We start from the raw sequence: 115343 nt of genomic DNA on the forward strand, positions 1-115343 counted from the left end.
CGGGTTGGAAGGGCCGCTCCACGTGGACCGCGGTGCCGCCGAGGCCCCTCACCATCGCAGCGAGTACGTGATCGTCGGCGATCCAGATTGCGTCCGCACCGATCTCGGCCGGAATGTGCCGGTTGCCGATGTGCCAGATGAGGCGCTTGAGGGTCAGATCGTTCGGCGCCCGGATCTCAAGAAGGCGTTCCACCGCCGCTTCGACCCAGACCAAGCGGCCGTCGTCGAGGACGAGGGCGTCGCCGTCCTCCAGCACGGCAGGTGCGGGCAGATCGAGCAGGAAGCCGAGCCCGCCGACGCCCCGCATGGCAACACGCCTCCGATGGCGGTCGCCATGGTCGAGGACCACCCGGTCGATGATCTCGCCGCCCGAGAGGGTATCGCAACGGAGAACGCGGGTGGCGCGGTTCATGGCGCCAGGGAACTCAGCTCAAGTGGCATAAAATCCAAGGTCAGCACCTCATCGGTCAGGTTCGGCACATCGCGTTCGTCGAAGCGCATTTCACGCAGAAGCTGTGCCTGGTCCTTGGCCCAGCCGCTCAAGTCGGCCTTGGTCATTCCGAGCCTATTGTTACCTTGACCAATGGAACTTCAAAACAGGAAGTAGCGCTGCGCCATCGGCAGCACCTCGGCGGGCTCGCAGACCAGCAATTCTCCGTCGGCACGAACATCGTAGGTCTCGGGATCGACCTCGATCACCGGTGTGGCATCGTTCAGCACCATGCTGGCCTTGGAGATGCCGCCCCGGACGTTCTCCACCGCGACCAGCTCCTTCTGGACGCCGAGGCGCTCACGCAGGCCGTCCGCGATGGCGGCGCCGGACACGAAGGTGAGGGCGGTGGCAAAGGGCGCCCGGCCGTAGGCGCCGAACATCGGGCGGTAATGCACCGGCTGGGGCGTCGGGATCGAGGCGTTGGGATCACCCATCGGCGCCGCTGCGATGCTGCCGCCCTTGAGGATGAGATCGGGCTTCACCCCGAAGAACGCCGGGGTCCACAGGACCAGATCGGCGAGCTTGCCCGGTTCCACCGAACCGATGTGCTTGGAGATCCCGTGCGCGATGGCGGGATTGATCGTGTACTTCGCGATGTAGCGGCGCGCGCGCAGGTTGTCGGTCCCCGAGCTGTCGCCGGCCAACGCGCCACGCTGCCGTTTCATCTTGTCGGCGGTCTGCCACGTACGAATGATGACCTCGCCGACCCGGCCCATGGCCTGGCTGTCCGAGGACATCATCGAGAGTGCGCCGAGATCGTGCAGGATGTCCTCGGCCGCGATGGTCTCGCGCCGGATCCGGCTTTCCGCGAAGGCAAGGTCTTCTGGGATCGACGGGTCGAGGTGGTGGCACACCATCAGCATATCGAGATGCTCGTCGATGGTGTTGCGCGTGTACGGCCGCGTCGGGTTGGTGGAGGAGGGCAGCACGTTGGGCAGCCCGGCCACCTTGATGATGTCGGGTGCGTGGCCGCCGCCCGCGCCCTCGGTGTGGAAGGCGTGGATGGTCCGGCCCTTGAAAGCCGCGATCGTATCCTCGACGAAGCCCGACTCGTTGAGCGTGTCGGTGTGAATCATGACCTGGATGTCGTGGGCGTCGGCCACCGATAGGCAGGTATCGATCGCGGCCGGCGTCGTCCCCCAATCCTCGTGGAGCTTCAGCGCACAGGCGCCGGCCCGGACCATCTCGACGAGGCTTTCCGGCCGGGCGGCGTTGCCCTTGCCGGCAAAGGCGAGGTTCATCGGGAAGGCGTCGGCAGCCTCGATCATCCGGGCGATGTGCCAGGGGCCGGGGGTGCATGTGGTAGCGAAGGTGCCGTGCGCCGGCCCGGTGCCGCCACCGAGCATCGTGGTGACGCCCGAGCACAAAGCCTCTTCGATCTGCTGCGGGCAAATGAAGTGGATGTGGCTGTCGAAGCCGCCGGCGGTGAGGATCTTGCCCTCGCCCGCGATGACCTCGGTGCCGGGGCCGACCACGATGTCGACGCCCGGCTGAACGTCCGGATTTCCGGCCTTGCCAAGCCTGAAGATCCGGCCATGCACGATCCCAACATCGCATTTCACGATGCCCCAGTGATCGAGCACGACGGCATTGGTGATCACGGTGTCGACGGCACCGCCGGCATTCGTCACCTGGCTCTGGCCCATGCCGTCGCGGATGACCTTGCCGCCGCCGAATTTTACCTCCTCCCCATAGGTGGTGAAATCGCGCTCGACGGTGATCTCCAGGCTCGTATCGGCGAGGCGGATGCGGTCGCCGACCGTGGGGCCGAACATGTCGGCATAGGCGGCGCGGGGGAGACTCGCTGGCTTCGGAGTGTTGGCCATGCTCACAGCTTGCCCATCACGTCGCCACGGAAGCCGTAGACAGTGCGTCCGCCCGAGAGCGGCACCAGCGCAACCTCCCGGGTCGAGCCGGGCTCGAAACGGACGGCGGTTCCGGGGGCGATGTCGAGGCGTTTGCCGCGGGCTTGCTCGCGCGCGAAGACGAGGCCCGGATTGACTTCGAAGAAATGATAATGTGATCCGACCTGGATCGGCCGATCGCCCGTGTTGGCGACCTCGATCACGGTGCGTTCCGCGCCGGCGTTGAAGACGATCTCGCCAGGCAGCGTCGTCACCGAACCGGGCACGTCGGACGAGGCCGCGCCGCGAATCGGGTGATGGACGGTGACCAGCTTGGTTCCGTCCGGGAACGTCGCCTCGACCTGGATGTCGGAGATCATCTCGGACACACCCTCCATCACTTGATCGACGGTCAGCACGGTGGCGCCCGCCTGCATCAGCTCGGCAACGGTGCGGCCGTCCCGGGCGCCCTCGACGACAAAGTCGCTGATCAGCGCCACGGCCTCCGGATGGTTGAGCTTCACGCCGCGTGCCAGGCGGTTGCGCGCCACCTGGGCCGCCATGGCGATCAGCAGCTTGTCCTTCTCGCGGGGTGTCAGCAGCACGGGCAACCTCGTCGTCGTGACGGCGGGAGCAAGGATCATGCGCGCGGCGCGGTCAAGGGTGTCGCAGCCGGCTCCGCTCAGGGCGTCATGCCGGTAAAGCCGGCGAACAAATCAGGCAGGGGCGCGCCCTTGATGGCGCTCGGCAGGTCCCGAGGGTGGATGAACGCGTCCTGGAACCAGGGATACCGCTTGGGATCAAAGGCGGCGCGAACCCAGGCGATGGTCCGGCGTACCCGCTCGATCCGTTCGACGTCGGGATGGTAAGTCAGCCAGATATCGAGGCTGTACCGGCCGAGATTGTCCACCGGGACGACTCGAGCCCCGATCGCGCTCGCGTAAGTCGGCAGCAGGCCGATCCCCGCCCCTTTGGCGATCGCCCAATAATACGCGCTGCTGACATTGATCTTCAAAGCAATGGGGATCGAGGCGGGGAAACCGGGGATGTCGCGGTTGTAATCCTCCAGGCGGATCGTCTGGCTGCTTGCCTGAACAACAATCCTGTGGCGCGCGAGATCCTCCGGAGCCGCGGGAAGACCGTAGGTCTCCTCGTACTCCCTGGCCGCGTAGGGGAGCAGATGGATCCGCCCGAGCTTGACGATCCTCAAGTCTGGGCTGGTTGGCCGCGTCAGCTGGATCGCGATGTCGGCTTCGAGCCGAAGGACATCGGCGGATTCCATCGCGCAGCGTAGATCGACGGTGAGGCGCGGGTTCGCCCGCTGGAACTCGACCAGCCGCGGCGCGAGCCAGAAAGCACCGAGCCCCTCGGTGACCGCGATCCGAACCTCCCCGGCTTCTGAGAACGGCGCCGACTCGCCCGCCCGAACAAGCCCGAACGCTGCCTCCTCCATGCGGCTGGCGGCATCCAAGATCGCGCGTCCCTCAGCGGTCAGGCGAATGCCGTCCACGTGGCGGGTGAGCAGGGGCGCGCCGATCAGGGCTTCGAGATCGCCGACCCTCCGGCGGACCGAGTTGACCGACACGCCGAGTTGGGCGGCCGCCGACCGGAAGCTCCCGGCGCGTTCGAGGATCAGGAACACCCGGATGCTCTGCCAGTCGGGCATGGCGCCCAAGGCTGCCGCGACCTGTTCCATTTACGGAACACCCCTGTTCCAATTTTTGCACATACAGCGCGAGCGCTAGATGCGAAGTGCTGAACCGTCAATCCGCAGGCGAATGTTAGGTCATCCGATGACGGTGCACATCGATCGATCCCTATTCGTTGCCGGAGACCCGGCACGACTTGATCCGTCCCAGATCTCCCCACGGCACCGGCATGACCTCGGCGCCCTCCGGATCGATCGGTTGGCCCGCCATCTGGTGATCTTCATGCCTGCGCCGGGCGACCTCGATCGGCTCATCGCGGCCGCTGGGACCGACCTGCCGGATCTTGCGCCGCTCCGGACCGCGCAGCGGGTGATGTCGCACAATCCAGATAGCGTCTTGGCGATTGCGCAGCGTCACAAGTTCGACGCTGCGGCACCCCAGGGTGAGGGCTTCGTCGCCTGCTTGATGTTGAACGCGGCAGGGCTCTCCGCACTCAAGGCGGGCACTTTCGACGCGGCCGAGCCGCCGGTGGCGATGCTCGCGGGTCAGCACGAACGTCCGGCGGGCATCTATGTCTGGGCGGTCTATGCGCGCCGACGCTTAGCCGGCGGAGTCGGGTTGGTTTTCGATCGCCTGTCCAGCCCGAACTATCAGGGCGTCGATTTCTACGCCCGCGCCGCCACGCCGGAGGGTGCCGCGCTTCTGACGACGCTGGGCTTCGCTCCGCCGAGCGCTGCGCAGGGCGGCCTCTACCACTTCGCCCGCGGATCGAAGCCCGAGGCCGCGCCGAGCTACGACAGCCACCGCCCCGGCGGCCATGGAACCAGCGTCGCCGTGGCGCGGAGCATGGAGGATCTCGCCCGTGTCATCGCCCTGCGCTCCGCCGTCTACATGGCCGAGCAGGCCTGCCCGTACGAGGAGGAGTTCGACGGCAACGACCTCTCGGCCACCCACCTGATCGGCTACGTCGGCGACGAGCCCGCCGGCTGCCTGCGTATCCGCTTCTTCGCGGATTTCGCCAAGATCGAACGTTTGGCGGTGCGGGCCGAATATCGCAACACCCGCATGGCCTTCGCCCTGGTTCGCGCCGGCATCGAACTCGCCCGGGTCAAGGGCTACCGCCGCCTCTACGGTCACGCGCAGAAGCGCCTGGTCGGCTTCTGGAGCCGCTTCGGCTTCCGGGTGTTCGAGGGCGCTCAGGAATTGGTCTTCTCCGACTTCGACTACGTTGAGATGCTGCTCGAAGCCGAGCGCCACCCTCAGGCCATTAGCATCGGCGTCGATCCCTACGTCATCATCCGGCCGGAGGGGCGTTGGCACCGGGCGGGTGCACTCGACCGCTCGCGGACCCGCGCCGTGACCCGGCCCTCCATCGACAGGACGGCTGCCCTGTGACGCGCCAGATCAATCCGGCGCTCTACCGGCGACCGCGCAGCGTCCCGGTGCTGGTGCTGGTCGACATGCAGCAAGAATACGAGGTCGTGGGCCGGCCGCTGGCGCTTCCGAGCATCGGCCCGGCGCTCTCGAATTGCCGGCTTGCCCTCGACCATGCCCGAGAAAGCGGCATCCAGGTCGCCTACGTCCGCTGGATCGGGGGGCCGCTGTTCCAGGCGGGCACCCGCTTCGCCCGCTGGATCGAGGGCTTCGAGCCGCAGGGCTGCGACATGATCTTCGATCGGGACCGGCCCTCCTGCTACGCCAGCCCCGCCTTCGCCGACGTGATGGAGCGGGGCTCTCCGCCACTGGTCATCGCGGGCTTCGCCGGCGAGGCCGCATGCCTCGCCACCGCAATCGACGGCTTCCACCGCGGCCAGGACATCACCTTCCTGAGCGACGCCTCGGCGAGCCACGGCCTCGACGGGATCACCCCCGCCGATATCCACCGTTCGGTCAGCGCGGTCCTGCGCGCCTTCGGCGATGTCATGAGCACCCAAAGCTGGATTGCTGCTTCGTCACCCTTCAGCCCGACTGCGTTCGCCCCCAACTCGACCCATGCCAATGATTGATCGAATCCAGAACGACGGTGCCGGCGATGCAGCTTTGCGCGCGGGCGATACCGAGATCGACCTCCGCCTTGGACATCACGCGATCGAACTCCTCCAGGCGGCCAGAGAAGCCGGGGATCCCGCGCTGATCGCCCATGCCGAGGCCATGGCCATGGCTGTGGGGTTCGCGCTGGCATCCCGGGTCGAGGATAGTGTTTCGCACGAGGGGTGAGCCGTGGGCGATCCCCCTGCGATCGCTGCACGACCGTGCGGCTGCCGTCGCCGAATGAGGCGCAAACCCCGTGTCTTGTGTGGGCTTGCGACTTCACATGATGCCGGGCGCCTCAAGCCGGTGCGGGGACCCAGAACCCCTGGCCCCGCGTGCCAGCTCAGGTGTCATCGCAGGATTCGACCCCGAAATGTGGATGTCGTAGCCCGCATGGGGAAAATGGTCCCGTCGCGCTCACCGACCCTTTCGCCAGACGACCGACATGTACCGTGCGCATCGCAATCGGACACAGCGCGAAGACATCGCGCAGACGCGCGCTCTCACGCCGAACCGGCGTCCGCGTACAGCCCTTGGACTAGGCCCGCTCGTCCTCGCCGCAGACCAGCCGCATCGTGCGCAGCCGTTCCGTGCGCTCGTCGCGCGCCTGCCGATTCATGTCGAGGGCGTGCCAAAGCGCGATCGTGGCGGGGTCGCGCCGCAACGCATCGTGGGCGTCGACATCGCGGGGCGATAGGGTTTTATCGACGGCGTCCATCGTAAGCTTTCCGTGCTTCGATCCGCTGTCCGCTACAGGCCAGCGCCCAGCCGGTCCAGCTCGACCTGCCCAAGGTATTCGACAAAGGGCCCCCATCGTCACGCGGAAAGCGGCTCAGGCCGCAGATGCGACGCCGCGCCGGCTCGGCTGTGCTGATGGACAAATAACAGCTGAACCACAAATAAAGCGACTTGGCCGCCTCTGATTGCGAAGTTTTAACAACACGAAAGCGAGGTAAATCTGGTCGTCGGCGGGGAAAGCGACCATCTATTGTCGGATAGAGTGGACCCGAGCCTCGGACAAGCCCGACGCTGCGTTTCTAGGCCACGCGGTGACAGAAACATCTCGGACACCGGAGCACTTTACAGACTTGCGCCGTGAGCAGCCCGCGCCCGGATCGCCGGACGCTCCACGAGCGCGGCGACTCAAGCCTGGGATCCGGTCAACGTGGCGATGACGGCTTCGATCACATCGATCTGCTGCTGCACCGCCACGAAGCGCGGCCCGGCCTCGGATCCGTCGCCGAGAACGAACGAGCCCTTCTGCCGCCGCGTCTCGCGCAGCTTTCGCACCGACGCTACGATGATCTGCCGCTCCTCGACGAGCGCGGCACGCAGTTCGTTCAACCCGTCCAGTTCCAGCGTCTGGGCCATGCAGCTTTCGGATTTTGGAACGGCATCGCGACCGCGATGGCCTGAGGGAGAGAGGGATGCGGAGGCGTCGAAGCTATTCTGCTGCACTCTCATTTGCACCTGCTCGGTGCGTTCTCGGTGTTCGGTGGAGCGCGCGGCGTGGGATTTACGCCTCCGGATTCATGATAGGCGATCCGGAAAAAGGGATGGCATAAAACCGGCGCGGTACAATGCTCTCGTATCGCTGTTGAGATTCGCGAACAGGCTTCTCGCAGCGGTCGGCGTCGCGCAGGATCAGCCAGGTCAATCGACCGCATCGGTGACGATCGCTCGGATTGTATGCTAATGAATGCAAAATACGTCAATCCGCTCGACGGGCGGCTCGGAGAGCGGGCGTGAACGCATGCTGAGCGACGATGCGGATCATCGTGCCGGATATCGATCCGATGCGATCGAGGCGGTGCCTGGCGCAAGTGAATCGCGGCGTAACGCGTCCGGCGGGAGGCCGAAGCCGTCTCGCGGCTTCGGCCTGATCTTGGTCCTGCTCGCCGTCGCGGGCGGTGGAGCCTATGGCTACACGCGCGTCAACCAGCCCGTGGCGAAACCGAAGGTCGCAGCATCGCGACCGGTGCCGGTCACGCTCGGGACCGTTGCACAAGGTCCGTTCGCGCTGATGACCAACGGTCTCGGAACGGTGCAGGCCTACAACACCGTGCAGGTCCGAACCCGCGTCGACGGTGAGATCCAGCAGGTCGCCTTCCGCGAGGGCCAGACCGTTCACAAAGGCGATGTGCTCGTTCAGGTCGACCCGCGCCCCTATCAGGCGACCCTGGATCAGGCCAAGGCCAAGAAGGATCAGGACACCGCAACCCTGAACAACGCCAAGGCGGATCTTGTCCGCTACACGGGCCTCGGAGCCTACGCGTCGCGGCAGCAGACCGAGACGCAGACCGCGCTCGTCGCGCAACTAACCGCGCAGGTCGCCTCCGATCAGGCTTCGATCGACAACGCTACGACCCAGCTCGGCTACGCCACGATCCGCGCTCCGATCGCGGGTGTGACGGGCTTCCGGCAGGTTGATATCGGCAACATCGTCACCGCCGCGGGCCAGACCCCGATCGTGACAATCACCCAGGTCGAGCCGATCTTCGTGGTGTTCACCGCGCCGGAGGATCAGCTTCCTGCGATCACTGCCGCGATGCGGACGGGGGACGTTCCGGTTGAGGCCTGGAGTACGGACGGGCTCACCAAGCTGGCGGACGGCAAGCTCGCTTTGTTCAACAATCAAGTCGACACCGCGACCGGCACCATTCGCCTCAAGGCCGTGTACGAGAACCAGAACCACGCGCTCTGGCCGGGCCTGTCGGTCTCGACAAAGATGCGGGTCGGGATCGTTGCGCTGGCCACGACCGTGCCCGACAATGCGATCCAGCACGGGCCCGACGGGTTGTTCGCCTTCGTGGTGGACGAGTCCGATCACGCGCATCAGGTGTCCCTCAAGGCCGGGCGGTCCGATGCCGGCCGTACGCAGATCCTCGGCGACGAGTTGAAGCCGGGCGAGCGCGTGATCACGGCCGGCCAGTACAAGGTGCAGGACGGCAGTCTCGTCGCTGAGGCGCATGCCCCCGGGGCAACGCAGGCGGCGACGTCCACGCCCAAGATGGAGGCGCACCGCTGATGCGCCGATTCGCTCAAACGATGGATCGGCACATGCGCGGGGCCCGGCGATGAAAGGCGGCATCTCGGCGCCCTTCATCCGCTTCCCGGTCGCGACCACGCTAATCATGGTCGGCATCCTGTTCCTCGGGGTGGTGGCCTATCCACTGCTGGGCGTCGCGCCGCTGCCGCAGGTGGACTTCCCAACGATCCAGGTCACGGCGCAGCTGCCCGGCGCGAGCCCGGAGACCATGGCGTCTTCCGTGGCGCAGCCCCTGGAACGGCAGTTCTCGCAGATTCCCGGCGTCGCACAGATGACGTCGCAGAGTTCCCTCGGGATCTCGTCGATCACGGTTCAGTTCGATCTCAACCGAAACATCGATGGAGCGGCGAGCGACGTCCAGGCGGCGATCAACGCCGCCAGCGGCCAGCTTCCGAAGAACCTGCCGACACCGCCGACATATCGGAAAGTCAACCCGGCCGACTCGCCGATCCTCCTGCTCTCGGCCACATCCGACACCATGCCGCTCATCGACGTGGACGATGCGGTCGACGTGCAGCTCGCCCAGCGGATCAGCCAGATTTCCGGCGTGGCGCAGGTTTTCATCGGCGGCCAGCAGAAGCCGGCGATCCGCATCCAGGTCGATCCGGCCAAGCTCGTGGCGAAGAATCTTTCGCTCGAGGACGTGCGCACGCAGCTCACCCTGACCACGGTGAACAACCCCAAGGGCAGCATCGACGGCGGCAGCCACAGCTACACGATCTACGCCAACGACCAGCTCACGGCGGCCAAGAACTGGAACGACGTGATCGTCGCCTACCAGAACGGCGCACCCTTGCGCGTGCGCGACATCGGCCACGCGGTTGCCGGGCCGGAGGACACCAAGCAGGCGGGCTGGACCAACGGCAAGCGCGGCGTCTTCCTCGTGGTGTTCAAGCAGCCGGGCGCCAACGTCATCGACACGGTGGACAGCATCAAGGCGCAGCTGCCCCAGCTGACCGCGACGCTGCCGGCCGGCATCAAGATCGGCATCCTGAGCGACCGCACGCAGACCATCCGCGCATCGGTCGAGGACGTGCAGTTCACGCTGCTGCTCACCATCGTGCTTGTGGTGGCGGTGATCTTCGTGTTCCTGCGCAGCTTCTGGGCGACCGTGATCCCGAGCGTGACGGTGCCGCTCGCGCTACTCGGCGCCTGCGCGCTGATGTGGATGGCCGGCTACACGCTCGACAACCTTTCGCTGATGGCGCTGACCATCTCGGTGGGCTTCGTGGTCGACGACGCCATCGTCGTGCTGGAGAACATCAGCCGCTACATCGAGGAGGGGATGCGGCCCAGGGAGGCCGCGTTCAAGGGCGCGGGCGAAATCGGCTTCACCATCGTGTCGATCTCGGTGTCGCTGATCGCGGTGCTGATCCCGCTGCTGCTGATGGGCGGCATCATCGGCCGGCTGTTCCGCGAATTCGCCGTGGTGCTGTCGATGACGATCGCGGTTTCGGCCTTCGTGTCGCTGACGCTCACACCGATGATGGCCTCGCGCCTGCTGAAAGCTCACGGCGCCGAGCGGCACGGCCGCCTCTACCGGATGAGCGAGGCCGGCTTCGACTGGCTGCTGTCCGTCTACGAGGATGCCCTCGACGTGGCCCTGCGCTTCCGCAAGGTGACGCTGCTGGTCTTCTTCGCCACGCTGGCGCTGACCGGCTACCTGTTCGTGGCGATCCCGAAGGGCTTCTTCCCGCAGCAAGACACCGGCTTCATGATCGGCGTCACCGAGGCAGGGCAAGATATCTCGTTCTCGGCGATGAAGACGCTGCAGGAGAAGGTCGGCGCCATCGTCCAGGCCGATCCGGCGATTGCCACCGTCGGCATGTCGCTCGGCGGCAATGGTCAGGCACTCAATTCCGGGCGGATGTACATCACGCTCAAGCCGCGCGACGAACGTGACGTCAATGCTTTCCAGGTCATCGGGCGCTTACGCCCGAAACTCGAACAGGTTGAGGGCATCCGCACCTACATCCAGGCGACGCAGGACGTGCGCACCGGCGGGCGCACCTCGCGCACGCAGTTTGAGTACACACTTCAGGATCCAGATCTCGGTGAGCTGAACACCTGGGCGCCGAAAATCCTCGACAAAATGAAGACCCTGCGCGAGCTGCGCGACGTCGCCACCGACCAGCAGACCCGCGGCACGACCCTGACCCTGTCGATCGACCGCGACGCGGCCTCTCGGTACGGCATCACGCCCCAGCTGATCGACGACACGCTCTACGACGCGTTCGGCCAGCGGCAGATCGCCCAGTACTTCACGCAGCTCAACAGCTATCACGTGGTGCTGGAGGTGCTGCCCGTTTTGCAGGGTACCGTCGAAAGCCTCGACAAGATCTACATCAAGGCGCCCAACGGCGGCGGGCAAGTGCCGCTCGCAGCCTTCGCGCACTGGACGACCGTGCCGGTGGCGCCGCTGGCCGTGAACCATCAGGGCCAGTTTCCGGCGGTGACGATCAGCTTCAACCTCGCCCCCGACGTAGCGCTGGGGCAGGCCACCGAGGCGATCGCGCAGGCGATGCGCGAGTTGCAGGTGCCGCCCACGGTGATGAGCGGATTCCAGGGCACCGCCCAGGCGTTCCAGCAATCGCTCTCGACCGTGCCGTTGCTGATCCTCGCGGCCCTGTTCGTGGTCTACCTGATCCTCGGCATCCTGTACGAGAGCTTCATCCACCCGATCACCATTCTATCGACGCTGCCCTCTGCCGGCGTCGGCGCGCTCGCGGTGCTGATGTGGGCGGGGTACGATTTCAGCCTGATCGCGCTCATCGGGATCATCCTGCTGATCGGCATCGTGAAGAAGAACGGCATCATGCTGGTCGACTTCGCGATCGTGGCCGAGCGCGAGGAGGGTCTCAGCCCCGAAGAGGCAATCCGGAAGGCTGCCCTGCTGCGCTTCCGCCCGATCCTGATGACCACCATGGCGGCGCTGCTGGGCGGCATCCCGCTGATGTTCGCCCATGGGACCGGATCCGAAATCCGACAGCCGCTGGGGTACGCGATGGTCGGTGGCCTGGCCGTCAGCCAGATCCTGACGCTGTTCACGACGCCGGTGATTTACATCTACCTCGACCGGCTGGCCCACCGCTTCTCCTATGGGGACAAGCCGGCGACCGTAGATGCCGCGCACGAAGGAACCGAAGCCGAGCCGGTGGAGGAGGTCCGCGGACCACCGACACTGCGCGCGGCCGAGTGAAGCTGGGATCGAGCCGCCGTCAGTGAACGCGGCGAAGCATTTGAGCGTCGCATTGAATGGCGTTGCTGAAAGTCTAGTCGGAAGGCCGCATGAGAATCGGCAGGCTCCATCCGGAGAGATGGCCTGCGGCGCCTTCGATGCGGGTTTCGCCGAAGCGAAGCCCGCATCGGTAGATGCTTCAGGCGATCTTCAGCCCGACATTGACGTTGCCGCGGGTGGCGTTCGAGTACGGGCAGACCTGATGGGCGGCGTCCACGAGCTTCTGCGCATCGGCGTGGTCGAGACCAGGCAGGCTGATCGTCAGATCGGCGGTGATGCCGAAACCGCCCTCGGAGCGCGGGCCGATGCCGACCTCGGCGGTCACGCTGGTGTCGGCCGGGACCTTGAGCTGCAGCGAGGGCGCTACGGCCTTCATCGCGCCGAGGAAGCAAGCCGAGTAGCCCGATGCGAAGAGCTGCTCCGGGTTCGCGCCCGGACCGCCGGCGCCGCCGAGCTCCTTCGGGGTCGCGAGCTTGACCTCGAAGCTGCCGTCGGCGGTGCGGGCGGCGCCGTCGCGGCCCCCGGTGGCAGTCGCGGTCGTGCGGTACTTCACGTCTACGGACATGCGGATCTCCTGTTGCGAATGAGGGTCGCCAACTAGGGGCCGGCGAGCCTCTGGATAGTCCCAATTTAGATTGTGCGCAATCTAAAATCAAGGATCGATGAGGCAGAACCGATCGACATCCACCAAGCCGCGATCGGTGATCTTGAGGTGCGGGATGACCGGCAGCGGCAAGAACGCCACCTGGAGAAACGGCTCGGGCAGCACCACGCCGAGGCTTTGCGCAGCGGCGCGCAGGGTGAGAAGATCCGTCCGGATCACGTCGGATGGCATCAGGCTCATGAGGCCAGCGAGCGGTAGGGCGATCTCGGCCAGCACGCGGCCGCCCTCCACCACCACGAAGCCGCCCTCGATCTCCCCCAGGCGGTTCACCGCCACTGCCATGTCGGCCTCTTCGACGCCGACCACCGTGATGTTGTGGCTGTCATGCCCGACCGAGGACGCGATTGCGCCCCGTTGCAAGCCGAACCCCTTCACGAAGGCGACGCCAATCCCGCGCGCGCCCGGCGCTGTGCGTCCGTGGCGCTCCACGACCGCGACCTTGATGACGTCCTGGGCGAGATCGACGTGCCGCTCGCCGCCCGCGTAAGGCAGCGACAGGTCGTGACGCAGGGTGATGATCTGGCCCGGGACAACGCCGATTACCGGCGTCGACGGTCCGGAACCCGGCGCGGTGAAATCCGCTGCCGTGACAGACCGCGCCCTGACGCTGTTGCGGCCGATCGGGGCGACCGATGGGCGGCCGGCGAACAGTGGTTCTTCCACCGGCCGGCCCGCTGCGAAGACCCGGGAGACCGGGCAGGTTTCGAGATCATCGAGCACGACCAAGTCGGCGCGCTGGCCGGGCGCCACCAAGCCGCGATCGTGTAGGCCGAAGGCCCGCGCGGCCGACCACGAGGCGGCCCGGTAGGCGGCAAGCGGCGGCGCGCCCAGCGCGATGGCCGTGCGGATGATGAAGTCGAGATGTCCTTCCTCGGCGATGTCGAGGGGGTTCCGATCGTCGGTGCAGAAGGCCAGGAATGGCGCGGTTCGCTCGGTAAGGATTGGCGCCAGCGCGTGCAGATCCTTGCAGACCGAGCCCTCCCGGATCAGCACGGTCATGCCCTTCGAGAGCTTTTCGAGCGCTTCCGCGGGCGTGGTTGCCTCGTGCTCCGTACGGATGCCGGCCGCGATGTAGCCGTTCAGACGTTCACCGCGCAGGAGGGGGGCGTGGCCGTCGATGTGCCGGCCCTGGAAGGCGGCAAGCTTCTCCAGCACCCCCGGATCCCCCGCGAGCACACCTGGGAAGTTCATGAATTCGGCCAACCCGACTACCTTCGGGTGGGTGGCAAAGGGAAGGAGATCGGCGACCCCGATCCGGGCGCCTGAGGTCTCGAGATGGTCGGTGGCCGGGACGCAGGAGGATAGCTGCATCCGCAGGTCCATCGCCAGCGTCTCCGCGGAGGCGAGAAACCACGCGAAGGCGTCGACCCCGAGGACGTTGGCCATCTCGTGCGGATCGCAGATCCCCGTGGTGACGCCGTGCGGCAGGACGCACCGCTCGAATTCCTGTGGCGGCATCAGCGAGGATTCGACGTGGAAATGCGTGTCGATGAAACCCGGCACCACGATCTTGCCGGCGATGTCGATCTCGCGCCGCCCGCGATACGTCCCGAAGGTGCCGACGATCCGGTCGCCGCAGATGGCGATATCGGACACCACGAGATCGCCGGTGACGAGATCGAGGAACCGCCCGCCCTTGAGGACGAGGTCGGCCTCGGCGCGGCCCGTTCCCTGATCGATGACCCGCCGCAGGAAATCCGTTTGTTGCATCGTGCGATGTCGCCTTCGCTTCGCTATCCGCCGGGAGCATGCCACGGATGCATGGCCCTCGGCGACGCTTGCAGGCGGACCAGTGGGGGCGCAGAAGCCCAGCACCCTTGAAACGGTCGAATCTGCCGATGCCCGCCTATCGTTCCCGCACCACCACCCACGGTCGCAACATGGCCGGCGCCCGTGGCCTTTGGCGCGCCACCGGCATGAAGGATGCCGATTTCGGCAAGCCGATCATCGCGGTCGTTAACTCGTTCACGCAGTTCGTGCCCGGCCACGTCCATCTGAAGGATCTCGGCCAGCTCGTGGCCCGGGAGATCGAAGCGGCGGGCGGCGTCGCCAAGGAGTTCAACACGATCGCGGTCGATGACGGCATCGCGATGGGCCACGACGGGATGCTGTACTCGCTGCCATCGCGGGAGCTGATCGCCGATTCCGTCGAGTACATGGTCAACGCGCATTGCGCCGACGCGATGGTGTGCATCTCGAATTGCGACAAGATCACCCCCGGCATGCTGATGGCGACCCTACGCCTAAACATCCCGACCGTGTTCGTCTCAGGCGGCCCGATGGAGGCCGGCAAGGTGCAACTTCCGGGCATCGACAGGAAGGTCGACCTCGTCGACGCCATGATTGCGGCCGCCGACGATCGGATCTCCGACGAAGACGTCGCGGTCATCGAGCGCTCGGCCTGCCCAACCTGCGGCTCCTGTTCGGGCATGTTCACGGCGAACTCGATGAACTGCCTCACCGAAGCACTGGGGCTGGCCCTGCCGGGCAACGGCTCGGTGCTTGCCACCCATGCCGACCGCAAGCGCCTGTTCATCGAGGCCGGCCACCTCATCGTCGATCTGGCCCGCCGCCACTACGAGCAGGACGACGCAAGCGTGCTGCCTCGGGCGGTGGCGAACTTCACGGCCTTCGAGAACGCCATGACGCTCGACATCGCTATGGGCGGATCGACCAACACGGTGCTGCACCTGCTGGCCGCCGCCCACGAGGGTGAGGTGCCGTTCACGATGGCCGATATCGACCGGCTGTCGCGGCGGGTCCCCGTGCTGTGCAAGGTCGCCCCGGCGGTGGCCAACGTTCACATGGAGGACGTCCACCGGGCCGGCGGCATCATGGGCATTCTGGGCGAACTCGACCGGGCCGGCCTGATCGATACCACGGTGGGCAACGTCTCGGCCGGGACTCTCGCCGGGGCGCTCGCCCGCTGGGACGTACGCGGTGCCCCGTCCGCCTCGGTCCAGACCTTCTACCGCGCCGCGCCCGGCGGCGTGCCGACCCAGGTGGCGTTCAGCCAGGAATCGCGCTTCGACGAACTCGACATCGATCGCGCGGGCGGCGTGATCCGCGATGCCGCGCACGCCTATTCGCGGGATGGCGGCCTCGCGGTGCTCTACGGCAACCTCGCCGAGCAGGGCTGCATCGTGAAGACCGCGGGCGTCGATACCTCGATACTGACCTTCACCGGCACGGCCCGGGTTTTCGAAAGCCAGGACGCGGCGGTCGACGGCATCCTCAACGGTAAGGTCACGGCCGGCGAGGTGGTGCTGATCCGCTACGAGGGCCCGCGCGGAGGCCCCGGCATGCAGGAGATGCTCTACCCGACGAGCTACCTGAAATCGAAGGGCCTCGGGAAAGCCTGCGCCCTCGTGACGGATGGGCGGTTCTCCGGCGGATCCTCCGGCCTCTCGATCGGCCACGTTTCTCCGGAGGCGGCCGAGGGCGGCCTGATCGGCTTGGTGCGCGACGGCGATGCCATCGCGATCGACATCCCGGCCCGGAGCATCCGGCTCGACGTGGATGCAGGGGAACTCGACCGCCGCCGCGCCGCGCAGGCGGCGGCGGGCTGGCAGCCCGCGAAACCCCGCAAGCGTAAGGTCAGCGCTGCCCTGCGCGCCTACGCGATGCTCACGACCAGCGCAGCCCATGGGGCCGTGCGCCGGGTCTGATCAGCGGGTCATCAGGGCCAGGGTGGCGACGGCGGCCAGAACCGCCGCCGCTGCCACGATGAGCCCGACGATCCGCCCCCGCGCGGCCCTGCGCACGTCTGCGACAGCGGCGTCCGGCTGGACGCGGCCCAACGCAGCCAGCATCAGCGGTTCGATCGCCCGGTAGCCGGCGGTATTCAGGTGGAGCCCGTCCGTGCCGTAGGCCCGGCGCAAGCCGCCCTTCGGGTCAGCCAGCACGGAATGGTAATCGATGTAGGTCGCCCCGTGTTCATGCGCGTGGTCGCGCAGCCATGTGTTGACCGCCGCGATCATCGCCGGAGCATCCGGCACCTCCGGGTTCCACGGGATCCGGGCAGCCGGCATGATCGAGCCGACCCACGCCGTCACGCCCATGGCTCGCGCTTCGTCGAGCATGCCGGCGATGATCCTGGCGATCTCGTCGGCGGGCACGAACACCCCCTCGTTGCGGCCGATATCGTTCACCCCGCAGAGGAGATGGACGCCCTTCGCACCCGTCTCCTCCAGATCGCGGCGGAACCGCATGGTGATCCAACGCGCGGTCTGGCCCGATCCGCCGCGGGAAATGAGATCGTGGGCCGCGAAGGTCTTGGCGCGGAGATTGCCCCATTGCTCGGTGATCGAGTCCCCGATGAAGACGATCGGCGCCACCATGGGTCAGGCGGATGACGCAATGCCGAGAATCTCGGCGACGTCCGCCTGAAGCCTGTCCGCCATCATCTGCCGGCCCTCCGACGTCACGTGCACGATGTCGGTGAACAGGGAGCGGCCATCGGTTTCGAACAGCCGGCTCAGGTCGCGCACCGTGAAAGGCGCGTCGGTCGCGAGTTCGAGGCGGCCGAGCACGCCCTCGAAGCGGTCGTACTGGCGGCCGAGATAGGCCAGAAAGGTTCCGGACGCGGCGTTCGCTTCCTCGGCCACACGCTCGGTTTTGCGAACGACGGTAGGCTGAAGATAGAAGCGCGTCGGCGCGCCGATGCCGGGGGCGAGACGGGTGAGACGCTTCAGCGACAACTCGAACTGGCGGACCACCTCCCATTCCCAGATGTCCGACTGCCAGTTGGTCAACGCGCGCAGATTCTCGAGACGATTGAAGATCATCGCCTGCAAATTCTCATAGGAGAGCGGCTCCGTTTCGGCCTCGGTTCGCCCGGAATCCAAGACGAAATCGTGCAGGCATTCATTGATGAAGTGATTGAAGGGAAAACCGGCCCGCGGATCGAAGCTCCACGGCTGGAAGATATCGGTTCCGCCGCCGACGATCAGGATCACGTCCGGCTGAAGATCCATCAGTCGGGTCGTGATCAGAGCAATCATCTGGTTCAGGCAGGCTGAGATCGCACCAAAGTTATAGACGCGCGCACCTTCGCCGTGGACCCGCTTCAGCCCCGTTTCCAACCGCCCAGGCACCGTGTCGGCGAAGACCTGCCCGTCGACGAGCGTGCTGTCGCCAACGACGAAGACGCGCAGCGTCTCCGAGGCGGGCCGTGCCTCCGCGTGGGCCGTGTTGAAATAACCGAGGCCGTCGTAGCGCCATCCTTTTTCCGGCAGGGCAGTCAACGGCTTCCCCGCGAACTGAACGTAGGGGGCCGGGAAACGCGTTCGCGCGTCGAAATTCTGGAATGTCTTCACGAACTTCTGCCGTCGGGCGTGTTCGTCGGCGTCGGACGGCCCCTGGGCCATGGTCCCTCTCTCCTGCCGGTTGATCGATTGGCGTGATTGCGGCGCCGTCCGCCGGGGAGGGCGCTCTGAGGACCCTATTGCAGCGCGCCCTCGTGCGTCGAACCGATTGCCGCTGCAGCAAAGAGGGCCCTAGCCGCGAATTTCGGCTTGATGTTCGAGGAACCAGCCGTAGGTCTGGCGCAGGCCGTCTTCCAAGCCGATCTTCGGCCGCCAGCCCATCGCGGCCAGCCGCGACACGTCCATCAGTTTGCGCGGCGCGCCGTCCGGCTTAGTCACATCGAATGTGAGGCGGCCCTCATAGCCGATCACTCGCGCCAGCATTTGCACCAGATCGGCGATCGTGCAGTCCACTCCGCTGCCGACATTGATGTGCGACAGGTTCGGGCGCGTGTTGGCCGCGTAGACCGCATCGTCCATGCCCATCACGAACACGCTGGCGCGCGCCATGTCGTCCACGTGCAGAAACTCGCGCATCGCCCGGCCCGTGCCCCAGACCGCGACGCTGTCTCGGCCCGCCGCCTTCGCCTCGTGCAGGCGGCGCATCAGCGCGGGCAGCACGTGGGCGTTGTCGGGGTGAAAATTGTCGTTGGGCCCGTACAGGTTGGTCGGCATCACGCTGCGATAGCGCCGCCCGTACTGGCGATTGTAACTCTCGCACATCTTGATGCCGGCGATCTTGGCGATCGCGTAGGGCTCGTTGGTCGGCTCCAGCAGACCGGTCAACAGCGCGTCCTCGCGCATCGGCTGCTCGGCGAACTTGGGATAGATGCAGGACGAGCCCAGGAACAGCAGCCGGTCGACGTCGCTCGTATGGGCCGCGTTGATGACATTGGTCTGAATCACCAAGTTGTCGTGAATGAATTCTGCCGGGTAGGTGTTGTTGGCGTGGATGCCGCCGACCTTGGCGGCGGCGAGGTAGACCTGATCGATGCGCTGCTCGGCGAAGAAGCGGCGCACGGCGGCCTGATCGGTCAAGTCGAGGCTCTGCCGATCGTTCGTGAGGATGCGCGTGCGGCCCTGCGCCTGCAGGCACCGCACGATCGCCGAGCCGACCATGCCCCGGTGGCCCGCCACGAAGATGGTCTGACCGCGATCGTCCATCACGCGTCTCGTTTCCTATCCGATCCCAGAGTCGTCGGGGCCCTATAGCGCCGAACCGGCGAAGAATCGTGGCGCGGGCGCAATATTTCTGCGGCGCAGCGGCTTGACGCAATCCACACATAGCTCGACCCGATCCTATCGCGGATGCACATGGTGACGCTTGTTGGGCCCAGGCCCTTGCGTCCCATCGAAACGCCGCCATAGTGTCAAGCCATGCTGACACTCGCGGTCGATCACAGCGTTGAACAGGTCCGCGATCGGCGGCCGCATGCCGTGGTCATTGGCTCGGGCTTCGGCGGTCTCGCCGCCGGCGTCCGGCTCGGCGCCCGCGGTTACCGTGTGACGCTGCTGGAGCGCCTGGAACAGGCGGGAGGCCGCGCGCGGGTCCACCGGCAGGACGGGTTTACCTTCGATGCCGGACCCACCATCGTCACCGCGCCCCAGCTGTTCGAGGAGCTTTGGACGCTGGCCGGACGGCGCCTATCCGACGACGTGACGCTGGTCCCGATGGACCCGTTCTATCGGATCCAATTCGCGGACGGATCGTCCTTCGCCTATAGCGGCGATCCCGACCGCATGCGTGCCGAGGTCGCCCGCTTCGCGCTGGACGACGTTGCCGGTTACGAGCGCTTCATGGCCCACAGCCGGGCCGTCTGCGAGATCGGATTCGAGCGGCTCGGCCATGTCCCGTTCGGGCGGATCGGGGCGATGCTGAAGATCGCCCCGGACCTGATCCGCCTGTCGGGCCACCGCTCGGTATACAATGTGGTGGCGCGCTTCATCCGCGACGAGCGACTGCGCACGGTGTTCAGCTTCCATCCGCTGCTCATCGGCGGGAATCCGTTCCAGGCCAGCGCGATCTACTGCCTGATCGCGGATCTCGAGCGCCGCTGGGGCGTCCATTTCGCCATGGGCGGCACCGGACAGCTCGTCGACGGGCTGGTGCGCCTGATCCGCAGCCAGCGCGGACGTGTTCGGCTCGGTGCGGAGGTCGCGCGCATCCGCGTCGAGAACGGCTCGGCGACCGGGGTCGAGCTTCAAGGCGGCGAGACGATCGCGGCCGATCTCGTGGTCTCGAACGCCGATTCGGCGGTGACGCATGCGCGCCTTCTGCCAGAGGCGCAACGCTGGAGCTCGGGTCGGTTTCGTCGCGCCCGTTCTTCCATGGGCCTGTTCGTCTGGTATTTCGGCACGAAGCGCCGCTACCCAGAGGTGGATCACCACACGATCCTGCTGGGACCGCGCTATCGCGGGCTGTTGTCCGACATCTTCGACCGCAAGGTCCTGGCCGAGGATGCGAGCCTCTACTTGCATCGGCCCACCGCGACCGATCCGAGCCTCGCGCCGCCGGGATGCGATGCCTTCTACGTGCTGGCGCCGGTACCGAACCTCGCTGGCGGACAGGACTGGCAGACGCTCGCGGACTCGTACCGGCGCCGGATCGCCCGGATCCTGGAGACGAGTCTGCTCCCGGGTCTGACGGATGCGATCGTGACCTCCCGGGTGACGACGCCTCAGGACTTTCAGGACGACTTCCTGAGCTATCGCGGTTCCGGCTTCGGGCTGGAGCCGGTGCTGACGCAATCCGCATGGTTCCGCCCGCACAACCGCGACGGCCATGTGCGCAATCTCTACTTGGTCGGAGCGGGTACGCATCCCGGCGCCGGCTTGCCCGGCGTGCTCTCCTCCGCCCGCGTCCTCGACAGCGTGGTTCCCGATGCCCGCGTTACCGCCTGAATTCGCCGCCGCCGCCGACCGGACCGCCTGTCGGGTCGCGATCCGTCACGGCTCCAAGAGCTTCTTCGCGGCCGGGCAGCTCCTGCCCGGGGATGTCCGCGAGGCGGCTTACGGTCTCTATGCGTTCTGCCGCTACTCGGATGATCTCGTCGACGAGGCGCCGAGCGCGGCGGCCCGTCACGCCGCTGTGGCCCGCCTTGATCACCGGATCGGCAGAGCCTATGCCGGCGAACCCGCCGACACCCCCGCCGACCGGGCCTTCGCGGAGATCGTCACCGCCTTCGCGATTCCAGAGGCGCTGCCCCGCGCGCTCATCGAGGGTTTGGCCTGGGATGCCGAGGGGCGGTTTTACGCCGATCTCGACGCGCTCCACGCCTACGGGGCGCGGGTGGCCGGCTCGGTCGGCGCGATGATGGCGCTGATCATGGGCGTGCGCACGCCCGAGGCCCTGGCCCGCGCCTGCGACCTCGGGGCCGCGATGCAGCTCACCAACATCGCCCGCGACGTCGGCGAGGATGCCCGCATGGGCCGGATTTACCTGCCGCTCGATTGGATGCGGGCGGCCGGGCTCGACCCCGACGCATTCCTGGCCGATCCCCGGCCGAGCCCGGCGCTCGCCGGCCTCGTCGCACGGCTGTTAACCGAGGCTGACGGACTGTACCGCCGCGCCGAAGCCGGGATCGCCCAGCTTCCGCCGCGGTGCCGGCCGGCCATCCGCGCCGCAGGCCTGATCTACCGTGAGATCGGGCGCGAGATCGCAATCGCCAACTACGACACGGTCACTCGCCGTGCCCGCGTCAGCGGTACCCGCAAGCTCGCGCTGATCGCCCGGTCGCTTCGGGCTTCGGCGGACGAAGTGGATTTTGCCGCTCCTGCGCTGCCGCAGACGCTGTTCCTGATCCAGGCGGTCGCGCAGCAACCGCCAAGCTCTCGGGACAATCGGCCCGCGTTGCGTCCGTGGTGGAACGTGACTGGCCGGGTCGTCCACGTCCTCGATCTCATCGAACGGATGCGTGAGCGGGAAGCCTTCGGCCGATCCGCGCCGTCCTGAGCCGCCGCGAAATTCAACGCCCTGATCTGACGTGCTCGCCTCCCCAGGAAGGGCAGGGGGGAGGCGAGCACCGTCCTATTTGAGATCGCGCGTGTAGGTCTCGCCCGCATCGGCCTTGAGGGCCGCGCCGGCCTCACGGCCGATCCGCTCGGCCTCGGCAGCGGGTCCCTGGCGCGACACCGACCAGTGCCGGCTCCCGTCCGGCAGGAACAGTAGGCCGTCGAGCGACAGGGTCTCGCCCTCGATTCGCGCGAGAGCGGCGATCGGCGTCCGGCAGGACCCATCGAGCTCGGCCAGGAGGGCGCGCTCGGCGGTGATAGCGGTCGTGGTCCGGGCGCAGGCGATCGGCGCCAGCACATCGCGGACCGCGCCGTCCGCCGCGCGACACTCGATGCCGAGTGCACCCTGCGCCACGGCCGGCAGCATCTCCTCCACGCTGAGAATGCTGCGGGCCATGTGTTCGAGCCCGAGACGCTCGAGGCCGGCCAGGGCCAGCAGGGTCGCGTCGCACTCGCCCGCTTCGAGCTTGCGCATCCTCGTGTTGGCGTTGCCGCGCAGCGGCACCACCTGCAGATCCGGGCGGCGCATCAGAACCTGGGCACCCCGGCGCAACGACGAGGTGCCGACCCGAGCCCCCGCGAACAGCCCGGCTAGACCGTCGGCATGCGGTGACAGGAAGGCGTCCCGGGGATCGTCGCGCTTCAGGATACAGGCGATGATCAAACCGTCGGGGAGCCAAGTTTCCACGTCCTTCATGGAGTGGACCGCGATATCGACCTCTTGGGCGAACAGGGCCTGTTCCAGCTCCTTCGTGAACAGCCCCTTGCCACCGATCTCGGAAAGCGGCCGATCTAGGATCTTGTCGGCCACGGTGGTGACGACAACGAGTTCGGTTTCCAGACCTGGATTGGCCGCGACGATCTGATCGCGCACCATCCCGGTCTGCGCGAGCGCCATCGGTGAGCCGCGGGTGCCGATGCGCAAGGGACGGTTCAACATCTGTCTTCGGATCTTCTTGGGTGGATGGGTCAGGGTCTTATAGACCGCCTGTCACGCTGCGGTCAGGGGTATTCAGGTTTCTTGAACCGGCCGTGTTGCATTAAGGCCGGTGGCGACGCCCCGCTTTCGCCGGACTGCATGCCTAACGGAACTTCGGCACACGACAGAGCGAACGGACATGGCGCGATGCTGACTCTGCCGAGCCGACGGCAGTTCCTGACCGGCCTCGGAGCGGGACTCGGTCTGACGGCGGCGACGGGCGTCTATGCGCTCGATGTCGAGCCGCTGCGCCGCCTCGTCGTGACCTCCTACGCGCCGGCCCTCCCGCGCTGGGATCCGGCTCTGCGCCTGCGCGTGGCGGTGCTCGCAGATTTCCATATCTGCGAGCCCTACATGCCGTTCGACCGGGTGGCCGAGATCGTCGACGCCACCAATGCGCTCAAGCCCGACCTCGTGCTTCTGCTCGGCGATTACCCAGCGGGTTTCATCGCATGGCGGAAGCTGCCACTTACCCAGTTCGCCCGGATGATGGCGGAGCTGAAGGCCCCACTGGGCACGCACGCGATCCTCGGCAATCACGATTGGTGGGATGATGAGACCGTCCAGGCAGCCCGCAGCGGGACGCCCGCAGCCAAGCGTTTGCTGGAGGCGCGGGGAATTCCGGTGATGGAGAATCAGGCCGTCCGCCTGATCAAGGACGGACGCCCGTTCTGGCTGGCCGGCCTCGCCGACCAGCAGCCCTTCATGGGTAGCTGGAAGACGCTCAGCCATGCGGACGTGCCGCGCACGCTGGCGGCGATTACCGATTCGGCGCCGGTGATCCTGATGGCGCATGAACCCGACATCTTCGCCACCCTTCCGGACCGATTCTCACTGACCCTGGCCGGGCATACCCACGGTGGACAGGTGCGGATGTTTGGACGCTCGCCCGCGATCCGCAAGGTCCAAGGCCATGATTACGCGTACGGGCACATCGTGCAGGACCGGCGCCACATGATCGTGTCCGGCGGTTTCGGCATGAGCCGGATCCCGGTGCGGCTTGGTGTGCCGCCGGAGATCGTGCTCCTCGAACTCGGGCAGACCGCCCCGGCGCCTGACGCCTGAGCGACCTCGGGGGAGTCGAAGGGCCGCGATGCACCAGCTCCGCGCCCGAATGACGCGCCGCTCGTCGTCCGCTGCACGCCGCGCTACCTGCCTGCCATGCGCGCCCTTATACCACTCTTCGCCCTTTCCTGCCTCGTCGCGGCGTCCGGATCCGCCCGGGCCCAATCCTGCGACACACTCATCGACCGCGTCACATCCGAGACATCGGCGCAGGCGACCGAGCGCCGCAGCGATTACGCCAGCTTCTCAGCCAGTCCCGACATGACGCTGACGTTGGCCTGCGGCGGACCGGACTTCTCCTCCGTCGGCGCGCAGTATCGCGGCGCGAATCCGCCCGATACCTATTACGACACGTTCGGTCACGCCGGGCATGCCGTGACCGGGATCGATGCCCAGGTGATCACCGAAGCCGCGCACAAGGCTCAGGCAGCCGCGGTTCGGCTCCGCCACAGCAACGTCGATCTCGGCGGTGCCCGGATCACGTGTTCGGCGATGGTCTCGCCCGACAAGGGACCCCTGACCCTCTGCGCCGTGATCGAGCACAGCGATCGGAGCTGAGGCCGGCGGCACGCATCGCCGGTTCGCTGTCCCCCTCAGAGCGGGATGTTGTCGTGCTTCTTCCAGGGCTGCTCCATCTTCTTGGTACGCAGCATGCCGAGCGCCCGGGCGACCCGGCGCCGGGTGGAATGCGGCATGATCACCTCGTCGATGTAGCCGCGCTCGGCCGCCACGAACGGCGACAGGAACCGATCCTCGTATTCGCCTGTCCGCGCCGCGATCTTCTCGGGGTCACCCAACTCGCTGCGGAAGATGATCTCCACCGCACCCTTGGCGCCCATCACGGCGATCTGGGCGGTCGGCCATGCGTAGTTGACGTCTGCGCCGACATGCTTGGACGCCATCACGTCGTAGGCCCCGCCGAAGGCCTTGCGGGTGATGATCGTCACCAGCGGCACGGTCGCCTGTGAGTAGGCGAAGAGCAGCTTTGCGCCATGCTTGATCAGGCCGCCATATTCCTGCGCTGTGCCCGGCAGGAAGCCCGGCACATCCACGAAGGTCACGATCGGGATTCCGAAGGCGTTGCAAAAGCGCACGAAGCGCGCGGCTTTCCGCGAAGCATCGGAATCGAGCACGCCCGCCAAGACCAGGGGCTGGTTGGCGACGAAGCCAACGGTCCGCCCCTCGATCCGGGCAAAGCCGGTGATGATGTTGCGCGCGTAGGTCGCCTGGATCTCGAAGAAGTCGCCCTCGTCCACGACGCGGCGGATCAGCTCGCCCATGTCGTAGGGCTTGTTCGGGTTGTCGGGAATCAGCGTGTCGAGGGACGAATCGAGCCGCTCGACATCGTCGAAGCTCGTGAGCTCCGGCACGCCGTCGATGTTGTTGGCCGGCAGGAAATCGAGCAGACGGCGGATCTGGAGGATCGCCTCCACGTCGTTCTCGAACGAGCCGTCCGCGATCGACGACTTGGTGGTGTGGACCTTGGCGCCGCCCAGCTCCTCGGCGGTCACGACCTCGTTGGTCACGGTCTTCACCACGTCGGGGCCGGTGACGAACATGTAGCTCGTGTCGCGGACCATGAAGATGAAGTCGGTCATGGCCGGCGAATAGACGTCGCCGCCTGCGCACGGGCCCATGATCACCGAGATCTGCGGAATGACGCCGGAGGCCATGACGTTGCGGCGGAACACCTCGCCGTAGCCGCCGAGCGCCGCGACGCCTTCCTGGATGCGCGCGCCGCCGGCATCGAAGATGCCGATGATCGGGGCGCGCATCTTCAGCGCCATGTCCTGGACCTTCACGATCTTCTGCGCGTGGGCCTCAGACAGGGAGCCGCCGAACACCGTGAAGTCCTTGGAGAACAGGAACACGGTCCGGCCGTTGATCGTACCCCAGCCGGTCACCACGCCGTCGCCTGGGATCTTCTGGCTTTCCATGCCGAAATCCGTGGAGCGGTGCTGCACGAACATGTCGAATTCCTCGAACGACCCGTGGTCGAGGAGGAGTTCGATGCGCTCCCTTGCGGTGAGCTTGCCGCGATTGTGCTGCGCCTCGACGCGCCTCTCACCACCGCCGAGACGAGCCTGCGCCCGGCGCTCTTCGAGCTTGTCGAGGATATCCTTCATCGCTGTTTCCGCCCTTCCCCTGCCGGTAACCTGCGACCCGGTTCGGGCCGGGTCCAAGCTTGTGCATTCGCCGATGATCCGGCCTTAGCACGGGCCTTACGGGTGGCAAACCGACATGTTTGTCAGAGCTTTGAGGGGATATGGTGGACGGTGCAGGGATCGAACCTGCGACCTTTCCCGTGTGAAGGGAACGCACTACCGCTGTGCTAACCGTCCGTACCGGCGTCAAGTCAGACGTGTCGGTCGCGCTTTTCCAGCGCGGCGAACCGGTGGCGGGCCTTCTAGGGCGCGGCGGGCCAGAACGTCAAGCGCGGTTCGCGATGTTCTTGCGCTTGGCCGGTGGACGCGGTCGATCGCGAAGGGCGAGCTTTGAGCCAGCGCTCGCGACTGCGTCCGGAAAAACTGGATCTCGTCCTGCACACTATCCATCCGAACCAGTGAAGCGGAACAGAACCTTTCACGACAGCCATGACGCATAGGCGGCTCACGACATCGCCGACACGGCCCCGGCGACGCCCAAGTCGCAGGTTCTTCCGCGTCCCATGGTTGACAAGTTCGCCGCCCCGGTGCGCTGTGCCGGGATGCACGAGGGGCCAGCGGGCGTGAATCCCGGTAGCGACGTGACGTCGGACATCGCGAGCCGGGCGCAACGGCCGCGCGTGGCGATCACCTACTGCACGCAATGCAACTGGCTTCTGCGATCCGCGTGGATGGCGCAGGAGCTTCTCTCCACCTTCCGCGACGATCTTGGGGAGGTCGCGTTGATCCCGGCCTCGGGCGGCGCGTTCCGCATCGAGATCGGCACGGCTTTGGTGTGGGAGCGGGTGCGCGATGGCGGCTTTCCCGACGTGAAGTCGCTTAAACAGCGGGTGCGAGACCACCTCGACCCGGCGCGCGATCTCGGCCATATCGACCGGCCATGAGGCGAGGGAACGGCGAGGAGCCTGCGGGGCACCGCGGGCCGGGGACGGGCCCCGCTTGAGTCCGCAGCGGCAGGCCGGGGGCGGCGACGTCCCGGCGGTGATCCCCGCACGCCGGTCCTGGCTGTCGCGGCGGCTTCACCGTTTCGCCGGCAACGGATTCTCGACGCAAGTCTATCTGATCGCCCTCGTCGTGGCACTGATCGGGCCGGGCCTCCTGTTCACCGGCATTCTGCTGATGCGCTACGCGTCGGCCGAGCGGGCGCGCTTCGAGCAGGACGCGCGTGAGAACGTGCGCGGCATCGGCCTGTCGCTGGACCGCGATACGGCGGGTCTCGTCTCAGTGCTGCAGACGCTGGCCACATCGCCGCGGATCCGCCAGGGCGATTTCGAAGCGTTCGACGCGCAGGCGCGGCTCGTTCGTGAGTCCATCGATCTCGATGTCTTGCTCAGGCGGCCGAACGGCCAGGCGATGGTCAATACCGGCGTGCCGCGCGGTGCGCCGCTGCCGGTCGTGGGGCTGCCCTTCGATCAGGAGCTGGCGAAGGGCACGCAGCGCGCCATGGTGAGCGGCTTCGTGCCGGGTCCCTCCGCGAACGAAGCCTCCTACGCGGTCGGCGTGCCCGTGATGATCGACGGCGAGGTCGGATACATCCTGAGCTTCACCGTCCCGCTGTCCCGCCTTCAGGGCATCCTGTCGCGTGAGGTCGTGCCGGGATGGACGACGGGCATCAGCGACCGCAACGGCATCGTGCTGGCGCGGCTGCCCGATCCCGATGCGGTGGTGGGCCGCCCGCGGCTCGCGAGCCTCCGGCAGGTCCAATCCGCGACACCGGGGGTCTGGGAGGGCCAGGACCGCCAGCACAAGCCGGTCGTGGTGATCGAGGCCCGCTCCCGCCTCACCGGCTGGATGGTCGCCACCAGTATCCCCCAGGCTCTGGTCGACGCGCGCGTCCGCCGCTGGGTCTGGGCCTTCGCGGGCTTCGGCCTGCTGGTGCTTGCGACGTCCTCGCTGCTGGCCGTCAATCTGTGGTCGCGGGTCTCCCGCCCCTTGAGGCTGCTGGCCGCCACGGGGCCCGCCCTGGCGCGGGGTGAGGCCATCCCGCGGATCTCCTCGCCGGTCCACGAGATCCAGCGCCTCGCCCTCGTCCTGTCCGAGGCCTCGCTCCGCCTGCGCACCCGCGAGGAGGAGCGCGACCTTGCACTCGCCGAGACGCGGCGGGGCCTGACGGCGCTCAGCGAGAGCGAGGCCCGGTTTCGGCACATGGCCGATTCGGCGCCGGCCCTGATCTGGATGACGGACGAGACCGGCGCGGTGAGCTTCGCCAATCTGCATTTCGAGCACCTGTTCGGGATCAGGGCGGCGAGACTCGCCGAGGAGGGCTGGGCGCGGATCATCCATCCGGATGATCTCGAAGCGTTTCGAGTAGCCTTCTCGGAGGCGTTCGAAGCGCGGGTGCCGTTCCGCCTCGAGGTGCGCGTGCTCGACCGGGATCGAATCGCGCGCTGGCTGCGCTGCGAGGGCGTGCCGCGCCTCGACGACGATCAGAACTTCCTCGGCTATACCGGCTGCAACATCGACATCACCGACGCAAAGAACGCCGAGGAGCACCTGCTGCTCCTGATCCACGAACTCAATCACCGGGTGAAGAACACCCTGGCCACGGTGCAGTCGATCGCCGTGCAGTCCCTGCGCGGGCTCGAAGGTGCGGAGGCCGATGCCGCGCGTGCCGCCTTCGAAGCGCGCTTGCTGGCGCTGGCCCGGGTTCACGATGTGCTCACCCGCGAGAGCTGGGAGGGCGCCGAACTGTCGGCGGTGGTGGCGGACGCGATCCGGCCGCTCGAATCCGGCGATGGCCGCGCCTCGCGGTTCCGGGTCACCGGACCGCCCCTGCGGCTGGCACCGCGGCTCGCCCTGTCGATCGCCATGGCGCTGCACGAACTGGGCACCAACGCGGTGAAGTACGGCGCGCTCTCGGCCGATGGCGGCATGGTGGACATTGCGTGGACGGTTCGGCGCGAGGACGAGACGCTTCTGTACCTCCGCTGGTCCGAACGCGGCGGGCCGCCGGTCAAGAAGCCGACCCGCACCGGCTTCGGCTCCCGGCTGATCGAGCGCAGCCTGGCCCGCGAGCTGGCCGGCGCGGTGACGCTGAACTACGAACCGTCCGGCGTGGTCTGCACCATCGAGGCGCCCGTGCCGCCACCGGGCCTGCTGGACCGCAAGAGCGCCGCTGCGCCGGCGCGGATCGCGCCGCTGCCGTTGGCGGGATAGGCGGGGTGACCGCTCTCGAACCGGCTTCTCTGACAGGGTTATGCACGGTTGCGTGACGCGTCGCTCGGCAAGTCCGTCCGGCGCGATACGACCGTCCGGCATGGTCTACCGGGGGCGGTGCGCCGCGGCGAGGACGACCGCAGTGGATCGAGACCTCTCGCGCGTTCAGGACAGAGCCTCGGCAAGGAATCGTCAGGGCTCGGCCCTGAAAGCCAGCGAACGGGCGCAGCCCAGCCCCTTTCAAGGTGTTTGCAGGATCATCAAGACACCGGGCAAGCGCGCTCCTCCTCTGGCCCCTCCCGAGCGGGCTACCGGATGCATACATTTCCCTCGGAGAGGCGAAGGCGGCTCCGCGCGTCTCCCTCCCCCGCAGAGGGGGGAGGGGAAAAGGCGGTGCTCTTTTGATATGTTAGGGCCATGGATTGCGATCTTTGCAGCCAGCCCAGATACCTTGAAAGGGCTGGACATCAGCCCTTTGAAAACCCGAATTCTGGGGTCGAACAAGCCCTCACTGATACGGGTCGGCCGCGTCCCGCAGCCCATCGCCCAGGAAGTTGAAGGCCAGCACCGTCACCAGTACCGGCAGCACCGGCGCCAGCAGCCACGGATAGAGCTGCACGGCCGCCAGATTCTGCGCCTCGTTGAGGAGCACGCCCCAACTCGTCACCGGCGGACGCAGGCCGAGCCCCAGGAAGGAGAGGGCGGTCTCACCGAGGATCATGGTGGGGATCGACAGGGTCGCCGAGGCGATCAGGTGGCTCATGAAGTTCGGGATGAGGTGCCGGCCGATCACCCGGGCCGGCGAGGCGCCCATCAGCTCCGCGGCCTGCACGAAATCCTCCTCCCGAAGGGCCAGGAGCTTGCCGCGCACCGCGCGGGCAAGACCGGGCCAATCCAGAAGTCCCAGGATCACCGTGATGCCGAAGAAGATCAGGAGCGGGCTCCAGTTCGGCGGCAGGGCCGCCGAGAGCGCGAGCCAGAGCGGCAATTCGGGCAGGGAGCGCACCACCTCGATCAGCCGCTGCACCCCGGCATCCACGATGCCGCCGAAATAGCCCGCGATGCCGCCGAAGAAGAGTCCCAGCGCGAAGGAGATCGCCACGCCGACGAGGCCGATCGTGAGCGAGATCCGCGTCCCGTAGATCAGGCGGGAGAACAGGTCGCGCCCGAGCTTGTCGGTGCCGAGCAGGAACAGGGTGCCGTTTTCCGGCGGGCAGACGACGTGCAGGTCGGTATGGACGAGCCCGAGCCAATCATACCCGTCGCCCCGGCACAGGAAGCGCAGCGGTTGCGGGGCCGCCGTATCGACCTTGTAGTCCCGGCGGAACGTGGCGAGGTCGAGATGCGCCCGGTAGGGATAAACGAACGGCCCGACGAACCGGCCCGCGTGGAACAGGTGGACGCCCTGGGGCGGTGCGTACAGGAAGTCGCCGTTGCGCCGGGCCTGACCGTAGGGCGCCAGCATTTCGACGAACGGCACGATCGCGTAGAGCGCGAGCAGGATTACGGCCGAAGCGACCGCGATGCGGTGGCGCAGGAATTTTCGGACGATCAGCCGCCACGCGGACGCACTCTTTGCGAGGCCTTCAGGGCCGGCATCCGGCTCAAAGAGCGCCGGATCGACGAAGTGGCGGTCGGCGGGAATCGCGTCCGTCATCGCAGTCCCATGCGGATGCGCGGATCCAGCCAGACCAGGGTCAGGTCGGAGATCAGCATCCCGACCAGCGTGAGGGAAGCAACGAACATCAGGATGAAGCCGGCCATGAACTGGTCCTGGCTGCGCAGGGCTTCGAGGAGCAGCGGCCCGACCGTCGGCAGGCTCAGCACCAGCGAGACCAGCACCGAGCCGGAGACGAGATGCGGCAGCAGGTTGCCGATATCCGCCACGAACGGGTTCAGCGACATGCGGAACGGATATTTCAGCAGGGCCTTCAAGGGCGGCAGGCCCTTGGCGCGGGCGGTGACCGTGTAGGGCTTGGCAAGCTCGTCCAGCAGGTTGGCGCGCATGCGCCGGATCATCGCCGCCGTCCCGCCGAGCCCGATCACCAGGGTCGGCACGACCAGATGGCCCAGCAGCGAGCGGATCTTTGCCCAGGTCCAGGGCTGGCTGGTGAGCGCGGAATCGTAGAGGCCACCGATCGACAGCCCGAACCAGCGGTTGGCATAGAACAGCAGGATCAGCGCCAGGAGGAAGCCCGGAACCGCCAAGCCGACATAGCCCAGCAGCGTGACCACCGCGTCGCCGAACGTGTTGCGGTGCGTCGCCGAGTAGATCGCCGCCGGAATCGCCACCAGATGCACGAACACGACCGCGGTCAGGTTGATCAGGAGGGTCAGCCACAGGGCGTCGCCGACGACGTCCGCCACCGGCTTGTCGTACTCGAACGACCAGCCCCAATCGCCCTGGAGCAGCCCCGAGAAGCCCACCGAGCCGGGCATGACTCCGATCCACATCAGGTATTGCTGCCAGACCGGCCGATCGAGCCCGTATTGCTGGATCAGCAATTCGGCCTTCGCCACCGACGTCGCGTCGCCCGTGGCGCGCAATTCCATGATCCTGTTGGAGAGATAATCGCCGGGCGGCAGCTTGATGATGAGGAAGACGAGCGCCGAAATCACCAGCAGCGTCGCCGCCATCGTGAGGACGCGGCGGAGGATGACGGCGATCACCGGGCCTCCACACGCTTGTCGGCAGCCTGATCCCAGAACAGCTCGTCGAGGCGCTGCACGCCGATCAGGGCCGTGGGATCCCAGGAATAGAGGGCGCGCTTCGGCAGGTTGACCAGGCGATCGGCTCCGACCACGGGCTGCAGCGCTCCCGCCACGGTGCCGATCACCCAGGTGTTGCGCGCGTGGTTCATCAGCATCTCGCGCCAGATCGCGGCCTGCTTGGCCGCGTCGTCGGTGTCGCGCCACTGGCGGTCGAGCTCGATCAGGCGCTCGACCTCCGGCACATTGCAGGGTTCCCCGCTCTTGCCGCGGCTCTCGACGTTCATGCTCCAGAGCGGCCAGGAATAGTGCTCCGGCTGCGCGGGGCTCAGCTCGGTCGGCGGCATGATCGCGGTCGGGACCGCAAGGTCGAGCCCTTGGGCGGCCACCATCACGGTCATGCCGGCGATGGAGCGCCGATGCAGGTTGGTGCGCTCCTGCGGCTTGGTTACCAGACGGATCCCGACCTCGCGCCAGAACTCGGTGATGAGCAGCAGCGCGTCGAGCACCATCTCGGCCTCGCCGTCACTCTCCACGACGATCTCCAGCGGGCGCCCGTCGGGCAGGAGCCGCGTGCCGGACCCGTCGCGACCGGTCAGCCCCACGCTGTCCAAAAGCTTGGCCGCCGCGGCCGGGTCGTAGCCGGCGTTGAGGGTCCGCATCGCGGGCTCGAAGAGCGGGCTGTCCGACACGATCGTGTCGTTGCCCTCGGTACCGAGCCCGAACAGGAGCGTGTTGTTCAGGGTCCGGCGATCGATGGCGAGCGACAGGGCGTGGCGGTAGCGCACGTCACGGTTGAGCTGGCGCCAGACGGGATCCGCGGTAGTCAGATTTGGGTAGAGAGCGAATTCCGAGCCGCGCGCCACCGGCCACAGATAGGTGTGGTAGCGGTGCATCGCCTCGCCCTCCTTGAGACTCGGGATGTCGGGCATCGACAGGCCGCGGAACATCAAATCCGCCTCGCCGGCATTGGTCTTGGCGACCAGCAGGCCCTGCGAGGCCACGTCCATGACGATCGCATCGACATAGGGCAGCTGGGTGCCGGCCGTATCGACCCGGTGATAGGAGCGGTTGCGCTCGAACCGGAACCGGGTGGCGGGCGAGCGCGTCCGCGGCACCCAGCCCTGCAGGGTCGGGCAGTCCGGATTGCCGAGCTCGTAATTGTCGTCCATGCGGTTGTGCAGGGCGGCCCAGCTGCGGAGCTTCAGCGCCTTGGCCTTCGCGTCGGCCGCATCCTTGCCGATGTAGCGGGCGTGGACCGGCTTGAGGTAGTGCGACGGGCGGTAGATCAGCGGATCCCGCGGCGCCGCCAGGGTGGGCAGGAACAGCGGGTTCGGCCGGTCCCAGCTGAAGCGGATCGTCACCGGATCCAGCACCTCGACCTGGGGCAGCTTGTCCTCGATCCGGAAGAAGGCCGGCGGCCCGTCCGGGCTCAGCGCCTTCTCGTTGGCGACGTCCTCCCAGTAGTAGCGGAAATCCTCGGTGGTGAACGGATGCCCGTCCGACCAGCGATGGCCCTTGCGGAGGGTGAAGGTGAAGCGCCCGCCCTCAACATCGACGCGCTCCAGCACGTCCGGCCGCAGGTTCAAGTCGGCATCGTAGCCGACCAGGCGGGTGTAGCCGTAGACCGAGAGGTAGCGGACGTCCCGGGCCTTGGCGATCAGGGTCCGGATCGTGCCACCGGCTGTGCCGGGCCGTCGGTTATGGGCGGCGAGATCGACCACCAGGGGGGTGGTCGGTGGGGCCGGGGCTTCGGTCGGCGGGGTGTCGGCGCGGGCCATCGGCGCCGAGCGCGACCAGACAAGGGATGCGCCGAGGCTGGCGAGGAGGGCGCGGCGGGAGACACCGCTCTCCCTCCCCCCTCTGCGGGGGAGGGTGGCCCCCGAAGGGGGTCGGGAGAGGGGAGCAACGGTGCAGAAGGAGGCGCTCGCCTTCATAAAGGTCGCGGTCCTTTCGTACGCGGGGTTCCCCTCTCCCGACCCCTGCCGACGCAGGGGCCACCCTCCCCCGCAGAGGGGGGAGGGGAAACCGTCGCGCTTGTCAGACCCGCTCATGGCCCACCCCGCAGCGTCACCGAGGTCAGCCGCGCGGGCGAATACCCCGTCGCCCGGTGCAGATCGTCGAAGGCGTGGGACCGGGCGATCAGGCCGGCAGCACGCCGGATCAGTTCGTCGTCGACCGGCTGCTCGAACTGGCGTCCGTTGCGGGTCCAGCGGATCGGTTCCGGGCTGCGCTCGGGGCCGGTGATCATCGCGATGGTCGGGTGCGCGGGGCCACCATGCGCGTGGATCCGATGGCCGGCCGCGTCGTCGTCGAACAGCAGGCGGGTCAGGCCCCGGGCCTGCGCCTCCACCACCCGACGCCCCTGCGCCACATGGTCGTCGAAGAACGCCACCGTGGAGGCCGGGTCGAGCATCGACCAATCGGCGGTCGACCAGTCGGCGGTGCTGTAGCGGGCCTGTTGGTCGCGGTAGTGAAGCCCGGACAGGTCGGGATCGTGGCAGAAGATCCGGGCCTCCGGGCAGGCCTGCCGGATCACCCAGGTGGTCATCCCGCGGAACACACCCGATTCAATCACGAAGGCGGGTTTCAGGGCCCGCATCGCCACGTAGAGCTGCAGCGCCCCGTTGAAGCCGCTGCCGCCCCGCCGCTGACGGACGGGCGCGGTCGGGATCAGCGACCAGAAGGTACGGACCGGATCGATCACGGGACCGTCCAACGTCAGCCCGGCCGCCGCGAGGTCGCGCTCCAGGATCGCGGCCGCCGCTTCGAGCAGCGTCGCCACCTCGCGCGGGGAGGTCGGCCGGTGGCTCCAATCCGGGGCAGCGGGCACGAGGTCGTAGCCGAGCCGGTCGAACAGGGGGCCGAGCACCTTCCGGCGCAGGCGCTCCAACGCGATCGGAGGTCGCATCTGGCTCATGCGGCCACCGCTTCGGCCGCGCCGCCGAACCGGACACGGTGCCCGGTTTCGATGGCGCGCATCGTGCCCGCCTCGTCGGGCTCCAGCCGGTAGGGCGCCTCCCAGCGCGTCGGATCGTTCCGGTCGGACGCCACGGCCGCGAAATCGAGCGGGTGATCCAGGCTCGGATCGGGCACGGCGGCCAGCAGCGCCTGCGTGTAGGGATGGACCGGCCGGCGGAACAGGGCGGCCCGGGGGGCCTCCTCGACGATCCGCCCCCGGCACATCACGCTGATCGTGTCAGCCATGTAGTCGATCACCGCCAGGTTGTGAGAGACGATCAGGTAGGACAGCCCCAAAGCCGCCTGGAGATCCTTGAGCAGGTTCAGGATCTGCGCCTGCACCGACACGTCGAGCGCCGAGACCGGCTCGTCGAGCACGAGGAGCCGCGGCTGCACGGCCAGCGCACGGGCGATGCCGATGCGCTGGCGCTGCCCGCCCGAGAAGGCGTGCGGGTAGCGGTTGAGGCCATTCGGCTCCAGGCCGACCATGGCCATCAGGGCGCGGCAGCGCTCCTTGCGCTCCGCATGAGAGACGCCGTGGATCTCCATCGGCTCGGAGAGGATCTGGCGCACGGTCATGCGGGGATCGAGGGAGGCGTAGGGGTCCTGAAACACGAACTGGACCGTGCGCCGGTAGGCGAACAGGGCGTTGCCGCTCAAGACGTGGACATCCCGCGGGCCGGCGCCGTCGTCGAACAGGATCCGGCCGGAATCGGGAGCGAGCGCCCGCATGACCATCTTCGAGACCGTGGTCTTGCCCGATCCCGATTCGCCGACGAGTCCGAGCGTCTGGCCCGCCGAGAGGCTGAGCGACACATCGGAGACGGCGTGGACGTACCGCGGCTTCTGCCAGATCCGGCCGGAGCGCAGGGTGAAGGTCTTGCTCACCCGCTCGACCTGAAGGATCGGCCCGGCCAGCGGCGCGCGTGCCTGCACCGGCGGGATCTCGGCCTTCGCCGGGCGGATCGGGGTCAGGCGCTCGCCCGGCGCCATGTCGAACCGGGGCACCGCGTGAAGCAGCGCCCGCAGATAGGCGTGGCCGGGGGCACGCATCACCGCCTCGCGCGGGCCGGACTCCACGAGCCGCCCGCGATAGAGCACCGCCACGTCGTGGGCGACGTTGGCGACCACCCCGAGGTCGTGGGTGATCAGCAGGATCGCCATCCCGGTCTCGTCCTGGAGCCGGGTCAGCAGGGCGAGGATCTGGGCCTGGGTGGTGACGTCGAGCGCCGTGGTCGGCTCGTCGGCGACCAGCAGGGCCGGCTTCAGGATCAGCGCCATGGCGATCATCGCGCGCTGGCGCAGGCCGCCCGACAGCTCGAACGGGTAGGTGCGCAGGGCGCGCTGCGGATCCGGAAAGCCCACCCGGGCGAGGGCCTCCTGCGTGCGCGCATCGGCCTCCCGCCGGTCGGCACCGGTGTGGATACGCAGGGCCTCGCCGATCTGGTCGCCGATCGTGTGGAGCGGCGAGAGGCAGGTCATCGGCTCCTGAAAGATCATCGCGATGCGCTGGCCGCGGATCGCCCGCATCGCCGGGCCCTCGGCGGGAAGCCGCGCGATATCGACGTCCGAGCCGCCGTCGCGGAACAGGATCTGGCCGCGGGTGATGGCGGCGGAGGGCGGGAGGATGCGCAGGATCGCCTGCGCGGTCACCGACTTGCCCGAGCCCGATTCACCGACGAGCGCCAGGGTCCGCCCGCGCGTCACGTCGAGGGACAGGCCGTGCAGCGCCTCGAACGGTTTCGGCTCGGCTCGGAACGCGACGGCAAGATCGCGGATGGACAGAAGTGCGTTCAAACGGTCCCCGCGTTCTGGAGATCCGGATGATGGGGCGGCGTACCCCGCCTGTCCATTGCGGCACGGTCGAACGCACGCCGCGGATGCAGCCTCTCGATCGCCGGATGCTTCAGGAGCACGGCAAACAGCTGCTCAATAAAGCTCCAGACTGCCTCATCCTGCCCCAGATGGTGGGTCAGCAGGACGATCGGGCGTTCGGGCCTCCGCGCGATGTCGTCGGCGAGGGCGGCGAGCATCGCCTCGGGGTCGCGCAGGGCGCGCGAGCCGCGCCAATCGATCGGATCGAGCGTGGCGTCGATGCGGCGGAGACCGGGGATCGGCGCCGCCGGGACTGCCGACAGGCCGCGATAGCCGAGCTCCGGAAGGGCGGAGGCGAGCGCCGGCGCGAGGCGGTTCCAGGGCGGGACGAAGACCGGGAGCAGATGGGATTCCGGCACGCGCTCCCGCGCGATCCGGAGCCCGGCGGCGGCATCCGCAACGAGGGCAGAGAGCGGTCGACCGGGGCCGAATTCCGCGGCCTTCATGCCGGGCGGTGCGTGGTTGCGGTGCGCGAGGCCGTGGACCGCGACGCTGACCTCCGGCGCCGTTTCGAGGCGACGCCCCAGGGCCGGCTCGATACCGGCCGGGATGGCGGCGAGCAGGAGCGGCGCGTTGTGCGCCTCCGCCAGCGCGAGCAGCCGGTCGAGCGCCGGCGTCGCGGTGACCGTGTCGTCGTCGCGCCAGAGAAACGGAAGGGTGCGGCCGCAGGCGCTGGCTGCGTCGAGGGCCTGATGCAGCACGTGCCAAGACGAATGCGCAGCCAGGTGAGGCGCAGCCTGACTGCGCGTCACGTCCGTGCTCGATCCTGAGACTTCTCGTCCCTCACCCCAACCCTCTCCCGCACGGGAGAGGGGGCGCGTCGCGCCCGCGCGATCCGATGGTGCTCCGCCGTCACGCACGTGCTGGATCGGGCTCGTCTGCGCGGGATCGCTATCCCCAATCACAGAGATCATGTCGGCGGCAGGGACGCGGCGTCCACCGCGGCGGTCCGCATGAAGCGCCGCGACGATTTCGACTGAGCGCACGGCACCGCCGAGATCGAACCCATGCGAACCGGGCCGTGGCGCCGCTCGCTGCGCCTCCACCGCCTGAAGCAGCGCCTGGGTGCTCAATTCCGCCTCCGGCAGGATCCGGGCGAGGCCGTGCGCGGCGAGATGCTCCGCGCGCAGGCGTTGCTCGGTCTCGCTACCCGCCTCGAACGGCACGAGGATGGCGGGCGTCCCTGTGGCGAGGAGATCGGTCGCGGTGTTGTAACCGCATTGGCTGACCGACACTGCGGAACCGGCCAGCAGGGTCCGGTAATCCGCCCGGGCACGGCCGAGGACGCCATCCGGAAGTCCAAGCCCGATCACCCGCAGAGCGGCTTCCGGCACGCCGTGGCCGGCCAGGATCCGCCAGCCGAGATCCGGCCGCTGCCGGGCCGCATCGGCGGCGGTGCGCAGCACAAGTAGCCCGGCCGGTCCGGATCCGGCGGCGACCAGAATTCCGGCGCGCTCCGCAGCCGGTGGGGGGCGCGTCCCCTCGTCCACATAGCCCGTGTAGCGCAGCATGCCGGCCGTCGCGGCGTCGAGCGGCCAGGAGGCTTCGAGGGGCACCAGCGCCGGATCGCCGTGGACCAGCACGGCGTCATACAGGGTGGCGACCCGGGCATGGGCCTGCGCGATCCGCTCCGGTCTTGTCGCGGCGACGAGGATATCGCGCACGGAGGCGAGTACCAGGGGACGGGGCACCCGGGCGTGCGCCGCATCGACCAGCGCCAGGAACTCCGCCGCCAGCGCCCGCCGGCCGAAGGGGAACAGCTCGGTTAGCACGGCATCGGGCGCGAAGGTCTCCAGCGCTTCGATCGTCAGCGTACGGCGGTGCGCCAGCCACACAGCATCCGCTGGCTCCCCGTCAGGCTTCAGAAGCGTCGCGAAGGCGGTGCCGACGATGCGCAATGGCGGCAGCTGGACGAGCCGCACCCCATCGAGGCGCACCAGGGGGGCCGGGACGCCGCCGGAGATCAGCATCGCCTCATGACCGGCCGCGTCGAACGACCGGGCCAGGGCGGCGGCACGGGTGAGATGCCCGGCGCCGAGCAGATGCGTGACCGCGATCAGGACGCGCACGGCGACCCCTCCGGGGCGCTATCGAGCGCGGATGCGCCCGCTCCGGCCGAACCTCGCAGCCGGCCGGCGATCAGCGATACGGCACGCTCCTCAGAGAAATCCTCGACCAGCCGGGCGCGCGCCGCCGCGCCGAGGCGAAGTCTCAGGTCCGGATCCCCCGCCAGACGGATCAGGGCCGCAATCAGGGCCGCCGGCTCGCCGGGCTGCACCAGAACGCCGTGTACCTCGTCGGCGATGAATTCCGGCGTGCCCCCGAAGGCCGTCGCGAGGATGGGAAGGGCCTGGCTGGCCGCCTCCATCAGGACGTTCGGCAACCCGTCGCGGTCGCCGCCGGGGCCGGGCTTGGTCGGCAGCACGAACAGATCGGCGGCGCGCATCGCCGCAATTACCTCGGGTTGGGCCAGGGCGCCGCGGAAGCTCACCCGTCCGGCGAGGTCACGGTCGCGCACGTCCGCTTCGAGCGCGTCGCGCAACTCACCGCCGCCGATCAGGTCGAGCCGCCAGTGCAGGGTTGCGGGCAGGCCGGCCAGGGCGGCGATCAGGTCGTCGTGCCCTTTCTTGGCCACGAGCCGCCCGACGCAGAGGAGCCGCAGCGGCGCGGCCGGGTCGGTGCCGTCGCGCCGGTCGTTCCGGTCGGGCGCCGGGGGGAAGCGCCCGAGATCGAGCCCGTGATAGGCGAGCAGCGTCCGGCCCGGTGCCAGCCGGTCGAGGCGCCTCTGGCCGTCGCGGGTGCAGGTCACGCCCCAGCGGGCGTCGTGCAGCTTCTCGGTCAGCTCCCAGTCCGGCGTGGTCCAGATGTCCTTGGCGTGGGCGGAGAAACTCCAGCCGCGCCCCGTCAGCACGGCGGCGTAGCGGGCGACGCTGGCGGGCGTGTGCAGGAAATGCACATGGATATGCCCGATGGCGGCGGGCAGCTCCCGGGCCAGCACCAGCGCCTGACCGAAGCGGCGCAGGCGCGAGGCCGTCGGGTCGCGCCGGAAATCGCGGGCGAAGAGTGCCAGGAGCGCGGGCAGGCGCGGCCGCCGCAGCGCGGCCAGGACTCCGCGGAGCACGCGCCATGGAGCCGTGTGCAGGTATTCGGGCAGGTAGGAGACCGGCGCGCGGATCTGCGCGTGCATCGGGTGGTGGAACCGGTCGGTCGGTCGACGCAGTGACCAGATTTCCAGGGGCAGCCCACACCGCTCCAGGGCCAGGATCTCCTGGGCGATGAAGGTCTCGGACAGCCGCGGATAGCCCTTGAGAACCACGGCGATCCGCCGCTCGGTCACGAGTAGGCCCGCACGCGGTGTTGCCCAACGCCAGAACCGGCCAGCGCACGGACCCGGCGCGCCACGGCTTCGAGCCCGCCGAGCAGGCCCGGGACCAGGACCCGCGATGGCTCGGTCTGCTCGGGCAGGGCGCGCAAAGCCGCCGCCATGCGCTCCGGCTCCCGCCCGTCTTCCTCCATCAGGACCCGGACGAGCCCCAGGCCCTCGGCCGCCAGGGCGCGGATCGCCTGCTCGCGGCGCGGCTCGGTGCGCGGCACGAGGATCGCCCGGCGATCGAACGACAGGATCTCGCAGAACGTGTTGTAGCCGCCCATGGCGACCACGCCGGCCGCCTTGCTCATCAGGAACTCGATCTCGCTGTCGAACGTGATCGCGGAGACCCGCCCGGCGAGCGCGCGGATGCGGACGTCGAAGCCGCGGCGGGCCGCGTCGTCGAGGAACGGGCCGAAGGCAATGAGCGCCGGCAGGGGGATGCCGGAATCGGCCTCATAGGCGGCGATGACCCAGTCGATCAGCGCGGCGCCGTCTCCGCCGCCGCCCGCGGTGACGAGGATGAACGGCCCTTGCGCCACGGCGGGCTCCGCGCGTCCGGCCCGCCGCTCAGGCAGGTCGCGGCGCAGATAGCCCGTGTAGGTCAACCGCTCGGCGATCCGGGTGGCAGTCTCGGCCTCCATCGGCAGCGCCGCCAGGGGCGCGTGGATGCGGCTCAGGCCGTACACCCAGATCTCGTCGTAGAAGCGCACCATCGTCTCGACCGCACCCTTGCGCTCCCATTCGGGAACGAGGCGATCGGCTTCGTCCAGCACGTCGCGCAAGCCGAGGACCAGACGGATCCCCCGCTCGCAGGCCCATTCGAGGGTCGGCAACAACTCCCCGTGGAAGCCGGCCGGTTCCTTGTCGACGACGATCATGTCGGGCGCGAAGGCCGCGCAGGTGCGGGTGATGATGTCGGTCCGCAACGCCACCGTCCGGTCGAGGGGCACGGCGGCGTCGCGGCTGCCATACCCCCCGTCGAGGAACTTGACGACCGGGGGCAGTCGGACCGTCCGCACGCCGGGCGCGAAGGCGAAGCGGTCGATCACCGGCGACCCGGACACGATCACCGCCCGGGCCCGGCCGTCACCCGACACGATCGCGTTGGCGATCGCCCGCGAGCGGCGCAGATGGCCGAGCCCGAACGTGTCGTGGCTGTAGATGAGAACGCGTGGGCCCGATGACGCCTCGTCCTCTCGCATTCCGGTGACCGCCTCAGTTGAAGGCGCGAGGATCGCAGCCGACGCCCTCTCGCACAAGCGGGGCCGGACGGTAAACAGCGCCGTCGAACGGCCTGGCACCGGTGACGTTGCAGGGGTGTGACGGGATCCGTTTGCTGGTGAACCTTCGCGCGGCCCGGCGTTATGTGCGCCCGATCGGACGCGGCGCCGGGTCGACCGACCGGATCGGCGGTCTCGGCATCCGGAACGGCAGCATCAACCGCACGAGCGGGTTGCGGAACCGGTCGAGGGACAGGCTCTCATGCATCGCGCGCACCGGCTCGCCGCCGAGCGTCGAGGCCAGCAGGGAGCGGGCGTAGAACGGCGTGTTCTCGTAGGTCGTGAGGACGCGGGCGCGGCCGTCGTCGCTGCGGGTATCGCGATTCATTCGCCAGAGGCGCGTCGGCGGCAGGCGTGCTTCCGTCGGCGGACGGATCTCGCGGCGGCTGCCGTCCCGGTTGAAGCGCAGAGACAGGTTCTGGCCACCGCCATCCCGGTGGTGCACGTCGTACAGGATCGCGGCACCGTCCGGCAGATCGGCCCGGCACCACGTCCAGCGGGTGAACGCATCCTCCAGGGCCTCGTCGCCGTCGTTGGTGTCGAAATACGCGGTGCCGGTCCAGCGCAATCCGGGCTGATCGAACGCGACTTCGACCCGCGAGGACGGGGCCATCGGCCACCAGCGATGACGCCCGGCGCGGTCCAGGTGGAATGGCCCGGCGGTGAAGCCCGGCGGCTCCAGCCGGACCGTGCCGCGCAGCCGGTGGGGCAGGGGCGACCCGCGCTCGTCGATCCGGACGGTCAGCGCCGTGCCGTCCCAGTGCATCGCGCTCGGCCCGATGGCGATGTGATCTGCGTCCCGCGACAGGCTGTCGGCGCGGCGCTCCGTCATGGCGAAGCGGCTGCGCTCGCCGTAAAGCACGACGTTCATGGCGCAATGCGCGAACGGGTCCCGTTCGGCGCTCCAGGCATAGTAGGGCGAGAACACGCTGCCGATGAACGCGATGATCGTGAGGCCCTGTCGGCCGTCATCGCTCACCGCATCGACGTACCACCACGCGTAGCCGCCCCGCGCGACCGGGCCGTCGAATCGCGGTCGTCCAAGATCGCCGCCGCCGCCAGCCGGCCGGACTGCGCCGCCATCGGAACGCCCGGCCCCGGATGGACCGAGCCCCCCGCCAGATAGAGCCCCGGGATCGCCGTCCGGGCGCCGGCCCGCTTGAACGTCGCCGCCCAGCCCTGCGCCGACCGCCCGTAGAGCGCGCCCCCCGTCCCCGGGAAGAGGGCTTCGAACTCCCGGGGCGTCGTCGTCACGGGCGACGCCAGATCCAGTTGAAGCCCGCAGGCCTCCAGCCGGCGCAGCAGGGTCCTCGCGCATGTTTCGATCTCCGGCGGCGTGGGCGGGCGGTCCCGGCCATCCGCCGGGGCATTGACGAGGAGGAGCAGGCGCTCGGGTCCCGACGGCACGAGGCCGGCCTCCGACCGGTCCTGCGCGCAGACGTAGACCGTGGGGTCGTCGGGCAGGCGGCGTCGGCGCAGGATCGTGTCGAACTCGGCCCGGTAGTCCCGCGAGAAGAACACGGAGTGATGCGCGAGGGGGAAGCCCCGGGGCTCCGCCACCGCGCAGACGGTCACGGCCGACAGCGAGCGTTCGGCCGGCGCCAGCCGCGCGCCGGCCGATGCCGCATCGGCACCGAGCAGCCCGGCGCCGAGGGCGGCGCAATCGGCGTTGCAGACGACCGTGTCGGCCGCGATCCGCTCACCGCCGGCCAGGACGACGCCGCTCACCGTCCCGCCCTCGGTGACGATCCGCTCGACGTGGGCGCCGTAGCGGAACGTGGCGCCCCGTTCCGCGGCGAGATCCGCCACCGATCGCGCCAGGGCGCTCAGGCCCCCCGCCACGGTCCAGACGCCCGCTTGCTCGACATGGGCGACGAGCATCAGGGTCGCCGGCGCGCTGAACGGCGAGGCGCCGCAATAGGTGGCATAGCGGCCAAAGAGTTGCAGCAGCCGCGGATCCCGGAAGAAGCTGCCGAGCGCCGACCATAGGGTGGCGAAGGGCTGGATCCGCCAGAGATCGCCGATCCCCGACAATCCGACCCGCTGGGCGAGCCCCGCCGGGCTGGTCCGTCCGTCGCGGATGAACGGGCCTTCGAGCGTGCGGTAGACCTCCGCGGACCGGGCACAGAATCGCCGGTAGCCCTCGGCCTCGCGGGGTCCGGCGAAGGCCGCGATGGCCGCCGCCGAGGCTTCGATATCGGCAAAAAGATCGAGACGTTCGTCGCGGCTCCAGGCGTGCCGGGCGAGGAGGTCCGCCGGGCTCAGCGCGACCCGCTCGCCAAGATTCGCCCCACACTCGGCGAACAGCTCCTCGAACACCCAGCGCATGGTGAAGACGGTCGGCCCGGCCTCGACGGCGCGGCCCCCGACCGGAACGCTGCGCATCTTGCCACCGGGCTGCGCGGCCCGTTCCAAGACGGTCACTGCGCAACCGGCCTGCGCGAGCCGGAGCGCGGCGGCCAAGCCGCCGATCCCGGCGCCGATCACGACGACGCGCTCCCGAGCCACGCTCGCCCCGCTGTTCCGCATCGGAACGGGATTGATCTGCCGCGCCAGCAGTGTCAATAAGAAATGACACCTGTCGCTGACAAGCCAATACAACAAGGAGGCAACGCGATGGAGTCGGGACGCCGAATCGAGATGGCGCTGGATCGCGCCGTGGCGCACGCGGAGGCACCGGGTGCGCCCCCCATGCTGGCAGAGGCGCTCCGCTACGCCGTGTTCCCCGGCGGGCACCGGATCCGACCCCGGCTCTGCCTTTCGGTGGCGCAGGCCTGCGGCGACGACGATCCCGCCGGGTCGTCCGCTGCGGCGGCGGCCATCGAACTCCTGCACTGCGCGTCCCTGGTCCACGACGATCTGCCGTGCTTCGACGACGCCCCGATGCGTCGGCAGAAAGCCACGGTCCACGTCGCGTTCGGCGAACCGATCGCGGTCCTGGCCGGCGACGCGCTGATCGTGCTCGCCTTCGAGACCCTGGCCCGGGCCGCGGGTCCCCATCCGGGGCGGCTCGTCCGGCTCGTGAGCCTCCTCGGTCGCGCCGCGGGCTCGCCCTCCGGCATTGCCGCCGGGCAGGCGTGGGAATCCGAGGCCTATGTCAGCCTCAGCGATTACCAGCAGGCCAAGACCGGCGCGCTGTTCGCGGCCGCCACCGTCGCGGGCGCCGCAGCCGCGGGCGCCGAGCCGGAGCCGTGGCGCAGGCTCGGGGAATGCCTGGGTGAGGCCTATCAGGTGGCCGACGATCTGCGGGACGTCGCCTGCCGCCAGGAGGAGATCGGTAAGCCCGCCGGGCGCGACGCCACGCTCGGGCGCCCCAACGCGGCAGCCTTGCTCGGAACCGGGGGCGCGCTCGATCGCCTCGCCCGACTGACGCGCGAAGCCGTGGCGGCGATTCCCGACTGCCCCGGCGCCGCGATCCTCACCGCCGAGATCGAGGCGCAGGCGCGGCTTTTCCTGCCCGCGAGCCTGCGGGCGGTGACAGCCTGAGCGCCGGATCCCTGCCGGGGACCAGCGCGACACCGCCGGCCCCCGCGGCCTGGAGCGAGCGCTGGCTTGCCTGGCGCAACCGTTTGGTCGCGAACCCGCGGTTTCAGCGCTGGGCCGCGGGCTTTCCGCTGACCCGCGGCATCGCGCAGCGCAACACCCGCGCGTTGTTCGACCTGTGCGCCGGCTTCGTCTACGCGCAGGTTCTCACCGCCTGCATCCGACTCGATCTGTTCGCGATCCTGGCCGAGGGTCCGGCCTCGATCGACGCGCTGGCCCGCCGACTCGATCTGCCGCCCGACAACGCCCGCCGCCTGCTTCGCGCGGCCGAATCGCTGAGACTGGTGCGGGCGCTGAAGGGCGAGCGGTATGGGCTGGCCGACCTCGGTGCCGCCCTCAACGGAAACCCCGGGATCGCCGGGATGGTCGAACACCACGCGCTCCTCTACGCCGATCTCGCCGACCCGGTGGGCCTCCTTCGGGGTCAGGCCCAGCCGACCGAGCTGTCGGGCTATTGGCCCTACGCATCCGGCAAAACGGCCGAGCCGGACGCCTATGCCCGCTACAGCGCGCTGATGGGCGCCTCGCAGGCCATGATCGCTGAAGACGTTCTTGATGCCTGCGACCTGTCCGGCGCCCGGCAGCTGATGGATGTGGGCGGAGGCGAGGGTGCGTTCCTCCAAGCGGTCGCGGCCCGCCATGCGCATCTCGGCCTGACACTGTTCGATCTGCCTGCCGTCGCGGAGCGCGCGACCGCGCGGCTGTCGCGCGTCGGGCTCGGCAGCCGAATCGCCTGCCGCAGCGGCGACTTCCATGCCGGGCTGCCGCCGGGCGCCGACGCCATATCGCTGGTGCGGATCGTCCACGATCATGACGACTGCCCCGCCCAGGCCCTGCTGGCCGCAGCCCATGCGGCCCTGACTCCCGGCGGTTGCCTGATCGTGGCCGAACCGATGGCCGGCACACCGGGGGCCGAGCCGGTCGGAGATGCGTATTTCGGTCTCTACCTGCTGGCGATGGGGTCAGGCCGGCCGCGCCGTGCTGACGAGCTCCGCACCATGCTGCACGCGGCGGGATTCACCACTATCCGCGAGCCGCGCGCACGCCGTCCCCTCCTCGCACGCGTGCTGATCGCCCAGAAATCGGGCGCCGTGTAGTAAGTGTGACTTGACGCATAGAACTGTCTATCTAGGATGACACTCAACGGCGTCGCTCCCAGCGAGTCGCATAAGACAGGGCGGAATCTCCCATCATGGATGCGCTGGCCGTCATCCTCGAACGACCGGAGCACCTGTCAGTCCAGCGGCTGGCGTTGGAGCCCGCCTGCGCGTCCGACGCGGTGGTCGCGACCACCTGGAGCGGAATCAGCACCGGCACCGAGCGCCTGCTCTGGTCGGGGCGCATGCCGCCGTTCCCCGGGATGGGCTACCCCCTGGTGCCGGGTTATGAATCCGTCGGCACGGTCGTGGAGGCCGATGCCGCCGGCTCGGTCCGGGTCGGCCAGACCGTGTTCGTCCCCGGCGCCCGCTGCTTCGGCGCGGTGCGCGGCCTGTTCGGCGGAGCCGCCTCCCATCTGATCGCGCCCGCCGCCCGGCTCGTGCCGGTGGATGGAGCGCTCGGCGATACCGCCTGCCTCCTGGCCCTCGCGGCGACCGCCTATCGGGCGCTCGGCGGGATCCAGCCCGGTGCGACCCCGCTGATCGTCGGGCACGGGGTCCTCGGCCGGCTGCTCGCACGCCTTACCCTGGCCGCCGGCGCGGCGCCGACGGTGTGGGAGACGAACCCGCTGCGCGTCGCGGGCGACCACGGCTACACGGTCCTGACGCCTGAGAGCGATCCCCGGCGCGACTACGCGGTGATCACAGATGTCAGCGGCGACGCCTCCGGCCTCGATGCGCTGATCGCCCGGCTGGCCCCCGGCGGCGAGATCGTGCTCGCCGGGTTCTACGAGGCGCCGCTGAGCTTCGCCTTCCCGCCGGCCTTCATGCGTGAGGCCCGGATCCGGATCTCGGCCGAGTTCAAACCGGCGGATCTGGCGGCCGTCACGGCCCTGATCGACGGCGGACGGCTCTCCCTCGACGGGTTGATCACCCACCGCGTGGTCGCGGCCGAGGCCGAGGCCGCCTACCGCACCGCCTTCACCGACCCGGCCTGCCTGAAGATGATCCTCGATTGGAGGGACGCCGCGTGAACGTTCAGCTCGACAAAGCCGCCCTGTCTCAGGCCGCGCAGCTCCGCGCAGAGGCCGCGATCGAACCGGACGCCGTGGTCACCGCGCCGGTGAAGAAAGAGACGCAGATCATCGCGATCTACGGCAAGGGCGGGATCGGCAAGTCGTTCACCCTGGCCAATCTCAGCTACATGATGGCCCAGCAGGGCAAGAAGGTCCTGCTGATCGGCTGCGACCCGAAGAGCGACACGACCTCGCTGCTGTTCGGCGGCAAGGCCTGCCCGACCATCATCGAGACCTCGACCAAGAAGAAGCTCGCCGGCGAGGCGGTCGCCATCGGCGACGTCTGCTTCAAGCGCGACGGCGTCTACGCCATGGAACTCGGCGGCCCGGAGGTCGGGCGCGGCTGCGGCGGACGCGGCATCATCCACGGCTTCGAGCTGCTGGAGAAGCTCGGTTTCCACGAATGGGGCTTCGACTTCGTCCTGCTCGACTTCCTGGGCGACGTGGTCTGCGGCGGCTTCGGCCTGCCGATCGCCCGGGACATGTGCCAGAAGGTCATCGTCGTCGGCTCGAACGACCTGCAATCGCTCTACGTCGCCAACAACGTCTGCTCGGCGGTCGAGTATTTCCGCAAACTCGGCGGCAACGTCGGCGTCGGCGGGCTGGTGATCAACAAGGATGACGGCACCGGCGAGGCCCAGGCCTTCGCGGACGCGGCCGGCATCCCGGTCCTGGCCTCGATCCCGGCCGACGACGACATCCGCCGCAAGAGCGCCAATTACGAGATCATCGGCCGGCCGGAGAGCCGCTGGGGCAGCCTGTTCTCGGATCTCGCCGCCAACGTCGCCACCGCCGCGCCGCACCAGCCGAAGCCGCTCACGCAGGACGAACTGCTCGGCCTGTTCTCCAGCGACGTGACCGGCCGCGACGTGGTGCTGGTGCCGGCGACCCACGAGGACATGTGCGGCGTCGCCCACGTGACCAAGCCGTCCCTCGAAGTCGTGTACGACGAGGTCTGACGCGCATGGCCGTCTCCCTCGACATCGCCGACCTGCGCGCCCGCAAGGCCGCCCCGTCCGACGCACCGTCCATCGACCTCGCCGCCACCAAGAGCGACGGGCTCGGCTGCCACGCCGGCAAAGACGCGATGGTGGCGGCCGCGGAAGCTGCCGGCATGTCCGAGACCCTGGCTCAGCTCCGCAGCGACTATCCGCAAGGTCCGCACGATCAGCCGCAGAGCATGTGCCCGGCCTTCGGCTCGCTCCGGGTCGGACTGCGCATGCGCCGGACCGCCACGATCCTGTCCGGCTCGGCCTGCTGCGTCTACGGCCTCACCTTCACGTCGCATTTCTACGGCGCGCGGCGCAGCGTCGGCTACGTGCCGTTCAATTCGGAGACGCTGGTCACCGGCAAGCTGTTCGAGGATATCCGCGAGGCGGTCTACGCCACCGCCAAGCCCGAGGATTACGACGCCGTCGTCGTCATCAACCTCTGCGTCCCCACCGCCTCCGGTGTCCCGCTGCGCCTGCTGCCGAAGCAGATCGACGGCGTCCGGGTGATCGGGATCGATGTGCCGGGTTTTGGCGTGCCGACCCACGCCGAGGCCAAGGACGTGCTGGCCGGCGCCATGCTGAAGGTCGCCCGCACGGAGGCCGAGCAGGGCCCGGTGGCCGCGCCGCGCGGCGGACGGTCCGAGCGCCCGAGCGTGGCCCTGCTGGGCGAGGTCTTCCCGGCCGACCCGGTGGTGATCGGATCTCTGCTGGAGCCGCTCGGCCTCTCCGCCGGGCCGGTGGTTCCGACGCGGGAATGGCGCGAACTCTACGCCGCCCTCGATTGCGCCGCCGTGGCGGCGATCCACCCGTTCTACACCGCCTCGATCCGTGAATTCGAGGCGGCCGGCCGACCGATCGTCGGCTCGGCCCCGGTGGGTGTCGACGGCACCGCCGATTGGCTGGACCGGATCGGCGAGGCCTGCGGTGTCGCCCGCGCCACCGTCGAGGCGGCCAAAAACAAGATCCTGCCCGGCATCCGCGGTGCGCTCGCCGCCATGCCGATCAAGGGCCGGATCACGCTGTCGGGCTACGAGGGCTCGGAATTGCTGGTCGCCCGCCTCTTGGTCGAGAGCGGCGCCGAGGTTCCGTATGTCGGGACCGCCTGTCCGCGCACGCCCTGGTCGGAGGCGGATCGCGACTGGTTGGAGGCCCGCGGCACGCAGGTGCGCTACCGGGCGTCCCTGGAAGACGACCTCTACGCCCTCGATTCGCTCAAGCCGGATCTCGCCATCGGCACCACCCCGGTGGTGCAGCACGCCAAGGAGCGGGCAACCCCGGCGCTCTACTTCACCAACCTGATCTCGGCGCGCCCGCTGATGGGCGCGGCCGGCGCGGGCTCGCTCGCCACCGTCATCAACGCGGCGCTCGGCAACAAGCCGCGGTTCGACGCGATGCGCGACTTCTTCGAGGGCGTCGGCACCGGCCACGCCGCGGGCGTCTGGCAGGATGTGCCGCAGAAGCGCCAGGGACCGAAGATCGAAGGCCCCAAGAAGCCGATCGGGGAGATGGCCTGATGCTGATCCTCGATCACGACAGGGCCGGCGGCTACTGGGGCGCGGTCTACGTCTTCACGGCGATCAAGGGCCTTCAGGTCGTCATCGACGGCCCGGTGGGCTGCGAGAACCTGCCGGTCACCTCGGTGCTGCACTACACCGACGCGCTGCCGCCTCATGAGCTGCCGATCGTCGTCACCGGCCTCGCCGAGGAGGAACTCGGCCGGCACGGAACCGAGGGCGCCATGAAGCGCGCCCACGCCACCCTCGATCCGGGCCAGCCCAGCGTGGTCGTCACCGGATCCATCGCCGAGATGATCGGCGGCGGCGTGACCCCCGAGGGCACCGGCCTTCAGCGCTTCCTGCCGCGGACCATCGACGAGGATCAGTGGCAGGCCGCCGACCGGGCCATGCGCTGGCTCTGGCAGGAATACGGCGCCAGGAAATTCGCCAAGAAGGGCATCCTGGCCCGGCCGGAGAAGAAGCCCGGCGAGAAGCCACGGGTGAACCTGATCGGGCCGGCCTACGGCACCTTCAACATGCCCTCCGACCTCGCCGAGATCCGGCGGCTGGTCGAGGGGATCGGCGCCGAGGTGAATCTGACCTTCCCGCTGGGCTCGCACCTCGCGGATGTGCCCAAGCTCGTTAACGCCGACGCCAATATCTGCCTCTACCGCGAGTTCGGCCGCCTGCTCTGCGAGGATCTGGAGCGGCCCTACCTGCAGGCGCCGATCGGCGTGCTCTCGACCACCAAGTTCCTGCGCTCGCTGGGTGCGATCCTCGGCCTCGATCCCGAGCCGTTCATCGAGCGCGAGCGCCACACCACGATCAAGCCGATCTGGGACCTCTGGCGCTCGGTGACGCAGGACTTTTTTGGGACCGCGAGCTTCGGCATCGTCGCCACCGAGACCTACGCCCGCGGGGTGCGCCATTTCCTCGAAGACGAGATGGGCCTGCCCTGCCATTTCGCCTTCGGCCGCTCGGCCGGGATGAAGCCCGACAACGCCGCCGTCCGGGCGGCCATCGCGGCCAAGCCGCCGCTGGTGCTGTTCGGTTCGTTCAACGAGCGGATGTACCTCGCCGAGTGCGGCGCCCGGGCGACCTACATCCCGGCCTCGTTCCCCGGCGCGATCATCCGGCGGCACACCGGCACGCCGTTCATGGGCTACGCCGGTGCGACCTACCTCGTCCAGGAAGTCTGCAACGCCCTGTTCGACACGCTCTTCCACATCCTGCCGCTCGCCCGCGACATGGACAAGGTCGAGGCCACCCCGGCCCGGCAGCACCGCGAGCTGCCCTGGGACGAGGCCGCCCGGCAGGCGCTGGACGCCCTGGTCGAGGCGCAGCCGGTCCTGGCGCGCATCTCCGCCGCCAAACGCCTGCGCGACGCCGCCGAGCGCGCCGCCCGCGATGCCGAATCCGATGCCGTGGCCCCCGCCCATGTGGCGCGCGCCCGTGCCGACTTCGCCGGGGGGATCCCGGCGTGACCCAGCTTCCCTGTCCCCCGAAGGAGACCTGATGATGCGCACGATGGTCCCGAATGCCCGCCAGCAGCAGGAAGAGATCCAGTTTCGTCTGATCCTGGCGGCGACATACCCGTTCTTCCTCGCCGCCGCCGCCCTCGGGCGCGTCCGGCCGGCCCAGGCCATGTCGCGGCCGGGCCTCGCGCCTGCGCGCCGCTCCGTCTTCGGCGAGGCCCGCGCCATGGCGGTCCAGGCCATCCCCTTTGCCTTCATGGGCTGAGAGCCTCTCACAAAACTCCCGGGCACCGGGAGTTCTCCCTCTGATCGCGACAGCGCAGCGGGAGTTTTGTGAGAGGCTCTGAATGCCCTGTTCGAGATGCTTCCGTCCGGTGACGCGGGGGAAGTCAGGCCGTGACCACCCAGGCTTCACGGCTGTACCCGTCGCGCTTTTCGAGAAGCGCGGCCAACACACGGAGGTCTGAACGATGGCCGGTGGACCCGTTGCAACAGAAAGACCGAGCAGCCTCTCCGGGCTGACGGAACCGGAAGCCAAGGAGTTCCACGCGATCTTCCTGACGAGCTTCCTCATCTTCACGGCAATCGCCGTGGTCGCCCACATCCTGGTTTGGCTGTGGCGTCCGTGGCTGCCCGGACCCCAGGGTTACGCTTCGCTCGAAGGCGTCACCGATGCGGCCCGTGCCCTCGTCTCGATGATCGGCTGAGGAGGATCGCATGCATAAGGTTTGGTTGCTCTTCGATCCGCGTCGAACACTGGTGGCTCTGTTCACCTTCCTGTTCATCCTGGCGCTGCTGATCCACTTCATCTTGCTCTCGACCGACCGGTTCAACTGGCTGGAAGGTCCGAAGGCCAACAAGCAGGCGAACGCCATCACGCTGGCGCTGCCGCAGCTGCCGGCTTGACATCCGGTCTGGACCGCGGCGCGCGAGGGCCGCGGTCACCCTTTTCTTCTCTCGGCCTGATCGAGGAGCCGCCGCCATGGCGATGCTGAGCTTCGAGCGCAAATACAGGATCCGCGGCGGTACGCTGCTCGGCGGCGATCTCTTCGACTTCTGGGTCGGACCGTTCTTCGTCGGCTTCTTCGGCGTCGTCGGGCTGTTCTTCACCGTGCTCGGCACGGCTCTGGTGATCTACGGGGCGGCGATCGGGCCGACCTGGAACGTCTGGCAGATCAACATCGCCCCGCCCGACATCAGCTACGGGCTCAAGCTGGCGCCGCTCAAGGAAGGCGGCCTCTGGCAGATCATCACCTTCTGCGCGCTGGGCTCGTTCGTGTCCTGGGCCCTGCGCGAGGTCGAGATCTGCCGCAAGCTCGGCATCGGCTATCACGTGCCGGCGGCCTTCGGCATGGCGATCTTCGCCTACTTCACGCTCGTGGTGATCCGCCCATTCCTGATGGGCGCCTGGGGCTACGGCTTCCCGTACGGTATCCTCAGCCACCTCGATTGGGTGTCGAACACCGGATATCAGTATCTCCACTTCCACTATAACCCGGCGCACATGCTGGCGGTGACGTTCTTCTTCACCACGACGCTGGCGCTGGCCATGCACGGCGGCCTGATCCTGTCCGCGACCAACCCGGCCAAGGGCGAGACCGTCAAGACGCCGGAGCACGAGGACACGTTCTTCCGCGACACGATCGGCTACTCGATCGGCACGCTCGGCGTGCACCGGCTCGGTCTGTTCCTGGCCCTGGCGGCTGGGTTCTGGAGCGCGGTCTGCATCGTGATCAGCGGCCCGTTCTGGACCCAGGGCTGGCCGCAATGGTGGGGCTGGTGGCTCAACCTGCCCGTCTGGGGATGAGCGCGGCGATACGACCGGGACAATACGCATAACACGGGGCCCGCCGCTCGGGCGCGCGGATCCTCGGGGAGGGCAGGCCATGGCCTATTATCAGAATATCTTCACGGTGGCGCAGGTCCGCCCGCTCGTGCCGGATCACGGCGTTCCGGTGGCGGTCGGCGACCGGGTCGGCAAGCCGTTCAACAGCTACCTGTTCGGGCTGATCGGCAACAGCCAGGTCGGGCCGATCTACATCGGCTACATCGCGGCTTTGTCGATCACCTGCGGGCTGATCGCGTTCGAGATCATCGGGCTCAACATGTGGGCCTCGGTGAACTGGAGCCCGATCCAGTTCGTCCGGCAATTGCCGTGGCTCGCGCTCGAACCACCGCTGCCCAAATACGGGCTCCGGGTGCTGCCGCCGCTGAACGAGGGCGGCTGGTGGCTGATCGCCGGCTTCTTCCTCACCGCCTCGATCCTGCTCTGGTGGGTCCACCTCTACCGGCGGGCCCGGGCGCTCGGCCTCGGCACCCACGTGCCGTGGGCCTTCGCGTCGGCGATCTGGCTCTACCTCGTCCTCGGCTTCATCCGGCCGGTGCTGATGGGCTCGTGGTCGGAGGCCGTGCCGTTCGGGATCTTCCCGCACCTCGATTGGACCGCGGCGTTCTCGCTCCGCTACGGCAACCTGTTCTACAACCCGTTCCACATGCTCTCGATCACGTTCCTCTACGGATCGACCCTGCTGTTCGCGATGCATGGCGGCACGATCCTGGCCTGCTCGCGCTACGGGGCCGAGCGCGAAATCGACCAGATCGTCGATCGCGGTACCGCCACCGAGCGCGCCGCCCTGTTCTGGCGCTGGACCATGGGCTTCAACGCCACGATGGAGTCGATCCACCGCTGGGCGTGGTGGTTCGCGGTGCTCACCACCCTCACGGGCGGCATCGGCATCCTGCTCACCGGCACCGTGGTCGACAACTGGTACCTCTGGGCGGTCAAGCACCACGTCGCGCCGAACTATCCGCAGGTCTACGGCCCGATCGTGGATCCCGCCCATCTCGCACCCGGCATGAAGCCGTGAGGAGGCCGTCATGAAGACGATTCTGGCGGTTGTCGGTGGGGCGCTCGCCCTCTTCCTCACCATCGCGATGTTCGGCGGCGCGGGTTGGACCCACCCGCCCATGGCGGTCAAGCAGACCGGCTTCCGCGGCACCGGCATGGACCTGATCCGGACCCGGGCCGGCAACGAGGCGCTGTCGGAGGCCAACAGGGCTCCGGCACCGGCCGACCCGGCCGATGCCGGTGGCGACAAGGCCTCGGCGGTCTACGAGAACGTCCAGGTGCTGGGCGATCTCTCGGCCGAGCAGTTCAACCGTGTCATGGTGTCGATGACCGAATGGGTCGCACCGCAGCAGGGCTGTACCTACTGCCACAGCACCGAGAACATGGCCTCCGACGAGCTGTACCAGAAGCGCGTCGCGCGCCGCATGCTCCAGATGACCCAGTATATCAACGCGTCCTGGAAGGAGAACCACGTCCACGAGGCGGGCGTGACCTGCTACACCTGCCACCGGGGCAATCCGGTGCCGGCGAATATCTGGTTCGACCGTCCGGTCCAGGGTGCGGGACGGTTCATCCCGCGCAACAACAGCCAGAACCTCGCCTCGGCGGAAGTCGGCAACACTTCGCTCCCCTACGACGTGTATCAGGCTTTCTATCAGCACAAGGAGACGTCGGAGGACGCGGTTCGGGTCAACGCCACCACGGCGCTGCCTGAGACCAAGGGCAAGCCGATCCAGGATGCGGAGAAGACCTTCGCGATCATGATCAGCATGTCGCAGTCGCTGGGGGTGAACTGCACCTTCTGCCACAACACCCGCTCGGTGGCGCAGTGGGACACGAGCACGCCGAACCGCGTCCATGCCTGGTACGGCATCCGCATGGTCCGGGATCTGAACCAGGACTACATGACGCCACTGACCTCGACCTTCCCGACCAACCGCCTGGGCGTTCTCGGCGATGCGCCGAAGATCAACTGTGCCACCTGCCACAACGGCGCGAACAAGCCGCTCAACGGCGCCAACGTGATCGGGCCCTACCCCGAGCTGTCGCACCCGACCATCGAGGCCAGCCTGCCCACCGGCGAGGCCAAGGACCCGATCCCGGGGACGCAAACGCCGGCCCTGAAACCCACGAAGCCCTGACGTGTGGGGAGGCGGAGCCCGAGGCTCCGCCGCCCGCAAGCCACAGGGAACCTCCGCGGTTTAGGGGCGTCGATATCGGCGGCCAAGCTCGGCCTCGGGAGGCGCCCGTGACGATCACCATCTCGAACCTCCAGCCGCTCATCGCGATTCTCGCCGGGATCCTGATCCTGGTGATGCCGCGGCTGCTCAATTACATCGTGGCGATCTACCTGATCGTCGTCGGCGTCATCGGCTTGGGAATACTGCACTGAGCCGCCGCGCGCCAAAGTTGCTGCGCCACACCTGACAGACCGGCATCGCCGTCATACGGGTGCGCACAACGCCATCGTGCGTTCATCTTGCGTTGCGGTGCGGGATGGTCCAACCCCGCCCATCAGCTCGGCCGGAGCCGGGCATCAGATATGGACGGGATCGACATGGCGACCGGCAGCGCGAAGTGGGTCTACGCCTTCGGCGACGGCAAGGCGGAGGGCAAGTCGCAGATGCGCGACCTGCTCGGCGGCAAGGGCGCCAACCTCGCTGAGATGTCCAACCTCGGCCTGCCGGTTCCCCCTGGCTTCACCATCACGACCGAGGTCTGCACCTACTACTACGACCATGGGCAGTCCTTTCCGCCGGAATTGAAGGATCAGGTTACCGCGGCGCTGGCGCAGGTCGGAGCGCATACCGGTCGCAAATTCGGCGACTCCACCAACCCGCTCCTCGTCTCGGTCCGCTCCGGTGCCCGCGCCTCGATGCCCGGCATGATGGACACGGTGCTGAACCTCGGGCTCAACGACGAGACCGTCCTGGCGCTGGCCAAGGAAGCCGAGGACGAGCGCTTCGCCTACGATTCCTACCGCCGCTTCATCACCATGTACTCGAACGTCGTGCTCGGCGTTGAGCACCACGCCTTCGAAGAGGCGCTGGAGCAGTACAAGGAGGGCAATGGCTTCGAACTCGACACCGAACTCGGCGCCGCGGACTGGAAGACCCTGATCCAGACCTACAAGACCATTGTACGCACCGAACACGGCTCGGACTTTCCGCAGGGCGCCGATGACCAGCTCTGGGGCGCGATCGGCGCGGTGTTCGACTCGTGGATGATCCCGCGAGCCAAGAAGTACCGGGAGCTGAACAGCATCCCGGAGAGCTGGGGCACGGCCGTCAACGTCCAGGCCATGGTGTTCGGCAACATGGGGGACACCTCCGCCACCGGCGTCGCCTTCACCCGCAACCCGTCGACCGGCGAGAAGGCGCTCTACGGCGAGTTCCTGATCAACGCCCAGGGCGAGGACGTGGTGGCGGGTATCCGCACGCCGCAGAACATCACCGAGAAGGCCCGGATCGAGGCCGAGAGCGACAAGCCTTCCATGGAGAAGGCCATGCCCGAGAGCTTCGCGGAGCTGACCCGGATCTACGGGATCCTGGAGTCGCACTACCGCGACATGCAGGACATGGAGTTCACCATCGAGAAGGGGAAGCTCTGGATGCTCCAGACCCGCAACGGCAAGCGCACGGCGAAGGCCGCCTTGCGCATCGCCGTGGATCTGGCGGGCGAGGGTGTGATCTCCCGGGAGGAGGCGATCGGCCGGGTCGAGCCCGGGGCGCTGGACCAGCTCCTTCACCCGACCATCGACCCGAAGGCCGACCGCAAGGTCATCGCCTCGGGTCTGCCGGCCTCCCCCGGCGCCGCGACCGGTGAGATCGTGTTCAACTCGGAGGACGCCGAGGCTCACCGCAAGGCCGAGCGCAAGTGCATCCTCGTGCGGATCGAGACCTCGCCCGAGGACATCCACGGCATGCACGCCGCCGAGGGCATCCTGACCACCCGTGGCGGCATGACCAGCCACGCGGCCGTGGTCGCCCGCGGCATGGGCAAGCCCTGCGTGTCCGGCGTCGGGTCGATCCGAATCGACTACAAGGCGCAGACCATGACGGTCGGCGGCGTAACGCTGAAGGCCGGCGACAAGATCACCATCGACGGCTCGTCCGGACAGGTCATCCAGGGCGAGGTGAAGATGCTGGAGCCCGAGCTGTCCGGCGACTTCGCCACGCTCATGGAGTGGGCGGACGTGTTCCGCGGCATGAAGGTCCGGGCGAATGCCGACACGCCGACCGATGCGCGGACCGCGCGCAACTTCGGCGCCGAGGGTATCGGCCTCTGCCGCACCGAGCACATGTTCTTCGAGGGCGACCGCATCATCGCGGTGCGCGAGATGATCCTGGCGGACGACGCCGAGGGCCGCCGGGCGGCGCTCGCGAAGATCCTGCCCTACCAGAGGCAGGACTTCGTCGAGCTGTTCACGATCATGTCCGGTTTGCCGGTCACGATCCGCCTGCTCGACCCGCCGCTCCACGAGTTCCTGCCGCACTCCGACGCCGAGGTCGCCGAGGTCGTGAAGGCGACCGGCGTGTCTGAGGAGAAGATCCGGCACCGGACCCGCGAGCTGTCCGAGCACAACCCGATGCTCGGCTTCCGCGGCTGCCGCCTCGCCATCGCGTTCCCGGAGATCGCCGAGATGCAGGCCCGGGCGATCTTCGAGGCCGCCGTGCAGGCTGCGGCCGATACCGGCAGCCCGGTCACGCCCGAGGTGATGGTGCCGCTGGTCTTCACCCGCGCCGAGTTCGACATCGTGAAGGCGCGCATCGACGCCATGGCGAAGGCGGTGGCCGAGGAGAAGGGCGCGACCCTCGACTATCAGGTCGGCACCATGATCGAGCTGCCGCGGGCGGCGCTGAAGGCCGGGGAGATCGCCGAGACGGCCGAATTCTTCTCCTTCGGTACCAACGACCTGACGCAGACGGCGCTCGGCATCTCCCGCGACGACGCCGCGACCTTCCTCGGCCCCTACACCCAGAAGGGGATCCTGCCGGCCGACCCGTTCATCACCATCGACCAGGAAGGCGTGGGCGAGTTGGTGCGGATCGGCGTCGAGCGGGGTCGCAAGACGCGCCCCGATATCAAGCTCGGCATTTGCGGCGAGCATGGCGGCGACCCGGCCTCGATCGGTTTCTGCCACGAGGTCGGGCTCGATTACGTGTCCTGCTCGCCCTACCGGGTGCCGATCGCGCGCCTCGCGGCGGCCCAGGCGTCGCTGGGCAAGGTGTCCGGCAAGGAGGGCTGAGCCCTACCGGGGAGGGCGCTCGGGTGGCGTCCTCCACCGGTTCTCAACCACGCGCGAGAGGAGCCGCTGAAAAGCTGGCTCTTTCGACGAACTCGACTTCCGATACGGTGTTGACCCATTGAGCCGATGGGTCGGACGTGCCTTTCTTCGATCCGCGGCGGGTTCAGTGTCACCCGTCAGAATCACCGGCCATGATCCAGACCGATCCCACGCCCCTCGGCCTCACCGAACCGCAGGCCATCGTCGCGGTGCCGCGTGCTGCCGTGCGCGCCTATCTCGCACTCGTGGCGGCACTCGGTGGAATGATGACCGCCGGGATGCTCATGATGTCGGTTGCGACGAACAGCGGCAACGAGGCCGATCGCATCGCAGCGACTCAGGATGACGGTTACGCGGCGACGCTGGTATCGGCGTTGAGCGTCAACCTGTCGAAGCCGCTGCGCTGACGTCTGTATCGCGCTGACGCCGCTCGACGGCCAATCCACACCTGTCTCAGCGGGGAGCGAAGCGTATCGCCTCGACATCGGCTGGAGTTCAGCAACTCAACGTCCCCCGGACGCTGCCCGTGTCGCCGATCCGGTGAACCGGGCTGCCGCGAGCTCGTCGCCGGGGCTGCGGGCACTGAACCGCGTCGTCGTGCGCTCCGGCGCAGCAGCCAGGATGGCATCCGGCGCTGCGTCGCGAACGCGGGTCGTGGCGATCCGAACAGGCGCGCCGCGGCTCGCGGGTGCCGCCACCGATCCGGCCGCGACGGTCTCGAACAGGGCACGCAGCTGCAACTTGGCGTCGGCATCCGGGGCGACCAGGGTGCGGGCCCGGACTGGCTCGACGGGCGAGGGTTTCGCCAGCGCACGGATCTCGGTCGCGACCGGAAGGTTGGCCATGCCGCCGTTCAGCGCGGCGAACTGCACCGGGCGCGGCGGTGGCAGCGGCATCGTGAGCGCTGCCACGACGGTGGCGAGGTCCGACGGTCGGCGCGGCGGAAGGGGCGTCACGACGGCAGCGATGGCCTCCTCGGCCTTCGAGGCCGGGGGTGCGGCAGTGAGCAGGGCCTTCGCATCCACATTTCTGGCATCCGGCGCCTTCGCAAGCTCGCGCTGGACGAGAGAGCCGCGCAGGGCGTCGTCGGCAGCGGGCGCGGCGTAGGCGAGGGCGGAGCGGGTCCCGACCGTATCCTGCGGATCTGCACTCGCCACGGCGATAACGGGGGCGCGACGCGTCTTCGCTGCCACGGGCGCAGGCGGCGGTGGAGCGGGCGGCTCGGATCGGCCGCCTCCGAACAGGCTGGCAAGGAAGCCGAACAGGCCCGGTCCGTCCTCCTCTTCGCCACCGCCGGCCATCTGGGTGGTGATGCCGGCGACGGTACCGCCGCGGGCCAGAATCTCGGCCTTCGCCTCCTCGTAGCGCGGGAAGGGGCGGTTGTCGCTCGCGAGGTGGACCGTCTTGCCGTCCGGGAACACGCGGGCAAGCTGATCGTGGGTCATGCGCGGCCACATCCGCACCGAGCCGACATCGAGGTGGATGAACGGCGTGCCCGCATGCGGATACCAGCCCACGCCGCCGCGTTGCATCTGGAGCCCGACCTCGCGGATCCGGTCGATCGGCACGTCCGGCAGATAGAAGTCCATCGCCTTGCCCAGCATATGCTGGCTGTATTCGGCGACCATCTTCGAGCGGCGGCGCAGCATCGCGTTGGTGCCGGGCGAGCGATAGGCCGAGACGATGTGGATCGCCTGTCCCGAGCCGACCTGCCGATAGGCCTCCCAGACCGTATCGAACAGGCGCGGATCCATCTTGATCGGCTCGTTGATGCGCCAGTCGCGCAGGAGCCAGTTCAGCTGCTCGAGGGCCGCGCGGTCGTAGCGCCCGTCGCGCTTGAACGTGATGGTCGCGCTCTCTTGCGTGTGGGTGTGGTAGATCGTCAGCGCGCGGGTATCGCCGTTGGCGACCGCGTTCTCGGTCTCGGCGGTTCCGGCCAGGATTCCCAGCGCGATTCCCGACAGGGCGAGGGCGAGCTTTCGGAGGGTTGGAAGGCTCGGCACGACGGTCCTGATCCTCTCCAGCCCGCTGCGGCTCGCTCGGAACGTGCCCGGCTATCGGCAGAAACGGCTAAAGCTGGACCGTGGCGAAATCGTGCCCGGATGTGTGTCCGCGCACGTGAAAGTTGCGATCTCGGTCGCCGATTGGCCGAAGGCTACCAGTAGCTGCGAGGCCCGGCCGGCTGCGGCGCCGGGGTCCATAGGCCGGGCTCACCGTATTCCGGCGCATCGTCGGCGCGGGCGGCCCGGCGCAGATGGTGCCGTGGCGGAGCAGCCTCTTCGTAGCGACCGGTGGGCCATTCGTCGGCCACCTGCCGATGGGCGGGGCGGCGCTGGGCGGTGTGAACCTTCGGAGGTGCCGGAACGGCCTCGGCCTTGCGGCGGGGCGCTTCGTCCGGCAGCCGGGCGATCGCCGCCCCGCCGCCGCCGGGCAGCCCGAGGGCCGCCCGCATCGGCGCGTCGTAGCCGTAGAGATCGGGCAGCGTGCGGTAGGTGCCGCTGTCATCCATGTAGGCCGTGAAATAGGCGAGGTGGACCGGAAGCTTCTCGGGCAGCCGGAGCGTGCGCTCGCCCTTGCCGATCAGCTTCTTGAGGCGTTCCTCGGACCAGTCCGGCAACACCGCGTCGGCGAGGCGGAACGGGTCGTCCACGCGCACGCAGCCGTGGCTGAAGTCGCGCTTGGCAGCGGAGAACAGCGAGCGGTTCGGCGTGTCGTGCAGGTAGACCGCGTGCTGATTCGGGAACATGAACTTGATGAAGCCCAGCGCATTGCGCTCTCCCGGGGGCTGGCGCAGCGAGATGTGCCCGCCGCGGCGGACCACCTCGTAGCCGCCCCAGGTCTTGCCGCCGTAGCCGGCGAGCTTCGGTGCCATCGTCTTGAGGATCGAGGGCGGCACGTACCAGGACGGGTTGACGACCGCGTATTCCATCAGCCCCGAGAACAGCGGCGTGCGCGAGTCGGGCTTGCCGACGATGACCCGGGCCTCGTCGCGCAGGACGCCGCCGCGATAGGCCCGCAGGCGATATTCCGGCACGTTGACCAGGATGTAGTCCGGGCCGAGATCCCCCGGCAGCCAGCGCCACCGCTCCATGTTGACGATCAGTTCGGCCTCGCTGCCGGTCGGACGCGCGCTCCGGCCGGCATCGGCAAGCGCCAGCACGGTCTGGACGTTCAGGATGCCGGTGGCGGGCAGGCCCCGGCCGCGCTGAAACTTGGACACCGCGTCGGCGACGGTGGAATCGTAGGTGTCCGGCTCGCCGGGGCCCTGGTCGAATGTCCCGGTCGGGCGGCTGTCCAAACCGAAATGCGCGCGCAGCAGCGGAACGCGGGGATCATGCATGCCGAGGCGCAGGGCTGGGCCGGAAGGCAGCCGCAGCGGCTTGACGGCGGCCGGCGCCGGACCGCGCAGGGAAGCGAGCCGGGCCTTAAGTGCGCGGTAGCCCGGCGTGGCCGGATTGTAGCCCTCGAGCACATCGCCGGCCTTCGCACCGGCGTCACCGAGCTTGGTCAGCACGTCGTTCCCCGCCGGCAGGTCGAGATGCGGCGTGATCAGGCGTGAGATCGCGGCGAGATTGACACGGCCACCCCGGGCGTCGCGCGCGTACAGCACGGCCGCTGCGGACAAGCGCAGATCGGCATCCGCGACCGCTTTCTCGTCCGGTTTCCCAGGCAGGTTCGGGATCGTGTAGGCGCTGGCGTCCAGGCCGTCCTCTCCGGCCGCCGCCAGTCGGGCCGCGACGGCTTTGGCGGCCTCGGTCCACGCGCCGTCGGCGATCCACAGGGGCTTGCCGGCGCGGGCTTCGTAGAACGCGCGGATGGCGTCGCGCTCCTTGGTCGTCACGCGCAACAGCAACGGCGCCGGATCGGCAAGGCGGGCCGATACGGCCGCGCCCAGGGGATCGGTCGGGGCCACGGGCGCGGCTGCGGCGGGCGCCGGCTCGGCGGCGGGGGCTTCGGGCTTGTAGTCCGGAAGCGCAGCCGGGGCCGCGTTCGGCGGCGGGGTCGGCGAGGGCGACACCGCGACCGGCCCGGCGACGGAGGTGTCGAGCGCCGCCGTATCGGCAGCCAGAGCGGCCGACGCCACCGTTCCGGTCAAGAGGGCGGCCAACGCCATGAGGCTTGAGCGCGGGACGCGCATCGTGTTCTCCCGGGGAGCGGCGACAGGACCGCACGCGCAGATTGTGATTATCCGCGCAAGCGTGGCGTTCAGCAACCGCAGTCCATCAAGTCGAAGGCTTGGTTGGAGAGGGCCGACCGATCATTGAGCGATCGGATATTTCTGTTTCGAGAATGTTCGATCCGTATTGCGCAGCTGTGTCGAGATTCCGCTGCGCGCGGATGTGGCGTATTCGCCCGGTGTGCTAGCGCACGCGCAATCGGCTCAGGCGGCGTCCTCGCTCTTCTCGTCGCCTTCGAGACCGAGGTCCTTCAACTTCCGGTACAGGGTCGACCGGCCGATCCCAAGACGACGCGACACCTCAGACATGCGCTGCCGGTAGAATTGCAGCGCATAGCGGATGATCTCGGCCTCCAGCACATCCATCGGCTTCATCTCGCCGGTCTCCTCGGCGACAAGCGACATGGCGTGCGGATCGCGCACCTCGACCCGAACGATCTCGCGCACGGGCTCCGGGGCATAGGCGGCCATCTGCGCCTGCATGGGGACGGGTGGGATCCGGACGTCGAACCCCTCAACCTGCGCGGCGATCTGCGGAAATTCGGTCACCGTCAGCTCGTCGCCGTCGGCCAGCACCACGGCCCGGAACAGCGCATTCTCCAGCTGCCGGACGTTGCCCGGCCAGGGATAGCGGGTCAGGAGCGCCATCGCCTCGGGGGTGATCGCCCGTACGCGCTTGCTCTCCTCGGCGGAGAAGCGCGCGCAGAAGGAGCGGACGAGATCCGGGATATCCTCCCGGCGCGCCCGCAGGGGCGGCAGGGTCATCGGGAAGACGTTGAGGCGGTAATAGAGATCCTCGCGGAATTTGCCCTGCTTCACCAGATCGAGGAGCGAGCGGTTGGTGGCCGAGACGAGGCGGATATCGACCCGGACCGGACGCTTGGCCCCGACCGGATCGACCTCGCCTTCCTGCAGGGCGCGCAGCAGCTTCACCTGCGCGTCGAGGGGCAGTTCGCCGATCTCGTCGAGGAACAGGGTGCCCCCCGAAGCCTCCACGAACTTGCCGGCATGCTTCTCGGTGGCGCCCGTGAACGCCCCCTTCTCGTGGCCGAACAGGGTCGATTCCACGAGGTTCTCGGGGATCGCCCCGCAATTGACGATCACGAACGGCTTGCCGCGCCGGTCGCCCGATCCCTGGATCGCCCGGGCCAGCACCTCCTTGCCGACGCCGGACTCCCCCTCGATCAGCACCGGGATGTTGGATTTCGCAGCTCGCTCGGCGAGGCGGATGACCCGCTCCATGTCGGGGCTCTTGGAGGCGAGGTCCTTGAAGGTCAGGACGCCGGAGGCGCGGCGGCGCATGCGGCGCACCTCCTCCTCCAGCGTATCGACTCGCAGCGCGTTCTTGATCGAGACCTGCAACCGCTCGGCGCCTGCGGGCTTGACCACGAAATCGACCGCCCCGGCCCGCATGGCCGAGACGACCGCGTCGATTGATCCGTTGGAGGTCTGCACGATGACGGGAGTCGCAAGTCCGCTCTTGCGCATCTCGGCCAGCACGCCGAGTCCGTCGAGCCCCGGCATGACGAGATCGAGGAGCACCACATCGGCACCCTCGGATTTGAGCACGATCAGCGCGTCGGCGCCGTTCTCGACCACGCGGGCCTCGAAGCCGAAGCGGCGCACCGCCGCTTCGGCGAGGCGCCGCTGAACCGGATCGTCGTCCACGATGAGCACGGTGGTGGACATGGCGGCTCCCTGACGGGCACGCGGACCGGGCCGGCGACGCGGGAGCGATCCCGGACACCTGCTCCGATTCGGCAGCTGTTTCGTTTCGAGCCGGAGGGTGAACCACAGACGTAAAGTGCCGCTTAACGACGTTTGCACTGTCCGGCCGGATCGAGGTCGCGCGCCCCGCCAACCCGCCGCGTTGAACGCGTGGCGGCCCACTCGATATCAGGCTACGGAGCCAACTCCCCGTGAAAGGAACGCACGACATGATGCCGAGCCCCACCGCGTCGCCGGTGATCGTCCGTCTGCCCGAAGGCGTGAGCGCCGCGCGCGCCGCCGCGAAGGCGGCCGACCTCGGTGTTCTTCCCGAATGGGACCTGACGGACCTCTACGCCGGCCTCGACGACCCGAATTTCTCCGCCGACATGACCCGGGCCGAGGAGGAGTGCCGCCGCTTCTCCGAGACTTATGCCGGGCGAATCGCCGAGATCGCCGCCGGGCCCGACGCCTCCGTGCGCCTTGCCGAGGCCGTACGGGCCTATGAGGGAATCGAGGACCTGCTCGGAAAGCTGATGTCGTTCGCCGGTCTCGTCTATTCCGGCGACACGACCGACGAGGCCCGGGCCAAGTTCTACGGTGACACGCGCGAACGCCTGACCAACGCCTCGGCCGACCTGCTGTTCTTCGCCCTCGAACTGAACCGGGCCGAGGATGCGGTGCTGGACGCCGCGATGGCGCAGGGACCGCTGGCCCATTACGCGCCGTGGATCGAAGACCTGCGCCGGGAGAAGCCGCACCAGCTCGACGACCGCACCGAGAAGCTCTTCTTGGAGAAGTCGGTCACCGCGAATGCCGCCTGGGACCGGTTGTTCAACGAGACCATCGCGTCGCTGCGCTTCACCGTGCAGGGCGAGGAGATGCCGCTGGAGCCGACACTCAACAAGCTCCAGGATTCCGACGGCGCGGTCCGCAAGGAGGCTGCCGGCGCGATCAGTTCGGTGCTGCGCGGGCAGCTCCGGGTGTTCACGCTGATCACCAACACGCTCGCCAAGGACAAGGAGATTTCCGACCGCTGGCGCGGCTTCAAGGACGTGGCGGAGGCCCGTCACCTCGCCAACCGGGTCGAGCCCGAGGTGGTCGAGGCGCTGGTCGATGCCGTGCGGACGGCCTATCCGCGTCTGTCGCACCGCTATTACAAGCTGAAGGCCAAGTGGTTCGGGCAGGAGACGCTGCCCTATTGGGATCGCAACGCACCGCTGCCAAAGGTCGAGCAGCGCACGATCCCCTGGATCGAAGCGCGCGACACGGTGCTGTCGGCGTACGACGCCTTCTCGCCCGAGATGGCGGGCATCGCCAAGCGCTTCTTCGACGAGCGCTGGATCGATGCGCCGACCCGGCCCGGCAAGGCCCCCGGCGCCTTCGCGCACCCGACCGTGCCCTCGGCCCATCCCTATGTGCTGGTCAACTACCAGGGCAAGCCGCGGGACGTGATGACGCTCGCCCACGAACTCGGTCACGGCGTCCATCAGGTCCTCGCCGGCCCCAACGGCGCGCTGATGGCGCCCACGCCCCTGACGCTCGCCGAGACCGCGAGCGTGTTCGGCGAGATGCTGACCTTCCGCAAGCTGCTCGCTGCCACGACCGACACGACCCAGCGCCGGGCCATGCTCGCCGCCAAGGTCGAGGACATGATCAACACGGTGGTGCGCCAGATCGCGTTCTACTCGTTCGAGCGGAAGGTGCATCTCGCCCGCGCCAAGGGGGAGCTGACGACCGACCAGATCAACGCCCTGTGGATGTCGGTGCAGGCGGAATCGCTCGGACCTGCGATCACGCTGGACGCGGGTTATGAGCCGTACTGGGCCTACATCCCGCACTTCATCCACTCGCCGTTCTACGTCTACGCCTACGCGTTCGGCGACTGCCTCGTGAACTCGCTCTACGGGGTCTATGCGAAGGCCGAGGCTGGCTTTGTCGATCGCTACTTCGCGCTGCTCGCGGCCGGCGGTTCGAAACCCTACGGCGAGCTGCTCGCGCCATTCGGCCTCGACGCGAAGGATCCAGGCTTCTGGCAGATCGGCCTCGGCATGATCGAGGGGATGATCGTGGAGCTGGAAGGGATGGAAGGGCAGGCCTGACAGAACCGCTTCCAGAACGACATCCTGGATGTTATACTCAATGTATAACATCCAGGGGTTGATGATGAAGCTCGAAGTCAAGCGTGTCGGCAACTCGACCGGACTGATCTTGCCGAAGGAACTCCTGGGCCAGCTTAATCTGACCCAGGGCGATTGGCTGTACGTCACAGAGAATGCGGACGGCTCCGTTCGGCTGTCGCCCTACGATCCGGCATTCGAGAAGGGCATGAAAATCGCCGAGAAGGCGATGAAGACTTATCGCAATGCCCTGGCGGAACTCGCAAAATGAGTTTCGGTCAGGAGATCGAGTGGCTCACGAGCGATCTCGTTCAGGCCATTCACGCTCAGCAGCTCCGGCTCTTCGGCGGCCCGCCGGGTTTGCGCGACGAGGGCGCTCTCGAGTCCGCGCTCGGGAGACCAAAGAATCGGGTCGCGTATGCCGAAGACGCCGAAAAAATCGATCTCGCCGAATTGGCCGCTGCATACGCGTTCGGCATCGCCAAGAACCATCCGTTCATCGATGGCAATAAGCGAGCCGCACTTCTGGCGCTCGTGACGTTTCTCGGGATGAACGACATCGATTTCGTTGCCGATGAAGCGGAAGCAGTGCTGATGATCCGGGGCCTCGCCGCCGGCGAGATCGACGAAGCCGGTCTCATCCGCTGGATCCGGGACAACTGGCCGGCCTGAGCCCCGCGGCGCAGGGCCCCACGCCCCTGGTGTCCGCCCCGGCGCGGCATATCTGCTTCGTGGCAGCAGACGAGCAGATCGAGACATGGCCGAGATCGACCGCGAAGCGAACCGCTTCTCCGCCCGTGCGGGCCGCTATGCCAGCGTCGGTGCCAATGTCGGCGGCGTCGCCGCCCGGATGGCGATGGCCCGGCTGTTCGGCAAGGAGGGGACCACCAACGCCGCCGCCCTGGCGCAGGCGCTAGGCGGTCTGAAGGGACCGATCATGAAGGTCGCGCAGTTGCTGGCCACCGTGCCGGATCTGCTGCCGCCTGAATACGCAGCCGAGTTGCAGAAGCTCCAGGCCGATGCACCGCCCATGGGCGCGGCGTTCGTCCGACGCCGGATGCAGTCCGAGCTGGGAGCCGGGTGGCAGGACCGCTTCGGCAGCTTCGACCTGAAGCCGGCCGCCGCGGCCTCCCTGGGCCAGGTTCACCGCGCAACCAGCAAGGGCGGCGAACGGCTTGCCTGCAAACTGCAATACCCGGACATGCAATCGGCGGTCGAGGCCGATCTGAAGCAGCTCGAGGTCGCGTTCGCGCTCCACCGCCGGATGAATTCCTGGCTCGACACGCGGGAGATCGCGAAGGAGATCGGCGCGCGTGTGCGCGAAGAGCTCGATTACGAGCGCGAGGCAAAGCACGCCGCCCTGTACAGCGCCGTACTCAAGGATATTGCGGCGGTACGCGTCCCCGAGGTGTTCCCCGAACTCTCGACCAAGCGCCTGCTGACGCTCGGATGGCTGGACGGCGACAGGATCCTGGGCTTCGCCGATGAGCCGGTCGAGATCCGCAACCGTATCGCTCAGGCGATGTTCAAGGCGTGGTGGCACCCGTTCAGCCGCGCTGCGGTGATCCATGGCGACCCGCATCTCGGCAACTACACGGTGTTCTCCGAGGGCGGGGAGGCCGCTGGCATCAACCTGCTCGATTATGGCTGCGTGCGCATCTTCCACCCGCGATTCGTCGGCGGCGTGGTGAACCTCTACCGGGGGCTGCTGGAGAACGACACGGCGCGCATCGTGCACGCCTACGAGGTCTGGGGTTTCAAGGCCCTCGACAAGGAGAAGATCGAGATCCTGAATATCTGGGCTCGGTTCATCTACGGGCCGCTTCTCGAAGACCGCACCCGCACCGTCGCCGACGGCGTGAAGCCGGGCGAGTACGGCCGACGGCAGGCGTTTGAGGTGCATCAGGCCCTCAAGGAGCGCGGGCCGGTGACTGTCCCGCAGGAATTCGTCTTCATGGACCGCGCCGCCGTTGGTCTTGGCGCCGTCTTTCTCCATTTGCGGTCGGAGCTCAATTACCACAGGTTGTTTGAGGCGGAGATCGAGCACTTTTCGCTGGATGAACTCACGCAGCGTCAGAGCCAAGCCCTGGCCGCTGCTGGGCTTCCGGAGCCCGCCTGAGACGGCCCGCGACCCCTATCGGGCGTCGATCAATTGCGTGCGTCCGATTGCGGCAGATAGGCGCTTGCGTTACATCCCACCGTGACCGCAAGAAGTCGCGTCTTAGGGATACGAGCGCACGATGGCTGAGAGTGAGACGGTGGCCGGACACACCTACAGCCCGGCGATGGACGCAAAGACCCACGAGCAGACCTATCGCGGCTTCGTCCGCTTCGTCGAGATCGGCAGCGGGGTCGTTATCTGCTGGGTCCTGGCCCTGGCGATCGGCGGCATTCGCGAAGCGTGGCTCCTGGCCATCCTCAGCGTGATCGCGTCCGGCGCGGCCGGTGCAATCGGTGCGGTGGCCCCGGCCGTCGGATGGCGGGGTCCCCTGGTCGTGGCCGTCCTGCTTCTTCTCTACCTCTTCTTTGCCTGAGCGTATTCCGGTCGGTCCATTGGACCGGTCTTGCCGTATCGTGACCCGCTCGCGCCCTGCGAAGCGGCTTACTTGTGCACGGCGTGCAATTAGATTGAGCACAAGTTACATTCCCACCGTTTTCATCGCAGACTTGAAGCTTAGCATCTCGTAAAGCCGCGCGGGTTCGCGCATTCGGAATGCCGAGCTTGTTCAGGGGAATCCGCGCATGCGTATTGCTGTGCTGTCCGAGACGGACTCCGCGGAACCGCGCGTCGCTGCGGTTCCCGAGACTGTCAAGAAATTCAAGGCGTTGGGCGCCGACGTGGTGGTGCAGTCCGGTGCGGGCACGAAGGCCGGCATTCTGGACGACGAATATGAGGCTGCCGGCGCGACGGTCGCGGGAAGCGCCGAAGACGCGGCGCGGGATGCCGACCTCGTGCTGAAGGTCCGTCGGCCGAGCCCCGAGGAACTACCCCTCTTCAAGCGCGACGCCGCCGTGGTGGCCATCATGGACCCCTACGGCAACGAAGATGCCCTCAAAGCGATGGCGGATGCCGGCATCGCGGGCTTCTCGATGGAGCTGATGCCGCGCATCACCCGGGCCCAGGTGATGGACGTGCTGTCGTCCCAGGCGAACCTCGCAGGCTACCGTGCGGTCGTGGACGGTGCCGCCGAGTATGGCCGCGCCATGCCGATGATGATGACCGCCGCCGGCACCGTGCCGGCCGCCCGCGTCTTCGTGATGGGCGTCGGCGTCGCGGGGCTCCAGGCCATCGCCACGGCCCGGCGTCTCGGCGCGGTCGTGACCGCGACCGACGTGCGTCCGGCCACCAAGGAGCAGGTCGAATCGCTCGGCGCCAAGTTCGTCGCCGTCGAGGACGACGAGTTCAAGCAGGCCGAGACCGCGGGCGGCTACGCCAAGGAGATGTCGGAAGGCTATCGCGCCAAGCAGGCGGAGCTTGTGAAGGTCCACATCGCCAAGCAGGACATCGTGATCACCACCGCGCTGATCCCGGGTCGCCCGGCGCCGAAGCTCGTCTCCGAGGAGATGGTGGCTTCGATGAAGCCGGGTTCGGTCCTGATCGATCTTGCGGTCGAGCGCGGTGGCAATGTCGCCGGCGCCAAGCCGGGCGAGATCGTCACCACGGAGCGCGGCGTGAAGATCGTCGGGCATCTCAACGTGCCCGGGCGGCTCGCCGCCACGGCCTCGAGCCTCTACGCGCGCAATCTCTACGCCTTCGTCGAAACGCTGATCGACAAGGAGTCGAAGGCGCTGAACATCAAGTGGGACGATGAGCTGGTGAAGGCCACGAATCTTACCCGCGACGGCGCAGTGGTGCACGCCTCCTTCCAGTCCAAGACCGATGGGCCCGCCTCGGAAGCCGCTTCCGTGGGCCTCGCCAAGTCCGAGGCCGGCAAGGGTTCCGCCGCCGCCTCGAGCGCGCACTAAGCTTCCGTCGCGAGGAGTAGCAGAATGGCAACCGTCATCGTCCCTCCCGACCAAGCGGCCGATCAGGCCCGCGTGCTGGCCGACGCCGCCCGCGCCGCCGCCGCGGTGGCGCAGAACGCCGCCAACCAGGCGCAGTTCATCGCCGACGGCATGGGTCACGGTCTCAGCGCAGCCACGGGCGGCGCCGTCGATCCCACCGTCTTCCGGCTCGCGATCTTCGTGCTGGCGATCTTCGTCGGCTACTACGTGGTCTGGTCGGTGACCCCGGCCCTGCACACGCCCCTGATGTCGGTCACCAATGCGATCTCCTCGGTGATCATCGTCGGCGCGATCCTCGCTGTCGGCGTGCCGCTGATCGAGAAGGGAACCGGGATCGCCCGGTTCTTTGGTTTCATCGGCATCGTGCTTGCCAGCGTGAATATCTTCGGGGGCTTCCTCGTCACGCAGCGCATGCTCAGCATGTACAAGAAGAAGGGCTGAGCTCGTGTCAGAGAACATCTCCTCCCTTCTCTATATCGTCTCCGGCGTTCTGTTCATCATGGCGCTGCGGGGGCTCTCGCACCCCACCACCTCCCGGCAGGGCAACCTGTACGGCATGGTCGGCATGGGGCTCGCCATCCTCACCACCCTGGTCGGCCATCCGCCGGCCGGGTTCGGCGCCTGGATCCTGGTGCTGCTCGGCCTCGGAATCGGCGGTGGCGCCGGCGCGGTGATCGCCAAGCGCGTGTCGATGACCGCCATGCCGCAGCTCGTGGCGGCCTTCCACTCGCTGGTCGGCCTCGCGGCGGTGTTCGTGGCGGCCGGCGCCCTCTACGCACCGCAGGCCTTCGGCATCATCGAGAACGGCCACTACCACAAGCAGTCGCTGTTCGAGATGGGCCTGGGCGTCGCCATCGGCGCCATCACGTTCACGGGCTCGGTGATCGCCTTCGCGAAGCTCGACGGCCGGATGTCGGGCAAGCCGATCATGCTGCCGCAGCGCCACCTGATCAACGCGTTGCTGGCCGCCGGCCTCGTGCTGATGCTCGCGCTGTTCATCGGCACCGAGTCGAAGGTCCTGTTCTGGCTGATCATCCTCGCCTCGCTGGTGCTGGGCGGCCTGATCATCATACCGATCGGCGGCGCTGACATGCCGGTGGTCGTGTCGATGCTCAACTCCTACTCGGGTTGGGCGGCGGCCGGCATCGGCTTCACCTTGGGCAATCTCGCGCTGATCATCACCGGCTCGCTGGTCGGCTCCTCGGGCGCGATCCTGTCGTACATCATGTGCCACGCGATGAACCGGTCGTTCATCTCGGTCATCCTCGGCGGCTTCGGCGGCGACACCGCCGCGGCTGGTCCTGGTCAGGTCGAGACGCGGCCGGTGAAGCAGGGCTCGGCCGACGATGCGGCCTACATCATGAAGAACGCCGAGCGGGTCATCATCGTCCCGGGCTACGGCATGGCGGTCGCCCAGGCGCAGCATAGCCTGCGCGAGATGGCCGACATGCTGAAGAAGGAGGGCGTCGATGTGAAGTACGCCATCCACCCGGTGGCGGGCCGCATGCCGGGCCACATGAACGTCCTGCTCGCCGAGGCGAACGTGCCCTACGACGAGGTGTTCGAGCTGGAGGACATCAACGGTGAGTTCCCGCAGGCGGACGTCGCCTTCGTGATCGGCGCCAACGACGTCACCAACCCGGCGGCCAAGACCGACAAGGCCTCGCCGATCTACGGCATGCCGATCCTCGACGTGGAGCGGGCCAAGACCGTGCTGTTCATCAAGCGTGGCATGGGCTCGGGCTATGCGGGCGTCGAGAACGAAGTGTTCTTCCGCGACAACACCATGATGCTGTTCGGGGACGCCAAGAAGGTGGTCGACCAGATCCTCAAGACCTTCTGACGCATCGGGTCCGGCGAGGGTTATCGGGGCGTGCAGCGATGCGCGCCCCGTTTTCGTTCGCAAGGGCGCTGTTGCGGCAGAAGCAGGGATTTTGCGGCGCGGCCGGTGTAGGTTGCCGCCCGTGTCATCCGCAGCGCTCATCACCGATCCGCCAGCCTTCCTGGGTGTTTCTGCCTCCGTGACCGGCCGTCGCTGGCAGGAGCGGTGCGCCAGCACGGCGGTCCAGAACCAGATCGCCAAGATGGTGCAGGCCCATGGGCTGCCGGAGTTGCTGGCCCGCGTCCTCGCTGGCCGTGGCGTGGGACCGGACGACGCGTCCCGCCATCTTGCCCCGCGCCTGCGCGACCTGATGCCGGACCCCGATACGCTGCTCGATATGGATGCCGCCGTCCGTCGCCTCGTCCGCGCCGTGCGCCGCGGCGAGACCGTGGCGGTGTTCGGCGATTACGACGTCGATGGCGCCGCGAGCGCCGCCCTGCTGGCCGGCTATCTGCGCGGCCTCGGCATCCGGTCGCCGATCCACATCCCCGATCGGATCACCGAAGGGTACGGTCCAAACATCGGCGCGATCACCGCGCTTGCGGCGGATGGGGCGACCCTTCTGGTTTGCGTCGATTGCGGGACGAGCGGTCACGCCCCCCTCGAAGAGGCGGAAAAGTCGGGCCTCGACGTCATCGTCCTCGATCATCACGCCGCCGCCGAGGTGCTGCCGCCGGCCCGCGCCGTCGTGAACCCGAACCGCCTCGACGATCTGTCGGGTCTCGGCCATCTCTGCGCGGCCGGCGTGGTGTTCCTGACTTTGGTTGCCCTCAACCGCGCCCTGCGCCGCGACGGGTTTTTCGGGCCGAGCCGGCCCGAGCCGGCCTTGACCGATTCCCTGGACCTTGTGGCTTTGGCGACCGTGGCCGACGTGGTGCCGCTCACCGGCTTGAACCGGGCGTTCGTGAACCAGGGTTTGACGGTGATGCGCCATCGTGGCCGGATCGGCCTCGCCGCGCTGCTCGACGCCGCCTCGCTGAGCGAGCCGCCGGAGGCGTGGCATCTCGGCTACGTGCTCGGGCCGCGCATCAATGCCGGCGGACGGATCGGGGATTCGGGGCTCGGCGCCCGGCTGCTCACCACGGCCAATCCGGAGGAGGCCGCGCGCATCGCGGCCGACCTCGATCATCTGAACCGGGAGCGTCAGGCCATCGAGGCGCAGGCCGTCATGGAGGCCGAAGCCGAAATGGACCACGCCGTGACGCGCGATCCCGGACGCGCCGTGCTGGTGGCCGCGAGCGCCGCTTGGCATCCGGGTGTCGTCGGCCTGATCGCGTCGCGGCTGAAGGACCGTTTCAACCGCCCGGCCTTCGCCTTCGCGCTTCGTCCGGACGGCAGCGCCACCGGCTCCGGCCGCTCGATCCCCGGGGCGGATCTCGGGCTCGCGGTACGGGCCTGCGTGGAAGCCGGGATCGCCACCAAGGGGGGTGGGCACGCGATGGCGGCCGGCGTCACCGTCCGGGCCGACGCCATCCAGCGCTTCGAGGCGCACCTCGCAACGCTCCTGGGCGCGAGCGTTACCCTAGCGCGCGCGGCCGATGCCCTGCTGATCGATGGGAGCCTCAGCGCTGGCGGGGCCACAGCCGAAACGGTACGGCTGCTCCAGAAGGCCGGGCCGTTCGGCCAGGGCGCCCCGGAGCCGATCTTCGCGCTGGGCCGCCACCGGCTGGTGGACGCGGGCGTCGTGGGATCAAACCACGTCCGCGCCCGACTGCGCAGCCGCGACGGTCAGGTGGTGGGGGCGATCTGCTTTCGGGCGGCCGAGCGCCCCCTCGGGCTCGCCCTGCTCAACGGCATCGGCCGCGAGATGCACGTGGCCGGCACCCTCTCGTGCGACCGCTGGCGCGGCGCCGAGCGGGCGCAGCTGCGGATCGTCGATCTCGCTTCGGCCGATTGATCCGGCGTTAGAGCCGTGCCCGAGCGCGTTGTACACGGTACACGACACGCGTCTGCCAACACGGGTGGCAAGCGCGACATGCACCCTCTCCCGTACGGGAGAGGGTTGGGGTGAGGGTTGAGAAGCGTCAGGATCGCGCGCACGTTCAAGGCGCTGACAGGGTGCGCCTCTTCCGTAAAGTTCTAATCCCTCACCCTTTTCTTCCCCCCCACGGGAGGGGGGACCCACTCCCTGTTCGGCCAGGAGTTTGGCACTGTCGTCTTCCGTGTGGCTCGCCAACGCAAATCTGCTAAGCTCGCGCTCAGCCGAAGGGAAGTTCGGTACCGCGCGAGCGCGTACGTCCACGACCGGCGGCACGGATGCTGTCAACGCCTCTCCCCGCGCCGGGCCCCTCTCCCGTGCGGGAGAGGGGGCAGGTTGCACCCCTCAGGCGCGTCGGCGTGCGACTGTCGTGGACCGTGGCATGCGTCGCAACAAGAGCCTGGAGCGGTGCGCGGTTGCAACGCGATCGGGCACGGCCCTAGGCTGGCCGGAAAACAATACGGCGCGCCTCCATGGGAAGCGCGCCGAGAGGCGGTTCGTGGTCTCAGGAACGAACTGCATCCTGTATACACGATTTTGTGTGCCCCGCTGTGGCGTCCGCACCACTGTTGCGGGCGGAGCGCAGCCTGGACCCCGCTTTTTCCCCCATCCACGGGATTATCCGGGCCCGCGGGCCTCCTGCGCGGCGCTGGACCCGATCCGGGCATGGACGGGTCGCGCGGGGCCGCGGCCCGTGCATCGTCCGACCTCAACGCAGGACCAGACCGCATGGCAAACCTTCTCGAACGGTTGGCGCGGGTCACCCGCCGCAATGCCCGCGACATGGCCCCCGCCACCAAGGCTTCCCCGGCCTTCGCGCTCTATGCCGACAATCGGGCTTCTTGGACGCCCCGCGATCCGGCGGCGCTCGCGCAAGCCGGCTATGCCCGCAACCCCGTGGTCCACCGGGCGGTCCGGCTGGTCGCCGAGAGCGCCGCGAGCCTGCCGCTGATCGCCACCGGACCCGGGGCCGAACGGGGCGGCGACCTGCTGGCGCTGCTCGCCCGGCCGAACCCGCGGGAGAGCGGCACGCATCTTCTGGAGACCGTCTACGCCGACCTGCTCCTGACCGGGACCGCTTATGTGGAGGCGGTCGCCCTCGACGGCCGGGTCGCGGCGCTCCAGGCCCTCCGGCCGGGCCGGATGCGGATGCTGCCGGGGCCCGATGGCTGGCCGGCGGCCTATGTCTACACGGCGGGCGGGCGCAGCCGCCGGTTCGACCTGCCGGCGCCCGGCAGCGCCGAGATCGCCCCGATCCTGGCCCTCAGCCTGTTCAACCCGGACGACGAGACCGGCGGCCTCGCGCCCATCACGGCGGCGGCGGCCGCCCTCGACATCCACAACGCGGCGAGCGCCTGGAACAAGGCGCTCCTCGACAACGCCGCTCGGCCCTCCGGGGCGCTGGTCTTCGCGGGTGCGACGCTGTCCGAGCCGCAATTCGACCGGCTGAAGGCGGAACTGGAGGCGAACTACCAGGGCGCCGCCAATGCCGGCCGGCCGCTGCTGCTGGAGGGCGGGCTCGACTGGAAGCCGCTCGCTTTGTCGCCCCGGGACATGGATTTCGTGGAGGCGAAGAACGCGGCGGCCCGGGAGATCGCCCTGGCGTTCGGGGTTCCGCCCCTGCTGCTCGGCCTGCCCGGGGACAACACCCACGCCAACTACGCCGAGGCCAACCGGGCGCTCTACCGCCAGACCCTGATCCCGCTGGCGAGCCGCACCGCGCAGGCCCTCGCGGTCTGGCTTGAGCCCGCCTTCGGGCCGGTGGACCTGGAGCCCGACCTCGACCGGATCGAGGCGCTCGCGGCCGAGCGGGAATCCCTGTGGCGCCGGGTCCAGGCCGCGGATTTTCTTTCGGTGTCCGAGAAGCGTGAGGCGGTGGGTTATCCGCCGGACATGCCGGGAGCGGGGGCGGGCTGACGATACGCCCGCCTCTCTCTCCACAGCAAAGGCTACGACGTTCACATATCTCAGGCCGACATCGCCGCTTGCGGCCAAGCGCGACAGGCCCCCGCTCCCGTGCGGGAGAGGGGACCCGCCCTCGACCCTGAACCGATATGGCCAGACCCGATGCGCGAATCCGCAAGCCCTCAAAGGGGGGCGGGAGGGCGCGTCGCAAAACGGACTGCCCCTCCCGGAACCTACACCCGAGGACCTTCCATGGACGGCCATTTCACCGGCTATGCCAGCGTCTTCGGCGTGCCCGATCTCGGCCGCGACGTGGTCGTGCCCGGCGCCTTCGCGGCGAGCCTCGCGCGCCAGGGGCCGGCCGGCGTGCGGCTGCTGTTCCAGCACGATCCCGCCGAGCCGATCGGCCGCTGGCTGTCCCTCCGCGAGGATGCCCACGGCCTGTTCGCGGAAGGGCAGCTCAACCTTGCCGTGCAGCGCGCCCGGGAGGTCGACGCGCTGCTGCGCGGCGGCGGCCTCGACGGCCTGTCGATCGGCTTTCGCACGCTGCTGGCCCGGCGGGGCGCGGGCGGCGAGCGCCGGCTGCACCGGGTCGATCTCTGGGAGATCTCCCTGGTGACCTTCCCGCTCCAGCCGCAGGCCCGGGCGAGTCCCGGTGCGGATGCCCTTGTGGATGCCCTGGCCACGGAGATCCGCGGCCTGGCCCGCCGGATCGCCCCGAAGCCCGCATCGGCATCCCCCCTGCGGCCCTGACTTCACCCCCCACCCAGAGGTTCCCGATGCACGCCGATACCCCGCTCGCGCCCGCCTTCGAGATCAAGGCCGCGCTCCCCGATCTGGAGAACAAGGCCGTCCGGCCCGAGGCGGCCCCGGTCCGCTCCGCCCTCGACGAGCTGTCGGCCGCCTTCGCGGCCTTCAAGGAGACCAACGAGACCCGCATCGGCCGGATCGAGGGCCGCCTCGGGCCCGACGGGCTCGCCGAGGAGAAGCTCGCCCGGATCGACGCGGCCCTCGATACCGCCCGCACCCGGCTCGACCGGATCCACCTGGAGCAGGCCCGGCCGCCGCTCGGCCAGCCGGGACCGCGGCAGGATGCCGGCGCGCAGGAGCACAAGGCGGCCTTCGACCTCTACGTCCGGGCCGGCGAGAGCGCGGGCCTCAAGCGCCTGGAATCCAAGGCCCTCTCGACCGGCTCGGGCCCGGATGGCGGCTACCTCGTGCCCAGCACGATCGAGCGCACCGTGCTGACGCGCATCGGCGAGATCTCGCCGATCCGCGCCATCGCCAGCGTGCAGCAGATCTCGGGGGCGCAGTACAAGCGCGCCGTCTCGGTCGGCGCCCCCGTGACCGGCTGGGCGGCCGAGACCGCCCCGCGCCCGCAGACCGACGCGCCGATGCTCTCCGAGATCGCGTTCCCCGCCATGGAACTCTACGCGATGCCGGCCGCCACCCAGACCCTGCTGGACGACGCCGTGGTCGATCTCGACGCGTGGCTCTCGGCCGAGATCGAGACCGCCTTCGCCGAGCAGGAGGGCGCCGCCTTCGTGACCGGCAACGGCGCGAGCCGCCCGCGGGGTTTCTTGAACTACGACACGGTCGCCAATTCGGCCTGGGTGCCGGGCAAGCTCGGTTTCGTGGCCACGGGCGCGGCCGGGGCCTTCCCGTCGGGCAACTCGGGGGACGTGCTGTTCGACCTGATCTACGGCCTCAGGGCGGGCTATCGCCAGAATGCCGGCTTCGTGATGAACCGGCGCACCCAGAGCGCGATCCGGAAGTTCAAGGATTCCGAAGGCAACTACCTCTGGCAGCCGCCCCTCGCCGCCGGCCGGCCCGCGACCCTGGTCGGTTTCCCGGTGACGGAGGCCGAGGCGATGCCCGATCTCGCCAAGGACAGCCTGTCGGTCGCCTTCGGCGATTTCCGCCGGGGCTATCTGGTGGTGGACCGCACCGGGATGCGCGTGCTGCGCGACCCGTATTCCGCCAAGCCCTACGTGCTGTTCTACACCACCAAGCGCGTCGGCGGCGGGGTACAGGATTTCGATGCGATCAAGCTGCTGAAGTTCGGTTGAGCGGCTCGAATAAGTACAGGAATCCCTCCCCCGCAGAGGCTACCGCTTCACACATCGTGCGCGCCGAGTCGGCCGCAGGATGGAGCGCAGGTCCCCTCTCCCGCTCGGGAGAGGGAGCCCGTCGCGTTCTCCCATCGACCCCACTGCCAGACGGAGATGGGTGAACATCGTCGCTCGCAGAGGGGGGAAGGTGGATTGCATATGGGTCGCGTCGCACGACGGACGCGACCCGCAGCCCGACGACCGCCTCAGCGTCCCGAATTGCCGTCGCGCAGGGTGCCGGTCGGCTCCTGCACGTGGGCCTCGAGGAACCAGAGGTGCTTGTCGACCGCCCGGGAAATCTCCGTGAAGAGATCGGCCGTGTCGGGATCGCCGGCCTCGTCGGTCTCGTCGATGTTCTCGCGGACCGCGTTGGCGTAGGTGGCGTAGCTGTCGATCAGCGCGGCGATGTGATCGGCGATCGCGTAGATCCCGGTCGGGTAGGCCGGAAGCTTGGTCCGCTCGGCGACCACCTGGGTCGAGCCGAAGGCCGTGGCGCCGAGCTGGACCGCACGCTCGGCGACGCTGTCGTTGAACTCGTCGATCTCGGTGCGGAACCCGTCGAGCATCTCGTGCACGCCGATGAACTGCGGGCCCTTCAGGTTCCAGTGCGCCTGCTTGATCGCCAGCGCGAGGTCGATACCGTCCGCCAGCCGGGCGTTGAGGGCTTCGACCGAGACCTTCTTGGCGTTCGAGTCGGTGTTGTTGCGGGTCTTGTGCGACCGGGGGGTGTTGCTGGTGCCGGTGTCGGCCATAATCGCGCTCCGTGTGGTTGAAAGGTTCGGAAGCGAAAGTGTCGATGCGGCCACAGGTTCCCCGGGCGTGACCGGTCCAGGGAACGCCGGGTGTCTGCCAGCACTTGGCGCGCCTGGCCGTCACGGCGCGATCGAGAGTTGCGCTAAGTCCCTGTTCCGGACCGCTAATCGGCAGCTAGTTGCGGCGGGTGCGCGCCGTCCAGACGGGCCGGTTGCCGCGCGGCAGCGCATCGCTCACCTGCATCTGTGACAGTTCGGCCGCGCGCGCCGAGATCCACCCGGCATGCTCGGCCACCGGGGTCACCGCGGTGAAGCCGCCGCAGGCGGTCCGGCGGGTTCCCTGCTGCAGGGCCCCGCTCGACCAGCTCACCACGCCGACGATCCGGTAGCCGCCCGGTCCGCCGGTAAGGATCGGGCCGCCGGAATCGCCCAGGCACGCGCCGGCTCCCGCCGTCTCGGCCATGCGTCGGCGGTCCGTCACCACGGTCACCCGGTTGGCGACCTGCAGCGAGCCGATCGAGACGAGATGCGCCAGCCGCAAGGTGCGGGCCGAGCCGCGCCGGTTCTCGGCGACCACGCCGAAGCCCGCGATGTCGACCGGCTCGCCGGTGGTGATCGAGCTGGCGCCGCGCGGATCGAGCGGGGCGTAATCGGGGCCGAGGGGGCGTTCGAGCTTGAGCAGCGCCAGATCGACGCCGGGCTGCTCCTCCGGCGTCGTGCCGGGCACGAAATCGGGATGCATCGTCGTGGCGATCACCGACGTGCGGCGCTGGCGGAAGCCCCGGTCGACGCCGATCACCGTGTAGCCCGCCGGACGCATCACGCAATGGGCGGCGCTGAGGACGAGATCCGGGGCGATCAGCGTGCCGGAGCAGATCTCGCCCTCCGTGCTCTCGATGCGGACGACGAAGCTGCGCGCCCCGTTCGGATCGCGGGTGGTCACGCCGTTGATCACCGCGGAGGCGGGTGCGGGGAGCAGTCCGGCCAACGCCCCGAACAGCGCCGCACCCAGCAGGCCGCCCCCGAAACGCCCGCGTGCAGGATGCCCGCGGAAGCCGGTCTTGCGGATCGGGCGAGGGAACATCGGGCACTCCGGGGCGCGGTCGGCGCGGGTGGCACGCCCCAGACAGGCGGGCGACGAGGCGGAGCCTAGTGCAAGGGAATGTCCTGGCCAAGCTGATGTTCCCTGCGGATCCGATCCATCCAGGCCTGCCTCGCCGAGGTTTTTCAGCGGTTTCGCGCGGGGCGGCGTGCCGACGGGCTCGCGTCACATGATGTGTCTGCGACTGGCGCGAGCCCCGCCCCGGGTCTCGGTTGGCGCATGGAGAGAAGGCGATCCGCCGATTTCCCGGACAGAAGGAGCGGTTTTTGGCAAATGCCATCCGCTTGCGAAACGATACGGTAGCCCTACCGTGCTATGAACGAGGACACGCGCAACCCGCCTCGGTAAGGGCTGGTGCCATGTTTGACCGAAGGGCACGGCACGCCGCATGCACGTCGAGTATCTGCCACACGGGTCTCCCGGGAAGAATATCAGGACGTCTCAGCCATGAGCGATCTGATTGCAGCAGTGGTCCTGGGGATCCGAAACAATGATCGGCTTGCTGGTGGTTGCCTTGGCTGGCGCGGTAATGGGGTGGTACTTCCGGGTTGGCTTCGTCATTATTGCCTGTTTAGTATTCCTTGTCGCTGATATTATCCGCATTCTTCTGAATTCGAGTTTCCAGTTTGCAGATATTTTGATCCTGCTTGCCTACATGTCCGCTCTGCAGGGTGGCTTCATGCTTGGTGCTTATCTCAAGCACAGGCGCCGTGATTAGAGTGCTCTTTGCCGAAGGGGGTGTGGGTTCGACCTGCGAGCGCGCATCGGAGCACAGCCTTGGGCCGTTCCCGATCGTCACGTGCTGGACCGCGACGAACTCACGCCGGCAGGCACGTCGCGCTTTGCCGCCCATGCCGGTATCCACCGGAGATCTGAGAACATCGTAGCCCGCGCGGGGGCTGCAACATTCATAGATTTGGGTTGAGCATTGACGTTCGTGACGGAGCGCGACTGGCTCCTTCTCCCGTGCGGGGAGGGATCAGCGGTGGGGGTGGTTCAGGTTCGAGCGTGACGGTGCCTTCTGCACCACCCCCACCTCCAACTCTTCCCCACAAGGGGAGGAGCGCGCGTCGCGGCCGGCGATGGGTGTGCATCGTAGCACGCAGGCGAGAGGGGACCTGCGCTCGGCCCTGAACCGGTATGTCCGAAACCGATGTGTGAATCCGCAAGCGCGCGGAGGAGGGCTCCGACGCCGCATTCGGCCACGTCGGCGTCACGGCCGCGCGGGGCTCGCTGCGCAGCCGGGCGCGGCCCGGAGACGGCTCAGAGCCACCAGATCACAGTGCCGCGCAGATAGGAGGCCGCGGCCCAGAGGATAATCGCCGTCATCGAGAGCGTCAGGCCCCAGCCCAGGCGTTGTCGGTGGTTCAACATGCGTCGCGGATACCCCGGGGCTGGCTCGTCCTCGCGTGCGCAACCGCCCTTGTCGTGCCCGGGAGCGAATCCCGCTTGGGATGGCCGCCCGGTCGACAAAAGACCTCGGCATCGCGCCGACCCGTTATTCCCGAGACCTGTCGCGAGACGGAGTCAGGTGTTAACGCGTTCGGTTCAGTAACCGATCCGTATTCGGTCCTGCGGGTCCGTGGGCGATGCAGACTGCGCAGGGGGCGGGCCGTCCCCAGCGGCGTACTACTCGGTCCAGCGGGCGCGCAGGCCCCATCCGCTGAGCACCTGATCAATCCAGCCGCGTTGCGGCCCGACCAGGACGCCCTGGGTGAGGCCGCCGCAGGTGCCTCCGATCCAGGCGGCGAGCGCTCGCACGGCGCCGTCCGGCCCGATGATCGGACCGCCGGAATCGCCCTGGCAGGCCCCGCCGGCGCTGCCCTTCAGCCAGACCAGGATGCGGCTCGGCCCGTAGGGCTCGATCACCGGTAGATTCAGGCTGCGGTAGGTGCCGGTGGAGCGCGGATCCCCGGGCCTGGCGGCGCCGTAGCCGCCGAGGGTCAGGTCTTCACCCGCCCGTGGCGGCGCGGTGCTCAAGGTCACCGGTGCGAAGCGCGCCGGCAGCGGCGTCGCGGTGCGCAGGAGTGCGAGGTCGATGGACCGCCGCCGGGCCTTCGCGGCGCCCGCGTCGTAGCCCGGATGCACCGCCCGCGCCGCCACCTCGACCAGCACCGGCGCCCCGGACTCGTCGCGGAAATGCACCCGGTGCTGCACGGCGTCGGCGAGGCAATGGCCGGCGGTAAGCACCGTGTCGGGAGCGAGCACCACGCCCGTGCAGACGCCGCCCTTCGCGGACAGGACCATCACGGCCCCGCCGGGCGCCGTCTCGGACCCGCCCACGATGGCGCGCACCGGGCCGCCCGCCAGCGACAGGGCGACCGCGAGGACGGCGATGGCCGCCGGGCGGCACTTCGAGACCAGCATCGGACCACCGCTCAAGAGGGACGCACCATGATCCCGTTACGCATCGATGCCGCCGCCGTCGAGCCGGTGAGCGTCGCGGAGCTGCGCGCCTACCTGCGCTTCGACTCCGACGACGCAGGCGACGAGGACGCGCTGCTCCAGGCCCTGATCGTGGCGGTGCGCGCCAGCCTGGAGATCGAGACGCGCCGGATCCTGGTGCCGGGCCGCTACCGGATCGCGCTCGCCGCCTGGCCGCCGGACGGGCAGGTGCCGCTGCCGCTGAGCCCGCTGGTGTCCGTCCTCCGCGCCGGACTCGCGGGGCCGGAGGAAGTGACCGACCTCGCCGAAGGGCTGGTGCGCCCCGGGCCCGACCCGATCGAGGCGCCGTGCCTGCTGATCGATCCGGCGGTGCCGGACCCCGCCGGGCGCACGGTCCTGATCGAGGTCGCGGCCGGGTTCGGCGGCGACGGGCCGCCCCTGCCGGCGCCCCTGCGGCTCGCGATCCTGCGTCTGGCCGCCGCCCGCTACGAGCACCGGGGCGACGAGGCGGACGGCATCCGCACCGACGCCGCCGACCTCGCCGCGCCCTTCCGCCGGATGCGCCTGTGATGGCCGGCACCGGAGACCGCCCGATGGCGAGCATGCCCCGTCACCCGCCGCTCGGCACCCGGCGGCGGCGCTTCGTGCTGGAACGCCCGCTGGAGTCGCCGGACGGGTTCGGCGGCGTGCTGCGCCGCTACGTGGCCGGCCCGGTCCTGTGGGGCGCCCTGGCGCCCGCCGGAGTGGTCGACCGGCCCGAGGGCGGCCGGACCGACACGCTGTCCGCCTACCGCATCACCCTGCGGGGCCGGGCCGACCTCGATCCGACCATGCGGCTCGCCGCCGGCCCCCGCCGCTTCGCGATCCGCGCCGTGACCGAGCCCGACGGGCGGGGCCGCGACTGCATCTGCCACGTCGAGGAACTGCCGCGGGAGAACCTGTCGTGACCGATCTGAGCCCGCTCCTGGCCTTGCGCGCCGGCCTGATCGCGCGCTTCACCCCGGATGCGGCCCTCGCGGCGCTGCTGGGCGGCCGTGTCCGGCTCTACGACGAGCCGCCCCGGGGCGTGCTCCCGGTCTACGCCCTGTTCGGCGATTCCGAGATCCAGGACGATTCCGTCGACGGGGCCGAGCGCCACCGCCACACCCATGAGATCGCGGTGATCGCCCGGCCGGGCTCGGTACGCACCGCGCTCGACGCCGCCGAGCGCATGGCGGCGCTGCTCGCCGACACGGCGATGCCGCTCGCCGGCTGCCGGCTCGTGACCCTGCGGGTGCGCGCCATCAAGGTCCACCGCGACACCCGGACCGGCGAGGCGCGGGCGAGCCTCACCGTCGAGGCCCTCACCGAGACCGAGTGAGAGAGGTCCCGTGCAAGCGTCGCGCTCCTTTCCCGGACAGGTGGAGCGAGCGCGGAACCTGATCCGGGAGCCAGCACGGAAATCGTCGCGCAGCGCCGCATTGCGGGCGCTTCGCGCCGTCTCGCGCCGGATCCCGGGTCGCATTCCGCTTTCGCTGCATGCGCCCGGGACAGGGCGCTCGTGGGACCGGCGGGGCGGCCCGCACATCGACCTTATCGAGACAGGAGGAATCCGATGGGCGCGCAGAAGGGCAGGGACCTGCTGATCCGGGCCGGCGACGGCGCGGGGGGCTTCGTGGCGGTGGCGGGCCTGCGCAGCCGCCAGATCACCCTGAACGCCGAGACCGTGGACGTCACCAACGCCGATTCCGCCGGGCGCTGGCGCGAATTGCTCGCCGGGGCCGGGGTGCGCCGGGCCGCGATCGCCGGGTCGGGCGTGTTCCGCGACCAAGCCTCGGACGCGCGGCTGCGCCTGATCTTCTTCGAAGGGGTCATCGAGACCTTCCAGATCGTGGTGCCGGCCTTCGGGATCCTGGAGGGCCCGTTCCAGATCGCGAGCCTGGAATACCGCGGCGACCACGCCGGCGAGGTGACCTTCGACATGAGCCTCGATTCGGCGGGCGCGCTCGCCTTCGCGGCGGCCTGAGCCCGAGGGGAGTCCCATGGCGAACCGGATCCGCGGCGCGGTGCCGCTCGACCTCGGCGGACGGCGCTACACCCTCTGCCTCACCCTCGGGGCGCTGGCCGAGCTGGAGGATCTGCTCGGGGCCGGCGATCTCACGGGCCTCGCCGCGCGCTTCACGGCCGGCCGGCTCTCGGCCCGCGACCTGATCGCCCTGCTGGGCGTCGCCCTGCGGGGCGGCGGCCATGACCTCGACGACGCGGCGGTGGCGGGGCTGCCGCTGGCCGGCGGGCTCGATGACGTCACGACGGCCCTCGGGGCGGTGCTCGCCGCCGCGTTCGGGGAGGCGCCGGGGCCGGCAAACCCGCCTCAGGAGGCCGCCCGATCACCTCGAGACACGGTACACGACAGTGGCGCGCCGGCGCGCCTGGTGGACGCGACGGACTCCCTCTCCCGTGCGGGAGACGGCCCGGGTGAGGGACGAGAACCCGCAGACTTGATCGCTCCGTCGACGCGCGTCGCGTGCGCGCCTCCATCGGAATCCGCGTATCCCTCACCCTGTCCCTCTCCCGCACGGGAGAGGGGACCCGCGCCTTATTCGGGAGAGACGCCCCTCCCTTCGGCGGAGAGCGCTCCAGGATCGGAGCCGGATGCCCCGGTCCCGACCCGCCTGCCGAATGCCTTCCCGTGGGACGACGCCATGTCCCTCGGCCTCGGCGTGCTGGGCTGGCGCCCCGGCGACTTCTGGTCGGCGACCCCACGGGAGTTCGCCGCAGCCCTCGGCCGGCGCGCCCGGTCGGAGGCGCTGAGCCGGGCGGCCTTCGAGGATCTCCTCGCCGCCTATCCCGACCGGACCTGAGACGGGGCTGAAAGATGGCCGACACCCAAGCCGACATGCAGGATTCCGCACGGGCCGAGCGGCTCCAAACCCTCGACCGACTGGCCCAGAATTTCGGCCGCAGCCTCGACACGGCGCTGACCCGGGGCGCCGCCTCCGGCCGGAGCCTCGACGGCGTGCTCGGGAGGATCGGCACGCGGCTCGCCGGCGCGGCGACCCGGGCGGCGGGGGGCGCGATCCAGTCCGGGGTCACCGGCCTCATCAATTCCGTGCTGGGTGCGGGCTCCGAGCCCGGCTTCGCCCGGGGCGGCGTGTTCCGCGGAGGGCGGGTGCAGCCCTTCGCGGCCGGCGGGGTGGTGGCGGCGCCGACCTATTTCCCTATGGCGGGCGGGACCGGCCTCATGGGCGAGGCCGGGCCGGAGGCGATCCTGCCGCTGGCTCGCGGCGCGGACGGGCGCCTGGGCGTCGCGGGGGGCGGGGCCTCGGCGCGGCCGGTCTCCGTGACGGTCAACATCGCCACGCCCGACCCGGCGGCGTTCCGCCGGTCCGAGGCGCAGGTGACCGCAAGCCTCGCCCGAGCGGTGGCGCGCGGCCAGCGGGCGACGTGAGAAGCCGAAGAACCGTCCAGCGCCAACCCTCCAGCGCCAACCCTCGGGACCGCCATGGCCGACGATTTCCACGAGGTGCTGTTTCCCCTCGACGTGTCGCTGCGCGCGAGCGGCGGCCCGCAGCGGCTGACCGAGATCGTCACCCTGGCGTCCGGACGGGAGCACCGGAACGGCCGCTGGGCCGATTCCCGACGCCGCTACGATGCCGGCTTCGGGCTGCGCGGGCTCGACGCGCTCCACGCGGTCCTGGCCTTCTTCGAGGAGCGGCGGGGCCGCCTCTACGGCTTCCGCTTCCGCGACCGGGTCGATGGCCGCTCCGGACCGCCGGGCCGGGCGATCGGGCCCCTCGACCAGCCGCTCGGCACCGGCGACGGCACCACCGCGCGCTTCTCGCTGGTGAAGAGCTACGGGACCGGCTTCGCGCCCTATCGCCGCCGGATCGCCAAGCCGGTGGCCGGAAGCGTCCGGGTCGCGGTCTCCGGCCAGGAGGTCGGGCCCGAGGACTTCGCGTGCGACCCGGCGACCGGCCACGTCACCTTCACGCCCGGCCATGTCCCGGCGTCCGGCGCCGCCGTCACCGCGGGCTTCACCTTCGATGTGCCGGTCCGCTTCGACACCGACGAACTCACCATCGACCTCGCGGCCTTCACGGCCGGGGAGATCCCACGGGTGCCGCTCGTCGAGATCGTGCCCTGAAGGAGGATCCATGCGCGACATTCCGAAGGCCTTCGCGACCCATCTCGCGGGGGGCGTGACCACCCTGTGCCGCTGCTGGTCCTTGCGGCGGCGGGACGGCCTCGCCCTCGGTTTCACCGACCACGACCGCGACCTGACCGTCGCGGGCCTCGTCCACCTTGCCCGAACCGGACTCGACGCCGCCGAGGCCAGCGCGGTATCCGGTTTCGCGGTCTCGGGGGGTGACGTGGCCGGGGCGCTCAGCAGCCTCGGCCTGACCGAGGCCGACATCGCCGGCGGCCTCTACGACGGCGCCTCCGTCGAGACCTGGCTGGTCGACTGGGCCGACACCGGGACCCGCCTGCTCCTCGACCTCGCCACGATCGGCGAGGTGCGCCGGGAGGGCGATGCCTTCGTGGCGGAGCTGCGCGGCCTCGCGCACCGGTTGGATGCGGAGCGTGGCCGGACCTATCGCGCCACCTGCGGGGCCGATCTCGGGGACGGGCGCTGCCAGGTCGACCTCGCGGCGTGGCGGATCGCCGGCCGCGTCATCGGCATGCCGGAGCCCGCCACGCTCGCGGCGACCCTGGCGGGGGATTTTGCGGATGGCCTGTTCACCGGCGGCCGTCTCGCCTGGACCGGGGGCGCCAATGCCGGGCTCGCCGCGGATGTGCGCTTGCAGCTCGGCGGCCTGATCGAGCTCTGGACCGTGCCGCCCCGGCCGGTCGCCGCCGACGATACCTTCACGCTGACCGCAGGCTGCGACAAGCGCCTCGCCACCTGCCGGGACCGCTTCGCCAACGCGGTCAACTTCCAGGGCTTTCCGCACATGCCCGGCAACGACACGGTGATGCGTGCGGTGCCGGGCTCGGACCCCATCCTCGACGGCGGGAGCCTGTACCGATGAGCGCGATGCGACGGGAGATCGGCGCGGCCGCTTTGGGCGAGGCGCGGCTGTGGCTCGGCACGCCCTACCGGCATCAGGCCTCGTTGCGCGGAATCGGCTGCGACTGTCTCGGGCTGCTGCGCGGGGTCTGGCGCGGGCTCTACGGCGCCGAGCCCGAGGCGGTGCCGCCCTATTCGGGCACCTGGGCGGAATCGGCGGCCCCCGGCACCGACCCGCTGACCGAGGCGGCCCTGCGCCACCTCGTGCCGGTGCCGGGGCCGCTGGCGGAGGCTGCGCCGCGGGCTGGCGACGTGTTGCTCTTCGCCTTCCGCCGCCACCTGCCGGCCCGCCACTGCGCCATCGCCACCGGTGACGGCGCCATGATCCACGCCCATGACGGCGCGGTCGTCACCGAGGTGGCGCTCACCGGATGGTGGCGGCGGCACATGACCGGGCTGTTCCGGTTTCCGGAGGGCGGGTCAGACCCAGTTCAGGACGATCCGGCCGCCACGGTCAGCTCGACGCCCAAGACATCCATGACCTTGCGGACGGTCTCGTAGCGAAGCGTCTCGCCGGGCGTCAGGGCCTCGTAGAGGCTGTCCCGGCCCAGACCCGCCCGACGTTTCACCAGGGAGCCCTGCCATGGCCACGCTGATCCTGTCCTCGGCCGGGGCGGCGGTGGGCACGGCCCTCGGCGGCCCGATCGGCGCCGTCGTCGGGCGCACCCTGGGCGCCGTCGCGGGCGCCGGGCTCGACGGCGCGTTGTCCGGCTCCGGGCCGCGTACCCGCTTCGTCGCCGGGCCGCGGCTCGCCGATGTTTCCGGGCTCACCTCCACGGAGGGCGATCCGATCCCGCGGGTCTATGGACGCGCCCGGATCGGCGGGAGCCTGATCTGGGCGACGCGCCCGCTCGAAGTCGCCAACACCACGGTGCAGCGCGCCGCCACGCCCGCCAAGGGCATGAGCGGGCAGAAGACCGTCACCACGCGCTACACCTACTTCGCCAACCTCGCGGTCGGGCTGTGCGAGGGGGAGATCGCCTGCATCCGCCGGATCTGGGCGGACGGCCGGGAGATCGATCAGGACGGCCTCACCATCCGGGTCTACACCGGCCGGCCGGACCAGGAGCCCGACCCGCTGATCGTCGCCAAGGAGGGGGCGGAGACCACGCCCGCCTATCGCGGCCTCGCCTACGTGGTGTTCGAGGGTCTGCCGCTCGCCGATTTCGGCAACCGCATCCCGCAATTCGCCTTCGAGGTGATCCGCCCCATCAACGGGCTCTATGGCCGGATCCGCGCCGTCGAGATGATCCCCGGCGCCAGCGAGTTCGGCCTCGACCCGGACCCCGTCACCGTGGATCTCGGCCTCGGCCGGACCGAGGCCGCCAACCGGCACCAGCTCCAGCGCGCCACCGACGTCCTTGCCTCCCTGGACGCGCTCCAGGCCCTGTGCCCCAACCTGCGGCGGGTCGCCGTGGTGGCGACGTGGTTCGGCACCGATATGCGCGCCGGATCCTGCCGGGTGGTGCCGAAGGTCGAGGCCCGGCATAAGCAGGCCCTGCCGGCCGATTGGCGCGTCGCCGGGATCACCCGCGCGGATGCCGAGGTGGTCTCGATCCTGCCGGACGGCAATCCGGCCTATGGCGGGACCCCGAGCGACGACGGCCTGACCCGGCTGGTCGCCGAGCTGGTCCGCCGCGGGTTGGAGGTGCTGCTCTATCCCTTCGTGATGATGGACGTGCCACCCGGCAACGGGCTGCCCGATCCGCGCCAGCCTGGCGCGACGCAGCCGCCCTTTCCCTGGCGGGGGCGCATCACCTGCGATCCGGCGCCCGGCCTCCCGGGGAGTCCGGACGGGACGTCCGGGGCCGACGCGCAGGTCGCGGCCTTCTTCGCCAACGGCTACGACGCGGAGATCCTGCACTACGCCGACCTTGCGGCCCGGTGGGCCCAAGCCGGCGTGCCGATCGCGGGCTTCGTGATCGGCAGCGAGTATGTCGGACTGACCCGGGTGCGGGGTGCGTCCGGCTACCCGGCCGTGCAGGCCTTCCGGGCGATCGCGGCGGCCGTGCGCGAGCGCCTCGGCCCCGGCGTCGCCCTGGTCTACGGCGCGGACTGGACCGAGTACGGCGCCCATGTCCTCGACGGGGGTGCCACGATCCGCTTCCCCCTCGACGACCTGTTCGCCGACCCGAACATCGCGGCGGTCGGGATCGACTGGTACGCTCCGGTCTCCGACTGGCGCGACATGCCGGACCACGCCGACCTCGCCGCTGCGGGCGACATCTACGACCGCGCCTACCTCAAGGAGCGCGGCGCCTCCGGTGAAGCCTTCGACTGGTACTACCCTGACGGGGCCGCCCGCGCCGCCCAGGACCGCGTCCCGATCACCGACGGCGCCATCGGCAAGCCCTGGATCTACCGGGTCAAGGACCTCGTGGCGTGGTGGTCGAACCCGCATGTCGAGCGCGACGGCGGTGTCGAGACCCGGACGACGGCGTGGGTGCCGATGGGAAAGCCGATCTGGCTCACCGAACTCGGCGTGCCGGCGGTCGACAAGGGCACGAACGGGCCCAACGTCTTCCCCGATCCGAAATCGGTCGAGAACGCCTACCCGCCGGAATCCCGGGCGCTCCGGGACGAGCTGATCCAGCTCCGCGGCCTTGAGGCGGCGATCGCCCGGTTCGATCCGGGTGTGCCGGGCTTCCGGGAGGCCGACAACCCGGTCTCGCCGGTCTATGGCGGGCGGATGGTCGATCCGGCCGGAATCTTCATCTGGGCCTGGGATGCGCGGCCCTATCCGGCCTTCCCGACCGTACGCGGGGTCTGGGCCGATATCGGCAACTGGCGGGTCGGCCACTGGATCACCGGGCGGATCGAGGGCTGCGACCTCGACCTGCTGGTCCTGAGGATCCTGGCCGATTTCGGCTTCGACGCCCCGGTCTCCGTGGAGGCCGCGGCCTATCTCGACGGCTACGTGCTCGACCGGCCGCTCTCGGCGCGGGGCGCCCTGGAGACCCTGGCCCAGGTCTACGGGCTCGACGTCTCGGCGGTGGCGGGCCGGTTGCACCTGCGTGGGCCGCGCCGGGACCGGCCGGTGGTGCTGGATGAGGCCGACCTCGTCCGGCTCTCCGCGGAGAAGCCCGTGCTCCGTCAGGTGCGGGCTGAGGAGAGTGCCCTGCCGCGCTCGGTCGCGCTCGGCCTCACCGAATCCGAGAGCCCGGATTACCGCCGCGCCACGGCGGCGGCGGTGCGGCCCGTGGGCGAGCGGCGGCACGAGACCCGGATCGAGGCCGCGATCGTCACCCGGCGCGAGACCGGCGACGGCCTCGCCGAGGCCATGCTCGACCGGATCATCGCGGCCCGCGACAGCGCGGTCTTCACGCTGAGCCCGCGCCGGGTCGAACTGGAGCCCGGCGACCTCCTTGCGGTCCCGGCGGACGTGCCCGGCGGTACGGTGCTGCGCAAGATCGACCGGATCGACGACGCCCCCACGGGCCGCCGGGTCGAGGCGAGCGGCGTCCCGCCCCGGGCCGGGCCGGGGCGGGGCCTGCCGCGCAGCATGGCGCTGACCGGGGTGGCGGCCCCGGCCTTCCCGGGGCCGCCGCTGGCTCTGATCCTCGACCTGCCGGTGGACCGCGGCAGCCCCACGATTCTGCAATACCTCGCGGTGGCGGCCGAGCCCTGGCCCGGGGCGGCCGCGATCTGGCGGGCCGAGGGGGCGGGGCCGCTCGCGCTCCAGGGGCGCGTCGATTATCCCGCCTGCCTGGGCCGGACCCTGTCGGCGCTGCCCGCCGGACCGCTCTGGCGGATCGACCGGCACCGGCACCTCGACGTCACCCTGCGGCGGGGCGGGGCGCTCGCATCGATCGGCGAGCACGCGATGCTGGCCGGCGGCAACCTGTTCGCGCTGATCGGCCCGGACGGCGCCGTGGAACTGCTCGGCGCGGCGCAGGCCGTGCTGACCGGGGCCGACACCTACCGGCTCTCGGGGCTCCTGCGCGGGATCGCGGGCAGCGAGGACGCCGCCGGCCGGACCGCGCCCGCCGGCAGCCTGATCGTGCGCCTCGACGACGGCGCGGTGGTGCCGCTGGTCGACCGGCTCGACGCGGTCGGCCGCGCGTTCCGCTATCGGATCGGGCCCGCGGGGCGCGATCCGGGCGACCCGGCCTTCACGGAGCTGACCGCGACCGCCGGGCTCGGCGCCCTGCATCCGCTGCGGCCGGTCCATCCGCAGGCGCGCCGCACGCCGCAGGGCGTGCTGCTCTCGTGGATCCGGCGGGGGCGCCGCGACGGCGATGCCTGGGAGCCCGCCGAGATCCCCCTGGACGATCCGGAGGCCTACGCGGTGACGCTGTTCGCGGACAGCGGCGCGGCCCTGCGCACGCTCCGGACCGACGCCCAGCAACTCCTCTACGCCGATGAGACGGCCGATTTCGGCGGCCCGCAGCGGAACCTCGACATGGCCGTCGTGCAGATCGGTGCCGTCGCCGGTTCCGGCCCCGCTTGCCGGGCCCGCATCCCCATCCGTTCGGCCTGACCTCCGGGAGCCCCCATGTCCGACGTGACGCCCCATCTCGGCCTGCCGCTGATCGCGGCGAGCCAAGCGCAGAAGCATGTCACCCACAACGAGGCGCTCGGCCTCCTCGACGCCGTGATCCAGCTGGCCTGCCTCGACAAGGATCTCTCGGCACCGCCGCCGGGCCCCGCCGAGGGCGACCGCTACCTCGTGGTGACGTCGAACCCCGGGGGCGCCTGGGCCGGACTTGCGGGCCAGGTGGTGCGCTACGCCGACGGCGTCTGGGCCGGCGCAATCCCGCGGGCCGGCTGGCTCGCCTTCGTAGTGGACGAGGCCGACCTCTACGTCTTCGACGGCACCGCCTGGACGAGCGTCCGCCGCACGCTCACGGCAGTCCAGAGCGTGAGCCGCCTCGGGATCAACACGGAGGCGGACAGCGCCAACCGCCTCGCCGTGAAGGCGGACGCGGCGCTCCTGAGCTGGGACGACGTCACCCCGGGCTCCGGCGACATGCGGGTCACTGTCAACAAGAAGGCGGCGGCGCGTGATGCCGGCTTCGTCTTCCAGACCGGCTACTCGGCGCGGGCGCTGTTCGGCACCCTCGGGGGCGACGACCTCGTCCTCAAGACCTCCCCGGACGGCGCGGCCTTCACCACGGCGCTCACCGCCTCGGCGGCCACGGGCGTCGTCGCCTTCCCGGCGAGCCCGACGGCGCCGACGCCCGCCACCGGCGATGCCTCCACCCAGCTTGCCACCACGGCCTTCGTCGCCGCCCGGGGCCTCGCCTTCCGCAACCGCCTCATCAACGGCAGTTTCGCGGTCAACCAGCGCAACGCGTCGGGCTCGCAGCTCGCCTACGCGGCGGATGCCTACATCGTGGACCGGTGGAAGGCGGGGGCGAACGGCGTCACCCTGTCGTTCGCCGCTTCCGGCAACGGCGACGTGACCGTGACGATCACCGCCGGATCGCTCGTGCAGGTGATCGAGGGCGGCCTCTCCCTGCCGGACGGCGGTCCCTACGCCCTGTCCTGGCGCGGTACGGCGGCCGGGCGCGTCTATCCCTCCGGCGCCTCCAGCCTGCCCGCCTATGCCGGCGCCGGCACGTCCACCACCCTGACGGCTGGATCCAACGCCGTGGTCGAGTTCACGGCGGGCACCGTGAGCCTCGCCCAGCTCGAACCGGGCAGGACGGCCACCGCGTTCGAGCGCCGGGACGACGAGATGCGCCGCTGTCAGCGCTACTATCAGACCGGAACCCTCATCCTCTTCCGGGCGAACGCCTCCGGGGCATTCGGCGGCGGCGTCGTGCCCCTGCGCATCGCCGGGATGCGGACCGTTCCGACCGTGGTCGCCGCCAACGACGGCAGCGGCAGCTACACCGGGTCGATCGTGTTCGGTGCGACCAGCCCGGAGGATCTGCGGTTCTGGTTCGGGGCGGCCGGAACCGCCGGCGACTACTGCCCGGTCGCCTGGACCGCCAGCGCAGAGCTGTGAGCCGGTCGGCCGGCGCGGCGATACCGGCCGGCGACAACGCGCCCTTCTGAGGCCCCGCGGCTCCCACCCAGCCGGCGCACGGCCATCCCCGACGACCTTGCGCGGCCGCTCTTTCCATCGTGAGGACACCATGACTGCACCGCTCGTGCGGGCGACCTTCTTCGCCCAAATCCGCGCCGCCGGCCCGTGCGGGCCGCACCTCGCGCAGGCCGAGGTCGACGGGCTCTGCGCGCTCTTCGACGCCTGGGAGCGGCTGGGCTGGCCGGCGGACCCGCGCCACCTCGCCTACACGCTGGCGACCGCGTGGCACGAGTGCCGGCTCGACCTGTCGATCCGCGAGGTGGGGCTCGGCCGCGGCCGCGCCTACGGCGCGCCGGTCGACGGCCGGGTCTATTACGGCCGCGGCGCGAGCCAGCTCACGTGGCTTGCCAACTACCGGACCTTCGGCCGGCTGCTCGGGCTCGACCTCGTGGGCGATCCGGACCTGGCGCTCGTGCCGGCGACGAGCGCGGCGATCCTGGTTCTGGGCGCCCGCGACGGCCTGTTCCGGCCCGGCCACACGCTCGCCCGCTACTTCGGGGAGCAGACCGACGATCCGGTGGGCGCGCGCGCCATCGTCAACGGCGACGGGGCGAAGAATGGCGCGCGGATCGCCGGCTATCACCGGAGCTTCCTCGCCGCCCTGGAAGCCGCGCTTCCGGCCGCCGCGCCGAGCCCGCATCCGACCGCCTGGTGGCTGCGCCTGCGCGAGGCTGTCCGCCACAACATGCAGAAAGGCGCCTGACCATGGGGTTCCTCGCTCTCCTTCCGACCTTGCTCGGGGCCGTCGGCCCGATCCTGGCCAGGGTGCTGCCCGACGAGGGCCAGCGGCTGCAGGTGCAGCTCGACCTGCAGAAGGCGCTGATCGACCAGCAGGGCGACCTCAGTCGCGCCATGGCCGAGGTGATGAAGGCCGATGCCGGCTCCGAGAGCCCGCTCGCCCGCAACGCCCGGCCGATCACCGTGCTGTGGGCCCTGGCGATGATCACCTGGGTCGGCGTGGTCGCGCCGATGCTCGGGCTGCAGGTCGAGGTGGTGACCGCGCTCAAGGCGTGCCGGCGGAGCTGTGGTCGCTGCTGACCGTGGGGATCGGCGCCTACATGCTGGCCCGCTCGGTCGACAAGATCGTGCCGCAGATGGTCGGGCCGAAGGGGTGAATCTCGAAAGCCGCGGGAGCGCACCGATGACGGACGAGACTGTGCCGCGGGTGCGGGCTCCGCGGTCGGGGGGCGGCGCGCGGAGGAGCGGGGCCATGGTGGACACGCTGCCCGAATGGATCGGGCGCCTGATCGAGCGCGTCGAGGCGACCGGTCGTCAGATGGACGTGCTCGGGGGCAAGCTCGACCGGATGGACGGGAAGCTGGAGGGCGTGGCCTACCGGCGGGACATCGAGGCCTTCGTGGCGCGCGACGAGATCGAGCGCCGGATCGACAAGGCGGTGGACGGGGCGAAGCTTGAGGCCGCTCGGGGGCTGGCCGAGGTGAACGGTCAGGTGCGGACGCTGTACCGGATCGGCTGGGGACTGGCCTCGGCGGCGCTGCTGGCGTTCGGGGGGGTCGTCCTGGCGAAGGTCGGACTGACGGGGCACTGAACGGATTTGGTGCGGGCGCGTATCGCGCGGGAGGCTCCGGGCCTCCGGTGCCGCCCATCAGGGGTCCGGCTACGGCTTAAGGCGGTCGCCGGGGCGCCTAGTCTCCGTGAACGCAACCATCTCAGCCCCGCCGACCGACGCCGCGCGGGGGTTTTTGTTCGCGCTCCGGCACCGGCCCCCCCCCGTGCCGTCGTGAGTTGGATTAAGTCGGATGCGCCAACGTCTAACCCCCCACTGTGCCAAGCTTTGGAATCGCTCGGCATAGGAAGCTGAATTTCGGGAGGCGTTCTGTGCGTTCAGTTGTTTTTGGCGTCGTCATCGCTGCCTTGCTTCCGATCGCGGCGCAGGCTCAGGAGGCCGGTGATGCGGCCGCGGGCGAGAAGGCGTTCGCCCCCTGCAAGGCGTGCCACAATTTCCAGAAGAACGGTGTAGGTCCCGATCTGAAGGGCGTCGTCGGCCGCAAGGCGGGCACCTACGAAGGTTACAACTACTCGGCGGCTCTGAAGAACTCAGGCATCGCCTGGGATGAGACCAACCTGCACGAGTGGTTGAAGAACCCGAAGACCAAGGTGCCGGGCAACAAGATGATCTTCCAGGGTTACACGGACGACAAGAAGATCAATGACGTGATCGCCTACCTCAAGACGCAGTCCTGACGGTGAAGCCGCCGAGCCGTATCACGTCACGGCTCGGCGCGTTACGCTATCGGCCCCGCAGGAAGAAAAACCAGATCAAAAGGAGGACCGGAATCGGAACTCCCAAAAGCCATAGCAGGCTACCAGTCAGCATGTTCGACTCCATGAACTGAACGAGCAACCCCCCGGCTTCGTCCTCTGTTCCGGGACGCTAGACCCCCGCGGCTTGGCCCGCTCCGTCGCGTCGAAACGTGAGGCGACGGAACGCGTGGGCTATTCGGACTGGTGCCCTGACGCGGATCGCCCCCGTCACCGCTGCGGCATACGCCTGATCGAGCCGATATTTTCCGGCGAGAGATCCGCTTCGAGACTGGCGTGCGGGTGCGGTGCTGCGGCTTTGGCATCGGGGCGCGCGGCAACCGACGCTGTCTTGTTGGCGATCGATCCGGTGGTGGCGGGCCCATTACGGCTCGGCCAATCCCCCACCGAGAGGGCCCTGGTGGGCTTCTGGTCGCCGCAGCCGTCGCAGACGGAAACCAACCAGGATTGCCAGAGGCCGGCGGTCTTCTCCTGGACAGAGTTCGCACGCTCGCGATGCGCAGACGCCAGGGCGACGGTATCGAGATCCGATTGCTGCTGCGGCGCTGCTGCGGGCAGGCCCGCATCGCGCTGGCCGCCGCGCTCGTCGACCGGACGATCGCGTCCTTCCGGCGTGACGGACGGACGGATCCTCAGGGACAGCGGATCTGGCGGCGCGGGCTCGGTGGCGCACCCGACGCAGATCTTGGTGGCGATCGCGTCGTCTGAAACCTGTCTCGGCGTCGGGCGCTCGATCGGCGTGACCGATGTCGGGCTGGCATCACGGCTCGGTGGCTTGGTCTGTCCAACTGCGGTCGTGTTGGCTACTTTTTCTGCCGACAATGCGCCGCCGCCAGTACTCGTTTGATCCGTCTGCGCCAATGCCGCGCCGATCGGCAGGGTACTGACCAAGGAAGCGACGATCACGGTTCGGATTGCTGTCATGGCATCCTCCATGACAATACAATCGCTCACATCGCGCTGGGTTCAATGCCCTGGCTCAGTTCAATAGCCAACAGAGGCATTGTGAAGCTGTCCGGAACGAGGAATGCTGCCTCGGGACCTGTTGGCACAGAGCTTTGAGGAGGGGACGCGTGCGGGTGTGAGGCGATCGATCGCGAATCGCTGTCCGTCAGCGTGCCGTTCGCGATGCTGTCGGCAACACGGCGCGATGCGCGCCGGATCCGTCATGACGCAGGCAGCCAAGCACCGCCGGGTGCGTCAACCCAGTGTTCTCAGGGTTCTTCGGGGAGGAAAAAGCGGGCCCCGGGGCCGAAGCCCCGGGTTCTGTTGCTAGGCGTGCCCACGCCCCGGAAGATTACGCCGCGAGGCGCATCTCCATGCCGACGTTGTCGTTGGCATTTAGAGTTTTGGTCAGGTGCCTGGAACGGGGGTTGCCCGCGCCAAACCGGTCGAGTCCTTACCGAAAGTCGCATCTTACCCTGCCGAAGCAGGACAGAACTCGCGATCCCTTTACCGCCCAGTCGAACCTGTTTCACCCCCACGAGAAGCACCCTGGCAGCGCACCGTCCGCAACGTCGGACGCTCGCTCTGATCCCCGTACGGTATTCGGGGGCAGGATGCTTCTGGTGGAGGCGCCGGGTACCGCCCCCGGGTCCTGAAGCGTTATTATGAACCGGTCATCAACCTCACGACGATCTTACTCCGGAAGCGGATCCGCGGTCCAGCAGCAAATTGTGCCCTGCGTCGGACACGGGGCCGCGGACCTCCCCCCGGAAGCAGGGGGACTTCGCGGAGCACGCTGCGGGGGAACCGGGCGCAGACTCAGCCGTAGTGCCGGCACGATGCCGTCCGCCCGCCGATATCCCATCCTGCACCTACCCGACGACGCGCCCGCCGCGGGACGTCAACAGCCCCGTATTCAGGGCACATTCAGTGCCCCCGGCCCACATCTCCTACCAATGCGCTACGCCATCGCCCTCGTTGCTATCGGCCTGACTGCCGCGGCCCTTGCCGCGGGCGGCCTCGGCTCCATGGCCGATGACGGGCCGGCCCCGCAGACGGGCGCGGTTTCCGGCCAGGCGCCGCTTCGGATCGAGACCTGCCTGTCGCCGGCCGACATGCGCGAGGAGGTCGGCGAGCGCCGGGTGATCCCCCCCGTGGCGGCGATCCGCGCGGCCCGGTCGGTGATTCCGCGGGCCGAGATCCAGCGTGCGAGCCTCTGCCGACACGAGGACACCCTCGTCTACATGCTGACCGCCTTGCGCCGGGACGGTCATTTCGTGCACGTCATCGTGGACGCGCGCACCGGCAGTGTGGCTGGGCAATATTGAGCGGGCGCCGCGATCGTTTCGGAGGGGAGTGAACCGTGCGTCTGCTCGTCGTGGAGGATGACAAGGACATCAACCGGCAGGTGGTCGCCGCCCTGGAGGAGGCCGGCTACGTCGCCGACAAGGCCTATGACGGCGAGGAGGGCGGCTATCTCGGCGAGAGCGAGCCCTACGACGCCATCATCCTCGACATGGGCCTGCCGAAGGCGGACGGCGTCACGGTGCTGCAGAAGTGGCGCCGGGCCGGTGTGAAGACGCCGGTGATCATCCTCACCGCCCGGGACCGCTGGTCCGACAAGGTCGATGGCTTCGATGCCGGCGCGGACGATTACGTCACCAAGCCCTTCCACATGGAAGAGCTGATGGCCCGGGTCCGCGCGCTCCTGCGCCGCGCCGCCGGCCACGCCTCCAGCCAGATCGCCTGCGGGCCGGTCACCCTCGATACGCGCTCCGGCAAGGTCTTCGTCGACGGCGCGCAGGTGAAGCTGACGAGCCACGAATACCGGCTGCTCTCCTACCTGATGCACCATACCGGCCGGGTCGTGTCCCGGGCCGAGCTCACCGAGCACCTCTACGACCAGGATTTCGACCGGGATTCCAACACCATCGAGGTGTTCGTCGGGCGCCTGCGCAAGAAGCTCGCCGTGGACCTGATCCAGACGGTGCGCGGCCTCGGCTACCTCGTGGATCCCAACCAGCCGCCGGCGCGGGTTTGAGCGGGGCGGCACCCCATCCGGGCGCCGATGCTGTGTCGCCGGGACCTGCCGGGAGATCTGGCTGCTCGGCACCGTGCGGCACGGCAACGGCGCTCGCTCAAGGCGGAAACGTCTGACCATCGTCGCGGCCGGGGGCGGCGTACATGCCGGTGCTCCGGAACTCGGTCGGGCTGATCCCGTAGGTGCGCCGGAAGACCTTGGCGAAATAGTTGGGATCGGGATACCCGCACCCGCTGGAGACGGCCTTGATGCTGAGCTGCCCGTTGGCCAGCAGGCGGACCGCCAGGTCCATCCGTTGCCGAACCACGAACTCGGCCGGTGCGACACCCTTGGTGCGGATGAACAGGCGGCTGAAATGCGACCGGCTCACGCCGGCAATTGCCGCCAGCGTCTCGATATCCAGCGCGCCGCCCGGATGCGCGCGGATGAACGCGATGGTGCGATCGATGGTCTCGTTCCCTGTCGCGGCGTCGGTCCGCTCCTCGCGGGCCATCACGTCGTCGTAGATCAGCATGATCGCCTGATAGGCCAAGCTGGACGCTTGTCCCGCACCGGACAGGGGCACCCGCAGCGACGAGCAGACGGCCGCGAGGGCATCCAATGTCTCGGTCCGTAGGCGGAAGACCGGCCCGGCGACGCGCTGGATCGCCCGGTTGAGCCGCAGGGCTTCCCGGCCGGTGATCGCGATCCAGAAGAACGACCACTCCTCGCCCGGCTCGAGCCAGTAGCGGTGGGCATGCGGGATCGAGACCAGCATGGTCTGCCCGGCCTCGGGTCGCCACAGGCGCCGCTCGTATTGCAGGCGCCCCCGGCCCGCCACGGTGTGCTGCAGGACGGAGAACGGCGTTTGTCCGCGCTTCAGCCCGTCCCAATCGTAGGCGCCCGGCTGCGCCCGCTCGTGCCCGGCGCTCGTCGGCATGACGTGGAAGCCGCCATGCCGACGCGGGAACGAGATGGTTCTGCGGAAGGGCCCCGCCTGGTCCAGCGCATCGAGCATAAAATTACCCGCGAAGGTTCCAATTTCCTCTTTCACGGCCCGGGCGCCGGGCGTAGCGTTACCTCACAGCAACAAGAAGATTTCTGTGCACGGTCCATGTGTTTCGGGCCGTGGGAGGGCACGATGGCCAGCTTCAAGATTGCGATCATTGGCGCGGGGAGCGTCGGTTTTACGCGAACATTGGTGCGGGATATTCTGTGCGTTCCTGAATTGCACGATATCGAGGTCGCGCTCACTGATATCAACGAGCGTAATCTTGGGATGATCTCGGAGATCCTGAACCGGATGATCTCCGCCAACGGGCTGCCGACCAAGGTCTCGGCCACGATGGATCGGCGCGAGGCGCTGGCCGGTGCCCGGTACGTGATCAACTGTACCCGGATCGGCGGTCTGGAGGCTTTCGCGGACGATATCGGGATCCCGCTCCGCTACGGCATCGACCAGTGCGTCGGCGATACGATCTGCGCCGGCGGCATCCTGTACGGGCAGCGCTCGATCGCGGCACTCCTCGATTTCTGCAAGGATATCCGCGCGGTCGCCGAGCCGGGTGCGCGCCTGCTGAACTACGCCAACCCGATGGCGATGAACACCTGGGCGGCGATCGACCACGGCGGGGTCGACACGATCGGCCTGTGCCACGGCATCCAGCACGGCTGGAAGCAGATCGCCGAAGTCCTCGGCGCCGAGGATCCGAACGCGATCGAATACGTCTGCACCGGGATCAATCATCAGACTTGGTACGTCGACATCCGCTGGAACGGCCGGCGCGTGTCGGCCGAGGAACTGCTGGCCGGTTATGAGCGGCACCCCGTCATCTCCAAGCAGGAGAAGGTCCGGATCGACGTCCTGCGCCGCTTCGGCGTCTACTCGACCGAGTCCAACGGCCACCTGTCCGAGTACCTGCCCTGGTACCGCAAGCGCCCCGACGAGATCGAGCGCTGGATCGACCTGTCGGACTGGATCCACGGCGAGACCGGGGGCTACCTGCGGGTCTGCACCGAGGGCCGGAACTGGTTCGAGCAGGAATTTCCGCAATACCTCGCCAGTTCCAGCCGGCTCATCGACCCGGCCCGCAGGACCGTCGAGCACGCCAGCTACATCATCGAGGCGCTGGAGACCGGCCGGGTCTATCGCGGCCACTTCAACGTCAAGAACAACGGCCTGATCACGAATCTACCCGCGGACGCGATCGTCGAGAGCACCGGCTTCGTCGATCGGTTCGGCCTCAACATGGTCGCCGGCCTCACCCTGTCGGATGCCTGCGCGGCCCCCTGCATCGCGTCGATCAACGTGCAGCGGATGTCGGTCAAGGCCGCGGTGACCGGGGATCTCGATCTGCTGAAGCAGGCCGTCCTCAACGATCCGCTGGTGGGCGCGGTCTGCACGCCGGACGAGGTCTGGCAGATGGTCGACGAGATGGTCGTCGCCCAGGCCGCGTGGCTGCCGCAATACGCCGGGGCGATCGAGGGCGCGAAAAGGCGGCTGGCGAACGCGACGGTGCCCCGCCGGGACTGGGCCGGGGCCGCGCGGCTCCCGGTGCGGTCGGTCGAAGAGATTCGGACGGCGCAGCGCACCGGCAACGAGACCGTCGCGCCGGACGAGCAGATCGTCGCCTGAGACAACGGCCGGGCGACGCGTTCGCCCGGCCGTCAACGACAAAAAACAAGACACATCGAGGGGGAGGAATACGATGGCGATCTTCAGGCGCCAGCTGCTGGCGATGGCAGCTCTGTTTCCGCTGCTGGCTGCGGGACCCGCACGCGCGGAGCCGACGACGCTCACCTATTGGGTCGCGTGGGACCCGCTCCAGGCCGAGGCGAAGGCGGCGCAGGCGGCCATCGCGGAATTCGAGACCGCCAATCCCGACATCAAGGTCAAGACGCAGGTCATCGCCTACGACGCCCTGCACGATAAGCTGGTGACGGCGCTCGCGGGCGGCGATGCCCCCGACATCGCCTGGGGCCTCAGCGAGTGGTTCGGCGAGTTCAACAAGATGGGCGTGCTGGCCGATCTCAGCGCCCACGCCAAGGCCTGGCCCGACCTCGGCGCGCTGTATCCCAACGTCGTCCGGAACCTGACGATCGACGGCAAGCTGCGGGCGCTGCCCAATTATCTCGGCCTGCGCGCGCTGCTCTATCATGCCGACATGCTGAAGGCGGCGGGCATCGAGGCGCCGCCCAAGACCTGGGACGAGCTGGTTCAGACCTCCGCCGCCATCCAGGCCAAGACCGGCAAGCCGGGCTTCGGCATCGTCGGCAAGGGGGCCCGCGCACCGCAGGAATTCATCACTTGCCTCGGCCAGAACGGCGTCGAGATCGCGAAGCGGATGCCGGACGGCAAATACCGCAACACCTGGGCCGAGGCGCCCGAGGAGCTCGAACGGGCGACCGGGGTGTTGGCGCTGTACGGGCGGCTGCTCTCCGAGAAGGCGATCCCGCCGCAATCGGCCAATTGGGGTTGGGAGGACGAGGACACCAACTTCGCCCTCGGTCAGTACGCCATGGTGATGAACGGCTCTTGGATGAAGGGCCGCATCGATCAGCATCCGGTGACGATGCGGGATGTCGCTGTGGCGCCGCCGCCGGCCGGTCGGACGGCCGCGACCTTCTTCGAGATTGCGCCGCTCTACCTTTTCAACGGCAAGCACGTCGATGCCACTTGGAAGCTCGCCACCTTCCTGCTGAGCCGAGACGTGCAGGCGAAGGTGTTCCCGGATCGCTCGCCGCGCTCCGACGTGACGGGTGACCCGGTCTGGGGCAAGCCGTTCACGGACCTGGTGCCGGTCGGCATCGCCTTCCCGCCGATCGTTCTGGGCTCGATCCCCCGCGACATGGAGACCGCCCTCGGGCGCGTGCTCCTCAAGGGCGAAAAGCCGGCCGCCGTCGCGGCCTGGCTCGCGCAAGCCATCAACAAGAGCCTGAAACGCTCCGGACAACTCTCGGAATAACCGCCGCACTCGGCTTTCGGGATCCAGGCGCGGGGAGGCGCGGGCGTGACAACCATGGATATGGCAACCGGATCGATCGCGTCCCGGCCGCAGGCCGGCATCGGACGCGCTGCCCGACGCGTCCTCTGGCCGTCGGCGCGAGTCCGGGCCGCCTGCGCCTTCCTCGCCCCGGTCGCGGTGCTGGTCGCGGCCCTCATCGCCGTCCCGCTGGCCGGCGTGCTGTGGCAGAGCCTGCACCATGCCAGCCTGATCGATGCCGCGGTCGGCGGCTTCGCGGGCCTCGACAATTTCCGGATGGTGCTCGACGACGAGCACTTCGTTCCGGCGCTGACGCATACGCTGGTCTGGACCGTCCTGTCGGTGGCTGGGGAATATGCCTGCGGGCTCGCCACGGCCCTGGCGCTGGCCCAGCCGTTCCGGGGGCGTGCCCTGGTGCGCGGCCTCATCATCCTGCCCTGGGTGATTCCGATCGCCATCGCGGGCGTGAACTGGGCGTGGCTGCTCAATCCCGATTACGGGGTTCTGAATGCCTGGCTGGTCCGTATGGGCGTCCTGGCCGCGCCCTTTGACTGGCTCGGGCGCAGCGAGACGGCCCTGATCACGGTCACCCTGGTCAATGTCTGGCGCAGCTTCCCGTTCTACACGATCAGCCTGCTGGCGGCGCTGACCTCGATCCCGGACGACCTGTACGAGGCGGCGGCGCTGGATGGCGCGGGAATCGTCCGGCGCTTCTTCGTCATCACGCTGCCGCACCTCCGGCCGGTGTCGCTGACCCTGATCGTCATCCACATCATCTGGACCGCGATCAACTTCGACTTCATCTGGGTGATGACCCAGGGCGGCCCGCTCGACGCTACGGAAACGCTGCCGATCCTGATCTACCGCTACGCCATGCAGGAGTTCGACGTCGGCCTCGCCTGCGCCCTGGCCACCCTGTCGATGGCCGCGATGGCGATGCTCTTCCTCGTGCAGGCCCTCCTCGTTCGGGCGCGGGAGGCCCGCTGATCATGGTGGTCTCCGCGCGTCACCGGACCCTGTCCGCGCTCACCACCGGCTTCGTGCTCGTGTTCTTCGTGGCGTTCTGCGTCTTCCCGTTCCTCTGGATGCTCGACACGGCGTTCAAGCCGGCCGCCGAGGTGTTCAGCACGGCACCGACACTCTGGATCGCGAGCCCGACCTTCAGCAACTTCCGCGCGGTCGTGCTGGAGAGCCCGTTCCTCATCTATTTCGGCAACAGCCTGATCGTTGCCGGAGTCTCGACGATCCTGACCGTCAGCCTCTCGGTCTTCGCCAGCTACGCGATGAGCCGCTGGTCCTACCTGTCGGTGACGCAGATCGTCACCGGGGGGCTGATCGTCTCGCAGATGATCCCCGGCGTCCTGCTGCTGATCCCGCTCTACGTCCTGATCCGCAACATGGGGCTGCTCAGCACCTACGCGGCGCTCGTCATCGTCTACTGCACCTTCATGGTGCCGCTCGCCAGCTTCATGCTGAAGGGCTTCTTCGACGCGGTCCCGCGCGAGCTGGAGGAGGCGGCGGCGATGGACGGGTGCTCGCGCCTGGGCTTCATCCTGCGCATCCTCCTGCCGGTGACGCTCCCGGGCCTGATGGCGACCGCCGTCTTCGCCTTCATCGCCGCCTGGAACGAGTTCATGTTCGGCTACGTGCTGATCAACGACGATGCCCGCCGGACGCTGACGCCGGGCATCATGCTCTTCAAGGGATCGCACCAGACGGATTGGGGCTCGCTGACGGCCGCCTCCGTACTGGCCGCGGTGCCGGTGGCGCTCGGCTTCGTCTACGTGCAGCGGTTCCTGATCACCGGTCTCACCGCCGGCGCGGTGAAGGGCTGATCCGGCGTGAATCAAGAAAACAACGTCAAAGGGTTCGGTGTTCGATGACGTCCATCCGCTTGCGGCAGGTCTCGAAGACGTTCGGCGACAAGACGGTGATTCCGCCCCTCGATCTGGAGATCGCGGGCGGTGAGTTCGTCGTCTTCGTCGGCCCCTCGGGCTGTGGGAAGTCGACCCTGCTGCGCCTGATCGCCGGCCTGGAGGAGATCTCGGGCGGCACGATCGAGATCGACGGGCGGGATGTGAGCCAGGCCCCGCCGGCCGAGCGCGGCCTTGCCATGGTGTTCCAGTCCTACGCCCTCTACCCGCACATGAGCGTCGCGGAGAATATCGGCTTCCCGCTGAAGATGGCCGGCGTGCCGAAGGCGGCGATCGCCGGGAAGGTCGCGGAGGCGGCGAACCGGCTCAACCTGACCGAGCTTCTCGAACGCCGTCCGAGCCAGCTGTCGGGCGGCCAGCGTCAGCGCGTGGCCATCGGTCGGGCCATCGTCCGCGCGCCGAAGGCGTTCCTGTTCGACGAACCGCTCTCGAACCTCGACGCCGCCCTGCGGGCCGGCATGCGGATCGAGATCGCCGAGCTGCACCGGCAGCTCGGCACCACGATGATCTACGTCACGCACGATCAGGTCGAGGCGATGACCATGGCCGACACGATCGTGGTGCTCAACAAGGGCCGCATCGAGCAGATCGGCTCGCCCCTGGAGATCTACAACACGCCGGCCAACCTGTTCGTCGCGCAGTTCATCGGCTCGCCGACGATGAATATCCTGCGCGGCCCGGCGGCGGACGCGCTGGGCGCCCCGGTCATCGGGATCCGGCCGGAACATCTCGCGATCGTGCCCGCGGCCGGCAACGGCACGGACGACGGGCTGCCCGGCATCGCCGCTCTCTCGGAGCACCTCGGATCCGACACGTTTGTCCATGTGCGGCTGAACGAAGGCGCGACCGTGAATGCCCGCGTGACCGGCGAGTTCCGGATCGACCGCGGTGCCCCGGTGGTGGTCGTCCCCGAGCGGGCGCATCTGCACCGCTTCACCGCGAACGGCGAAGCCCTGCGCATCTGATCATCAAAGCCTCTCATGGAGCGCCCGCGACCGGGCGCTTTCCCCCCGGCACGCGACGGTGCTGCGGGCGTCCCATGGGCGGCTTCCAGATCTGATCGACGACACGCGGTCCTGACAACCGGCCCACCGAAAGGTGCGGCCGGCAAAGCCGTTTGTCGTCGGCGGAAGAGCCATGCCCGTGAAGCGGCATGGCAGGGGCGACCCCCCATCACCCGGAGGTCCACATGTCGGATATCACCACGCACGCGCAGACGAGCGACGCGTCAGACAATACCGTGAAGGCCGATTTTGGGAACAAAGCAAGAACGGGAGCCTTCCGTGGCGGGGCCAGCGGCTTCCTCTACGGTCTCGGCGACGACGGCGTTCCGACGCAGGCCCTGATCAACGGGGCGCACATCACCAACGCCTCGCAGAAGGCCCCGTACGGGACCCAACACCCGTCGGGCGATGTCCTGGAAGTCGAGACGAGCTTCTTCGCCGGTTACGGCAAGGATATGTGCATCTACATTCAGGACTATTATCCGGACTGGGCCTACAACGGGGGCGTGCGCCCCGGCGATACCCGGACCTACAATCTGAAGGACGGGACATTCACGGAGACGGCGAACGGAGTCTGGGACTATCTCGAAGTCATCGAGTTCGTGACCGAGGCGGTCGCCACGCAGTCGGCTCATCCCGAGCGCTACGTCTTCGTTCCGTTCAACGAGCCGGACGGCGGGAATTGGTACGCGAACTGGTCCAAGATCAAGCAGCAGTTCCTGGACGACTGGAAGGCGGCCTACGACAAGATCCAGGCCGTCTGGGCTCGCCACGGACTTGGCCACGCGCGGATCGGCGGCCCTGCCCACACGCAGTGGCGCAAGGACCAGTCGACCGATTTGCTGACCTTCGCGCGCGACAACAAGTGTCTTCCGGATGTCTTCATCTGGCACGAGTTGGGCGTCGACAATCTGAGGACCTATCCGATTCACTATCAGGAATATCGCGCTGTCGAGATTTCGCTCGGCATTTCGCCGATCGCGATCAACATCACCGAATACGGCATGCTGCTGGACATGAGCGTTCCGGGCCAGTTGATCCAGTGGATGTCCTTGTTCGAGCAGACGAAGATCGATGCTCAGGCCGCCTACTGGAACTATGCCGGCAATCTGTCCGACAACACCGCGCGGCCAGCCGGAGCCAACGGCGGTTGGTGGATGTTCAAGTGGTACGGCGATCTCGACGGCAGCGAGACCGTTCAGATGACGACGCCGTCGACCAAGACGGCCGACAGGCTCCGGGCGATCGGTGCCATCGACACGGACAACCGGCGGGCCACGATCCTGTGGGGCGGCCGGGATGGCGATGTCGCGCTGGCTGTCACGGGGCTGGATACGGCCCTGTTCGGAACCAGCGTGGACATCGAGGTCAGGCAGGTCGTGCATTGTGGCACGGAAGGACTTTCGGAAACCCCGCGGGTCATCCAGGCCGCGCGGAAGATCGACATCGCGAGCGGCGGTTTCAACCTCACCGTTCCGGGCTGTGATCTGTATTCCGGCTACCAGATCCTGATCACGCCGGCCCAACTGCGTGATGTGATTCAGTCGTTTGCCTCACAGACGTGGCTCATCTCGGCCGAAGCGGAGAATCTTCAGATCTCGAACGCCAAGGTCTTCACACATAGCCCAACCGCGTCCAACGTCTGGCAGTTCCTGGCGTCCGGCGGCCGCGATGTCGGTCAATTCAACGATCCCGGATCGCGGCTGGATTGGAAGGTCACTGTTCCGAAGGATGGATCGTATCGCCTTCAGGTGATCGGATCGACACCCGGAGCGCCCGGGCGGCATGCCCTGTTCGTGGATGGAAAAGATCAGGGGATCATTCAATACGCGGCGGATCTTGCTTTGACGAGCACGGATCGGTGGAATTACCGGGGCAGTGCCGAGCGGTCCGTCACGCTGACATCCGGTGAGCATACGCTGTCCATCCGGGCGAGTTCCGATGGGGTCTCGAAGCTGCCCGGATCCGACATAACCTTGGACAAGCTGTTCCTAAAATATGTCGGTGATGGTGAGATCACCGAGTACCAGTCGACCACCTTCAGGTTGCGTGGCGGATCGAAACTCGACTGGGGGACGGATGACACGGGCTACGCGGTGCTGGTGGATCAAGGGGCGGCCCACTTCTACGTGACGGCGATCGAGCGCGGCTACTACGATGTGGGGCTCGCGTGGTCCTCGTCCGGCCCGGCGGCGATCATGCTGTCCCTGAACGGGCGTGATCTGCCAATTCCCTCGGTCGACAAGGCCGGCCGCTGGCAGAGCGGGCTGACCGTTCATCTCGCGGAGGGGATCAACGAGATCGTTCTCACGTTATCCACCGAGGTGCGCGTTCAAACGCTCACGACCAAGAGAAACTCCGGAGCGGATGCGAACGCCTATCGGGTCTCAGCCGGAACGGCACAGGTCATGGGCTCCGCGAAGTTCGCGGCCATAGATCCGTCCGCGGGCTCGAATGTATCCGGCAGCGGCTACGTGACCGGTCTCGGCGGCGGGTCGGCCAATGCACTCCAGATCAGTCGGCCCGCTTCGATCGGATCAGGAGATTACGATGTCACGATCGTGTATGCGAATGCTCAGGTTGCCGGCAAACATGAATACAACCCCCAGGTGGTGGATCTGAAGGTTTCCATCTCTGAAGCCGGTGATCTCGTCGGATCGACGCGCTTGAGGTACACGTATAGCTGGATCAGCTTCTGGCAGAAAACCCTGCCGGTCACGCTGAAGACGAACGACATGCCCGTGACGATTTTCAGCTCTGGCGATGTCGGGCCGTACATCGATGCGGTCATTTTTGCTCCCGTGCAGCCAACGCGGTCTTTCACGTCTCCGATCGTGTGAGGTGATGGCGCCGTCACTCTGCACGGCGCCCATGGCGCGTCGGACTTTCTGAAGGAGGTTTCGACGCGCCGCCTTCCGTGACGAAGGCTCATCGCGTGGGCCGGCTCTCTCAGAATGGAGGAGCCGGTTCGCCCCGAGCGGCCAGCATGCATTCTTGACCCGGACGAAGCGGCGCTGCAGATCGGGGCGGCGGCAGGCCGGGCCGCCAGGGGCCGTACTGAGGGACCGGGTCGCGTGGTGACCGCGTCGTGATTGACCTGATCGGCCTCTTCTCCCTGCGCCGCCGCTCCATCGCTGTGCGGCTCGCCGTATCGGCCTTCCTGTCGAGTTCCGCGATCCTGCTGATCGCCGCCTGGATCCTGACCACGCTCTACCGCGAGAACACCGAGCGCGCCTTCGACAGTCGTCTGCTCGTCTTCACCAACAACCTCGCCACCGATCTCGTCTCGCCGAACGATCCCGAGAGCCGGACCTTCTCGCTGGGCGATCCGCGCTTCGATCTGCCCCTGTCGGGCTGGTACTGGCAGGTCGGCAAACCCGACGCGAAGCCCCGGGACGTGCGCACCTCCCGCTCACTGGTCGGTGTGCCGCTGCCGCCCGCCACCGATTCCGAGGGCAAGGTCGGGGTCGGGCAGATCCGCCAGGGCTACGGCCGGGCGCAGGACGGGCGCCTGCTGCGCATCATGGAGCGTGACGTCGATCTCGGCGAGGAGGGCCGCTACACGGTCCGGGTCGCCGGGCCGGCGGACGAGATCGTCAACGACGTCGACCGCTTCCGCAATTCGCTTACGATCACGTTCGGCCTGCTCGGCCTATCGTTGGCGCTCACCACCCTGCTGCAGATCCGGTTCGGCCTCGCGCCCTTGAAGAAGATGCGCGCGGCGCTGGGGGCGGTCCGCCGGGGCGAGGCCGACCGGATCACCGGGACCTATCCGCGCGACATCGCCCCGCTCACCGGCGAGGTGAACCTGCTGATCGAGACCAACCGCGAGATCCTGGAGCGCGCCCGCACGCAGGTCGGCAACCTCGCCCACGCCCTCAAGACGCCGCTCTCGATCATCGTCAACGAGGTCGGCGCCTCGGACGCACCGGAGGAACTGGCCCAGAAGATCCGCGAGCAGGCGGCGGTGATGCGCGATCAGGTGAACTATCATCTCGACCGGGCCCGGGCCGCCGCGCTTGCCGGCACGCTCGGCACGTCGACGGAGGTCGAGCCGGCGCTGGCCGGCCTCGTGCGCACCTTCGGCAAGATCTACCGCGACAAGGACATCGCCTACGACGTCCATGTCCCCCCGGGTTTGCGCTTCCGGGGAGAGCGGCAGGACTTCGAGGAGATGGTCGGCAACCTCGTCGACAACGCGTCGAAATGGGCCCATGCCCGGGTGGCGATCCGGGCCGAGGCGGTGACCAAGGCCGATTATCCCCACCTCGTCGTCGCCATCGAGGATGACGGCCCCGGCCTTCCGCCGGAGGCGCGCCAAGCCGTGCTCGGCCGGGGGCGGCGGCTCGACGAATCGAAGCCAGGCTCCGGTCTCGGCCTGTCCATCGTGGCGGATCTCGCCACGCTCTATCGGGGTCGCTTCACGCTGGAGGAGGCGGCGCTCGGCGGCCTGAGAGCGGTGCTGGAGGTGCCGGGCGATGCGCCCGTGGGTGCGGCGACGCATTGACGCGATCCGGGGCGCCGGATCGTGTTTCGCGGTCCGGTGCAAGTCTTCGCGCTGGCGTGTGATTTCTCTTCGCTCTTGTCTTCGCGCGGCACTTGCGTGACACCGTGCCGCCGCCGGGGGGCGTCGTGGCGTTCCGCCGCCGGCTCCACATGGTGTGGAGAGACGTACGGGCCGGTTCGGCCCGCTGGCGAAGGTTCGATGACGGCGATCTGGTTCATCCTGGCGGCCATGACTGCAGCTGCCGTTCTCGGCCTGCTCTGGCCGCTGTCGCGGCGTGCCGTCGTGCCGACCGGCGAGGCGGGCGGCACCGCGATCGCCACCGAGACCGCCTTCTACGAGGACCAGATCGCCGAAATCGCGCGTGATCAGGAGCGCGGCCTGATCGCCCCGGAGGAGGCCGAATCCGCCAGGGCGGAAGCGGGCCGGCGCCTGCTTCGGGCAAGCCGCGAGGTCAGGCTGGAGGCCGAGGACGCCGGCATCGTCGAGGCCGCGCGCCCGGCCGAGCCGCGCTTGCGCCGGCGTCGGGCCGCTTCGGCCTTCGCGGTTTCCACCATTCCGCTGGTGGCGCTGATCGCCTACGGCCTCTACGGCTCGCCGGAACTACCGGCCCAGACCGAAGCCGACCGGCAGGCGACCCGCGGCGGCACGGATGAATTGATGAAGGCCGTTGGGCAGATCGAGGCGCGGCTCGCCCGTGACCCGAATGACGCCCGTGGTTGGGCCGTGCTCGCTCCGGTCTACATGCGCACCGGCCGTTTCGACGATGCCGCCCGCGCCTACGGCAACATCGCCCGGCTGAAGGGCGAGACCGCCGACCTCCTCGCCGATCAGGCCGAAGCCCTGACGGCAGCCGGCGACGGCACCGTCACCCCCGAAGCCAAAGTGCTGTTCGAGAAGGCGCAGGCCAAGGATCCGAACGCGCCGAAACCCCGGTTCTTTCTCGCCCGTGCCGCCGAGCAGGCGGGCGACACCGATGGGGCGATCCGCCAGCTCGCCGCCCTCGAAACCGCCAGCGCGCCGGATGCGCCCTGGCTCGGGATCGTCCGGCAGAGCCTGGCGCGCCTCAAGGGTGAGCCTGCGCCGCCGCCCGCGGTGCCGCAGGCGGCCCCGAAGGTCCCGGCCGAGCAGCAGGCCGCGATCCGCGGCATGGTCGATGGGCTCGATGCTCGGCTGCAGGCTGGCAGCGGCACACCGGACGAGTGGCTGCGGCTGGTTCGGTCCCGGGCCGTGTTGGGCGAGCACGATCAGGCGACCGCGGCCCTGGCTCGTGCCCGGACAGCGCTCGCCGGCGATCCACAGGGTTTAGCGCAGGTCGAGCAGGGCGCTCGTGCCATCGGTCTGGCGCCGGAGGGCGGGTCGACGCGTCCGACCGAGCCGGCCCCAGCCGGACCGGCGGCCCGGGCCGAAACCGAGGCCGCGATGGCGGCCGTGCGCGCCATGCCGCAAGCGGAGCGCGACGCTGCCATTCGCGGGATGGTCGAGGGGCTCGACCGGCGCCTCGCCGCCCGGGGCGGTACGCCGGACGAGTGGATGCGCCTCGTGCGCTCCTACAGCGCGCTCGGCGAGCGCGAGCAGGCGGTCAGGGCCTTGGATCGCGCCCGGATGGCGCTCGCCGCCAACGGCGATGCGGTGACGCGGCTCGACGGACTCGCCCGGGAACTCGACCTGCCTCCGAAGACCAACCCTTGAGCGTGACAGTCGCGCGGCGTCGGCCGTACGACAATCGGTCCCGATGCCCGCCCTTGACCGGCGCTCTCCTGAGGCCGACACCCTGAGGAGCTAGAATGAGAACGGTTCGGGTCTGGGCGGGCGACCGTCCACCGGACTGCGGGGTGGAAGTATCGTGACGCGTAAGAGCCGCCGCCTGATCCTGATTGCCGCCTGCGGCAGCGTGCTAGCGCTCGCCGTGGGGCTGATCCTGTTCGCCATGAGCGGCTCGATCGTGTTCTTCCGTTCTCCTACCGATATCGCACTTCAGAGCATTGCACCGGGCACCCGACTGCGCCTCGGCGGCCTCGTGAAGGACGGTTCGCTCAAGCGCGGACCGGATCAGACGGTCGACTTCGCCGTGACCGACACGAACGCCACCGTCGACGTCCAGTACAAGGGGTTGCTGCCGGACCTGTTCCGCGAGGGGCAGGGCGTGGTCGCCGAGGGCGTCCTCGAGCCGGGCGGCCAGTTCCGCGCCGATACCGTACTCGCCAAGCACGACGAATCCTACATGCCCCGCGAGGTGGCCGACGCGCTGAAGGCGCAGGGGCGTTGGCAGGAGGGCGGCCCGAACAAGGTGGCTCCCGCCGTCAAGCCATCCGCCGCAGCGGCGGATTCGACCCTCGGCCCCCGCAGCGAGCGGTGAGAGAACCTGCATGATCGTCGAGACCGGCCATTTCGCGCTCGCGCTCGCCCTGGCGATCTCCCTCGTCCAGATGGTGATGCCGATCTGGGCTGCCCGCTCGGGCGACCCGGCACTCCGCCAGATCGCCTCGCAGGCGGCGCTCGGCGCCTTCGCCTGCATCCTCTTCGCCTTCGCGGCGCTCACCTACGCGCACGTCACCTCGGACTTCTCGGTCCAGAACGTCGTCGAGAACTCGCACACGCAGAAGCCGCTGATCTACAAGATCTCCGGCGTCTGGGGGAACCACGAGGGCTCAATGCTCCTGTGGGTGCTGATCCTCACCCTGTTCGGCGCCTGCGTGGCGGCGGCGAAGAACTCCGTGCCGCCGCGGCTGCGAGCCAACACGCTCGGCGTGCAGGGATTGATCACCTTCGTGTTCGTGTTGTTCATCATCACGACCTCGAACCCGTTCAGCCGCGTCATCCCGGCGCCGCTGGAGGGCAACGATCTCAACCCGCTGCTGCAGGATGTCGGCTTGGCGATCCACCCGCCGCTCCTCTATATCGGCTATGTCGGCTTCTCGATCAGCTTCGCCTTCGCGGTCGCCGCGCTGATCGACGGCCGGATCGACGCCGTCTGGGCCCGCGCCGTGCGGCCCTGGACGCTCACCGCCTGGAGCTTCCTGACGCTGGGCATCGCGATGGGCTCCTACTGGGCCTATTACGAACTCGGCTGGGGCGGCTGGTGGTTCTGGGATCCCGTCGAGAACGCTTCCTTGATGCCGTGGATCGCCGGCACGGCGCTGCTGCACTCCACCGTGGTGATGGAGAAGCGCGACGCCCTGAAGGTCTGGACGGTGTTGCTCGCGATCCTGACCTTCTCGCTCTCGCTGATCGGCACGTTCCTCGTTCGCTCGGGCGTGATCACCTCGGTCCATTCCTTCGCCACCGACCCGACCCGCGGCGTCTTCATCCTGGCGATCCTGATTCTGTTCATCGGCGGCTCGTTGACGCTGTTCGCATGGCGGGCGCCGCTGCTCCGGCAGGGCGGGCTGTTCGCGCCGATCTCGCGCGAGGGGTCCCTCGTCCTCAACAACCTGTTCCTGGTCGCGGGCTGCGCCACGGTGCTCGTCGGCACCCTGTATCCGCTGCTCCTCGAGATGCTGACCGGCGAGAAGATCACGGTCGGGCCGCCCTTCTTCAATGCGACCTTCGTGCCGCTGGCGATTCCGCTCCTGCTGATCGTGCCCGCCGGGCAGGCTTTGGCCTGGAAGCGCGGCGACGTGCTCGCTGCTGCGCAGCGCCTGTTCGCCGCTTTGGCCCTGGCCCTGGTGGTCGGTTTCGGGGTGCTCGCCCTGACCTGGGGCGGCCCGGTGATGGCCCCGGTGGGGATCGGCCTTGGCGTCTATCTGCTGATCGGCTCGGCGCTGGAGATCGTCTCCCGCGCCCGGGGTTACGGATCGAGCCGTGCCCGCTCGCTCGGCCAGATCGGGCGCCGCGCCATCGGTCTGCCGCGCTCGGCCTGGGGCACGGCGCTGGCCCATGCCGGCGTCGGCGTGGTGGTGTTGGGCATCGCCGCGCAGGGATGGGCCGCGGAGGGGCTGGCCACCCTCAAGCCCGGCCAAAGTCTGACGACGGGGCCTTACACGGCGACCCTGGAGAGCGTCGCGCCCCGCAAGGGGCCGAACTACGAGGAGGCCGCCGCCTATCTCACGATCCGGACCCGCGCCGGCGACGAGGTCGGGCAGGTTGAGACCGGCAAGCGCTTCTACCCGAGCCGCAAGATGGCGGTCACGGAATCCGGCCTGCTGACGATCGGGGTGAGCCAAGTCTACGCGAGCCTCGGCGAAATCGGCCAGGACGGCAGCGTCGGCCTGCGGCTGTACTACAAGCCGCTGGTGCTGCTGATCTGGCTCGGCGCCGTGGTGATGGCGGCGGGCGGTGGGCTCTCGCTCACGGACCGCCGGATGCGCGTGGGTGCCCCCGCCAAGGCGAAGGCACGGCCGATACCCAACGCGGTGCCGGCCGAGTGAGGACGGAGATGAAGGCCCCCGCGGATCTCCCTCCCCCCTCTCAGCTGCCGGATTGCCATTTCGGCTCCGGCGATTTCGCTTCCGGATCGGGCGCGGGGCCCCACTCCCGAGCGGGAGAGGGACCGGGTGAGGGGCGAGAACCTTCAGAAAATGGCTCGACCTACCGACACTTCGGTGCCGTGCTCGATCCTGAGATTTCTCGTCCCCCACCCCAGCCCTCTCCCGCGCGGGAGAGGAAGCCCGTCGCGTTCCCTCATCGACCCCAGCGTCGAAAGGAGATGCGCGAACTTCGTCCTGCAAAGGTAGGAGGGGGAGCACGCGTCCGTGTCGGCGCCGCGCTCATGCTCCTCGCCATGCTCACCGCCCCCGCACTGGCGGTCCAGCCTGACGAAGTCCTGAAAGATCCGGTGCTGGAGCATCGTGCGCGCGAGATCT

100 protein-coding genes, 1 tRNA gene, 1 other RNA gene and 2 pseudogenes (1 of these 104 running past the window's edge) are annotated in these 115343 nt (G+C 68.9%); 69 read left to right on the forward strand and 35 right to left on the reverse strand.

The genetic code is table 11. From position 1 onward, the window contains the following. The 5 genes from MKK63_RS28685 to MKK63_RS28705 form a co-directional block, all read right to left on the reverse strand. Positions 1–412 (reverse strand): urease accessory protein UreE (locus MKK63_RS28685; protein WP_244007542.1); only part of this gene is annotated, 412 nt, incomplete at its 3' end. Then, complete coding sequence (locus MKK63_RS28690) at positions 409–558, reverse strand: DUF29 family protein (RefSeq protein WP_244007544.1); 150 nt, start codon at positions 556–558, stop codon at positions 409–411. The genes MKK63_RS28685 and MKK63_RS28690, both read right to left, overlap by 4 nt. Before the next feature lie 33 nt (positions 559–591). Beyond that, on the reverse strand, positions 592–2319 hold the full coding sequence (gene ureC / locus MKK63_RS28695; RefSeq protein WP_244007547.1) for an urease subunit alpha: 1728 nt from the start codon (positions 2317–2319) through the stop codon (positions 592–594). 2 nt (positions 2320–2321) lie between these two features. Next, the gene (locus MKK63_RS28700) at positions 2322–2942 is read right to left on the reverse strand and encodes an urease subunit gamma (protein ID WP_244007549.1); all 621 of its coding nucleotides are present in this window, start codon (positions 2940–2942) and stop codon (positions 2322–2324) included. Between the two features lie 77 nt (positions 2943–3019). Further along, on the reverse strand, positions 3020–4033 hold the full coding sequence (locus MKK63_RS28705; protein WP_244007551.1) for a LysR family transcriptional regulator: 1014 nt from the start codon (positions 4031–4033) through the stop codon (positions 3020–3022). Between the two features lie 211 nt (positions 4034–4244). On the opposite strand from MKK63_RS28705, the gene MKK63_RS31830 reads away from it, so the two are divergent. Genes MKK63_RS31830 through MKK63_RS28720 form a run of 3 tightly spaced genes read left to right on the forward strand, consistent with a single transcriptional unit; the run spans position 4245 to position 6203 of the window. Next, positions 4245–5381, forward strand: a complete 1137-nt coding sequence (locus MKK63_RS31830) for a GNAT family N-acetyltransferase (protein WP_279574922.1) — start codon at positions 4245–4247, stop codon at positions 5379–5381. Then, positions 5378–5992, forward strand: coding sequence for a cysteine hydrolase family protein (locus tag MKK63_RS28715; RefSeq protein ID WP_244007553.1), 615 nt, complete (start codon positions 5378–5380; stop codon positions 5990–5992). The genes MKK63_RS31830 and MKK63_RS28715 overlap by 4 nt, the downstream gene beginning before the upstream one ends. Then, on the forward strand, positions 5985–6203 hold the full coding sequence (locus tag MKK63_RS28720; RefSeq protein ID WP_244007555.1) for a hypothetical protein: 219 nt from the start codon (positions 5985–5987) through the stop codon (positions 6201–6203). The genes MKK63_RS28715 and MKK63_RS28720 overlap by 8 nt, the downstream gene beginning before the upstream one ends. Positions 6204–6555: 352 nt before the next feature. On the opposite strand, the gene MKK63_RS28725 is transcribed toward MKK63_RS28720, so the two are convergent. Both MKK63_RS28725 and MKK63_RS28730 read right to left on the reverse strand, forming a co-directional pair. Further along, on the reverse strand, positions 6556–6735 hold the full coding sequence (locus tag MKK63_RS28725) for a hypothetical protein (RefSeq protein ID WP_244007557.1): 180 nt from the start codon (positions 6733–6735) through the stop codon (positions 6556–6558). A gap of 425 nt (positions 6736–7160) precedes the next feature. After that, positions 7161–7388, reverse strand: coding sequence for an HOOK family protein (locus tag MKK63_RS28730; RefSeq protein WP_244007559.1), 228 nt, complete (start codon positions 7386–7388; stop codon positions 7161–7163). Between the two features lie 382 nt (positions 7389–7770). Between MKK63_RS28730 and MKK63_RS28735 the strand changes: the two genes are divergently transcribed. Beyond that, positions 7771–9045 (forward strand): efflux RND transporter periplasmic adaptor subunit, encoded by a 1275-nt coding sequence (locus tag MKK63_RS28735; RefSeq protein ID WP_244007561.1) that lies wholly within the window; start codon positions 7771–7773, stop codon positions 9043–9045. A 49-nt stretch (positions 9046–9094) separates the two neighbouring features. After that, complete coding sequence (locus tag MKK63_RS28740) at positions 9095–12265, forward strand: efflux RND transporter permease subunit (RefSeq protein ID WP_244007563.1); 3171 nt, start codon at positions 9095–9097, stop codon at positions 12263–12265. Positions 12266–12443: 178 nt separating this feature from the next. On the opposite strand, the gene MKK63_RS28745 is transcribed toward MKK63_RS28740, so the two are convergent. Together MKK63_RS28745 and ade are read right to left on the reverse strand one after the other, a co-directional pair. Continuing rightward, positions 12444–12869, reverse strand: a complete 426-nt coding sequence (locus MKK63_RS28745; RefSeq protein WP_244007565.1) for an organic hydroperoxide resistance protein — start codon at positions 12867–12869, stop codon at positions 12444–12446. 87 nt (positions 12870–12956) lie between these two features. Further along, on the reverse strand, positions 12957–14678 hold the full coding sequence (gene ade, locus MKK63_RS28750) for an adenine deaminase (RefSeq protein ID WP_244007568.1): 1722 nt from the start codon (positions 14676–14678) through the stop codon (positions 12957–12959). 128 nt (positions 14679–14806) lie between these two features. On the opposite strand from ade, the gene ilvD reads away from it, so the two are divergent. Next, complete coding sequence (gene ilvD / locus MKK63_RS28755) at positions 14807–16636, forward strand: dihydroxy-acid dehydratase (RefSeq protein ID WP_244007570.1); 1830 nt, start codon at positions 14807–14809, stop codon at positions 16634–16636. Here ilvD and MKK63_RS28760 read toward each other — a convergent pair whose 3' ends face one another. The 3 genes from MKK63_RS28760 to MKK63_RS28770 form a co-directional block, all read right to left on the reverse strand. Continuing rightward, positions 16637–17308 carry a GDSL-type esterase/lipase family protein gene (locus tag MKK63_RS28760; protein WP_244007572.1) on the reverse strand — a complete coding sequence of 224 codons (672 nt, stop codon included), beginning with the start codon at positions 17306–17308 and terminating at the stop codon, positions 16637–16639. 3 nt (positions 17309–17311) lie between these two features. Beyond that, positions 17312–18337 (reverse strand): SGNH/GDSL hydrolase family protein, encoded by a 1026-nt coding sequence (locus tag MKK63_RS28765; protein ID WP_244007574.1) that lies wholly within the window; start codon positions 18335–18337, stop codon positions 17312–17314. Between the two features lie 129 nt (positions 18338–18466). Continuing rightward, the gene (locus tag MKK63_RS28770; RefSeq protein ID WP_244007576.1) at positions 18467–19438 is read right to left on the reverse strand and encodes a GDP-L-fucose synthase family protein; all 972 of its coding nucleotides are present in this window, start codon (positions 19436–19438) and stop codon (positions 18467–18469) included. Between the two features lie 213 nt (positions 19439–19651). Here MKK63_RS28770 and MKK63_RS28775 point away from each other — a divergent pair, with 213 nt between their 5' ends. Together MKK63_RS28775 and MKK63_RS28780 are read left to right on the forward strand one after the other, a co-directional pair. Then, positions 19652–21175, forward strand: a complete 1524-nt coding sequence (locus MKK63_RS28775; protein ID WP_244007578.1) for a phytoene desaturase — start codon at positions 19652–19654, stop codon at positions 21173–21175. Next, positions 21156–22226: a phytoene/squalene synthase family protein gene (locus MKK63_RS28780; protein ID WP_244007580.1), complete on the forward strand. Its 1071-nt coding sequence runs from the start codon at positions 21156–21158 to the stop codon at positions 22224–22226. The genes MKK63_RS28775 and MKK63_RS28780 overlap by 20 nt, the downstream gene beginning before the upstream one ends. Before the next feature lie 75 nt (positions 22227–22301). Here MKK63_RS28780 and hemC read toward each other — a convergent pair whose 3' ends face one another. Continuing rightward, positions 22302–23225, reverse strand: coding sequence for a hydroxymethylbilane synthase (hemC, locus tag MKK63_RS28785; RefSeq protein ID WP_244007582.1), 924 nt, complete (start codon positions 23223–23225; stop codon positions 22302–22304). A gap of 186 nt (positions 23226–23411) precedes the next feature. Between hemC and MKK63_RS28790 the strand changes: the two genes are divergently transcribed. Both MKK63_RS28790 and MKK63_RS28795 read left to right on the forward strand, forming a co-directional pair. Further along, positions 23412–24329, forward strand: a complete 918-nt coding sequence (locus MKK63_RS28790) for a metallophosphoesterase (RefSeq protein WP_244007584.1) — start codon at positions 23412–23414, stop codon at positions 24327–24329. A gap of 96 nt (positions 24330–24425) precedes the next feature. Further along, a complete protein-coding gene (locus MKK63_RS28795; RefSeq protein WP_244007586.1) occupies positions 24426–24887 on the forward strand; it encodes an ABC transporter ATPase in 462 nt (153 codons plus the stop codon). Between the two features lie 35 nt (positions 24888–24922). Here MKK63_RS28795 and MKK63_RS28800 read toward each other — a convergent pair whose 3' ends face one another. Both MKK63_RS28800 and MKK63_RS28805 read right to left on the reverse strand, forming a co-directional pair. After that, the gene (locus MKK63_RS28800; RefSeq protein ID WP_244007588.1) at positions 24923–26455 is read right to left on the reverse strand and encodes an acyl-CoA carboxylase subunit beta; all 1533 of its coding nucleotides are present in this window, start codon (positions 26453–26455) and stop codon (positions 24923–24925) included. Positions 26456–26596: 141 nt separating this feature from the next. Continuing rightward, a tRNA-Val gene (locus tag MKK63_RS28805) sits at positions 26597–26671 on the reverse strand. Positions 26672–27114: 443 nt separating this feature from the next. Between MKK63_RS28805 and MKK63_RS28810 the strand changes: the two genes are divergently transcribed. Together MKK63_RS28810 and MKK63_RS28815 are read left to right on the forward strand one after the other, a co-directional pair. After that, positions 27115–27378 carry a SelT/SelW/SelH family protein gene (locus MKK63_RS28810; RefSeq protein WP_313901803.1) on the forward strand — a complete coding sequence of 88 codons (264 nt, stop codon included), beginning with the start codon at positions 27115–27117 and terminating at the stop codon, positions 27376–27378. Positions 27379–27475: 97 nt separating this feature from the next. Further along, positions 27476–29650: a sensor histidine kinase gene (locus tag MKK63_RS28815; protein WP_244007833.1), complete on the forward strand. Its 2175-nt coding sequence runs from the start codon at positions 27476–27478 to the stop codon at positions 29648–29650. Positions 29651–30158: 508 nt separating this feature from the next. Here the strand turns inward: MKK63_RS28815 and MKK63_RS28820 are convergent. The 10 genes from MKK63_RS28820 to crtD all read right to left on the reverse strand — a co-directional run bounded on the left by MKK63_RS28820 (position 30159) and on the right by crtD (position 44374). After that, the gene (locus MKK63_RS28820; protein WP_244007590.1) at positions 30159–31307 is read right to left on the reverse strand and encodes an ABC transporter permease; all 1149 of its coding nucleotides are present in this window, start codon (positions 31305–31307) and stop codon (positions 30159–30161) included. Then, positions 31304–32320 (reverse strand): ABC transporter permease, encoded by a 1017-nt coding sequence (locus MKK63_RS28825; RefSeq protein ID WP_244007592.1) that lies wholly within the window; start codon positions 32318–32320, stop codon positions 31304–31306. Before MKK63_RS28825 ends, MKK63_RS28820 begins: the two co-directional genes overlap by 4 nt. Next, a complete protein-coding gene (locus MKK63_RS28830; protein WP_244007594.1) occupies positions 32317–34140 on the reverse strand; it encodes an ABC transporter substrate-binding protein in 1824 nt (607 codons plus the stop codon). The genes MKK63_RS28825 and MKK63_RS28830 overlap by 4 nt, the downstream gene beginning before the upstream one ends. A 269-nt stretch (positions 34141–34409) precedes the next feature. Further along, complete coding sequence (locus MKK63_RS28835; protein WP_244007596.1) at positions 34410–35279, reverse strand: hypothetical protein; 870 nt, start codon at positions 35277–35279, stop codon at positions 34410–34412. Next, positions 35276–37117 carry an ABC transporter ATP-binding protein gene (locus MKK63_RS28840; protein ID WP_244007598.1) on the reverse strand — a complete coding sequence of 614 codons (1842 nt, stop codon included), beginning with the start codon at positions 37115–37117 and terminating at the stop codon, positions 35276–35278. The genes MKK63_RS28835 and MKK63_RS28840 overlap by 4 nt, the downstream gene beginning before the upstream one ends. After that, positions 37114–39264 carry a glycosyltransferase gene (locus tag MKK63_RS28845; RefSeq protein ID WP_244007600.1) on the reverse strand — a complete coding sequence of 717 codons (2151 nt, stop codon included), beginning with the start codon at positions 39262–39264 and terminating at the stop codon, positions 37114–37116. The genes MKK63_RS28840 and MKK63_RS28845 overlap by 4 nt, the downstream gene beginning before the upstream one ends. Next, on the reverse strand, positions 39252–40532 hold the full coding sequence (locus tag MKK63_RS28850) for a glycosyltransferase family 4 protein (RefSeq protein ID WP_244007602.1): 1281 nt from the start codon (positions 40530–40532) through the stop codon (positions 39252–39254). The genes MKK63_RS28845 and MKK63_RS28850 overlap by 13 nt, the downstream gene beginning before the upstream one ends. Continuing rightward, positions 40529–41767, reverse strand: coding sequence for a glycosyltransferase family protein (locus MKK63_RS28855; protein ID WP_244007604.1), 1239 nt, complete (start codon positions 41765–41767; stop codon positions 40529–40531). The genes MKK63_RS28850 and MKK63_RS28855 overlap by 4 nt, the downstream gene beginning before the upstream one ends. Before the next feature lie 160 nt (positions 41768–41927). Next, positions 41928–42824, reverse strand: a complete 897-nt coding sequence (locus MKK63_RS28860; protein WP_244007606.1) for a carotenoid 1,2-hydratase — start codon at positions 42822–42824, stop codon at positions 41928–41930. Next, positions 42821–44374, reverse strand: coding sequence for a 1-hydroxycarotenoid 3,4-desaturase CrtD (crtD, locus tag MKK63_RS28865; RefSeq protein WP_279574925.1), 1554 nt, complete (start codon positions 44372–44374; stop codon positions 42821–42823). Before crtD ends, MKK63_RS28860 begins: the two co-directional genes overlap by 4 nt. A gap of 87 nt (positions 44375–44461) precedes the next feature. Between crtD and MKK63_RS28870 the strand changes: the two genes are divergently transcribed. From MKK63_RS28870 to MKK63_RS28940, 15 genes are all read left to right on the forward strand, one after another. Next, positions 44462–45331 (forward strand): polyprenyl synthetase family protein, encoded by an 870-nt coding sequence (locus tag MKK63_RS28870; protein ID WP_244007610.1) that lies wholly within the window; start codon positions 44462–44464, stop codon positions 45329–45331. An 83-nt stretch (positions 45332–45414) separates the two neighbouring features. Further along, on the forward strand, positions 45415–46485 hold the full coding sequence (locus MKK63_RS28875; protein ID WP_244007612.1) for an acetylserotonin O-methyltransferase: 1071 nt from the start codon (positions 45415–45417) through the stop codon (positions 46483–46485). A 95-nt stretch (positions 46486–46580) separates the two neighbouring features. Further along, positions 46581–47519: a chlorophyll synthesis pathway protein BchC gene (gene bchC, locus MKK63_RS28880; RefSeq protein WP_244007614.1), complete on the forward strand. Its 939-nt coding sequence runs from the start codon at positions 46581–46583 to the stop codon at positions 47517–47519. After that, positions 47516–48520, forward strand: coding sequence for a chlorophyllide a reductase iron protein subunit X (locus MKK63_RS28885; RefSeq protein ID WP_244007616.1), 1005 nt, complete (start codon positions 47516–47518; stop codon positions 48518–48520). Before bchC ends, MKK63_RS28885 begins: the two co-directional genes overlap by 4 nt. A 5-nt stretch (positions 48521–48525) precedes the next feature. After that, positions 48526–50067, forward strand: coding sequence for a chlorophyllide a reductase subunit Y (gene bchY, locus MKK63_RS28890; RefSeq protein ID WP_244007618.1), 1542 nt, complete (start codon positions 48526–48528; stop codon positions 50065–50067). Further along, positions 50067–51533 (forward strand): chlorophyllide a reductase subunit Z, encoded by a 1467-nt coding sequence (gene bchZ, locus MKK63_RS28895; protein WP_244007620.1) that lies wholly within the window; start codon positions 50067–50069, stop codon positions 51531–51533. The genes bchY and bchZ overlap by 1 nt, the downstream gene beginning before the upstream one ends. 34 nt (positions 51534–51567) lie before the next feature. Beyond that, the gene (locus MKK63_RS28900; protein WP_244007835.1) at positions 51568–51789 is read left to right on the forward strand and encodes a hypothetical protein; all 222 of its coding nucleotides are present in this window, start codon (positions 51568–51570) and stop codon (positions 51787–51789) included. 205 nt (positions 51790–51994) lie between these two features. Then, complete coding sequence (gene pufB, locus MKK63_RS28905; RefSeq protein ID WP_243919611.1) at positions 51995–52231, forward strand: light-harvesting antenna LH1, beta subunit; 237 nt, start codon at positions 51995–51997, stop codon at positions 52229–52231. Positions 52232–52241: 10 nt separating this feature from the next. Beyond that, positions 52242–52430, forward strand: coding sequence for a light-harvesting antenna LH1, alpha subunit (gene pufA, locus MKK63_RS28910; protein ID WP_243919609.1), 189 nt, complete (start codon positions 52242–52244; stop codon positions 52428–52430). A 76-nt stretch (positions 52431–52506) separates the two neighbouring features. Then, complete coding sequence (pufL, locus tag MKK63_RS28915; protein ID WP_244007622.1) at positions 52507–53331, forward strand: photosynthetic reaction center subunit L; 825 nt, start codon at positions 52507–52509, stop codon at positions 53329–53331. 79 nt (positions 53332–53410) lie between these two features. Further along, complete coding sequence (gene pufM / locus MKK63_RS28920) at positions 53411–54391, forward strand: photosynthetic reaction center subunit M (protein WP_244007624.1); 981 nt, start codon at positions 53411–53413, stop codon at positions 54389–54391. A 10-nt stretch (positions 54392–54401) separates the two neighbouring features. Further along, a complete protein-coding gene (pufC, locus tag MKK63_RS28925) occupies positions 54402–55514 on the forward strand; it encodes a photosynthetic reaction center cytochrome PufC (RefSeq protein WP_244007626.1) in 1113 nt (370 codons plus the stop codon). 107 nt (positions 55515–55621) lie between these two features. Beyond that, complete coding sequence (locus MKK63_RS28930; protein ID WP_012319762.1) at positions 55622–55765, forward strand: DUF3096 domain-containing protein; 144 nt, start codon at positions 55622–55624, stop codon at positions 55763–55765. Positions 55766–55930: 165 nt separating this feature from the next. Next, positions 55931–58621 carry a pyruvate, phosphate dikinase gene (gene ppdK, locus MKK63_RS28935; RefSeq protein ID WP_244007837.1) on the forward strand — a complete coding sequence of 897 codons (2691 nt, stop codon included), beginning with the start codon at positions 55931–55933 and terminating at the stop codon, positions 58619–58621. Between the two features lie 191 nt (positions 58622–58812). Then, entirely contained in the window at positions 58813–59067 is a 255-nt protein-coding gene (locus MKK63_RS28940; RefSeq protein ID WP_244007628.1) for a hypothetical protein, read from the forward strand. Between the two features lie 96 nt (positions 59068–59163). Here MKK63_RS28940 and MKK63_RS28945 read toward each other — a convergent pair whose 3' ends face one another. The 3 genes from MKK63_RS28945 to MKK63_RS28955 all read right to left on the reverse strand — a co-directional run bounded on the left by MKK63_RS28945 (position 59164) and on the right by MKK63_RS28955 (position 64526). Beyond that, on the reverse strand, positions 59164–60663 hold the full coding sequence (locus MKK63_RS28945) for a DUF882 domain-containing protein (protein ID WP_244007630.1): 1500 nt from the start codon (positions 60661–60663) through the stop codon (positions 59164–59166). Between the two features lie 152 nt (positions 60664–60815). After that, positions 60816–62798 carry a murein L,D-transpeptidase gene (locus tag MKK63_RS28950; RefSeq protein WP_244007632.1) on the reverse strand — a complete coding sequence of 661 codons (1983 nt, stop codon included), beginning with the start codon at positions 62796–62798 and terminating at the stop codon, positions 60816–60818. Positions 62799–63041: 243 nt separating this feature from the next. Beyond that, a complete protein-coding gene (locus MKK63_RS28955) occupies positions 63042–64526 on the reverse strand; it encodes a sigma-54-dependent transcriptional regulator (RefSeq protein WP_244007634.1) in 1485 nt (494 codons plus the stop codon). 248 nt (positions 64527–64774) lie between these two features. Here MKK63_RS28955 and MKK63_RS28960 point away from each other — a divergent pair, with 248 nt between their 5' ends. From MKK63_RS28960 to MKK63_RS29015, 12 genes are all read left to right on the forward strand, one after another. Continuing rightward, the gene (locus tag MKK63_RS28960; protein ID WP_244007636.1) at positions 64775–66646 is read left to right on the forward strand and encodes a M3 family oligoendopeptidase; all 1872 of its coding nucleotides are present in this window, start codon (positions 64775–64777) and stop codon (positions 66644–66646) included. A gap of 64 nt (positions 66647–66710) precedes the next feature. Further along, complete coding sequence (locus tag MKK63_RS28965) at positions 66711–66935, forward strand: AbrB/MazE/SpoVT family DNA-binding domain-containing protein (protein WP_243919684.1); 225 nt, start codon at positions 66711–66713, stop codon at positions 66933–66935. After that, entirely contained in the window at positions 66932–67336 is a 405-nt protein-coding gene (locus tag MKK63_RS28970; RefSeq protein WP_244007638.1) for a type II toxin-antitoxin system death-on-curing family toxin, read from the forward strand. The genes MKK63_RS28965 and MKK63_RS28970 overlap by 4 nt, the downstream gene beginning before the upstream one ends. Before the next feature lie 85 nt (positions 67337–67421). Next, on the forward strand, positions 67422–68783 hold the full coding sequence (locus tag MKK63_RS28975; protein ID WP_244007640.1) for an ABC1 kinase family protein: 1362 nt from the start codon (positions 67422–67424) through the stop codon (positions 68781–68783). Positions 68784–68904: 121 nt separating this feature from the next. Then, complete coding sequence (locus MKK63_RS28980) at positions 68905–69198, forward strand: aa3-type cytochrome c oxidase subunit IV (protein ID WP_244007642.1); 294 nt, start codon at positions 68905–68907, stop codon at positions 69196–69198. A 208-nt stretch (positions 69199–69406) separates the two neighbouring features. Then, positions 69407–70630 carry a Re/Si-specific NAD(P)(+) transhydrogenase subunit alpha gene (locus tag MKK63_RS28985; protein ID WP_244007644.1) on the forward strand — a complete coding sequence of 408 codons (1224 nt, stop codon included), beginning with the start codon at positions 69407–69409 and terminating at the stop codon, positions 70628–70630. Positions 70631–70654: 24 nt separating this feature from the next. Further along, on the forward strand, positions 70655–71110 hold the full coding sequence (locus MKK63_RS28990; protein ID WP_243919588.1) for a proton-translocating transhydrogenase family protein: 456 nt from the start codon (positions 70655–70657) through the stop codon (positions 71108–71110). A gap of 4 nt (positions 71111–71114) precedes the next feature. Then, on the forward strand, positions 71115–72512 hold the full coding sequence (locus MKK63_RS28995; protein WP_244007647.1) for an NAD(P)(+) transhydrogenase (Re/Si-specific) subunit beta: 1398 nt from the start codon (positions 71115–71117) through the stop codon (positions 72510–72512). 241 nt (positions 72513–72753) lie between these two features. Beyond that, positions 72754–74448, forward strand: a complete 1695-nt coding sequence (gene recJ / locus MKK63_RS29000) for a single-stranded-DNA-specific exonuclease RecJ (protein ID WP_279574935.1) — start codon at positions 72754–72756, stop codon at positions 74446–74448. Between the two features lie 810 nt (positions 74449–75258). Next, positions 75259–76446: a phage portal protein gene (locus MKK63_RS29005; RefSeq protein WP_244007651.1), complete on the forward strand. Its 1188-nt coding sequence runs from the start codon at positions 75259–75261 to the stop codon at positions 76444–76446. A gap of 240 nt (positions 76447–76686) precedes the next feature. After that, a complete protein-coding gene (locus tag MKK63_RS29010) occupies positions 76687–77187 on the forward strand; it encodes an HK97 family phage prohead protease (RefSeq protein ID WP_244007653.1) in 501 nt (166 codons plus the stop codon). 26 nt (positions 77188–77213) lie between these two features. Beyond that, entirely contained in the window at positions 77214–78503 is a 1290-nt protein-coding gene (locus MKK63_RS29015; RefSeq protein WP_244007656.1) for a phage major capsid protein, read from the forward strand. A 248-nt stretch (positions 78504–78751) separates the two neighbouring features. On the opposite strand, the gene dps is transcribed toward MKK63_RS29015, so the two are convergent. Beyond that, on the reverse strand, positions 78752–79297 hold the full coding sequence (dps, locus tag MKK63_RS29020; RefSeq protein WP_244007658.1) for a DNA starvation/stationary phase protection protein Dps: 546 nt from the start codon (positions 79295–79297) through the stop codon (positions 78752–78754). 175 nt (positions 79298–79472) lie between these two features. Beyond that, positions 79473–80381: a S1 family peptidase gene (locus MKK63_RS29025; protein WP_244007660.1), complete on the reverse strand. Its 909-nt coding sequence runs from the start codon at positions 80379–80381 to the stop codon at positions 79473–79475. A gap of 508 nt (positions 80382–80889) precedes the next feature. On the opposite strand from MKK63_RS29025, the gene MKK63_RS29030 reads away from it, so the two are divergent. Next, a complete protein-coding gene (locus MKK63_RS29030) occupies positions 80890–81117 on the forward strand; it encodes a hypothetical protein (RefSeq protein ID WP_244007662.1) in 228 nt (75 codons plus the stop codon). A gap of 911 nt (positions 81118–82028) precedes the next feature. Here the strand turns inward: MKK63_RS29030 and MKK63_RS29035 are convergent. After that, positions 82029–82766 (reverse strand): S1 family peptidase, encoded by a 738-nt coding sequence (locus MKK63_RS29035; protein WP_244007840.1) that lies wholly within the window; start codon positions 82764–82766, stop codon positions 82029–82031. A 27-nt stretch (positions 82767–82793) separates the two neighbouring features. Here MKK63_RS29035 and MKK63_RS29040 point away from each other — a divergent pair, with 27 nt between their 5' ends. From MKK63_RS29040 to MKK63_RS29085, 10 genes and pseudogenes are all read left to right on the forward strand, one after another. Further along, entirely contained in the window at positions 82794–83354 is a 561-nt protein-coding gene (locus MKK63_RS29040; RefSeq protein ID WP_244007664.1) for a hypothetical protein, read from the forward strand. Positions 83355–83377: 23 nt separating this feature from the next. Further along, on the forward strand, positions 83378–83731 hold the full coding sequence (locus MKK63_RS29045) for a head-tail adaptor protein (protein WP_244007666.1): 354 nt from the start codon (positions 83378–83380) through the stop codon (positions 83729–83731). Then, positions 83728–84144 (forward strand): DUF3168 domain-containing protein, encoded by a 417-nt coding sequence (locus MKK63_RS29050; RefSeq protein ID WP_244007668.1) that lies wholly within the window; start codon positions 83728–83730, stop codon positions 84142–84144. The genes MKK63_RS29045 and MKK63_RS29050 overlap by 4 nt, the downstream gene beginning before the upstream one ends. Positions 84145–84378: 234 nt before the next feature. Further along, the gene (locus MKK63_RS29055) at positions 84379–84789 is read left to right on the forward strand and encodes a phage major tail protein, TP901-1 family (protein WP_244007670.1); all 411 of its coding nucleotides are present in this window, start codon (positions 84379–84381) and stop codon (positions 84787–84789) included. A 16-nt stretch (positions 84790–84805) separates the two neighbouring features. Continuing rightward, a pseudogene (locus MKK63_RS29060) lies at positions 84806–85132 on the forward strand (gene transfer agent family protein); the annotation flags it as partial. A gap of 63 nt (positions 85133–85195) precedes the next feature. Then, entirely contained in the window at positions 85196–85624 is a 429-nt protein-coding gene (locus MKK63_RS31835) for a phage tail assembly chaperone (RefSeq protein ID WP_267428000.1), read from the forward strand. A gap of 14 nt (positions 85625–85638) precedes the next feature. Next, on the forward strand, positions 85639–86211 hold the full coding sequence (locus tag MKK63_RS29070; protein ID WP_244007672.1) for a phage tail tape measure protein: 573 nt from the start codon (positions 85639–85641) through the stop codon (positions 86209–86211). A 54-nt stretch (positions 86212–86265) separates the two neighbouring features. After that, positions 86266–86907, forward strand: a complete 642-nt coding sequence (locus MKK63_RS29075) for a DUF2460 domain-containing protein (RefSeq protein WP_244007674.1) — start codon at positions 86266–86268, stop codon at positions 86905–86907. Positions 86908–86917: 10 nt separating this feature from the next. Then, positions 86918–87793 (forward strand): DUF2163 domain-containing protein, encoded by an 876-nt coding sequence (locus tag MKK63_RS29080; protein ID WP_244007675.1) that lies wholly within the window; start codon positions 86918–86920, stop codon positions 87791–87793. After that, positions 87790–88332: an NlpC/P60 family protein gene (locus MKK63_RS29085; protein ID WP_244007677.1), complete on the forward strand. Its 543-nt coding sequence runs from the start codon at positions 87790–87792 to the stop codon at positions 88330–88332. Before MKK63_RS29080 ends, MKK63_RS29085 begins: the two co-directional genes overlap by 4 nt. 2 nt (positions 88333–88334) lie before the next feature. Here the strand turns inward: MKK63_RS29085 and MKK63_RS32310 are convergent. Further along, positions 88335–88400, reverse strand: a pseudogene (locus MKK63_RS32310) (hypothetical protein); the annotation flags it as partial. A 14-nt stretch (positions 88401–88414) separates the two neighbouring features. Here MKK63_RS32310 and MKK63_RS29090 point away from each other — a divergent pair. The 6 genes from MKK63_RS29090 to MKK63_RS29115 all read left to right on the forward strand — a co-directional run bounded on the left by MKK63_RS29090 (position 88415) and on the right by MKK63_RS29115 (position 96070). Beyond that, entirely contained in the window at positions 88415–92311 is a 3897-nt protein-coding gene (locus tag MKK63_RS29090) for a glycoside hydrolase/phage tail family protein (RefSeq protein WP_244007679.1), read from the forward strand. 15 nt (positions 92312–92326) lie between these two features. Next, entirely contained in the window at positions 92327–93784 is a 1458-nt protein-coding gene (locus MKK63_RS29095; protein WP_244007681.1) for a DUF2793 domain-containing protein, read from the forward strand. Positions 93785–93914: 130 nt separating this feature from the next. After that, the gene (locus MKK63_RS29100) at positions 93915–94568 is read left to right on the forward strand and encodes a glycoside hydrolase family 19 protein (protein ID WP_244007683.1); all 654 of its coding nucleotides are present in this window, start codon (positions 93915–93917) and stop codon (positions 94566–94568) included. 2 nt (positions 94569–94570) lie between these two features. Continuing rightward, complete coding sequence (locus MKK63_RS29105; RefSeq protein WP_244007685.1) at positions 94571–94903, forward strand: 3TM-type holin; 333 nt, start codon at positions 94571–94573, stop codon at positions 94901–94903. A 103-nt stretch (positions 94904–95006) separates the two neighbouring features. Beyond that, complete coding sequence (locus tag MKK63_RS29110; protein ID WP_244007687.1) at positions 95007–95414, forward strand: hypothetical protein; 408 nt, start codon at positions 95007–95009, stop codon at positions 95412–95414. Positions 95415–95704: 290 nt separating this feature from the next. Continuing rightward, a complete protein-coding gene (locus MKK63_RS29115; protein WP_244007689.1) occupies positions 95705–96070 on the forward strand; it encodes a c-type cytochrome in 366 nt (121 codons plus the stop codon). A gap of 288 nt (positions 96071–96358) precedes the next feature. On the opposite strand, the gene MKK63_RS29120 is transcribed toward MKK63_RS29115, so the two are convergent. Both MKK63_RS29120 and ssrA read right to left on the reverse strand, forming a co-directional pair. Beyond that, on the reverse strand, positions 96359–97084 hold the full coding sequence (locus tag MKK63_RS29120) for a hypothetical protein (RefSeq protein ID WP_244007691.1): 726 nt from the start codon (positions 97082–97084) through the stop codon (positions 96359–96361). Between the two features lie 328 nt (positions 97085–97412). Continuing rightward, positions 97413–97783: a transfer-messenger RNA gene (ssrA, locus tag MKK63_RS29125) on the reverse strand. A 266-nt stretch (positions 97784–98049) separates the two neighbouring features. Between ssrA and MKK63_RS29130 the strand changes: the two genes are divergently transcribed. Both MKK63_RS29130 and MKK63_RS29135 read left to right on the forward strand, forming a co-directional pair. Then, positions 98050–98421 (forward strand): PepSY domain-containing protein, encoded by a 372-nt coding sequence (locus MKK63_RS29130; protein WP_243924159.1) that lies wholly within the window; start codon positions 98050–98052, stop codon positions 98419–98421. A 35-nt stretch (positions 98422–98456) separates the two neighbouring features. Beyond that, positions 98457–99134 (forward strand): response regulator transcription factor, encoded by a 678-nt coding sequence (locus MKK63_RS29135; RefSeq protein ID WP_091717324.1) that lies wholly within the window; start codon positions 98457–98459, stop codon positions 99132–99134. 97 nt (positions 99135–99231) lie between these two features. Here MKK63_RS29135 and MKK63_RS29140 read toward each other — a convergent pair whose 3' ends face one another. Next, positions 99232–100167 (reverse strand): AraC family transcriptional regulator, encoded by a 936-nt coding sequence (locus MKK63_RS29140; protein WP_244007694.1) that lies wholly within the window; start codon positions 100165–100167, stop codon positions 99232–99234. Positions 100168–100254: 87 nt separating this feature from the next. On the opposite strand from MKK63_RS29140, the gene MKK63_RS29145 reads away from it, so the two are divergent. The 11 genes from MKK63_RS29145 to MKK63_RS29195 all read left to right on the forward strand — a co-directional run. Next, positions 100255–101748: an alpha-glucosidase/alpha-galactosidase gene (locus MKK63_RS29145; RefSeq protein ID WP_244007696.1), complete on the forward strand. Its 1494-nt coding sequence runs from the start codon at positions 100255–100257 to the stop codon at positions 101746–101748. Positions 101749–101821: 73 nt separating this feature from the next. Continuing rightward, complete coding sequence (locus MKK63_RS29150) at positions 101822–103078, forward strand: ABC transporter substrate-binding protein (RefSeq protein WP_244007698.1); 1257 nt, start codon at positions 101822–101824, stop codon at positions 103076–103078. A 54-nt stretch (positions 103079–103132) separates the two neighbouring features. After that, complete coding sequence (locus MKK63_RS29155; protein WP_244007844.1) at positions 103133–104083, forward strand: carbohydrate ABC transporter permease; 951 nt, start codon at positions 103133–103135, stop codon at positions 104081–104083. Between the two features lie 2 nt (positions 104084–104085). Continuing rightward, a complete protein-coding gene (locus tag MKK63_RS29160) occupies positions 104086–104931 on the forward strand; it encodes a carbohydrate ABC transporter permease (RefSeq protein ID WP_244007700.1) in 846 nt (281 codons plus the stop codon). Between the two features lie 44 nt (positions 104932–104975). Then, on the forward strand, positions 104976–105995 hold the full coding sequence (locus tag MKK63_RS29165) for an ABC transporter ATP-binding protein (RefSeq protein ID WP_244007702.1): 1020 nt from the start codon (positions 104976–104978) through the stop codon (positions 105993–105995). 224 nt (positions 105996–106219) lie between these two features. Next, positions 106220–108874, forward strand: a complete 2655-nt coding sequence (locus MKK63_RS29170) for a hypothetical protein (RefSeq protein WP_244007704.1) — start codon at positions 106220–106222, stop codon at positions 108872–108874. Between the two features lie 248 nt (positions 108875–109122). Further along, positions 109123–110541 carry a sensor histidine kinase gene (locus tag MKK63_RS29175; protein WP_244007706.1) on the forward strand — a complete coding sequence of 473 codons (1419 nt, stop codon included), beginning with the start codon at positions 109123–109125 and terminating at the stop codon, positions 110539–110541. Positions 110542–110739: 198 nt separating this feature from the next. Continuing rightward, a complete protein-coding gene (gene ccmI / locus MKK63_RS29180; RefSeq protein WP_244007708.1) occupies positions 110740–112230 on the forward strand; it encodes a c-type cytochrome biogenesis protein CcmI in 1491 nt (496 codons plus the stop codon). 154 nt (positions 112231–112384) lie between these two features. Continuing rightward, positions 112385–112897, forward strand: a complete 513-nt coding sequence (ccmE, locus tag MKK63_RS29185) for a cytochrome c maturation protein CcmE (protein WP_244007710.1) — start codon at positions 112385–112387, stop codon at positions 112895–112897. A gap of 10 nt (positions 112898–112907) precedes the next feature. After that, positions 112908–114908, forward strand: coding sequence for a heme lyase CcmF/NrfE family subunit (locus tag MKK63_RS29190; RefSeq protein ID WP_244007712.1), 2001 nt, complete (start codon positions 112908–112910; stop codon positions 114906–114908). 341 nt (positions 114909–115249) lie between these two features. Continuing rightward, positions 115250–115343: the start of a cytochrome c-type biogenesis protein gene (locus MKK63_RS29195; protein ID WP_244007714.1), read on the forward strand. The gene runs 338 nt beyond the window's last position; only the first 94 of its 432 coding nucleotides appear in the window; its start codon is at positions 115250–115252; its stop codon lies beyond the right edge, outside the window.

The sequence above is a fragment of the Methylobacterium sp. J-088 genome, assembly GCF_022829295.1.
Classification (GTDB): domain Bacteria; phylum Pseudomonadota; class Alphaproteobacteria; order Rhizobiales; family Beijerinckiaceae; genus Methylobacterium.

Bases quoted from the DNA above. Each gene is read 5' to 3' on its own strand.
- MKK63_RS28690 (WP_244007544.1), bottom strand. From the start codon at position 558: ATGACCAAGGCCGACTTGAGCGGCTGGGCCAAGGACCAGGCACAGCTT.
- ureC (WP_244007547.1), bottom strand. From the start codon at position 2,319: ATGGCCAACACTCCGAAGCCAGCGAGTCTCCCCCGCGCCGCCTATGCC.
- MKK63_RS28705 (WP_244007551.1), bottom strand. From the start codon at position 4,033: ATGGAACAGGTCGCGGCAGCCTTGGGCGCCATGCCCGACTGGCAGAGC.
- MKK63_RS28720 (WP_244007555.1), top strand. From the start codon at position 5,985: ATGATTGATCGAATCCAGAACGACGGTGCCGGCGATGCAGCTTTGCGC.
- MKK63_RS28725 (WP_244007557.1), bottom strand. From the start codon at position 6,735: ATGGACGCCGTCGATAAAACCCTATCGCCCCGCGATGTCGACGCCCAC.
- MKK63_RS28730 (WP_244007559.1), bottom strand. From the start codon at position 7,388: ATGGCCCAGACGCTGGAACTGGACGGGTTGAACGAACTGCGTGCCGCG.
- MKK63_RS28735 (WP_244007561.1), top strand. From the start codon at position 7,771: ATGCTGAGCGACGATGCGGATCATCGTGCCGGATATCGATCCGATGCG.
- MKK63_RS28740 (WP_244007563.1), top strand. From the start codon at position 9,095: ATGAAAGGCGGCATCTCGGCGCCCTTCATCCGCTTCCCGGTCGCGACC.
- MKK63_RS28745 (WP_244007565.1), bottom strand. From the start codon at position 12,869: ATGTCCGTAGACGTGAAGTACCGCACGACCGCGACTGCCACCGGGGGC.
- ade (WP_244007568.1), bottom strand. From the start codon at position 14,678: ATGCAACAAACGGATTTCCTGCGGCGGGTCATCGATCAGGGAACGGGC.
- ilvD (WP_244007570.1), top strand. From the start codon at position 14,807: ATGCCCGCCTATCGTTCCCGCACCACCACCCACGGTCGCAACATGGCC.
- MKK63_RS28760 (WP_244007572.1), bottom strand. From the start codon at position 17,308: ATGGTGGCGCCGATCGTCTTCATCGGGGACTCGATCACCGAGCAATGG.
- MKK63_RS28765 (WP_244007574.1), bottom strand. From the start codon at position 18,337: ATGGCCCAGGGGCCGTCCGACGCCGACGAACACGCCCGACGGCAGAAG.
- MKK63_RS28770 (WP_244007576.1), bottom strand. From the start codon at position 19,438: ATGGACGATCGCGGTCAGACCATCTTCGTGGCGGGCCACCGGGGCATG.
- MKK63_RS28775 (WP_244007578.1), top strand. From the start codon at position 19,652: ATGCTGACACTCGCGGTCGATCACAGCGTTGAACAGGTCCGCGATCGG.
- MKK63_RS28780 (WP_244007580.1), top strand. From the start codon at position 21,156: ATGCCCGCGTTACCGCCTGAATTCGCCGCCGCCGCCGACCGGACCGCC.
- hemC (WP_244007582.1), bottom strand. From the start codon at position 23,225: ATGTTGAACCGTCCCTTGCGCATCGGCACCCGCGGCTCACCGATGGCG.
- MKK63_RS28790 (WP_244007584.1), top strand. From the start codon at position 23,412: ATGCTGACTCTGCCGAGCCGACGGCAGTTCCTGACCGGCCTCGGAGCG.
- MKK63_RS28795 (WP_244007586.1), top strand. From the start codon at position 24,426: ATGCGCGCCCTTATACCACTCTTCGCCCTTTCCTGCCTCGTCGCGGCG.
- MKK63_RS28800 (WP_244007588.1), bottom strand. From the start codon at position 26,455: ATGAAGGATATCCTCGACAAGCTCGAAGAGCGCCGGGCGCAGGCTCGT.
- MKK63_RS28820 (WP_244007590.1), bottom strand. From the start codon at position 31,307: ATGACGGACGCGATTCCCGCCGACCGCCACTTCGTCGATCCGGCGCTC.
- MKK63_RS28830 (WP_244007594.1), bottom strand. From the start codon at position 34,140: ATGGCCCGCGCCGACACCCCGCCGACCGAAGCCCCGGCCCCACCGACC.
- MKK63_RS28835 (WP_244007596.1), bottom strand. From the start codon at position 35,279: ATGAGCCAGATGCGACCTCCGATCGCGTTGGAGCGCCTGCGCCGGAAG.
- MKK63_RS28855 (WP_244007604.1), bottom strand. From the start codon at position 41,767: ATGCGAGAGGACGAGGCGTCATCGGGCCCACGCGTTCTCATCTACAGC.
- crtD (WP_279574925.1), bottom strand. From the start codon at position 44,374: ATGCGGAACAGCGGGGCGAGCGTGGCTCGGGAGCGCGTCGTCGTGATC.
- MKK63_RS28870 (WP_244007610.1), top strand. From the start codon at position 44,462: ATGGAGTCGGGACGCCGAATCGAGATGGCGCTGGATCGCGCCGTGGCG.
- bchC (WP_244007614.1), top strand. From the start codon at position 46,581: ATGGATGCGCTGGCCGTCATCCTCGAACGACCGGAGCACCTGTCAGTC.
- bchY (WP_244007618.1), top strand. From the start codon at position 48,526: ATGGCCGTCTCCCTCGACATCGCCGACCTGCGCGCCCGCAAGGCCGCC.
- bchZ (WP_244007620.1), top strand. From the start codon at position 50,067: ATGCTGATCCTCGATCACGACAGGGCCGGCGGCTACTGGGGCGCGGTC.
- MKK63_RS28900 (WP_244007835.1), top strand. From the start codon at position 51,568: ATGCGCACGATGGTCCCGAATGCCCGCCAGCAGCAGGAAGAGATCCAG.
- pufB (WP_243919611.1), top strand. From the start codon at position 51,995: ATGGCCGGTGGACCCGTTGCAACAGAAAGACCGAGCAGCCTCTCCGGG.
- pufA (WP_243919609.1), top strand. From the start codon at position 52,242: ATGCATAAGGTTTGGTTGCTCTTCGATCCGCGTCGAACACTGGTGGCT.
- pufL (WP_244007622.1), top strand. From the start codon at position 52,507: ATGGCGATGCTGAGCTTCGAGCGCAAATACAGGATCCGCGGCGGTACG.
- pufM (WP_244007624.1), top strand. From the start codon at position 53,411: ATGGCCTATTATCAGAATATCTTCACGGTGGCGCAGGTCCGCCCGCTC.
- pufC (WP_244007626.1), top strand. From the start codon at position 54,402: ATGAAGACGATTCTGGCGGTTGTCGGTGGGGCGCTCGCCCTCTTCCTC.
- ppdK (WP_244007837.1), top strand. From the start codon at position 55,931: ATGGCGACCGGCAGCGCGAAGTGGGTCTACGCCTTCGGCGACGGCAAG.
- MKK63_RS28940 (WP_244007628.1), top strand. From the start codon at position 58,813: ATGATCCAGACCGATCCCACGCCCCTCGGCCTCACCGAACCGCAGGCC.
- MKK63_RS28950 (WP_244007632.1), bottom strand. From the start codon at position 62,798: ATGCGCGTCCCGCGCTCAAGCCTCATGGCGTTGGCCGCCCTCTTGACC.
- MKK63_RS28955 (WP_244007634.1), bottom strand. From the start codon at position 64,526: ATGTCCACCACCGTGCTCATCGTGGACGACGATCCGGTTCAGCGGCGC.
- MKK63_RS28960 (WP_244007636.1), top strand. From the start codon at position 64,775: ATGATGCCGAGCCCCACCGCGTCGCCGGTGATCGTCCGTCTGCCCGAA.
- MKK63_RS28965 (WP_243919684.1), top strand. From the start codon at position 66,711: ATGAAGCTCGAAGTCAAGCGTGTCGGCAACTCGACCGGACTGATCTTG.
- MKK63_RS28970 (WP_244007638.1), top strand. From the start codon at position 66,932: ATGAGTTTCGGTCAGGAGATCGAGTGGCTCACGAGCGATCTCGTTCAG.
- MKK63_RS28975 (WP_244007640.1), top strand. From the start codon at position 67,422: ATGGCCGAGATCGACCGCGAAGCGAACCGCTTCTCCGCCCGTGCGGGC.
- MKK63_RS28980 (WP_244007642.1), top strand. From the start codon at position 68,905: ATGGCTGAGAGTGAGACGGTGGCCGGACACACCTACAGCCCGGCGATG.
- MKK63_RS28985 (WP_244007644.1), top strand. From the start codon at position 69,407: ATGCGTATTGCTGTGCTGTCCGAGACGGACTCCGCGGAACCGCGCGTC.
- MKK63_RS28990 (WP_243919588.1), top strand. From the start codon at position 70,655: ATGGCAACCGTCATCGTCCCTCCCGACCAAGCGGCCGATCAGGCCCGC.
- recJ (WP_279574935.1), top strand. From the start codon at position 72,754: ATGGTGCAGGCCCATGGGCTGCCGGAGTTGCTGGCCCGCGTCCTCGCT.
- MKK63_RS29005 (WP_244007651.1), top strand. From the start codon at position 75,259: ATGGCAAACCTTCTCGAACGGTTGGCGCGGGTCACCCGCCGCAATGCC.
- MKK63_RS29010 (WP_244007653.1), top strand. From the start codon at position 76,687: ATGGACGGCCATTTCACCGGCTATGCCAGCGTCTTCGGCGTGCCCGAT.
- MKK63_RS29015 (WP_244007656.1), top strand. From the start codon at position 77,214: ATGCACGCCGATACCCCGCTCGCGCCCGCCTTCGAGATCAAGGCCGCG.
- dps (WP_244007658.1), bottom strand. From the start codon at position 79,297: ATGGCCGACACCGGCACCAGCAACACCCCCCGGTCGCACAAGACCCGC.
- MKK63_RS29025 (WP_244007660.1), bottom strand. From the start codon at position 80,381: ATGTTCCCTCGCCCGATCCGCAAGACCGGCTTCCGCGGGCATCCTGCA.
- MKK63_RS29030 (WP_244007662.1), top strand. From the start codon at position 80,890: ATGATCGGCTTGCTGGTGGTTGCCTTGGCTGGCGCGGTAATGGGGTGG.
- MKK63_RS29035 (WP_244007840.1), bottom strand. From the start codon at position 82,766: ATGCTGGTCTCGAAGTGCCGCCCGGCGGCCATCGCCGTCCTCGCGGTC.
- MKK63_RS29040 (WP_244007664.1), top strand. From the start codon at position 82,794: ATGATCCCGTTACGCATCGATGCCGCCGCCGTCGAGCCGGTGAGCGTC.
- MKK63_RS29045 (WP_244007666.1), top strand. From the start codon at position 83,378: ATGGCGAGCATGCCCCGTCACCCGCCGCTCGGCACCCGGCGGCGGCGC.
- MKK63_RS29055 (WP_244007670.1), top strand. From the start codon at position 84,379: ATGGGCGCGCAGAAGGGCAGGGACCTGCTGATCCGGGCCGGCGACGGC.
- MKK63_RS29070 (WP_244007672.1), top strand. From the start codon at position 85,639: ATGGCCGACACCCAAGCCGACATGCAGGATTCCGCACGGGCCGAGCGG.
- MKK63_RS29075 (WP_244007674.1), top strand. From the start codon at position 86,266: ATGGCCGACGATTTCCACGAGGTGCTGTTTCCCCTCGACGTGTCGCTG.
- MKK63_RS29080 (WP_244007675.1), top strand. From the start codon at position 86,918: ATGCGCGACATTCCGAAGGCCTTCGCGACCCATCTCGCGGGGGGCGTG.
- MKK63_RS29085 (WP_244007677.1), top strand. From the start codon at position 87,790: ATGAGCGCGATGCGACGGGAGATCGGCGCGGCCGCTTTGGGCGAGGCG.
- MKK63_RS29090 (WP_244007679.1), top strand. From the start codon at position 88,415: ATGGCCACGCTGATCCTGTCCTCGGCCGGGGCGGCGGTGGGCACGGCC.
- MKK63_RS29095 (WP_244007681.1), top strand. From the start codon at position 92,327: ATGTCCGACGTGACGCCCCATCTCGGCCTGCCGCTGATCGCGGCGAGC.
- MKK63_RS29100 (WP_244007683.1), top strand. From the start codon at position 93,915: ATGACTGCACCGCTCGTGCGGGCGACCTTCTTCGCCCAAATCCGCGCC.
- MKK63_RS29105 (WP_244007685.1), top strand. From the start codon at position 94,571: ATGGGGTTCCTCGCTCTCCTTCCGACCTTGCTCGGGGCCGTCGGCCCG.
- MKK63_RS29110 (WP_244007687.1), top strand. From the start codon at position 95,007: ATGACGGACGAGACTGTGCCGCGGGTGCGGGCTCCGCGGTCGGGGGGC.
- MKK63_RS29120 (WP_244007691.1), bottom strand. From the start codon at position 97,084: ATGGAGGATGCCATGACAGCAATCCGAACCGTGATCGTCGCTTCCTTG.
- MKK63_RS29130 (WP_243924159.1), top strand. From the start codon at position 98,050: ATGCGCTACGCCATCGCCCTCGTTGCTATCGGCCTGACTGCCGCGGCC.
- MKK63_RS29145 (WP_244007696.1), top strand. From the start codon at position 100,255: ATGGCCAGCTTCAAGATTGCGATCATTGGCGCGGGGAGCGTCGGTTTT.
- MKK63_RS29150 (WP_244007698.1), top strand. From the start codon at position 101,822: ATGGCGATCTTCAGGCGCCAGCTGCTGGCGATGGCAGCTCTGTTTCCG.
- MKK63_RS29155 (WP_244007844.1), top strand. From the start codon at position 103,133: ATGGATATGGCAACCGGATCGATCGCGTCCCGGCCGCAGGCCGGCATC.
- MKK63_RS29160 (WP_244007700.1), top strand. From the start codon at position 104,086: ATGGTGGTCTCCGCGCGTCACCGGACCCTGTCCGCGCTCACCACCGGC.
- MKK63_RS29165 (WP_244007702.1), top strand. From the start codon at position 104,976: ATGACGTCCATCCGCTTGCGGCAGGTCTCGAAGACGTTCGGCGACAAG.
- MKK63_RS29170 (WP_244007704.1), top strand. From the start codon at position 106,220: ATGTCGGATATCACCACGCACGCGCAGACGAGCGACGCGTCAGACAAT.
- ccmI (WP_244007708.1), top strand. From the start codon at position 110,740: ATGACGGCGATCTGGTTCATCCTGGCGGCCATGACTGCAGCTGCCGTT.
- MKK63_RS29190 (WP_244007712.1), top strand. From the start codon at position 112,908: ATGATCGTCGAGACCGGCCATTTCGCGCTCGCGCTCGCCCTGGCGATC.